Origin of the sequence: Arcticibacter sp. (genome assembly GCF_045629565.1) — a bacterium.
GTDB lineage: Bacteria > Bacteroidota > Bacteroidia > Sphingobacteriales > Sphingobacteriaceae > Arcticibacter.
Map to the genome: position 1 here is coordinate 115,344 of NZ_JAZQRL010000028.1, position 82,884 is coordinate 198,227.

Below are 82,884 nucleotides of genomic sequence, written 5' to 3' on the forward strand. Positions count from 1 at the left end.
GGTACTTCGGTTTGGGAAAAATCAACAAAGACCAGGTTGAAGACTATGCGGGGCGCAGGAACGAACCGGTTGAGCTGGTGGAGAAATGGCTGGGTCCTAACCTCGCCTACTAAGGACTGCTTATATTTAGTTATTAAAGTTACAGCAGCGCAAGACATTACCATGTCTTGCGCCAGCTCCATTATAAAGAGACCATTCCGATGAAAATCACCGAACATATTGAAAAAGCCGCAGGGAAAACGCTGTTTTCTTTTGAACTCATACCTCCCATAAAAGGAAATGGAATCCAACAGATCTATGATGCCATTGATCCGCTTATGGAATTTAACCCTCCCTTCATTGATGTAACCTACCATCGGGAAGATTATATTTATAAACAACATCCCACCGGTTTGCTGGAGCAGGTTGCCTATCGGAAGCGTCCGGGAACCGTCGCTATTTGCGCTTCGATCATGAACCGCTACAAGGTAGATGCTGTGCCGCATTTAATCTGCGGAGGCTTTACCAAGGAGGAGACAGAGAACGCGCTTATCGATCTCCAGTTTCTGGGAATCGATAATGTTCTGGTCTTGCGTGGCGATGCCCGTAAAGCGGATGCATCTTTCATCCCAACACCAGGGGGGCACACTTATGCAACAGACTTATTAGAGCAGGTCTCGAACTTCAACCGGGGCAAATATCTGCACGATAATTACGATACCAACAGAACTGATTTTTGCATTGGAGTAGCGGGTTATCCGGAAAAGCATTTTGAAGCACCCAACCTGAAGACAGACTTCAACTACTTGAAGAAAAAAGTGGACATGGGTGCAAATTTCATTGTTACTCAGATGTTCTTCGATAATCAAAAGTATTTTGACTTTGTCAGAACCTGTCGGGAAAACGATATTACGGTACCGATCATTCCCGGCCTGAAACCGATCACTTCGGCAAAGCAGCTGATTAATCTGCCTAAGATATTTCATATTGACATTCCCGAGGACTTAAGCGATGCCGTTCTGGCATGCTCTGACGACAAGGCTGTGAAGGAAGCAGGAATAGAGTGGATGATTCAGCAATCCAGGGAACTCATGAAGTTTGGTGCGCCCGTATTGCATTATTACACCATGAGCAATGCGGAACCCACGCGACGTATTGCGGAGGCTATATTTTAGGTTGTGCTATTGCTGCGCGGCTGGCAACGTTATACAGAAAAGGGAAGCTCATTGCATGGTGAGCTTCCCTTTCTCAATATCTGGTGGAGCGAATTAACTGTTGAGCAGGTAATTCTTGAATGATTCATAATCTGCGCCCATTTCAACAGACTGCTTAGGCTTGCCGAGAAGGTCCGCAACCTGATCCGGGATGGTGATACTGTCCTTAATCTTGCCTTCGTATACATCAGGAAACTTGCAGGGGTGAGCTGTTGACAGAAAGACCGCTGTACTCGTATTGTCTCTGGAATCGTAACGATACTGACCGATTGCCATCCAGGCAATCGCTGTATGCGGACAAACTACATATTGGTAATCTTCAAATACTACATTGACCGCATCTGCCGTTTGACCATCATCATAACTGTAACCCGTTACCACTTCTTTCAGGGCCTCTGCATCATCATGAAAAAGGTTCATAATCCTGACCCAGTTACTTGGATTCCCGACGTCCATTGCGTTTGATAACGTTGCAACAGATGGCTTAGGCGTATAAACACCGGTTTGCAGAAACTGAGGGACGGTGTCATTAATATTAGTTGCCGCAATGAAATGCTTTACGGGAAGCCCCAGCTTCCAGGCCAGCAGACCGGCACCTATGTTGCCGAAATTTCCGCTTGGGACGGAGAATATGATATCGGTTTTACCTTGCCGCTTCAATTGCGCATAAGCATTGAAATAATAGAAAGTCTGCGGGATGAGCCTGGCGATATTGATAGAATTCGCCGAGGTGAGACGAAACTTTTCGTTCAGATCCTTGTCGGTAAAGGCTTGTTTAACCAGCGCCTGGCAATCATCAAATGTGCCGTCGATTTCCACAGCGCGGATATTCTGACCGTTCGTGGTAAGCTGCAGCTCTTGTATCAGGCTTACTTTGCCTCTGGGGTACAAGATGGTGACCTGCGTGTTCTCCACACCCAGGAAGCCTAAGGCGACAGCTCCGCCGGTATCACCGGAAGTCGCTACCAATACGTTGAGCGTCTTTTCTCCGTCTTCCATAAAATACCCCATCACACGGCTCATGAAGCGTGCTCCGAAGTCTTTAAACGCAAGTGACGGACCATGGAATAGTTCCAGAACATAGGTATCCTCATCGAGCTTTACTACCGGAGCCGGGAAATTTATCGCATCTGCTACGATAGATTTCAGGTCATCTTCAGGAATGGCACCATCAAGAATATGGTTAGCCACTTTGAACGCAATCTGCTCCAGCGAGCACATCTCGATGTTGTCCAGAAACTCTGCGTCTAAGGGCGTGATCGTGTCCGGCATATAAAGTCCCTTGTCCTGCGGCATGCTGTTGAACACGGCCTCCTTGAAATCAACGGTGAGGCCAGGGTTGTTTGTGCTGTATAATTTCATCTCTCTTAATCTAAAATACGTGGTCCTTCACCATTTATGGGAGACACGTATGTTTGACATCCTATTTGTAATGCGTTTAAGTGCTTCTTTATTTCTGACGTGATCTTGTCAGCGGTTTCCTTATCCCTGGCAAAGGAGAATACGGAAGGACCCGATCCGGAGATACCAAAACTAACGGCACCAAGGTTCATGGCTATTTCACGCAGTTTATAAAAGTCGGGTATCAATATGGAGCGAACGGGTTCCACCAGCACATCTATCATGCTCCGGCCGATGAGGTCGATGTCTTTGGTATATAAGCCAGAGACCAGACCAGCAACATTTCCCCATTGTATTACAGCGTCCTTAAGGAAGACCTTATCACGGATCATACGCCTCGCGTCGCGGGTAGGGACGTCAACATCAGGGAAGACGATGGCGCAATACAATGACTCGGGGTAAGGCAGCTTAATCAGGTCAAGCGGCTCGTAGCTGCGGATCAGGATAAAGCCTCCCAATAATGCCGGGGCAACGTTGTCGGCATGTCCTGAGCCACATGCCAGCTCCTCCCCTTTCATAGCGAAGGGCACGAGATCCATGCGGCTTAATGGTTCATCCAGCAACGTGTTGATTGCATATAAGCCGGCAACTGTACTTGCGGAACTGGATCCAAGTCCGCTACCGATCGGCATTTTCTTATGGAGTTCTATTTCCACCCCTATATCTGGCCGGCCGATATGCGCAAGATAATCCTGTACACTGGCACTAACCGTATTTTTTGAAGCATCCATAGGCAGCCTTCCGTCGTCGCCTGTTATTTTAGTAATGATGACACCAGGCTCGGCTTTCCGGCGCATGATGACCTCATCACCCGGAGCATCTACTGCAAAGCCGAGCACATCAAAACCGCATACTACATTCGCTACTGTAGCAGGGGCAAAAACTTTAATAGACTCTTTCATTATGCTCCTACATTAACGATGTCAGAAAATACACCGGCAGCGGTAACTTCAGCTCCTGCACCCGGACCTTTTACAACAAGCGGACGGTCTTTATATCTGTCTGTGGTAAATGATATAATATTGTCACTGCCCGACAGCATATAGAAGGCGTGGGAGTCATCTACCATTTGCAAGGTGATAGCAACCTTTCCATCTTCCAGTTTACCGATATACCTGAGCACCTTTCCAGTCGCTTCAGCTTCCTTTTTTATCTGCTCGAAATAGTCGTTATTGGCGAGTAGCTCCGCATAGAATTCGTCAACTGACTGGGCATCCAGACATGATTGCGGAAGAATGTTCTGTATGCGGATATCACTCTGCTCGAGCTCATGACCTGCGTCACGGGCGAGGATTAGCATTTTTCTCATGAAGTCCATACCACTAAGGTCATCACGTGGATCGGGCTCCGTAAAGCCTTTCTCCTGGGCGAGTTTCACGACATCGTGGAAGCTGGCATCACCTTTGAAATTGTTAAATATAAATGAGATGGTACCCGAAAGGATTGCCTCTATGCGAATCACCCTATCTCCGCTCATCATCAGATCTTTCAAAGTCCGGATGATCGGCAGGCCGGCACCTACATTGGTTTCATAGTAAAAGTCAACGCCATGCTTATGAGCCAGGTCACGGAAATGACGATACTGGGCATAGTCGGACGAGTTTCCTATTTTGTTACAAGTCACGACGGAGATATTGGAGCTGAATACTTCGGCGTAGCGGCTGATTGGAAGAGCGCTTGCTGTATTGTCTACAAAAACGGCGTTGGGGAGGTTCATTTCCTTCATCCGGGAAATGAACAAGTCAAGATCGGCATCTTCACCGGATTCAAACAGCACCTCCTGCAGGTTCTCCAGGTTCAGACCTTCCTGATTAAACGCCATCTTCCGGCTGTTGCTGATACCGATCACATTGATCAGTATGCCGTTCTGTTTCTGCAGAAAGTCCCTGTGTTCTCCTATCTGGCGGAACAACGTTTTACCGATATTACCGGTTCCAAGACAGAATACGTTAAGGGTCTTCTTCAGATCCGTATAGAAAGCGTCATGGACAGCGTTTAAAGCCTTCGCCAGGTCATGACGTGATATAATCACCGATATATTGTACTCGGACGAACCCTGGGCAATAGCTCTTACATTGACACCATTCCTGCCAAGCGCCTGGAAGAGGGTTCCGGAGATACCGGGAGTTTCTTTCATGTTCTCACCGACGATCGCCAGGATAGAGAGAGATTCTTCGATGACGGGAAGGTCTATCTTTTTGGCTTCCAGTTCGAGTTCAAACTCACGCTCTATAAGTCTTCTGGCGTTCAACGCGTCTGCCGGCTTGACAGCAAATGTAATACTGTGTTCAGATGACGACTGGGTAATGAGGATCACGTTAATCTGCTCTCGCGCGAGCAATGAGAATAACCTTCCGCTAAATCCTGCCTTACCCACCATTCCGCTGCCCTGCAAGTTCAGGAGGCTGATCTCGTTGATGGATGATATTCCTTTGATATTATGCTTTGCATCCCGGCAATCATGACGGATAACTGTTCCGGGAAACTCCGGCTCAAACGTATTGCGAATAACAATAGGGATCTTTTTAAGAAAGGCCGGGATCATGGTTGGAGGATAAATAACTTTCGCCCCGAAATAGGAAAGCTCCATTGCCTCAGTATACGATAACTCTTCCAGAGGAAAGGCCTTTTTTACCATACGAGGGTCTGCGGTCATCATTCCATTCACATCTGTCCAGATCTCGATAGCTTCACAGTGAAGTGCAGAACCGATCAGCGCAGCAGTATAGTCACTTCCTCCGCGTCCAAGAGTCGTTATCCTGCCTTCTTCGTTGCTTGCGATAAAGCCGGTAACAAAAATAAGCTTTGCTGCATGCTGTTGGTAAAAATCACGAATAAGCATTTCAGAAAGAGGCGTATTCACATGTGCCTGTCCGAAGTTGCTGTCTGTTCTGACGAGCTCGGTAGCATCAGCAAATACTGCTTCTCCAAAATGCTGCTCTGCGATCTTACTTACCAGTAAGGTGGAGCAGCGCTCACCATAGCTCAAAACAAGGTCATTAATCCTTGGGGTTAGTTCGCGCAGACTCGAAATACCTTGCAGGATATCTTCCAGCTCGTTAAAATACAATTTCAGCCTGGTGAACACCGGGTTTTGGCGAGGGACATCAAGCAGTGCTTTGATGACATCAAAATGTCTGTTTTGAAGCTCTGCCAGGTATTCTGTGAAGCTTTCACCTGACGCGGCTTTACTGGCCATCGTAGAAAGAAGGTTGGTTACTCCTCCCATAGCGGAGAGTACAACTATAGGAGACCCGTTATCTGCTGTTTCCCGTTTAAGAATTTCGATTATGGCGCTTATACTTTTTTCTGAGCCTACGGAAGTACCGCCAAATTTAAGAACCTTCATTTATTCGTTATTTTATAAAAAAAGCGCCTTCCCCTTATCGGAGGAAGGCGCTTGTAATGGTTTCTTTTTTTATGTTAAAGTTACACCATAACCGATCTTCCTCCAGGCCATATCAGCGTGATGGTAGTAGTCGTAATAAAAATGGTATAGATAAGTATATTCATTTTGTGTGCCTAAAATACGCAGTTAATATCAATAAAACCAAGTGGCTGACACTTTTTTTGACTAAAAAAGCTTTTGGGGACATAATTATGTTATAAGAAGCATCCGGTTTATCCGCAATTCTTAAATTTACAGCTTTATGCAAGGATTAGTTATTAAGTCTACGGGGAGTTGGTATCAGGTTGCGACCGACACAGGGAATATTGTGGACTGCCGTATAAAGGGAAAGTTCAGAACGAAGGATATACAGACAACCAATCCGATAGCCGTTGGGGACCGGGTGGATATTGAAATGGAGCCAGAGCAAAGAACCGGCATCATTACCCATCTCGTTCCGAGAAAAAACTATATTATACGTAAGTCGGTCAACCTGTCTAAACAGGCTCAGATTATTGCGGCAAACCTGGATCAGGCATTTTTGGTCGTTACACTTGCCTCCCCAAGGACATCGCTTGGCTTCATTGACCGATTTCTGGTGACAGCTGAGGCCTATGATATCCCTGCCAAGCTAATCTTTAATAAGCTCGACCTTTTCAGCGAGGAAGGCATGGAGATACTTGCCGAATACAAACATATATATACCAGCATCGGGTATCCATGCTATGAAGTTTCTGCGCTTGAAGGTACTAATCTCGACATCATCGAAGGACTGCTTAAAGATAAGGTCAGCCTTTTCTCCGGTCATTCGGGTGTGGGTAAGTCTACGCTCATCAACACGCTGATCCCGGGCATGAGTCTGAAGACCGGGGAGATATCCGACTGGAGCGATCAAGGGAAGCATACAACCACCTTTGCTGAGATGCACCCCCTTCCGGGTGGTGGTTACCTTATTGATTCGCCGGGAATACGAGAGCTGGGGGTAATTGACATTGACAAGGGTGAACTGGGGCATTTCTTTCCGGAGATGCGAAAGCGCATGAATGAGTGCAGATTCAATAATTGCCGCCACATCAATGAACCGGGATGTTCTGTACTTGAGGCGGTTAAAAATAATGACATAGAGCTTTCCCGCTATGAAAGTTACCTGAGCATTTTTCACAATCACGACACCAGAAGCTAATGAGAGCAGTTATTCAACGTGTAACAGAAGCTTCGTGTATAGTGGATGGAGAAGTAACAGGATCTATCCGGCAAGGCTTGCTGGTGTTGCTTGGCGTTGAGGAAACTGACACGGATACAGACATTATCTGGCTCGCCCAGAAGATTGTCCATATGCGAATCTTTGGTGACGACGAGGGGAAGATGAACCGCTCACTGGTTGACATCCATGGCTCTATTTTACTCGTTTCACAATTTACGCTGTTCGCCTCAACCAAAAAGGGGAACCGGCCGGGATTCACCCGTGCTGCAAAGCCCGGCACCGCTATACCTGTGTATGAACAGATGAAGGCGGAGCTTTCCAGACTTACCGGCATGACGATAGCAACAGGCATCTTTGGTGCCGATATGAAAATCAATCTGGTCAATGACGGTCCGGTCACGATCGTGATGGACACACAGGACAAAGACAATCACTAAGGATATGAAAATCGAAGAAGCACAGGCACTGGTTGACAGTTGGATAAAGACGACCGGGATCCGCTATTTTAATGAACTTACCAATACGGCTATCCTTATGGAAGAGGTGGGCGAAGTAGCAAGAATCATGTCCCGACGCTATGGTGAGCAGTCTTTTAAAGAATCAGACAAAGCCGTTGACCTGGGAGATGAAATGGCTGACGTCCTTTTTGTGTTGATATGTCTTGCCAACCAAACAGGCATTAACCTGACAGAAGCACTGGAGAAAAACTTGCAAAAAAAAACGATCCGGGATGCGGATCGTCATCAAAACAATTTGAAGCTTAAGTAAGACCTGGCGCTACTTAAGCTTTACAAGCTTATCTCCTTCAAGTACCGGAATAGCAGTAGTAATATCTATGTTTAAACAAAAGGATATGTCGGCTTCGATTCCAAGTTTCATTAAGCGCTCACTGTGAGAAGTCTTTTTCAGATAACCACGCAGATCATCTTTTGCCAAAAGATAGAGGTCTTCGGCGGCGATAGAGGAGTCGTCGGGCGTATAGGCTGCAGGCTTAAGTTTGTTAACCATTGCACCCGCAAAGATGGTATCTTCGAGATTGAACTTGTTCTTCCAGCCTGCGCAAACCAGGAGAACGTTTTGCTTCGTGCTGATCAGATAATCGGCAAGGGCAGTGAGATTGAAGAATGAGCCTATAAGTATCTGTTTGGCGCTTCGTGACAGCTGTATGGCATGCGTACCATTGGTGGTGGTTAGCACAATCGTTTTTCCCTCCACTTTTTCAGCAACATAAGAGAAGGGGGAGTTGCCGAAGTCAAAGCCTTCGACTACCCTGCCATCGCGCTCAGCAGCGAGCAGGCATCCGCTACCATGATAAGCAGAACATTCTTCCACATGAGAAACGGGTATAATTGCGCTTGCACCGTTCTCTATACCATAACAAATGGATGAGGTTGCCCGGAAAATGTCTATTACAACGACGATACTGTTTTCAATATCATATAAGGGGAGCAAGGCGGGAGTAAGGCAAACTTCCACATTTAAGCTGCCTTGATTGTCGGATTTTTGAGTTTTCAACTTATCTATACAAAAGGAAATTTAACAACACGAGCCCGGACACCGGCATTTCGGATGGCGATAAAAATTTCCGTTCCGGGTTCTGCAAAGGCGATATCTACATAACCCATACCTATAGCCTTTTGAAGTGTAGGAGACTGTGTCCCTGAGGTTACGTGGCCTATAACATCTCCAGATTCATTGGTAATGGGGTAATTATGGCGTGGAATACCTCGCTCAATCATCTCAAAACCTATAAGTTTATTTTTAAGGCCCGCCTTCTTCTGCGCTTCAAGTGCTTTGGAATTGGTAAAATTGGTGGCGAATTTTGTGATCCAGCCAAGTCCCGCTTCCAAAGGAGAAGTGGTATCATCAATATCGTTTCCGTAAAGACAGAAGCCTTTCTCCAGACGCAACGTATCGCGTGCGCCAAGGCCGATAGGCTTGATATCACTATCTTTTCCAGCTTCAAAAATAGCGTCCCAGATTTGTACGGCATGCTCATTGTCAAAATACAGTTCGAAACCGCCCGCACCGGTGTAACCTGTTGCCGAAATTAATACGTTTTCCACACCTGCGAAAGTCCCCTTCTTAAAGGAATAATACTCCATGGAAGATAGGTCGATCTCCGTCAACCGTTGCAGGACGGCAGTTGCTTTAGGGCCTTGCACCGCCAGCAAGGATGTGCGGTCTGAAATATCCTTGATTTCCACGTCAAAGTCATTATACTTCTGGATCCATTGAAGGTCTTTTTCAATATTGGACGCGTTCACCACGAGCAGGTATGTACTCTCGTCGATACGATACACCAGGAGGTCATCAACGATTCCTCCATCCTCATTTGGAAGATAGCTATATTGCACTTTCCCGTCAACCAGTTTAGACGCATCATTGGATGTAACACGCTGAATAAGATCAAGAGCACCTTTTCCTTTAAGAATAAATTCGCCCATGTGACTTACATCGAACACACCAACACCATTTCTTACGGCAGCATGTTCTGCATTGATCCCTTCATACTGAACGGGCATATTGAATCCGGCAAACGGCACTATTTTGGCTCCGAGAGCAATATGTTTTTCCAATAAAGCAATGTCTTTCATAAAATTCTATTTATATGAGGAGTTATCGAACGCTTAGGGACTCAGAATAAAGTCGCAGCGCGACAAAAATATAAATATGCGGGTAACATTCAAGCAGATTCAACCAATAAAGGGCTAAACAAGCTCAATATCTGCATCAGACGAATGAAAAAGATCCATTTGAGGATCTGTTACCCGAAAAGTTTTCCGGTGATAAGGAGAAAATCCATGCTTCAGCACAGCATTCCTGTGTTTTATTGTGGGGTAACCTTTGTTAGAATGCCATTCGTACTCGGGATGGAGACACGCGATCTTTTGCATGAATTCATCACGATAGGTTTTTGCAAGAATAGAGGCGGCAGCAATAGAGAAATACTTTCCATCACCTTTTACGACGCAGGTATGAGCGAGTTCGCCGTATTTTTTAAACCGGTTACCGTCAACAAGTACATGTTCAGGACGCATGCTCAACATATCCAGGGCCCTATGCATAGCAAGGAAAGAAGCGTTCAGGATATTGATCCTATCGATCTCTTCATGATCTACGTCCGCCACGGCCCAGGCAAGGGCATTTTTTTCAATGAAGGTTCTTAGTCCGGCTCTTTCTTCCGCCTTTAATTGCTTGGAATCAGTGAGGATATCGTGAGCAAAGTCCCGGGGTAAAATAACCGCCGCAGCAAATACCGGTCCGGCCAGGCAACCCCGTCCTGCCTCATCACATCCCGCTTCAACAAATACATCCTGATAATAAGGCAACAACATTTCTAATGAATTTTTAACGTAAGCAAAGTTATATCATCTGAATTCATTTTCGCCATTTTAGACAATTGAATATCGATTAATACACCGCGGTTTATAATTTCAGGTCTTTCCTGACTGTTTCTCAGCAAAATATCGGCTAGTTCCTCTTCGCTAATGAAGATATCCTCTTCAAAGCTTTCGATCAGCCCATCGGTATAATTGAATATTAAAGTATTCGGGGAGATTTCCTGCTTTCCGACGTTGACGAATGGCAGAACATCAAAGACCCCCAATAAAGTGGTGCCCAATTTCAGGGATGAGACCTTGCCATCGACAACAAGCAAGGGGGCGTTATGCCCGGCGTTCACATACTCCATATTCCTTGTCCGTATATTATACCGGCCAAGGAAGAGGGTAATAAATCTCTCTCCATTGGTATTTTTAGTAACCACTTCGTTCAGTTTACGGATAACGGTTGCGAGATCCCGTTCTACTGAAGTCCAGGCCCGGAGGCTGGCCTGTAAATTAGCCATAAGTAATGCCGCAGAGATACCCTTTCCGGAGACGTCGGCTATACACCAAATGAATTCGTCATCATCTAACCGGATGAAATCAAAATAGTCACCACCGATACTCTGATGTGGCAAATATGTAGCGGATATCTCATAAAACTCGCTTTCGGGAAGAGCTAAGGGGACGAGCATATTTTGCACCTCACCCGCCAGCTCGACATCTCTCTGGAGCCTTTCCCGGTGAACACGCTCCTGAAAGAGCTTTTTATTCTCAAGTCCTACAACTATTATATTAATAAGCGTTTGAATAAAGTTGAGCTCATGACTGAGCAGTTCCGGAACCGCATTAAAGTCGCCGATCAATACAAAGGCAAGTGTGTTGTTTTTATGTCTGACCGGCACAAAATAGTTAAAGCGTTTAAGAGCAGGATCGTTAAAGTCGTTTAACGACGAAATTGTCTTCAGGGGAGCAAGGGTGTTGCACATCTTCTGCGTTTCGGTGAGACTTTCGGCCGGAACCCCGAAACGGGAAACACATACGAACCGTTTATCCTGCTTGACCATCATCATCATACAACCTACGTTGAGATTAGAGCGCAGGACTACCTCCAACATCTCGTACAAGATTGAGGCATCACTATTTTTATTAATGGCCAGGGTAATCTCGAGCAAAGAATTAAGCTCAGCTTGCCGTTTCAGCAGCATCTGCACCAGGTCTATGTCCGGCTGATGCTCAATATGCCTCTCTTCTTTCAATGTTTATTCTATAGATAATGATGTACTATCGTTAACGCACTAATCGGCCTTTCCATATATACTTACCGGAATTTCCTGCAATCCCGATATAAATAATATAAACGATATGGATGACCGTAAGTAAGGGCAAATATTTCATAAGCCCGGATCTGTTTGCAAAAGCCGTGACCGGATTTAAGAAGAACATTTCCGAAATATACTTCATCGATATCGCGGCGAGAGCTACCATCCAAAGGTCCGCAAGGTACAACCCAAGCACCACATTTGCAAAGATCATGAGGTTAAAGAGCCATATGGCAACACCCAGGGCAACAATTTTTTTATCCTTGTATCGGGTACTCTTGGATGCCCATCTTTTTCGCTGACTGATAAACTCAGGCAGATTTTCCTTGGCGTCGGTATAAACGATAGCGTCAGTTGATTTACAGAAGCCAATCCCATCAGGATACCTGGAAGCAACTTTATGGAGGAAAAGCTCATCGTCTCCCGATGCCAGTTCATCTATGCCCTTAAATCCACCCAACTCCAAAAACACATCCTTACGATAGGCCAGGTTCGCTCCGTTACAGGTAGACGGCATCTTATTTCCTATAGAGGCGGCCCCTAAGCCGATGAGATAGAGAAATTCAAGCGTTTGAAGTCTTTCGAAGAAACTCTTTTCCTGATGGTATACGACAGGTGACGAGATCAGCTTACTACCGGTTTGCAGATAGAAACTTACCACTGTTCTTATCCAACCGGCCTTCATCCTGCAATCTGCGTCTGTTGTAATAATAAGTTCTCCGGATGCGAGCTTGATAGCCTCGCTGATAGCCTTCTTTTTATAAGAGTTTAACTTCTCTTTTTCATTAAGACGGATCAAGCGGACACCCTTATCCTGGTAAGAAAGAACGATATCAGAGGTACGGTCTGTAGAGTGATCATCTACGACGATCAATTCGATAAGTTCTGCGGGATAGGATTGTGCAAGTATGTCTTCGATGGTCAGTGCAATTTTGGTTTCCTCATTTCTGGCGGCAATCAGAATGCTGACCTTGGTTTGGAAAACGCTGTCAACCGGCTGGAAGACCGGAATGGAAGACCATCCTTTCCGAAGAAAAAATATCACTGATACATATAAGCATGTCAGCGCCAGAGTTAGGGTACTAATTACGAGGAGTGCCAAAGAAGTTAAGCTTAAATACGAAGACGGATCCAAGGATAGCCGGGATGATTAGATTAACCAACCAGATACAGGCGGTTGAGGCCATAATGGCGACTTCGTGATGGGTGATAAAACTAAAGAAATACGTTGCAGTCATTGCCCTGACTCCAACGTCCAGCAGATCGAGAGAGGGTAACGCTGACTGAATAAAAAACAAGATCAGAATCATCATGACCATGCTAAAAAATGGAATTTCAGGAATCAGCAATTGTATAACGACGCAGTACTGAGTGGTAAATACCACAAATCTAGCCAGAGAATAATTAAAGACAACAATAAGATCTCTTTTATTATAACGAGCCAGTACTCTGATAAACTTTTTGAACCGCTTGAGAAAGGAAATGCCGGATAATAAGCCGATCAACAGCCTTATATTAAAATAGAACAATAAAAAAAACAAAGAAAATATTGTAGTCAGAAAGAAGAGCGCAAACAATACCCAGGTGCTGGCGTCGGTAAAACGCCAGATAAACCAAAGAATAGCAAAGGAGCCCAGGACATTGGTTATCACCATTTGCCCTATCGCACCAACGCCCATAGCGATGGCACCAAAGACACGCTTACGGGGCGACAGGAAGAATATTCTTCCTCCGTACTCACCAATCCGGTTAGGCGTAAAAATAGCCCATGTCAAACCGCAGAACACTGATTCTATGGATTTCCACAAACTTATCCTTTCAATGCTATTCACCAGATACTTCCATTTAAGTGATTCAAGGAACCAGTTCAACAGCATGAGAATGAAGAGAACCGTCATAGCTGAATAGACATGCCAACTCTGCAGTTTCGCCGTAAGCATCTGGAAATCGCGCAGGTTGCTGTTATCGTTCAGCTTGTGGATGATGAATACCGCCGCAAGGATCAGCACAGAAAACTTTAGGATGATGCTTATTGCTTTTTTGCTAGTTTGATTCAAAGCGATTCAATGTATGGTGCAATGTTACGGAAAAGTTGATAACCATACCCCAATTTGATCACTTGTGTCTAATAATTCCTTCATGTCGGACGTCGTTTCCGGATAGCGCCATAAAAGTCGTAATATTGCTTTGTGATAGTAAAGAACAAGGCTAAGGAGCGTCTGATCCTGGGGATTGACCCGGGAACGGCCATTATGGGGTATGGCCTGGTGCAGGAAATAAAGGGAAACGTAGGGCTCGTTAGCCTGGGTGTTGTAAAAATGGATCATCTGGATGATCATCCATTAAAGCTTAAGCGGATTTTTGAGAAGACTGTTTCTTTAATAGATCAGTATAAGCCAGATTGCCTGGCTATTGAAGCGCCATTCTACGGCAAAAACGTTCAGGTATTACTTAAGCTCGGAAGAGCGCAGGGGGTTGCGATTGCTGCCGCTTTATCAAGGGATGTTCCGATCTTTGAGTATTCGCCACGTAAAATAAAGCAGTCTATAACGGGCAATGGAAATGCGGGCAAGGAACAGGTTGCTTCGATGCTTCAGCGCCTTTTGAAATTTACAGAGACTCCGCAATATCTGGATGCAACGGATGGACTTGCAGTAGCTGTATGTCATTCGTTTCAGCGCAATACCAGCGAGCCGGGGAAAAAATCTTATTCAGGGTGGGAGGCATTCGTCAAAGATAATCCGGCGAGAAAAACATAACCCGCCGGAATAGGTCAGCTGTTTTGGAGTAGCCGCGTGCTATCCTGCGAACTGTGCGGCGATAGCCTGAGCGGTATCTTCCATTTCCTCTTTTGAGAAGTTAAGTTTGGCGGAAGCAAAGTTCATATCGCCGATTGAGTTCATCGGTACGAGATGAACATGTGCATGAGGTACCTCCAGCCCCATGACGGTCATTCCGATGCGCTCGCATGGGACGACTTTCCGGATACTCAGCGCAACTTTCTTTGCAAACAGCATAAGTCCTGCATAAGCATGATCATCCATATCAAATATATAATCAACCTCTTGCTTGGGGATAACCAATACATGTCCTTTAGCCAGCGGGTTAATATCAAGAAAAGCGAGATATTCAGCATCTTCGGCCACCTTATAAGCGGGGATGTCGCCTGAAACAATCTTGGAGAATATAGATGCCATTTTTGTTTATCTGGATATTTCGAGAACTTCAAATTCAATTTTCCCTGCCGGCACAGCAATCTCAACGGTGTCACCTACAGACTTCCCTAAAAGTCCTTTGGCGATAGGAGATTTCACGGATATTTTTCCTGCTTTCAGGTCGGCTTCGGTTTCAGACACCAACTGATATTGCATAGTGGCGCCATTTTTTACGTTCTTGATCTTCACGATGGAAAGTGCAAGTACTTTAGAAGTATCCAGCTTAGATTCGTCGATCAGACGGGCACTTGCAAGAGCTTCCTGCAGCTTGGATATTTTTGCTTCGTGATGACCCTGAGCTTCTTTAGCAGCATCATATTCCGCGTTTTCAGATAGATCACCCTTATCCCGTGCCTCTGCAATTGCTTTCGCAATTTGATTGCGTCCTTCAGTTTTCAAAAAGTGTAATTCTTCTTTCAACTTTTCTAATCCTTCTTTGGAATAATAAATTACCTCTGACATTATTAATTTTTGTTTAAAGACCTATAAAAAAGGACAAGACTACACCTGCATACGCTGATATAGTCTTGTCCGTGAATAGATACGAATATAATATTTACATTATTATAAATGCAAATTTAGGCTTAAATGTTTATTAACCTCTATGGAAAATTTACAAATCAGCTTGCTATGCTTCCGGCGATCATCTTGACAGATAGCTTTTTAACCTCCGCGACAACGGATGCTGCGTCATAGCCACATTCAGCCCAGAGTTCGCTTTGGTCACCATGTTCGACGAAGCGATCAGGAATACCCAGGCGCACAACGGTAGCTGAATACCGATTATCAGCCATAAACTCTAACACAGCAGTTCCCATACCCCCCTGGACGCATCCGTCTTCCACGGTAATCACTTTCCTGAACTTAGAAAACACCTCGTGCAGCATGTCCTCGTCTATCGGCTTCAGGAATCTCATGTCATAGTGAGCAGGATTAATACCTTCTGCTGACAGGAGGTGAAGTGCCTTGGATACTTCATTACCAATATGTCCAATAGTAAGGATGGCAACATCCAAACCATCGGTAATTTTCCTTCCTTTTCCGATTTTCAGGGCTTTCATCGGGAGCTTCCAGTTTGGCATAACACCATTTCCCCTGGGATAGCGTATGGAGAATGGCCCCATATTATCCTGTTGAGCGGTATACATCAGATTTCTGAGTTCTTCTTCGTCCATAGGAGCAGTAACGATCATGTTGGGAATACATCTCATATATGCCAGATCATAGGCTCCATGATGAGTAGCACCATCGGCGCCGGCAAGGCCCGCCCTATCGAGGCAAAACACTACATTGAGCTTTTGTATGGCAACGTCATGAATCACCTGATCATAGGCTCTTTGCATGAAACTCGAATAAATATTGCAAAAGGGAACCATTCCCTGCGAAGCAAGTCCGGCTGAGAAGGTCACAGCATGCTGTTCGGCAATGCCCACGTCAAAAGCCCGGGCAGGCATGGCTTTCATCATGATATTCATGGAGCTGCCGCTTGGCATGGCAGGTGTCACTCCCATAATCTTCGGATTAACTTCGGCAAGCTCAACAATGGTATGTCCGAAGACGTCCTGATACTTAGGAGCCTGCGGTTTATCACTGATCGATTTCTTAATTTCTCCGGTTATCTTATCAAACAAACCCGGCGCATGCCATTTGGTCTGATCTTTCTCCGCGAGAGCATATCCTTTCCCTTTAACCGTCACGCAATGTAGCAGTTTAGGGCCGGGGATGTTTTTAAGATCTTTTATTACTTTCACGAGTTGTTTGACATCGTGACCATCTATCGGACCAAAATACCGGAAGTTAAGGGCTTCAAAAAAGTTGCTTTCTTTCAGGAGGGTTCCTTTTATGCTCTTTTCAATTTTTTTAATGGCCTGATGAGCATTGGGGCCCAGTTCTGAAATCTTGCCCAGAACATGGGATATATCGTCTCTGAATCGGTTATATGGCCTGGACGTAGTTATTGTGGTGAGATATTCCTTCAGTGCACCCACATTGGGGTCAATGGACATGCAGTTGTCATTGAGGATGACCAGTAAGTTACTGTTCTCGATACCGCCATGATTTAGCGCTTCGAAAGCAAGTCCCGCAGTCATTGCTCCGTCGCCTATCACGGCTACATGCTGACGATCTGTTTCGCCTTTTGCACGTGATGCAACTGCCATGCCCAGTGCAGCTGATATAGAAGTAGATGAATGACCTACACCAAAGGTATCATATTCACTTTCGGTTCTTTTGGGAAATCCACTGATCCCATTATATAAGCGGTTGGTATGAAATCTCGACCTTCGTCCGGTTAATATCTTATGACCGTATGCCTGGTGGCCCACGTCCCAAACTAGCTGATCGTACGGCGTATTAAGAGCATAATGAAGGGCAACTGTTAATTCAACGACGCCTAAGCTAGCTGCAAAATGACCCCCGTGAACAGAAACGACGTCAATGATATACTGACGCAATTCATGCGATAACTGCTCTAACTCAACCTCACTAAGTAACTTTAAATCAGATGGATAATTTATTTTATCTAATAATTTCCCAGCCTTTACTTCCATACAGTAGTAGCGTAAAAAAAAGTTTAAACGACAAAGTAACTCAATATTATTTATAAAATAATAGATGGAACAGTTTTATTTATGATTTACAGACCGAATTAAATCTTTATTTTTGAACCAGTTGTGATACATCAGGATACTTATGACATCAGGTTACCGCAATTTGAGGGACCATTTGACCTCTTATTGTTTTTTATCGAGCGCGATGAGCTGGATATACATGAGATTGCTATAGCAAGTATTACTGACGACTTCCTGGCTTACATCCAGGCAATGACGGCACTGAATATAGAACTTGCCAGCGAGTTTATATTTATAGCGGCTACACTAATGAGACTTAAGGCAAAAATGCTTTTGCCGAGACCCGAGCAGGACGACGAGGGAAGGGAGATGGACAACCGGGAAGATCTGATTAAGAAGCTGATTGAATACAAGAAGATAAAGATGGCCTCGGAAGAAATGCGTGTGCTTGAAGATAAACGCATGAAGCTACAGCGGCGGGGTAATATAGGAGATGATCTTTCAAAGATTGCGGGCGAAGCGGAACATGGCGAGGAGCTTTCTACGTTTAGCCTTTACAGGCTTCTTCTGATGTATGAGAAAGTAATAGCGAGAGGCCATCAAAACGTTCAGGTAACGCACACCGTTGTTCAATATCCATATACTATTGAACAGCAGAAAAAGGCTATCGCTGAACTGCTTCAATTAAATGCCCGCATGGATTTTTCAGACATGAAGAAACATTCTGAAAACAGGGTACATTTTATTTTTAACTTCCTGGCGGTGTTGGAGATGCTGCAGCAGCAGCTCATTTCGATCCAGACAGGCATTGGGTTTAACAATTTCAGGCTGGAATCCAACAACCATCCTGCACAGTAAAATATACAAATCATCAAGTAAAATAATGAACAGAGACAACGTAGTTTTTAAACTCATTGAAGAAGAGCAAGAACGCCAGGAGAGTGGCATCGAACTTATTGCATCCGAGAACTTTGTCAGTAAACAGGTTATGGAAGCGGCTGGTTCAGTACTTACAAACAAATATGCCGAAGGTTTGCCCGGAAAACGCTACTATGGCGGCTGTGAGATAGTAGATGAGATTGAGACTATTGCAATTGAGCGCGCTAAAAAGCTATTTAATGCAGAGTGGGCGAACGTACAGCCTCATTCAGGTGCTCAGGCAAATTCAGCTGTTTTCCTAGCGGTGTTAAAGCCGGGAGATAAGATATTAGGGTTCGATCTTTCACACGGAGGACACCTGACCCATGGATCACCAGTGAACTCGTCAGGCAAACTGTATACCCCATTCTTTTATGGTGTAGATAAGGAAACAGGATTAATTGACTATAAAAAACTTGAAGAGGTGGCTTTGGCGGAGAAGCCCAAGTTAATCATCTGCGGCGCTTCAGCGTATTCGAGAGAATGGGATTATAAGTTCATACGTGAGGTTGCTGATAAAATAGGAGCATTAGTGCTGGCTGATATCTCCCATCCTGCTGGACTGATTGCGAAAGGTCTCCTTGAAAATCCACTTCCACATTGCCATATTGTTACCACTACTACGCATAAGACTCTGAGAGGACCACGGGGAGGTTTGATTTTACTTGGAAAAGATTTTGACAATCCTTTCGGCTTAAAGACTCCCAAAGGTGAAATCAGAAAAATGTCTTCATTATTGGATATGGCAGTCTTCCCAGGCACCCAGGGGGGGCCGCTGGAACATGTTATCGCAGCTAAAGCGATTGCTTTTGGAGAAGCCCTTAGCGATGAGTACCTGGAGTACATTAAACAGGTGAAGAAAAACGCAGAGGCAATGGCGAAGGCCCTCGTGGCTCGCGATTATCAGATCATTTCCGGTGGTACTGATAACCACCTTATGCTGATTGACCTGAGAAATAAGAACATTACCGGAAAAGTTGCAGAGGCAGCCCTGCAGAAAGCCCATATCACCGTAAACAAAAATATGGTCCCTTTTGACGACAAGTCGCCGTTTGTTACATCGGGAATACGTGTAGGTACAGCAGCTATCACGAGCCGCGGTGTTAAAGAGGAACAAATGGAAGCAATCGTTGAATTGATCGATGCCGTACTGGCCGATCCTGAGAACGAGGAGCATCTAGAGTCTATTAAAACGAAAGTAAAGCGTATGATGGCCGATTTTCCATTATACAAATAATGATCAGGGAAGGAGGAGTCATTATCCCTCCTTCCCTTCTACCTATAAACCTTTATCATGCTCTCAACCAAAAAAGAAAAAGACCCTTCAGAAGGACTTATCCTTGTCGTTGACGATAACGAGATAAACAGATACGTAGCCAATAAATTATTAACGCAATGTGGATTTGAGGTAGAACTGGCCGAAGACGGACAAGTTGCCGTCAACAAGGTTGCGGTCAGACAATACGATATCATCTTGATGGATATCCATATGCCGGTTCTGGATGGCTTCAAAGCCACAGAAATAATCCGGTCTTATAACGAAGGAGAATTCAACGACCTTCCGATCGTGGCGCTCACCTGTTCCGTTTCGGAAAGGGCCCTGGAGGAAATTGGCAGATCAGGAATGACGGGTTACATACCCAAACCTTTTGTACCTGAAGAATTAAAACGCAAAGTTAAAGACATTCTTGGATTGCCTTATGTAAGCCCGGAACCTTAGCAAACGTTCAGCAGAAAAAAGAAAAAGCCGGAAACTATGGAAGTGTCCGACTCTCTCATCTAAATTAACGCTCTCGTGTATTGTTACGAAAACGAGTTTAAAAGGTTACAATCAATTTCAATTATTTTTTTATTCGGCGTAAGCGATTGCCAGAATGCTGACTTGCATGCCAGGCACCTGTAGGAGCGAAAGGGCACAGGCTTCCAGAGTTGCTCCTGTAGTGATTACATCATCCACTAACAAGACATGTTTACCTGCCAGATCACTTGCATTTTCGAGACTGAATACTTCTATCATGTTTTCAAATCGCTCAAACCTTCCTTTATGAGTTTGTGTACTGGTAGGTTTAGACCGATGTAAATACTGATCGCCCAAAGGAATTTGTAAAGCAGATGCCAACCCTTCAGCTATACAATGGCTTTGATTATAGCCGCGGGATTTGAGCCTTGAAGGATGGAGAGGCACGGGAACGATAAGATCTATTGCAGAAGCATAATCCACTGTTTTAAGATCTCTGGCGCACATTTCGCCAAGCAGATTGCCTAGCAGAGGTCTATTCTTATACTTAAGATGATGAATTATGTTTTGAACCTTGCCCTGCTTATGAAAATAGAGGTAGGCAAATGCGCTCTGAACGGGGATTCGCCCCCAAAAATGTCGCGCAACGGGATTGTCGGCTTGCCGGTAGAAGTTGGTATAAGGCAGGTCATAAAGACAATTCGTACAGAGCTGATACTCATGGGAAACGAGGTGATCACCACAAGCGCAGCACAGATCGGGAAAGAACAACGATAAAAAATCTTCAGCGTACTTCTTAACCGTGCTTACCATAACACTTAACGCATTTACTTCTCTTTTATGGCGAGCTGACCGCAAGCGGCATCTATATCCTTTCCGCGGCTCCTACGTATGTTGGTAATGACACCTTGCTTTCTGAGGTAATTGGCAAAAGCTTCCGTCTTGTCTTCCTCTGCATTCTGAAAAGAAGCAAACGAAATGGGGTTGTACTCAATGATATTTACTTTACAAGGCAGGTGTTTACAGAACTTAGCCAATTCGGCAGCATCTTCTAGGCCATCGTTAAAGTTGTCGAATAGAATATATTCGTAGGTAACCGGATTTTTTGTCTTTATGAAATAGTATTTGAGTGCCTCTGCAAGCGCTTTGAGGGTATTCTGCTCATTAATGGGCATAATCTCGTTCCGCTTCGTATCATTCGCAGCGTGAAGGGACAACGCGAGGTTAAACTTGACCTGATCATCGCCAAGCTTTTTGATCATCTTTGCGATACCAGCAGTTGAAACGGTAATTCTCTTTGGCGACATATTCAAACCGTCGGGAGAAGTTAACCTGTCAATGGACCGCAACACATTGGCGTAGTTCAGCAGTGGCTCTCCCATGCCCATGTATACGATGTTGGAAAGGGGAATTCCGTAGTTCAGTTTAGCTTGCTGATCAATCAGGACGACCTGATCATAGATTTCACCTGCATCAAGATTCCTCTTCCGTTCCATATAACCGGTTGCGCAGAATTTGCAGGTAAGACTGCAGCCAACCTGAGAACTCACGCAGGCTGTCATACGCTCAGGAGTCGGGATAAGGACACCTTCAATAATATTATTGTCTGCTAACCGGAACGTGTTTTTGATTGTTTTGTCGGAACTATGCTGGGACTGGTGAATATTAACCACATTGAGGTTAAACATATCATTCAACTTTTCCCTCAAAGCTTTCGGAAGATTGGTCATTTCTTCAAAGCTCCGTGCTGACTTCATCCATAGCCATTCAGAAATCTGCTTTGCGCGAAATGCCGGCTCGCCTTCTGCTATAAGCACCTTCTTAAGATCTTCGACCGAAAGATTCCTTATTTCTTTTTTTTCAATAATCGCGTTCACTTCACAAAGTTACTTAATAATCTGAGGACCACTGTAATAATATGGTAATGATTGCACAGTTTTGTAATGAAATTTTCTTAAAACGAGAACGTCCACGATAAAATGCGTATAATTGTTTTCCAATATGCGATAGCTATGCCATTGATCAGCACGAAATTATACGTTTACACTGAAATATGAATACCTATTACTCCGCAGACTACATTCTCCCGGCATCTTCTCCTCCTATCAAAAATGGCTATGTTGCAGTCAATGAAGCTCAGATAATTCAAGGACTTTATACTGAATATGAGGCCGAAGTCAGGGGCTTTCCAAAAGGAAAACGCCTGAAAGGAGTTATAGTACCGGGCTTTGTTAATACACACTGTCATCTGGAACTATCCTGGTTAAAAGGTAAGATTGAACGTAATAAAGGTTTGGTACCGTTTATTAAAGACGTGATCAGGCTCGGGCGATCAAAGCATGGAGATACTGTGGAAAGTATGTATCATGCCGATCGCACCATGTTTGAGAAAGGAATCGTTGCAGTAGGTGATATATCCAATCTTATCGACTCAAAGCCGGTAAAGCTTGAAAGTGCAATTAAGTATCACACCTTCGTTGAAACTTTGGGATTTGACCCAAGTCAGGCAAAAGATATTTTCGATTCGGCCTGTAAATTGAAAGAGGAGTTTGCACCTCTTAAGGCTTCAATTGCCCCCCACGCGCCGTATTCTACATCGAAAGAATTGTTAAGGTATATCAGTCGCGAGTGCGGTAATTCAGAAAGCCTCATGTCGATTCATAACCAGGAGAGTGAAGAAGAAAACACCCTTTTCAGGTATAAGACAGGGCTTTTCCTTGATTTTTATAAAGGGATGAATATTGATACTGAATTTTTTAAAGCGCAGGCCAGAAGCTCGGTTCAGTCTATTTTCTCTCATCTGGGAAAAAAGCAAAAAATTCTGCTGGTACACAACACGTATACCAGTCTGAAAGATATCTACTTCACGAAACGATCCGGCAGGGATATCTTTTGGTGCTTTTGTCCGAATGCCAACCTCTATATCGAGAACAGGCTTCCGAAGATCGAACTGTTCCGCCAAAATGACCTGACAATTACGCTCGGCACCGATAGCCTTGCCTCTAATGACGAGCTCTGTATCTTATCTGAGTTAAAAACGCTCCACAAACATTTTCCTTCGCTTCGCCTCGATGAAACGGTTAAATGGGCGACGCTGAACGGTGCGAAATTTCTGGATATAGACGAAGATTTTGGAAGTATTGAAGTTGGAAAAAAGCCGGGCTTAAATCTGATCAGTCATGTAGAAGGCCTGATGCTCACACCCGAGTCGACCGTAGAAAAACTCGTTTAGATTATTAACATTTGAGTTTATAAATCTTCCTTCATTTGGCTAAGTTTGCAAATGAAACATTTTACAATCACCGTGTACGGCAAGGTTCAGGGTGTATCTTTTAGGGCAGCAACGAAGGCAATTGCTGACCAGCTATCCATTAAAGGAATTATCAAAAACCAAACGGACGGATCAGTTTACATAGAAGCAGAAGGCGACTTGTTCTCTTTGAATTACCTCCTGGACTGGTGTAAAGAGGGTCCCGATAATGCAGTTGTGGATAAAGTGGATGTCTCTGAAGGAGAAATGAAGAACTATCTTAACTTTGAGATAGTGAAAAAACATCGGATCTAAACAACAGGCGAGCTTGTCAAACATTAAGAAATTTGCAGGGCAGACTGCTATCTATGGATTGAGTACCGTCATATCACGAGTACTTGGGTTCCTCTTAACTCCCTTATATGTAAAACTCTATCCAGCTAAGTTATATGGTGTTTTCACTGTAATGTATAGTTGGGCCTCCATTTTGAACGCCATGCTGGCCTTTGGCATGGAGACTACTTTCTTCCGGTATTTAAACAAATCAGGAAGCGACAAAGAGAAGGTTTACAACAATACCTTTATAGTCATCTTATTTCTCGCATCCATCTTCGTGGGAATGGCGTTCCTGTTTTCAGGAAGCATCGCTCAGTGGATGGTAACTGACCATACCACAAGCCTTACGGATTATGCCCAATATATCAGGCTCTTTATTCTCATTCTCGCCGTTGATGCGCTAGCCGTCATTCCATTTGCAAAATTGCGCGCTGAAGGGAGGCCTTTAAAGTTTGGCATAATTAAGATAGCGAATATTCTGAGTTTCGTAGGACTTAATCTGTTCCTTCTTTTAGCAGTACCTGCAATCATTAAGAACGACCTGATGTTCGCAGGCTTTTTCCGGGAGTGGTACAGACCTGGCTGGCTCGGCTATGTGTTTGTTTCCAATCTCGTTGCCAGTGCTGTGACCCTGGTGCTCTTACTGCCCCAGTTAATGGAGTTGAGATTAAAAGTTGACCGCCCTTTAATTTTGGATATGCTGAATTATAGCTTCCCGGTTCTGGTTGCAAATCTCTCGTTCATCATAAATGAGAACTCCGATAAGATATTTTTAAAAGAACTGCTTCCAGAAAGCATAGCCGAGCAGGAAGCGGGTATTTATGGTGCCTGCGCGAAGCTGGCGATTTTCCTCAGCATATTTGTTCAGGCTTTCAGGTTGGGGGCTGAACCGTTCTTTTTTAGTCATGCCAAGAATAAGAACTCAGGAGATACCTATGCCACTATAATGAATTACTTCATTATGGCCATTTCCCTTATTTTTGTAGGTATAGTGGCCAATATCGAAATTCTGAAGCATTTTATCAGCGCAAAAGACCCTGTTCAGCGTGAGCTATACTGGTCGGGGCTGAAGATTATCCCCGTCTTGTTACTGGGTTATGTTAGCCTGGGCATATATATGAACCTATCCATCTGGTATAAGCTATCGGATCAGACACGGTACGGGCTGTATATATCGGGCATAGGGGCGTTGATGACCATCGTTTTAAACATTATCTTCATTCCGAAGTACAGTTATGTGGCTTCGGCATGGATTTCGTTTGCGGCATATTCGACCATGATGGTTTTATCCTATTTGCTTGGACAGAAGCACTATCCCATTCCTTATAATGTTAAGAAAGCATTTGGTTACCTTTTGTCGTCGGTTATATTGGTAATTATATCATACCACCTTTTTGACAGAAACCTCATTGCGGGTAATATCTTATTCGCTTTATTTGCGCTTTCAATATTATACATCGAAAAGAAGAGCATCCGGAAGATATTATCCGGAAATATTTAACTTATACTACACCATGGACATGAACGTTAAAGTAATAAATAAATCAAATAATTTACTTCCTGCATATGAAACGGCCCTTTCAGCAGGGATGGATATCAGGGCATTCGTTACAGAAGATATTATCCTGAAGCCTTTCCAGCGATCGCTTATTCCGAGCGGGCTGTTCATTGAGCTTCCTCAGGGATTCGAAGCGCAGATTCGTCCGAGAAGCGGGCTTGCGCTGAAGCATGGGATTACCGTGCTGAACTCTCCGGGGACCATTGATGCTGATTATCGCGGAGAGATCAAGATTTTACTGATCAATTTGTCTGATACTGATTTCCGCATTCAAAGCGGAGACCGCATCGCACAGATGATTATTGCTAAACATGAACAGATATCATGGGAAGCTGCCGATAGTTTAAACGAAACAAGCCGTGGCGCGGGAGGTTACGGCCATACAGGGGTATAATTGCATGTTAAAAAGACTATTTCTTATTTCTGTCACGTTTTGTTGCCTTTCCGGCTCTGTATTTTCTCAGAAAAAGAATATAAAAGAGCCTGGCTTAAGCGGCGCTGACAGCATTGGCGTAAGAAACAGCTTCTTTTCAGGTCTTAGAGAAAAGACATCAGGCAGAATCGATGAGGCGGAGCGCTCATTTAAACGAACGGTGGAGCTGGATTCTGCAAACGGAGCTGCTCTCTATGAACTAAGTAATATCTATAGAATTAAACAGCAAATCGGGCTGGCCGAACAATATGCCGTTAAGGCTGTTGCCGCAAACCCGGACAATAAGTGGTTCCTTCTATCGCTGGCTGATATATACAAGCAGTCGCAAAATCTGGACAAGCTTCCTGCAGTGTACGACCGCCTCACTAAGCTGGAGCCTGATGTTGATGAATATCTCCTTGATAAGGCTAACGCATTGATACTGCTGGGACGGACGCAGGAAGCAGAAAAGATATACACTGAAATTGAGTCTGGGTTTGGGTCGTCGCCTGAACTCGAAACGCTCAAGCAGCGTCTTTTGATAAACGACCCTGATCCGGACAAATCGATCTCTGTTCTAGAGGAACTGATCAGCAAGAATCCGGCTGATATAAGAAATTATCTTGCACTGACGGAGCTGTACCTTAAAACAGGTTTAAAGGAAAAGGCACTGATCAGGCTTAAGCAAGCCAATAAAGTGGAGCCGAAAAACCCTTATGTGATTCTTTTGATGGCCGATGTATATCGCTCAGAGGGCAAAGACACGGAAGCCTTCAGAGAACTCAAGAAGGTAATAGCCGATGACGTATTAAATTTCGAAGTCAAAGCTCAGATCATTTTTTCCTACTTTCCTAAGTTGAAGAATGCCGCCTCATTATCTGAAGCTACTGAACTTGCACTCTTAGCTACGCGAAGACATCCAAAAGAACCGCAGGCATTTGCTATCTACGGAGATCTGCTGGCCCAATCAAAAGACCTTAAGGGAGCACAGGAAGCATACCGGCATGCATTGTCGATTAATGACAAAGAAGTCCGAATCTGGGAACAGTTACTCGAAATTGAGACGTCTTTGGGCGAGTTCGAGAAGGTTCTGGAAGACGGTGAAAAGGCTTTGACGCTATTCAGGGACCGTTCTTCACTTTATTTCTTTACTGGTATCGCTTATGCGCAGGTTGAGAACCATGAAAAAGCTATAGAACACTTGTCGCAGGCAGTTAATCTGGACACAGAGAACGCCGTGTACCAATCACAGGTTCAGGCCAGCCTTGCCAGTTCGCTAAATTCACTAAACAGATTTAAAGACGCTGATGCTGCTTTTGACAAATCTTTGGCGCTTGATCCTGTAAATGCTTACGCATTGAACAATTATGCCTACTATTTATCGTTAAGAAAAGAAAACCTGGAGAAAGCTGCGAAAATGTCTTTGCAGGCTAATGAGTTAGACCCTGAAAATCCATCTTTTCAAGACACCTATGCCTGGGTCTTATTTCAGCAAAAAAAATATGAGGATGCCCGGATATGGATTGAAAAAGCTATCAAAAACAACGCGAGCAGCGGAATTCAATTTGAGCATTTCGGAGATATTTTGTTTCATCTGAAGGAGCCTGACAAGGCACTCGAAAGCTGGATGAAAGCAAGGACATTGGGTGTTAAGTCAGAAACACTAGATAAAAAAATAAATGAAAAAAAATATTTCGAGTAGGCTTATACTTTTATGTTTAGTAGTACTGTGTTTCGCTTGCAAAGCAAAAAAGGAAGCGGCACCGGTTCTAACTACAGTGCCGCCAGAGGCAAGCAACAAAACCGAATCTATAAAAGCAATCAGCGAGAACGCATTTGGTTTCAGGACGTTATCAGCGAAGGCGAAAATTGATTTTAAGTTAAATAACACGTCTAACGGCGCGAATCTAAACTTGAGGATACGAAACGATGAAGTAATATGGATGTCAATTACTGCTATCGCAGGAATAGAAGTTGCCAGAGTGATGGTTACTCCTGACAGCATCAAAGTCTATAATCGGCTTCAAGGTGAATATTTGGCCAAGCCGTTTAGCTTCATCTCTCGATATTCGGGTCGAAATGTTGACTTCAATACACTGCAAAGCCTGCTCCTTGGAAACACGATAAAAGGCTCGGTCTCCCAGGCTTCTGAGATAAATTGGAGCGGCAACCAGACAGTTGTCAAGTCATCTGCAAAAGACCTTATCTATGAACTAATTTTTAACGAGCATTATAAGCTGATCGAAAATCGTCTGCGCGACTCGAAAGGTCAGCAGCTCAATGGGAAGTATAGCGAGTTTCAGGCAATTAACGGCCAAAACCTTCCATATTCAATAAGTCTGCTATCTAACGCAGGCAATAAAAACGTCCGGATCGACATTAAATACTCCAGTGTTTCTGTAAATGAACCAGTTGATTTTCCATTCAGTGTACCTAAAAGGTTTACAGTAAAGGATTAATTAAATAGATTTGTGCCCATGAGTCTTACCAGGATTTTTTTAGTCTTTGCTTTCCTTTTCCTTACCGGTTCTGCGTTTGCGCAAAGCAGTGCTGAGCTGAAGCGCCGTAAAGAAGCACTTACCCGGGAAATTGAGATGCTAAGACGGTCTCAGAATAAGGTGGTGAATAACAAGCGCCTGTCGCTTAAGCAAATTAACGCACTGAATGCCCAAATAAGACTAAGGGAGGCAAAGATAAGTACCATAAATTCCGAAGTAAGGTTGCTTGACAACCAAATCTCAGAGAATACGAATAACGTACGTTCCCTGCAAAGTCAGTTGGTCAAGCTTAAAAAGGAGTATGCGGCAATGATCCTGTTTGCTTTCAGAAATCAGAGTTCCTATAGCAAGCTGATGTTTATTTTTGCGTCAAGTGATTTTAATCAGGCTTACAAGAGGCTCAAATACCTTCAACAGTTTGGGGATTACCGGCGTAAACAAGCAAGGTACATACAGGAGACGCAGAGGGAACTGGGGCATAAAATCCAGCAACTCGACCATAACAAAAAGGAAAAAAGTTCATTGCTGGAAGATCAGGAGAAAGAAAAAGTTACCCTGGGGAAAGAAAAGAGCAATCAATCTGTACAGCTAAATAAGCTAAGCAAGCAGGAGAAGCAGCTACGCCAGGAACTCACTCAGAAGCAAAGGGAATCAGCGAAATTGAACCGGGCAATACAAAATGCGATCAGCAGGGAAATCGAGGCTGAACGTAAAAGAGCAGCGGCAGCGGCGGCGGCGGCGGCGAAAGCAGCGGCAGCGAAAGGAGATGATACAGAGGCAAAACCAGTGGCAAAGGGCACGAAAGTCTTGTCGGCTACTCCTGAATCCGCTAAGATGACGTCTGACTTCACAGGAAACCGCGGGAGTTTGCCATGGCCGGTGGCGAACGGAACGATAGTGGAGCGATTTGGCAGGCATTCAATTGGTAACGTATCAACAGAAAATAACGGTGTAAATATTCAAACGAACGAAGGTGCAACTGTGCGTGCAATTTTTGGAGGCACAGTAAGCAGTGTCATGAATATGGGCGCATCTACTGCAATCATCATTCGCCATGGCGAGTATTTCACCGTATACACCAATTTACGTTCGGTAAGTGTATCGAAGGGACAAAAGGTAACTGTTAAGCAGTCTATCGGATCTGTAGCCACAGATCCAACAGATGGTAGCACCGAAGTGCATCTTGAGATTTGGAAAGGAACCACGCCAATGAATCCGGAAGCGTGGTTGGCTAACTAGCTCACAATAAATTATAAACAAATGGCGTTTATTTTTATTCTATATTTGTATAATTAATCAGGGGAAGATGTTAAATTCTATATTGTTATTCCTTAACATGGGTACGCCGGAGCTAATGCTGATTCTGTTTGCAGTTCTCTTGTTATTTGGAGGTAAGAAATTACCTGAATTAGCGAGAGGCCTGGGAAAAGGCATGAGAGAGTTCAAGGATGCTTCTGATGGTGTAAAGCGAGAAATACACCGGAATATTAATGCTGTCAATGACGACTTGAGCGTTGATCTGGATACGAAGAAAGCAGCTGAAACAGAACAGCAAACAGAAAAACCACATATAAATTCATAATATGTTTAGTACATTTTTATTAATCGGATTAGGTGCGCCAGAAATTATTTTAATTGTGGTTGCTATTCTGCTTCTTTTTGGCGGTAAAAAAATTCCTGAGTTGATGCGCGGATTAGGAAAAGGCGTTAAGGAGTTTAAAGACGCTAAAGACGGTGACGGAGATTCAGTCAAACAAAACGACACAAAGACTTACTAAGTCTGATTGTAAGATAACCTTTTTATTACTTAGCCCCATATTCGGCATTATTTGCTCAATATGGGGTTTTTCGATTTAGGAGAATTATGTACCTTCACGGAATGGAACCGTATATTTCCTTGAATATCTTGCATGAAAAGATCAAAGAGGGCAAATTCACTTTAACGACAATAGTAGAACATTATCTGCAACGGATTGAGGCAGAATCTCACTTAAATGCATTCATCGAGGTATACAAAGACGAGGTACGAAAACTTGCTCCTATCATTAATGAAAAGATTCTAAATGGTACCGGCGGCAAACTAGCCGGAATGGTTATCGGTATCAAAGACCTTATCTGCTATAAAGATCATGGTGTATCGGCAGGATCCAGGATGCTTGAGAACTACGTTTCTATTTTTTCAGCCACGGTGGTGGAGCGCCTTTTAGCAGAAGATGCCATTATAATCGGTCGGCTGAATTGTGACGAGTTCGCTATGGGTGGTTCTAATGAAAACTCATATTTTGGCCACGTAAAAAATTATGCGGATAATACAAAGGTTTCAGGAGGGTCATCCGGGGGATCTGCGGTAGCTGTTCAGGCAGGATTGTGTATGGCTGCCTTAGGCACTGACACCGGAGGTTCTGTGAGACAGCCCGCTTCATTCTGTGGCATAATTGGGCTAAAACCCACATATGGGAGAGTGTCCAGACACGGTATTGTGGCTTACGCCTCGTCATTCGACCAGGTGGGGCCTCTGACTAAATCGGTCGAAGACGCAGCATTGATCATGGAGATCATTGCCGGTCATGATGATTTCGACAGCACATCTTCCACTCTTCCTGTTCCTAAATATAGCCAGGAGCTGTCATTTGAAGGAAAGAAGAGAATTGCTTATCTTCCTGAAACCTTACATTCTGAAGGGTTGGACCCCGAGGTTAAGTCATTAACTGAGGCGATGATCGCAAAACTTCAGGAAGAAGGCCACTCAGTTGAACCTATCTCTTTCCCTTATCTGGACTATGTGGTGCCGACTTACTACATATTGACTACTGCAGAGTCGTCTTCCAACCTTGCCCGTTATGACGGTGTTCATTATGGATTTAGAAGCCCAAATGCGGTAGATCTTGAGTCGACTTATAAAAAGTCTCGTTCTGAGGGCTTTGGAGCCGAAGTTAAACGCAGGATTATGCTCGGCACCTTTGTTTTGAGTGCAGGACATTATGCTTCTTTTTATGGCAAGGCGCAAAAAGTAAGACGCTTGATCAGGGAAAAGACTGAAGAGATTCTGAGAGATCATGACTTTATCCTTTTACCAACATCCCCCGGACCTGCGTTCGGCCTCGGCGAGAAGACAGACGACCCTGTAGTGATGTACTTAGCTGATATTTTCACCGTACAAGCCTCCCTTGCAGGAATTCCTGCAATCTCGTTACCGATCAGGGATAACTCCGACGGACTTCCTTTGGGTTTGCAGCTGATTGGTAAGCGTTTTGGGGAGCCTCAGCTTCTTGCTTTCTCCAAATACATGATGAATATGAATATGAATATGGCGGATCAGAAATAGCCGCTGGGCTATAACGCCTCTAACAAAAGAAGTGATGAAGAGAAGAAAAGTGTTGACCGCATTGTTATGGCTTTTAGGCACCTCCACTGTATTCGGAAAACAAACTACAACTTCATTTTCCGATACTTATCATGTGACTGTAGGTGCTGATTCAATGATGTATAAGCGCTCGCTTGAATCTATTCAAGACAGGGTTCCGCTTACTTACAATACTGAAGTACAGAAGTTTATAGATATATTTATCAACAGGCAAAAGGGCCGTATATCACAGATGCTCGGCTTATCGCAGTATTATTTCCCTATATATAAAAAGGTATTCGAAAACAGAAACGTTCCCGAGGAACTAAAATACATATCTGTAATCGAGTCATCACTTAACCCTCAAGCTGTATCACATATGGGCGCTGCCGGCCCATGGCAGTTTCTTTATGAAGTAGGCAAACTCTACGGTCTGGAGATTTCAGACCGGGTGGATGAGCGCAAGGATCCGTTCCTTGCTGCGAATGCCGCAGCCTCTCACCTCCTGGAGTCCTACTATATTTACGATGACTGGCTCCTGGCGATTGCTTCCTACAATTGCGGAAGGAATAATATCAAATGGGCTATGGAGAAAGCGGGAGGAAAAAGTGATTATTGGTCAATCAGACAATACCTTCCGACCGAAACCCAAAATTACGTACCGGCTTATATCGCGACGGTTTACATCATGAACCACTATTGGAAGCACAATATTGAACCAGGAGGGACTGACTTGCCTCTGGAAACAGAGAGCATTCCGGTGAGTTCCACCGTCACATTCCGTTCTATTGCTTCGGCAAGTAACTTAACGACGGAGGAAATCGCACGATTAAATCCGGCACACTTACAAGGGGCAATTTATGGAAGTGCGGAGCGCCCACAACTACTGGTTTTGCCGGGCAGTCGTAAGCCGTATCTGGAGCTCGTGAAAGATGTTTTGCATGGAAGACCGGTATCAGATGCAAGACTGCAGGCTGCTAATAATATTTTTTATAAAAGTAGAGGGGCTGCAGTAAAATCCACCGGTCATACACAAAGTGGAGATCAGGTTATAACGTACCGCGTTCAGCCTGGGGATACGCTTTCTTCGATTGCCGACCAGTTTAAAGGAGCTACAGAAGAAGAGATTAAAGTAATTAATAAACTCAAAGACTCTTCTTCTGTAAAGACCGGTATGATTCTTAAAATAATCGGAGGCTGATATCAGGATTATTTCCCCTGAGAAATCGTGATCTCAACACGTCTATTTTTAGCTCGCCCTTCGGGAGTACTGTTCACTGCAACAGGTTTGGTATCACCTAACCCAGTGGTAGAAATGGATGCGTCAGATAATCCCATGCTGACAGCAAATGCTTTAACCGAAGCTGCCCTTTTTTCAGAAAGCCATTTATTGTATTCTGCTGTCCCCGTTTTATCCGTGTGGCCTTCTATAAGCAGTTTCGCGGGGCCTTTTTCCTTTATAACCTCTACTAACTTCTTCAGCTTCTCCTTCGCCGGCTCAGTCAGATAAGATGAGTTTGTTGGAAAAAGGATTTCTGAGGCAAAGGTTACTTTAACCCCGCTTTGTACTCTGTCAACCTGTGTACCGGGTAACTTGTTCCGATAGGCGTCATATTCAGCGTCATCTGCTACCTGTGCTTGGCTACTTGCAGGTGTCGACACAATAGCCTTTTTACTTTTACAAGAACCTAAGGCTCCTACAGCAGCCAGCGCCGCTATTACTAGAGTCTTTCTAACCATGTTTATATATTATTTGTTTAAGAAGCTAAAACTATAAGACGAAAACCACCTGTCGAAATCAGCCGACTTTTCCGCTGGTAAAATGTTGACCGCTTTGATGAGCCATTCCCCCGCACGGTTAAGCTTTACATAAGCCTTCCCTTCATCGTCTGTTACTTGAGATGATGCAAATAGACTGCCGTTAAGCGTTTTCGTAGTAACCGCAACATAGGCCTTCTTCACCGGCTCGCCCTTGGATAGTACCTGAACGGTAATATCTTCACCATACTTCATTTTATAGGGATTCTGCGATAACACAATTTCAAAGTCGCCGTCTGTTTTGACCTCATACGCGCTTCCTGAAGCCTTATCGGAAATGACAAGCGTCTTAAGCGAATAGTGGTTATTCACGGAGAATAACTGCTTCATACCGGCCTTGTCTGCCACGTCAGCAAATCCTTCCTCCGCAAACTGGTTGTTAAGTGAAGTTCTGGATTTTTGTTCGACACTATTGAAAAGCTCCGCAGCTACGAGATGTAAACCTGAGCTTTTGTATGGCACCATGAGGGATGACTTAACTGCTCCCGCGCTGTCGATCAGATTTTCAGGTTTGGCACCCCGGTAGATTTTGGCACTCTTTAGTCTGGAATTTTCAACCTTACGATCTTCGCCGATATCAAACTTGCTACCTCTGTAAAGCTCAACATTGAGATCCTCCTTTTCTTTTAAAGCAAATGTATGCGGTCGAAGATAGTACTCCTGAGCCAGGACAGTTCCTGAGATAAGGGTAGCTAGGAACATAATATATAGTTGCTTCATTCTAGTATTGTTTAGACATTCAAACTTACAAGTTTTTGAGGTGGTGTGAAACTTTCAAACAATCAAATGTACGCTAACAGCACAAATAGATTGGTTGAAGATGTTTTACCAGATAATTTTAAACGCTTTCCAGATATCTTTGTTAGAGAACTATATGTATAAGTCTCCCTATATTAAGGTCAGATATTTAACCTTCCTCACTTCCATTGCCGCAATGTGCGTCGCTATTTCCTGCAATAACGGGGGAGTGAAAGAAAAACATCCACAGGCAAAAATGGGCGCAGCCAAGTCTGTATTTCGGGATGAAAATAGTATTAATAGTTATGCAGATTCAATTAATCTTAATATTTCGCAGTTCGAAAAAAGAGAAAGCCTGGTCTTTAACGATGCGGAATATTCCTTTTATGTGACCAGATATTCAAGTAATGGTAACCCGGTTCTTTATATTGAGCACGGAGATGGAGAAATGGGATCGGTTGAAAAGTACTACTATATAGATCATCATCAGTTGCTTCTGATTATAGAAAACGTTTTCAATTCGTACGAGAGTCCACGATACCAATCTCGTAGAGAATATTACAGAAATGATGTCTTATTTTACGCGAACTCAAAGTCTGCTGATGATGAAGTGTCATTCAAAGCAGCCAAGCATCAAAAAGCGGAGAGCAAAAAGCGAAACGTCGGCGAGATTCTCGGGAATCTGGAAAGCGCAATAGAAAACAAGGGTGAATTTGATCTTACATTTGAAGGAATTACAGAGTATCCAAAAGCGCGATACATTGTACTTAGCAAGAGGGAGCTTAAGTCCTATCGTGCAGTGATTAGAGTTGAAGATGAAGATGAATTGATAAGGGAACTCGTGACAAATGCTGAAAAGTATAAAGGTTCTTCCCTAAGTTTCAATTGGAAGATCAAAGATGGTGAGGCAATTTATGAAGGGGTCAAGTCAAGGTAATCAACCTGCTTCGAATATCTGAGCCATTGGATGAAACAGATAAAGGCGCCCGGTAGCCAGCTCAATGCATTTATAACGCTTACGCATTTTTTCAAGCTTTTTGAACCTTCTTCCGTTCTGGATGGTAAACGTTGTATTACATGGGATATTTTCGATCAACAGTACATTAGCGTCCTTGGAGTCGGGAGAGTTATACAACTGTATTGCTCTAAATAAGCTAACATCGGTACAGCTAGAAGCAGAAGGATTGGTAAGATAGCTGTTAATCTCCTTTCGGAGATCATCAGGAAAGATGTCCATTGCCAAAAATGGTTCCATCATCTTTTTGAAGTTGATCTTCCATTCTTGTCCATGCGGTTTCACGCTACCTTTGTGATCATTCCAGGTTTGCAAGTGTGCAAATTCATGAACCGTAGTTATCAGAAACGCATATGGGTTCAAATTATGGTTCACTGAAATACGGTGGTTAAGTCCTTTGTGACGCGGTCTGTAATCACCTAACTTGGAACTGCGCTTGCCTGCGATCTTAAAATCGCACTTGTAGTCATCTATCCATTTTAAAATGATATGGACGGCTCCCTGAGGGAGATACTCAAACAATTTTTGCGCATTGTCCATCGCTCCCCCTGTTATTTTAAGAGGTTAAAAACCACCCAACTGGAAACATAAGCCAGTACAGTCATATATGTGAACTGTATTAACGGCCATTTCCATGATTTTGTCTCCCGGTAAACAATAGCAATTGTACTTATACATTGCATAGCAAACGCATAAAAAATCATCAATGAAAAGGATGACGCGAGGGTAAACACTGGCAATCCAGTAGTAGCATTTTTTGCGTTTCGCATTTTATCTGTGACTGAAGATATATGTGCTTCGTCGTCACTAACACTGTAAATAGTAGCCATTGTGCCGACAAAGACCTCCCTTGCTGCGAATGAAGTAATTAGGGCTATACCAATTTTCCAGTCATAACCCAAAGGTATTATGGCTGGCTCAATGAATTTCCCTACCACCCCTGCATAAGACGATTCCAATAACTCGGAAGATTTATGCAGCTCCAAATCCTCGGGTGAATATTGGTTTATTACCTGAGGTGATTGATATTTCCTTTCCACCTCTGCTCGTTTTCCCGGCGGGCCATAATTAGACAAAGCCCACAGAACAATGGATATGGCGATAATGACTTTACCGGCTTCGAAAACAAATGTCTTTACTTTTTCAAACATAGTCAGCAGTACGTTGTCCCAACGAGGCATTCTATATACCGGCAATTCCATTATAAAATAACCTCTTTCTTTCGCCTTCAAGATGTATTTGAAAGCCAGAGCAGCGAGAATGGCGGCGAGAACGCTTATTAAGTACATCCCCATTAGCACGATACCTTGCATATTCAAAAAGCCCCCTATCATCTTATCCGGAACAACCAAGGATATTAAAACTGTATAGACAGGAAGCCTTGCTGAACAGCTTATGAGAGGAACGACCATAATCGTGATCATCCTATCTTTCCAACTTTCAATATTTCTGGCACTCATAATGGACGGAACAGCACATGCAAGACTACCTATCATGGGTACAACCGACTTCCCATTCAATCCTACCTTACGCATTACCTTATCCATCATAAAGGTTACCCTTGCCATATATCCGGTATCTTCAAGCACGGAGATAAAAGCAAATAAAATAGCTATCTGAGGAATAAATACAAGAACACCACTTAGCCCGGCTATGATGCCGTCGCTGAGCAAATCTGTGAGAACACCTGCCGGCAGATTTTCATGGACAATAGTAGTCAACCATACGAAAGCGCCTTCAATGAGCGACATTGGAACTTCAGACCATGCAAATATTGCTTGAAATATTACGAAAAGAAGTAAAAAGAAAATTAAGAAGCCCCATATCTTGTGAGTTAAGATCTGATCTATTTTGTTCGTAACTGACTTCTTGGTCTGCTTAGGACCTGCAATAACAGTCTCCGCTAAAACTTCATTAATGAAATTGTAACGAGCAATAGTCTCTGTAGCCTTGGACGTATCAGAATGAAATGAAAACTCCTTCTCCAGCTCTTCTATTCGTTCACTCTTGTCAGCTGGCAAGAAACGAAGATTCTCATGCTGATGAGCCATTTGAAGTGCTGCATATGGAGAGTCAACAAGCAATTCATCCTTGATTTTGCTTATCAAACCCGGCGCCAGATCAGATACATTTATAGTATCTTTCTGTAGTGGCTGTTTTGAGGTAAAAGCGATTGCTTGCTTTAGTTTATCTAAATTAGAACCCTGACGCGCGCTGATTGGGATAATCTGGACACCAAGCTTTTCTGAAAGAGCATCTACATTGATAACGATACCGGACTTCGACGCCAGGTCCATCATATTAAGCGCAATAACAACCGGAATTTTAAGATCGGCAACTTGTGTATACAGCAACAAATTACGTTTCAAATTGGTTGCATCAACTACAACCACGACGACATCAGGGAAAGAACTGCTTCCGCGATCAGCTAGGACCTCAAATACGATTGTTTCGTCTTTACTTTTAGGATAAAGGCTATAAGTTCCGGGCAAATCGATAATCTGTGCAACTCTTTTATCTGGAAGCTTACATACACCGGTCTTCTTATCTACAGTCACACCCGGAAAATTACCGACCTTTTGGTTCAGACCCGTCAGAACATTAAATAGTGTAGATTTACCTGTGTTTGGATTACCAACTAGAGCTACCTTCAATTCGCTTTTCACTTATATCTGATCCAATATTATTGTCGAAGCCTCTTGCATACGCAAGCTTAGCTGGTAGCCGGAAACAGTAATCGCCATCGGATCTCCGAGAGGAGCAAAGCGATCTACAAAAATCAATTCTCCGGGCAAACACCCCATTTCCATCAATTTCACGGACATTTCAAGGTCTGTGAACTCCTTAACTACACCTGATTGACCGGGTAATAACTGCGATAGCTTCATATCTGTTTAAAAGATGACCAAAAGTAGGGCTTATTTGAAATAAATCCAAATAACGCTTGTCACAGGTGTCACCTTTTATTGTAAAAAAACTATTTCGATTTGCTGAAAGTTGGGCAATTACAGCTTTTGGGAAAGACTCCGCAGGAGCTCAATAGTATAAATGACAGAACAATTATCAAAAGCAGATTAAAATGCCTTACCATATTTATCCCATCTTAGGCAGAAGTAACTAAATACTGCCATAGCTACCCCTAAGGCATCACAAAACAAGTCCCACCAATCACCTGACCGATAGGTGAAGACTTTCCATTGCAACAGTTCTATAAAAGCACCAAAGAACACCGAAAATAGAACGATTTTCAGCACAGTTATAAAACGTAGCGTATGCTCGGCGCGCTGTTTTAACTTTCCCCTGAGGATCAATGAAGTCAAAACAAAGAAAAGACCTGTATGGACCAGCTTATCAAAACCTTCAAAGAAAGCATTTTGATTGTCTGTAACGCTGTCCATGTGCATATTGCATAGGATCAATACCAGTACCAGCCACATAAAAGACAGATACTGATACTTAAGATTGTTAATCATTATAGACCAATCTGATCTTTGTATTCGTCAGCAGAAAGAAGACTCTCTATTTCAATAGTTGATTTAATCTCTATCTTAACCATCCAGCCATCGCCATAGGGGTCCTGATTCACAAGCTCCGGTGATGAATCAAGCTTTTCGTTAAGCTCCAATACGGTACCTGTTAAAGGCATAAACAGATCAGAGACCGTCTTAACGGCTTCAACAGTTCCAAATACTTCGTCTTTTGCGACTTCAGCACCAATAGTATTGATATCGATGTAAACAATATCACCTAATTCGCGCTGGGCAAATTCTGTGATGCCGACTACTGCCTCGTTACCGTCTACCCTGATCCACTCGTGATCCTTAGTGTACTTTAATTCTGAAGGGAAATTCATGTTGTTTTTTTTCCAAAAATAGTGAATGAAATTGCATTTCGATAATTACTGGACGGTAAACCTCATATTTATTCCGAAGTTGCTAAACGATGTATTAAAAGCTTGTGAGGTATAAGGTTTGGAAAGGCTTCCGTCATAAAATAGACGGATATTCAGTCTCTGATTTAAAAGGTAATCTATCGAAGGTCTTAAGGCAACGTTTTTGGCACCTGAATACACCTCTGCTCCTTCGATATCCGCCCTATAAATCACCGTTTTCCTGTCATTTACAGCAAAGTCCAGTTTGAAATTGACATCATTTTTAGTCTTTCTACTGCTCAGAAGCCCGAACGGAAATCGAAAATCGGCCGATCTGTAACCAAAGCCAAATATGATTCCATCATCCTGCTGTTGCGCCAGTTGGCTATTTACCAGGCTCAAACTTAGTCCCCTTGTCTTACGATACTCAAAGTTAGCCGACACATTATTCTTTAACCGGAAGTCCACACCGATAAGGGGTACAAACTGCTCAAACAGCATAACCTGCGAAAACTGGTAAATAGGTAAGTAGTTGCCTTGCCCATCTTTAACGCTAACGGATCCATTCTGTTCCTGATAACGAACAAGGGATGAAAATCCGTTGACATTATAGGTGGAACGATAGCTGTGATTTAAGTTAAACGATGCAAAACTGTTAAACAAGGCATATTTGGTTAAACCGTTATAGGAGACACGCCAGTTGGGTACAGGGATTTTTGGAAAGGTTCGTAAGCTTACGGATTCGGGCGATTTGCCGGTGTATGCAGCAAGGAAGGAGGCAACCACTACATCCTGTGAGTTCTTACCGTAACCCTCACTATAACCCTCTATGACCCCCTGTGAATTTGGATTTGCGGTTCCGAGCCTCTCCGACACTATGGACCGATTTCTTTCAAACTCACGGAATAGACCGGTATCTTCAATGGATGAAAATGCGGTTCGTATTGAAGCAAAAGAGATACTAAAATCTCCTGATGTAATTGGACTTTGACTCTCAAAATCACCAATTGCTGAGTTGAACCGGAAATTTGTCGAATAATTGAAGTTAGAGCTTTTCGTTGCAGTGAGTTCAATCCTTAAATCCTTTAGAGGTTCGATGGTCGCTCTTATACTTATGTCTTCCTTCTTACTTTTTACATACAACTGATTAAGCAGTGTATCTCTGGTGATCCAACCGCTAACAACCGCTTTTGACCGGATATCTTGTTGACTTCCCAACAAAAACCCCCAACCAGGAGCATTCTCATCGAGATCATATCCAAGAACATTCGTTCCTGGTGTATAGCCCGGTAGAAATGTCCCCTGGCTCAGCGTGTAAGCCCCTGTCATACTTTTGACGCCGGTAAGCAAGTCCTTTAGAAATGTCGAGAAAGATGCTCCGTGTTTGGCGGACCTTCTGAACGCGCTAAATTTATTATAAAACCTTGAAAAGTTCAAGCTAGGGTTTAGCTGAATAGTTCGCGAATTTTGAATACTGTTACCAAGGGAAATTTCAGGATCACGTAGCGTATTAGTGGATTCTGTAGTCCAATTGAAACTCGTGCCGTAGCGCAGTACTGCAGTAGTCCAATTCAGCGCGGGGATCTTATTTATGGGAAGATTGTACGTAAAATTCAGGTTATGGTCATAGTCTGTAGTCCGCCCAAGCCGTTTTAAATTTTCCCAGATGGTATCGCGGGCGATGCCGTTTATGCGACCCTGAGGTTCATCAATAATCGAGTAATTCGTGGCGTTAAAGTCCATCTGTAGGGATCTCGTTAGACTCCAGCTGATGCCGTATAGTCTGCTCATCCGAAAATTCTTATTAAACGTAGTAAGAGGAATAACGTTTGCGGGATCATTATTCCTTAAGCTGTTTTCAGAATACAGCCTGTCTACATCAATTCTGAAATTAAGAAGAGAGGGCAAAAGATTAAAGTTAATATCTCTTAATAAGGATAATTGATTCGACTTGATAATCTTCGCCAATGGCATCATTGACTGAGGTTTATTGGTATAATTGTAGGCTAAACTAGCACGATAGGTCTTCTGTATTGATTTCTCATTAATAAAGTCGCGATGATCGTATTCATTGTAAGCATACGATGCACTCCAGTTCTCAATATCCCACAATTTCAGTTTATCCGCCGGGTTCGTTTTGATCTTCCTTACGTTGTTAAAATTAATGCTACGGCGCCGGGTATAGTCATCAACAATACGATGTACGGAATCCCTTTGAACCTTTGAAAGCCCACTTAACGCTGTATTCAATTCAATGTCCTGAGAGCTTGGATCATACTGAGGTACGCTCACTTGAGACGACCAGTTCAGGAACACAGGTATTTGCATCCCAGCACGCCGGGGAAAAAACCTCCCCAGTTCCAGTGTCGATGCGAGATCAAAAAACCTATCGTCTGATCTGTTTCGTTCACTGGTACGTCTATCGATAGAACCGAAACCAACCGTGCTTTTGCTTCCTGAAACGGATACTTCAGCAAAATCGGCTAGTCTGGCATTCAACCGGGCCGTTGCTGCCCATCCACCCCTCTCATCGAATTCGGATAACCGGAGTTCATTAAACCAGACCTGGGCTGATTTATCTAATCCATCATCCTGCATGCTATTCCCTGAGCGTCTCAAGGGATTTTTCACGCCAAGCATGTATATCCTGACCTTACTAAGATCCGGTTGCCCTACAACTCTTATAGTTCGCAGCCCATCCGCATATTCGAACGGGACATTGGCCGGCCATGGAAGATCACCAAGCTTCGCTCTGTTGCGGGCAACTTTAGCGGCCTGCAATTTTTTAAATTCAAGATCGAGCTTATTACTTTCGGGCCAGATTGCGTAGGCATCATTCGTTCCAGGTGAGCTTATATCCAGGGGAATCTCATATTCATAATAATTATCTTGATTATCTGTTCCTATTCTGATAATGGCAGACAACTCCTTATCGCGAAGCTGCTCGCCCTCTGCATGAATGAACATCTCAAGCTTCCCATAAGACCTGAAGTCGGAATGTGCTGTTTTGAATGCCGCCCTTGCATAACCATCTCTGAGATCACTTACTTGAATAGATAGCGACTGTTCGTTTTGTTCGGCATCACCCCGGTAGCTACTCAAATCCCTTTCCCGTATTATACCAGGTGGCACAACGTAAGGAATGGGCGTGCGCTTCCCATTCTCTTCAATATTGATAGTACTAACCTCGATACTGGAATTGTCCATTCCTGGACTTGTGCCCAATGCAGGATCAGCCAACACCTTCACCGGATTGTTTTCCGAATTATACTTTCGCCATTCTCCTCTAACCAACTGTAATTTGGCTAATCTGATAACGGCCGAATCCTGGAAATCAGTTAGGAACACCCGCATAAACCGAATTGACTTAAAGTCCTCAATGCCACCAACCCGCTGCTGATACTGACTTATAGGAATTCTGAACTGATACCATGACACTTGTTGCGTACTTCCATTAGCGAGTTTAACAGTAGATGTCACCTTATCTGAAATAAAATTCTGTCCTACTATCATGTCTTCAGGCCTTATTGAAACTTTATACTGGTAGTATTCATCTGTCAGGGACATATTATTATCACGATTTATATCTTCACCATCCGGCAAAGAAGTGGAGGCCGCGTTACTTAAGCCGGTCTCAGCCAAGGATTGATCTGCCGTCCTTGAATTTCCTTCAGTATTATTATAACGCTCATAACGTCGCAGAATTCCTGCGTTGGCATTGTCAAAAGCTGCGTCTCTATAATACTGAAAGTTATCTGATGATGGATCCTGTGCAAGAGATCTAGCGACATCGGCCCCTAATCGCGGGATAATCTGATTAACAAAATCCGAAAAGTGACGACTCTCTGCATCATCCGCCAAACCATCCAAACCGACATCCTGTATCCTTCTCGCTTCCGAGCTATTTTCAAATGCCTGGTTTACTGGCTGACGTTTCGGAACCCTTCCCCATTTTGTCAGTTCCGTTTGATCTTCCGAACCACTTACCGGCAAACCATTCTCTAATGACTTTCTTCCGTCTTTAAGTATATCCTCCGAAATATTTCCAAGATTGACATACAGGTCTCCACCCTTCGAGTCTGGTTTGTAGATGAAAGGATCGAGCATCCACAACTCTACATATTCCACGTTTTGAGCCTCGAAGTCTGTAGACTCTAATTTCCTGAACAAGCCACCCCATCTGCTTCTTGGGCTTGTAAGTGCCCCGTCTGCATTTACATCCGTTGAATAGTTATAAGGGCCACGTATCATTGGGTAGAATGCAAGGTCGAGCGTTGGAAGCGCTAACGGAATACCCGTTACAGACTGCTTCAATGGAAAAACCTCTTGTTCAAATATCTGACGCACATAGTGATTGGATAATTCATCTGCACTATTAGGAAGCCCCGCCGATGCTAACGAACTACCTCTTCTATAAAACACCGGATCGATGTTATAAAATGCCAGTCGGGCTCTATTAAATCCGTATGACAGGTCGTTACTTAGTTCTGCTTCGGGAAATAACTTCGGAGTTCCGGATATCTGCCAACCAATTGCACTTTTAAGATCGATGACAGATCGTGTTCCTTCGAAATCATCCAAATAACTAACGCCTCTGCTACCGGCAAAATCCAGTGCTTTAGAATGCCCTGGAATAAGTTTCGCATACTCGCCTGAAACGGTTATAGTTGAAATCTCCCTGGTGTTAATAAACGGAAGCTTGTTAACCAAATGGGTGAGCCAACGCGACTCTGAAGAGTAAGTTGCATCGACTCCCCACATCCTGTTGGAGATAGGCTCCTCTCCAACATTAACCTTTGCTGACAAAGGTTTTTCTGACAAACTCATAAAGGTCCCACCAACCTGTAGCCTATCGCTTACGGTATAGTCTAATCTGGATCCAAATAGCGATCGCTGCTGAAATCCGAACAGTTCGTTGCTTTCAACTTTTATGCGAATAGGCTGGCCTGAATTTAGCATTGCTTCATTAAGAATCCGGACACGACCTACTGTATAATCAACCGTAAAATCAGTCCCCTCTACAAGAGGCAAGGTACCTGCGACTACCTGAACTGCGCCTTCCGGCACATTGGTTGCGTTTAACTGGAATTCGGAACTAACTTCGGACTGGTAAGTCCCCCTGATTATATACCGGTTGTATTTCTGGAAGAGTTGTTGAGCATTGGTTCGGGTTGAATCATAAAGAGCTTTAAACACATACTTATCTATCAAATTTTGCTCTGCAGGTAAGAACTTCGTCGCCAGGTCAGAACCAAAAGGCTCAAGCAATGGGAATGTTATTCGTCCGTACTGTGGATCAACGGTTATCCCTTCTATAAAATCGAATATCCCATCAGACCCGGTGTCGTTCGCTTGATTCAGTTGATCAACATGGGTAAGTTGGAGCCAAAGCTTTCCATTATTTTGTCCCTCCGCAATCTGAGGCCTTTCAACACCAGTATTCTCATCAAGACGGTAGATATTCAATTTAAAGTTTTCTTTACTAATCTGGTAGGCACCAAGTGAATAAATGTTTTTCATCATGAGGTCCCACGTTGGGAGGCTCGTTTTTAAGTTCTCATTCTTTAGCAACTTGGCCAATAAGGATCTCGGCTCATTAGGGTTTACAGGAACGTCTGATGCGAATTGACCAACTTGATACTCTACACCGTTCACCGTATATCGATAAGCTACTGCTAGCACCTCATCGCCATTGAGGGCAAAGTTCAGCGAAATATAGCCCAGGCGGGGATGTAACACATATTCTTGATCCGTTAGCTTACGCGCATAAGATAGCCTGGAGTAATTATCCGTTCCGCCACTACCTTGAAAAAATGCGTAAGCAGCGTTTGAATTACTGAGCACAGCATCTTGAGGTAATTTTTCTAATAAATTGTTGGATTGTTGGGGGAAACCAGCATCGCTTGTCCCTGCGGGATACCTTGAATAACCCTGGCCACCTTGAAAGAGCTCCGAGCGATACGGCATATTCTCCCCAAGATCCATCAGTGCCAGAACATCCCGTGAATCCGCAGAGCTATTTGTCCGGTTTGTTATCCACACCTCGACCTTCGTTACGTTGATGTTACTTCGGATGAGTGGTATCCGATCAAGTGCAGCGTTATATTCATTTCGAAAGAAGTGAGCCAAAAAATAGTGTCTGTTCGCTTCATAGTTGTCAGCGCTTAAGCGAAATTCGTTCTGCTGAGATCCGTTTGCGACAGTAATTTCTCGATGCTGAGATTTTTGCTGAGAAAAAACACTTGTTACGTTTAGCCGGCCGAACTGCATTTGCGTCTTTACTCCAAACAATGCCTGACTCCCCGTAATTAAGGTGGAGTTAAGCGGCAAACTCACATTACCTATTTCTATTCGCTGTAAGATATCATCGGGATTGCCTACCTTATCAATTTTGATCTGGTTCTCAAAATCGAATTGTGCCTCTGAGTTATAATTTGTTGCAATGCGCAGCCTGCTCCCGACCTGCCCAACAACATTCATTTGAATACGCTGATCGAGGTCAACACTAAACTGCTTCCTCTGACGCTCCGTCAAAAGTGGATTGCCATTTTTATTCACATTCCCGGCAATAGTCACATCTGCTGTACCCTGAGGCCTGATAGTGATCACCGAGCCACCAAAGATTCGTTCGAAAGCCCGGTTCTCGACAGTTAGTGCAGGAATCAATCGACTTGAAGTTCCCAGACTATCACCGGAAGACAAAGCAGCACGCCTTATATCTTTCGCGATCTCCTGATTTATATACCTCTGATACTCGTCGATCGTCAGGTAGCGAGGCGCCTTATACAATTGCTCGCCTATCTTTTCCTGAAGAATGTATCGACGTGTGAGGGGATCGAACTCTACGGTCTTTTTGACATTACCGGGATTAGGTAAAAAGATCTGCGGCGGCCTTTTAAAATCGGAAAATCGAGAGTCCGGGAAGCGGTAAGGTAACCGAATACTGTCTGAAGTCTGGCCGTTTGTGAGATAGGGAAAAGCAAATAACAGCAGAAATAGGCCACGCAGCATAATTAAAACAAAGGCCGGTTTCACACCATTAGTATTACTTTATTGTTACAAGCTTTTGAGCGAGAGCTTGATCAGCTGTTCAACTGAGAGACTATTGGTTTCCCGCTTCAGAACATTATCAACAGCCTTCTCCGCGACATTTTTCACGAATCCGAGCATAATCAATGCAGATATTGCCTCCTCTTTAACCGTGTTATATTTAGGCATCGAAGTGAGCGTATCGACTCCCTCCTTTTTAAGCTTATCTTGCAATTCCAGAATCATTCTCTGTGCGGACTTCGGCCCTATACCCTTAATCCTCTGAATCAAGGGCACATCCCCCTTCACAATCGCCTGCTGAATCTCATCTGGCGTTATAGATGATAGTATCATCCTGCCTGTGCCGGGGCCAATTCCGGATACGGATATCAGATGCAGAAACAATCGCTTTTCGCTTTCATCTATAAACCCGTATAGCGTATGAGCATCTTCTTTTATATGCTGCCAGACAAAAAGCTTACAATGCTCTCCAACTGGCAACTTAGAATATGTATTGATTGATATATTGATATGAAAACCAACGCCGCCAGCCTCAATAATTACATAGGTGGCGCATTTGAATACAAGTTTACCGTCAATATATGCGTACATGGTTACGAATTAATTAATTTGAAGCCTCTTCTTGCTTTTCCTGAACATCCACAACTGCAATGGTCACCATATTCACAATTTCCCTGACAGAACTGCCCATTTGCAATACGTGAACCGGCTTATTCAGACCTAGCAAGATAGGACCAACCGCCTCGGCCTCTCCCAGCTCCTGCAATAATTTATATGCAATATTGCCAGACTCAAGATTTGGAAAGACCAATGTATTAGCAGGAGAATCCACCAGCTTACTGAAAGGAAAATTCTCTCTTAACATGGCGTTATTCACCGCAAAATTACCTTGCATCTCCCCATCTACCGTTACTTCCGGATGATTTTCATGTAGAATACGAACAGCTTCTCGTGTCTTGCCAGGAATCTCTCCTTCATTCGATCCGAAGTTTGAATACGATAGTACAGCCAATCGGGGATTTACATTAAACTTGCGAACCGACTTATCAAGAAGAAGTGAAATGCTGACCAGCTCTTCAGCAGTAGGATCCTTATTTACCGTTGTGTCTCCGAAAAAGATGGGCCCCTTTTTAGTCAGCATCATATACATACCAGCTACCCTGTTTATCTTAGGGTCAGCACCGATGACCTGCAAAGCTGGTTTCAGCGTCGAACCGTAATCCTTCGTCAATCCAGAGATCAGGGCATCAGCCTCACCAAACTCAACCATGCATGCTCCGAAATAGTTACGGTCGCGCATAAGCTTCCGTGCCTGGAACAGGCTAACTCCCCTTCGCTGCCTCTTTGAATAAAGGTATTTAGCATATTCGTCGATACGCGTATCATCTTCGAGCGGATCGATAATCGACACGCCATTCAGATCCAGGTCATGTTCCTTAATGGTCTTGAGAATAGCGTCGCGGTTACCTAATAATATTGGTGTCGCAATACCTTCTTCCTTTACTATCTGGGCAGCCTTCAAGATCCTGTAATGATCTGCTTCAGCGAAAACTACGCGCTTTGGATCAGACTTGGCTCTGCTGCTAAGCGCTCTTAATATGGCATCTTCACCGCCCAGCCTTCTGCTTAACTCCTCTTTGTAAGCATCCCAGTCTGTGATAACAGCTCGTGCAACCCCCGATTCAATGGCTGCCTGAGCAACCGCAGATGATACCGCTGTTATCAGGCGAGGGTCGGTTGGCTTAGGGATGATATAATCTTTCCCAAACCGAATATTATGAAGGTTATAAGCAAGCATGACAGCCTCAGGAACTTGCTTTTTTGCCATATCTGCGATTGCTTTCACGGCAGCGATCTTCATCTCCTCGTTGATCGTGGTCGCTCTCACATCCATAGCCCCTCTGAAAATATAAGGAAACCCAAGAACATTATTGACTTGATTAGGATAGTCAGACCTTCCTGTCGCCATAATAATATCCTTTCTCGTTTCAGTAGCCAGTTCATAGGATATTTCTGGATTAGGATTTGCCATTGCAAATACAATCGGCTTATCAGCCATCGTAAGTAGTGCCTCAGCAGACAAGGAATCTGCGGCAGACAGACCGATGAACACATCTGAGTCCACCATCGCCTCTTCAAGCGTTCGGATATCCCTATCTGTAGCGAACTCGGCCTTTAAAGGATCCAGCTTTTCGCGGTCGGAACGAATAACGCCCGAGCGATCTACCATCACAATATTTTCCTTTTTGGCGCCCAGGCTGACATAAAGTCGCGAACAAGATATTGCCGCTGCGCCGGCACCGTTTACTACAATCCGGATTGTTTCCAGATTCTTATTTTGTAACTCACAGGCGTTTAACAATGCCGCCGCCGAGATGATCGCCGTTCCATGCTGATCATCATGCATTACAGGAATGTTCATCTCCTCCTTAAGCCTGCGCTCAATTTCGAAGCATTCCGGAGCCTTAATATCTTCGAGATTTATCCCGCCGAACGTAGGTTCCAAAGCCTTAACAATATTGACAAACTGGTCAATATCCGTAGTGTTTAACTCAAGATCAAATACATCTATATCGGCAAAGATTTTAAAAAGTAGCCCTTTACCTTCCATAACAGGCTTTCCGGCTTCGGGGCCTATATTACCAAGGCCTAATACCGCAGTTCCGTTGCTTATCACAGCAACCAGGTTACCCTTAGCTGTATACTTATAAACATCCTCGGTATTTTCCGCGATTTTCAAACATGGTTCGGCAACACCTGGAGAGTATGCTAATGTTAAATCACGTTGGGAATTTGTTGGTTTCGTTGGTACAACCTGGATCTTACCGGGTCTGCCTTGCGAATGATAATCTAATGCGTCCTTCTGTTTATTTAATTTATCCATTTGGCCCCTTTATGCGGCAAAACTACAACTCTTACAGATAAGATTGTGAAAATCTGTTAATTTATGTTAATCCAAATTCCGCTTTCCTTGTTTCCACTGCTTACTGAAAGATTTTGGCGCTACATCCGGAAGCTCCCGATGCTTTCCCCAAGTCTTTTTAAAGAACGTTTTGAGCATCAGATTCTTAATTTTCCCACCCACTGCATCCACCCAGCTTCTCTTAAGCATCGCTTTCTGCCAACCTTTCCAACCAATCTCTTCTACCTTCGGGGCCATGCCCTGGGCAACAGAATCTCTCCTGTTAAGAAGCAGCATCTTGTGAATATCAATCTTAACCGGACACACCTCCGTACACTTCCCGCATAAACTGGACGCGTAGCTTAAATGTTTAAAATCCTCCATGCCATCCAGGTGTGGCGTAATCACGGACCCTATCGGGCCGCTATAAGTTGTTTCATAGGCATGGCCCCCTACGTTTTTGTAGATGGGACAGGCATTCAGACAAGCACCGCAACGAATGCAGTACAAACCCTGCCGCTGTTCCTTCTGAGCCAGAAGATTAGTTCGCCCGTTGTCCAGTAATACAACATACATTTCTTCCGGCCCGTCTGTTTCGCCTTCCTGGCGTGGCCCGCTGAAAATGCTATTATAAACAGTAAGATTTTGACCTGTTCCATGCGTCGAAAGCAGGGGCCAGTATAGATCCAGGTCACTTAAAGAAGGGATCAGCTTTTCAATACCAACAATGGCAATATGAATCTTTGGGAAAGTTGTGGTTAGTCGTGCGTTACCCTCGTTCTCCGTCAGTGCAATACTCCCTGTGTCGGCAATCAGGAAATTAGCTCCCGTTATTCCTACATCTGCCGTAGTATACTTTTCTCTCAAAAGCTCCCTGGCCTTTGCTGTCAACTGCTCCGGAGTGGCATCTGCAGGAGTACCAAACCGCTCATGAAAAAGCTTCGCGATATCCTCCTTGCTCAAATGCATAGCAGGAGTTACTATATGATAGGGCTTCTGTCCAAGCAGCTGTACTATATATTCACCAAGATCACTTTCAAGCGACTCGATATTATTTTTTTCAAGAAAGTCATTGAGATGGATTTCCTCAGTCGTCATCGACTTCGACTTAATCACCGAGCGGGCATTCGCTCGTCTAATGATCTGGAGTATTTCCGACTGAGCTTCGTCCACATCGTTTGCCCATATCACCTTACCGCCCCTCTTGAGAAAATTGGCCTCAAATTCAGGAAGAAGTTTATCCAGGTTCTCCATTACCTTCCACTTGATGACATGAGCCTTCTTCTTAGACTGCTCTAAATTTGCCAGCCTTGACAGACCTCTGTTAACAGCTGTGTTATATCTGCCGATATTAAAATTAATAACCCGTCGATGGTCCAGGTCGAATGCCTTTTCCCCCGAGGTCTCTTGAAACTGCTCAGCAAATTTTGTCATAAGTGATATTTGTGTTACAAATTAAGCCATTTTTTTCTTACCGCGAATTGTTGGGTAGACGCATCTTTAGCTGCCTCAATACGGAACTTACCTTTATTTTCCTTTTTTAGTGTCACAGACAAGATCCTCACCAAACCATCTCTCGATAACAAGACATCAACCTTATCGCCCACCCTCTTGTTTGCAATTAGTCGTTCAATTCCTGTCTGATCGCTTATACGATTACCATTAATCGCAATAATCTCATCGTTTACACTAATACCATCCGTCCAGGCAGTACCGGCACGAGTCACACTAAGCACAGAAAGCTTACCATCTTTGCTCGACGCAGTAAGTCCCAGCGAAGGCGTATTCAATCCCGCATACTCATCAACAAGTACCAAACCTGCATGATCTAAATGTACCTGAAACTTAATTGGAGCAGCCTTATACACGTATTCATTATAGAAATTATCCAAAGAGATACCTCCCACCTTCTCAGCCATTGTTTTGAACTCGCCACTGGTAAAGCCGCGATTTTGCTTCAGAAAATATTCATCGTACATCGCTTTCAATACATCATCCAACCCTTTTGTGCCCTTGGTTGCATTAATTATCTCCAGATCCAGAATCATACCCAAGACTGCACCCTTGTTATAATAAGATATACCGGTATTCTTGGAATTCTCATTCGGGCGATAATACTTAATCCACGCGTCAAAGCTAGATTCGGCTACAGGTTGTATTCCCGCGCCGGGTTGATTAGACACCGTTTCGATATCGCTGGACAGGACATTAAGATAAGCTTCCGGACTATAAATCCCGGTTCTGCGCAAAATCAGATTATCGTAATAAGCAGTAAATCCTTCCGAAATCCACAGATCCGTAGTATAATTTTCTTTGCTATAATCAAATGGGCCCAGCGCTGCAGGACGTAAACGCTTGACGTTCCACAAATGGAAGTATTCATGCGCAACCAGGCTCAGGAAACCCTTATATCCCTTTTCCGTGTTATAGGCATCGCGTGATGCACCCAATACCGTAGAGTTCAGATGCTCCAGGCCCCCACCGCCTGATTGGAAATTATGAACTATAAATACATAACGCTTGTTCGGCATGTCCCGAAATATAGACATCTGCGACTCAACAATTTTGGCCATATCCACAGACAACTTAGCTTTGTCATAGTTGCCGCCGCCATACATCGCAACCTCATGTTTGATTCCAGCAGCTGTAAATTCAAAAATATCCTGGTTGCCTACTTCAATCGGAGAATCAAATAAAACATCGAAGTCAGACGCGTAGTACGTAAATGGCTTGCCTTTAACCGGCTCCAATCCCGTTGACACTTTCGTCCATCCCTGATGAGGACGAACTGTTACTATCGACGGGAGCTGCAACATGCCATCCACATACATAAAAACTCCGGTGGGTGATAAAAAGGCATGAGAAGCATCAACGAAGCTCGTCCTGACGGATACCTCGAAGGCATATACTTTATAAGTTACTTCAATCCTCTGGTTTCCTGCCGTTGCGATTCTCCATGTATTCTTGTCTATCTTTTTATAGGAAGCTGTGTTCTGCCCAATACCCTTAACATCAAACTGCTCGATATTTTTTGAAAACTCCCGTATTAGATAAGATCCCGGAGCCCAAACAGGCATCTTCACATCGATAGAATCCGAAGCGACTCCGGATATGTTCATTTTAACATCAACATAATGAGCGTTAGGTTCAGAAAATGACACTTCAAAGGAGATTTCCGTCTTCGCTTCAGCATTGTTTACAGAAAGCAGCATACAAAAAAGTAGAATTGTGGAGGAAAAAATTAGCTTATTCATATTCGAATACAAAAGTAGTCATTTACATCATACACTTAACGGTCGATAAATTAGTAAAATCCTTGATACACCTCAATAATTAAACCTTTTTCACATCAAATTTCTGTAATTTGTGTTAAAAACAAAGATTACTTTCGCTCTTCTCGCCCCTACTGCTTAATAAAAATATGAAATTAAAATACCTGTTCTACGCACTACTAATCGGAGGGCTTGCTGCGCTCGTTATCTATCGAATTACTACCAATAAAGAAAGTCAAAATCAAGGTCCCGGAAAAGGAGGAGCTGTTTCTCAAAGACCAGCAACCGTGAACGGGATAGAAGTAAGGCCTTCTGAGTTTTCCAACTCTCTTTCTATAACCGGTTCAATCGATGCGAACGAGAAAGTAGACATTCGGAGCGAAGTTCCAGGAGTGGTGAGATCCATCTCCTTCAGGGAGGGCGCGAGAGTGCAGAAAGGCCAGATACTCCTCAAGATTGACGACTCAGAGCTCCGCGCCCAGTTATCCCAGGCCCTTACCAGAGAAAACCTCGCCGCGGGAACAGAAAACCGTGCCAGACAACTTCTGGAAAAAGAGGCAATCAGCCAGGAAGAATTTGACATAGCGCTTGCCGACCTCAGATCCTTAAAGGCTCAAACGCAGCTAATCAGAGCTCAACTGGGAAAAACCACTGTAAAAGCTCCCTTTGGCGGCACCATCGGATTAAGATCAATTTCTGAGGGTGAATATGTTACCCCCACCACGATCGTCGCTACCCTCGTGAATACTAATCCGGTGAAGATAACTTTCTCCGTTCCGGAGAAATATTCCAACCAGATAAAAAACAATTCAAAAATTGCTTTTACGCTCTCTGGAAGCAATAAAAAGTACGCTGCTACAGTTTATGCTATTGAACCCCAGGTAGAGGCTGCAACGCGCACCCTGCAGCTAAGAGCAAGGGCAGCAAACGATGACGGTCTGCTTATTCCGGGATCATTTGCAAACATTACACTGCCTCTGAATACGATAGATGACGCTTTACTTATACCGAGTGAAGCAATTATACCTATCCAGAATGGAAAGAAAGTATTCGTTTCTTCGAATGGGAAGGCAAAAGAAGTGATGGTGGAGACATCCTCCAGAACAGAAAAGGAGGTTCTTATAACCTCCGGACTAAAGGCCGGTGATACCGTTTTAACCACTGGCATCATGACATTGAAAGAAGGAAGTCCTGTAAAAGTGAGAACAGCAAAGAAGTAACAAAGGATAAGGATGAGTTTATCAACGACCAGTATTAAAAGACCAGTATTTACCATTGTAATCAATCTGGTATTGATCCTGTTCGGGATCATCGGATACACCTTTTTAGGAATCCGGGAGTTCCCGTCAATTGACCCCGCAATTATATCCGTAAGAACGAGCTATTCCGGTGCCAACCCCGATATTATAGAATCGCAAATTACCGAACCTATCGAAAAGGCAATCAACTCGATCGATGGTATCCGTACAATTACCTCTTCCAGTAATCAAGGGTCAAGTAACATATCAATCGAATTCAATCTTGATAAGAATCTTGAAGAAGCGGCTAACGACGTAAGAGATAAGGTATCCCAGGCATCCAGAAGCTTGCCTCAGGATATTGATGCCCCTCCTGTTGTATCGAAAGCAGATGCCGATTCTGAACCTATCATCACCATGACGGCGCAAAGCAGCAAGCGCGATCAGCTTGCGTTAAGTGACTATGCAGAAAATGTAATTTCTCAACGCATACAGACCATTCCTGGGGTAAGTAGTGTTCAGATCTGGGGACAAAAGCGCTATGCCATGCGACTGTGGATAGACCCCATGAAACTTGCTTCATTCGGACTTACCGTGGCTGACGTAAGAACCGCGTTAACCCGGGAAAACGTAGAACTGCCTTCAGGTAAGCTCACCGGAGATAATACCGAAATCGGTGTTAAAACCCTGGGAAACCTGTCCAATCCCGAGCAATTCAATAACCTGATCATAAAGACAAACGGCGATAAAATCATCCGCCTGAGCGATATTGGAAGTGCTGTTCTGGGCCCTGAAAATCCCGAAACGGAGATGACTCAATCCGGAGAACCCATGGTCGGCCTGGCAGTCATCCCTCAACCGGGAACCAACTATCTGGAAATTGCCAATGCTTTTTATGAAAGATTTGAACAGCTTAAAAATGAACTTCCTGAAGATATCAAGCTCGACATAGCCGTAGACAATACACTCTTTATTAAGAAATCAGTAATCGAGGTAGCCGAAACCATTCTCATCGCCCTGGTCTTGGTAATCCTGATCATCTATCTGTTCTTCAGAGACTGGAGCATTGCCATCCGGCCACTCATAGATATTCCCGTATCCCTTATCGCTACCTTCTTCATCATGTACCTGATGGGGTTCTCCGTTAACGTCCTTACTCTTTTAGCGATTGTTTTAGCCACAGGACTGGTAGTGGATGACGGGATTGTAGTAACAGAGAACATCTTTAAAAAGGTGGAAGAAGGGATGTCCCCTATAGAGGCGGCGATCAAGGGCTCTAACGAAATTTTCATGGCGGTGGTTTCCATCTCCATCACCCTGGCAGCAGTATTCCTACCCGTTATTTTCATGGAAGGTTTCGTCGGACGACTGTTTCGCGAGTTCGGTGTGGTCATCGGCGCAGCAGTACTGATATCGGCCTTTGTATCCCTTACGCTTACACCGATGCTAAATGCTTACCTCATGAAAGGAGGCAAGCAGAAAAAATCGCGGTTCTATAATCTGACTGAACCCTACTTTGTGAAGATGAACACCGGATACGCAAACGCCTTGTCTTCCTTCATGAAAAGGAAGTGGCTGAGCTTTCCCATACTTCTTGTGTGCGTAGGGCTGATTGCATTATTCTATGCCATCATTCAAAAAGAGACAGCACCCTATGACGATAGGAGCTATTTAAGAACCGTAGTAAGTGCTCCCGAGGGCGCGTCCTTTGATTATATGGACCGCTACATGAAAGAACTTACCCAGCTGGTCAATGATTCCATACCAGAGAAGAAAGTGAACCTGGTGATGACCTCTCCCGGCTTCGGTTCTTCATCAATCAATAGCGGAAGAATGATCATCAACCTGGTGCAGCCCGATGAAAGAGAGCGGAGCCAGCAAGAAATAGCGCAAAAGCTTACCCAACTTACGAAGAACTTCAGCGAAGGTAAGACCATGATTACCGAGCAGCCAACCATCTCCGTAAATAAACGAGGGGGGCTTCCCATTCAATATATCATCCAGGCCCCTAACTTTGCACAACTGGAAGAAAAAGTTCCGCAGTTTCTCGATATGGCATCCCAGGACCCTACATTTACCACAACAGACGTCAATCTCAAATTTAACAAGCCCGAAATCAGCATCACTATAGACAGGGAGAAAGCACAGAGCTTAGGTGTATCAGTCCTCGACGTTGCACAAACCTTGCAGTTATCCCTCAGCGGACAACGATTTGCATACTTCCTGATGAACGGCAGACAATATCAGGTCATCGGACAGTTCGAGAAAGCAGATCGTGAAGCACCGATAGATCTGACATCCATCTATGTAAAGAGCAATACCGGACAACTTATCCAGATGGATAACCTGGTAACGTTAAAAGAACTTAGCAGTCCCCCTCAGCTATATCACCATAACCGGTATTTATCTGCGACAATCTCGGCGGGCTTAGCTCCCGGGAAGAGCATTGGAGACGGGATTGAAGCCATGGACAGAATCAAGGAAAAAATCCTGGATGATAGCTTCTCTACAGACCTCGGAGGCGAATCACGCGACTTTGTAGAAAGCGGATCCAATACCGTATTTGCCTTCGGACTGGCACTGCTGCTGATCTATCTCATCCTCGCTGCGCAGTTCGAAAGCTTTGTTGACCCACTTATCATTATATTAACTGTTCCGATGGCTGTTGCCGGAGCCCTTCTCTCCCTATGGTTATGCGGGCAAACCTGGAATATCTTCAGTCAGATCGGCACCATCATGTTGATTGGGCTCGTCACCAAGAACGGAATCCTGATTGTCGAGTTCGCCAACCATCTCCGACAGGAGGGTAGGACGAAAATAGAAGCTATTCTGGAAGCATCAGAAGCAAGGCTCAGACCTATTCTGATGACGAGTCTCGCTATCGCACTTGGAGCTTTACCGATTGCTATGGCAATGGGTGCAGCGGCAAAGAGCCGTATGGGAATGGGAATAGTAATCGTCGGGGGTACCATATTTTCATTGGCCCTGACACTATTCGTCATTCCGGCAATCTACGCCATGTGGTCCCGAGACAGAAGATCCAATAAACAACTGGAAGAGATCGATGCACTGGAAAAGAAAGAAGCAGTCGAGCTTAATTACGAGCACTAATGAAATCTAAACTTATTTACATTCTTAGCCTGATCTTTAGTATCGGAAACATTCAGGCTCAGGAGGTTTTAACCCTCGAAAGCGCAATCCGAACCTCACTGGAAAATAATTACAATATCAGGATCACCAGAAACCAGTCAGAAATTGATCGCAACAACGTGAGCCTCGCTAACGCCGGGATACTACCGGTCGTTGGTGCAGATTTGGTCAATAACAGATCTATACAAGAAACCCGTCAAACACAGGCAGACGGTTCGGTACGAGAAGTAAAAGACGCCCGGAACTCCAACCTCAATTACGGTATAGGCCTGGACTGGACAATCTTCGACGGGTTTGCCATGTTTGCCAACTACGACAGGTTGAAAGAACTTCAAAAACTTGGAGAGACGAATATGAAGGCGACTATCCTGAACACCGTATCGGACGTGGTCAATAACTACTATTACCTTATCCGCCTTCAGAAAGAAACAGACGCGACGGATACGGCGGTAGCCATATCCAGGCTCCGCTTGAACACCGCTGAAAACCGATACAAGATTGGAAAAGCGGCTAAGCTTGAGGTACTTAATGCTACAGTAGACCTAAACACCGACACCACTAACCTTCTGAGACTAAGGGACATGGTAAGAGCACGCAAAATAATTCTGAATGAACTTCTTGCCCGAGATGTCAACACGGAGTTCGCTATTCGTGATTCAATCGTAACTGATCCATCGCTTAAGTTCGATCAGCTGCTCAACTTAAGCTCGCAACAGAATCCAGTCATTCAAACCGCTTTTATCAACGAAAGGATCGCCCGACTGAATCTCAAGCAGGTCAAAGCAACCCGCTACCCAACGTTAGGCGTAAACACAGGCTATAATTTCACACGATCACATTCAGAGCTCGGTTTTGCGCGCGACGCAAAGGGACAAGGCTTCACGTATGGACTAACTGCCTCTGTCAACATCTTCAACGGCTTTCTCCAGAAAAGAAACGAAAAAAACGCCCAGATAGAGATTGAAAACGCTCAGCTGGACTATGCCAGACTAAAGCAAAACATAACCGCGCAGCTATCCTCCGCATATCAAACCTACCTAACCAATTTACAGCTCGTCGACTTAGAAAAGAGCAATCAAAACGTGGCGAAGCAAAACATGGATATCACGCTGGCAAAGTTTCGCTTAGGAAGCGTTACCCCAGTGGAATTCAGAGAGGCCCAAAGAAACTACCTGGAAGCATCTGTGCGGTTCACAGACTCTGAGTATCAGGCTAAACAGGCCGAGATAGCACTAAAAGAGCTAGCCGGAAATTTAACATTTTAATAAAATAATTGAAACTTTTTCCTCCAAATTTCGTAAATCTCTCATATCTCTCACAGCAATACGGTTATGGACAACTTCAAGTATAAATCGGTATTATTAATCGATGACAGCTATGTCGACAATTTGATTAACTCGAAGATTATAGAAAGCCTCCACTTTGCTGATGAAGTTAAGATCATTAACAGTCCGTTCGAAGCAATAAACTATCTTAAAGACGCAGCCCAAACCGGCGAGCTCCCCGACATCATTTTCCTGGATATCCGCATGCCGGCCATGAATGGCTTTGAATTCATGAACAAGCTGGAGCCAATCAAGCACCTGCTGCCTTCCAACTTAAAGATATATATGTTATCTTCGTCTCTTGACCCAAGCGACCTAAGAAAAGTAAAAGAAAACAATCTTGTCACTAATTTCATAGGTAAACCACTTACAGCTCGGGCATTGGAAGAGATATAAGATATGATTTTAGTTGCTGATAGCGGATCTTCAAAAACAGATTGGATACTTTCAATGGATGCTCAAAACACCATTGAATTCAGTACAAAAGGCATAAACCCATACTTCAATAACGACAAAGAAATCAGCAGGCTCGTAGCCTATGAGCCTGAAGTGAAAAAGTATGCCGATCAAATTACAGAGGTGTACTTTTTCGGCGAAGGCTGCTCAAACCCGGACAAGCGTGAAATGGTATCTAATGGCCTTTCCAACGTATTTAAGAATGCTTTTATTAACGTAGAAAATGATGCGATCGGCTCTGCCTATGCAACTTGTGGCAGCACCAAAGGCTTTACTTGCGTCTTAGGTTCAGGTTCCAATATCGCTTTCTTTGATGGCGAACAGGTCCACTACGGTGTTCATAGTCTTGGCTTTGTTCTTGGAAATGAAGGTTCAGGAGCATATTTTGGCAAAGAGTTGATTACATCCTTTCTGTATGAAACAATGCCCAGAGGCCTGCGCAAAGCGTTCAAAGACGAGTTTAAGGTCGACAAAGAAGTCGTGATAAAGAACGTCTACCAGCGCCCCTTGCCAAACATCTATCTTTCTTCTTTTGTGCCTTTTATGGACAAGTACCGCTCAGACGAGTTCATAGAAGAGCTTCTTTTGAAGGGACTGGAGCAATTCGTTGTTACTCACATTGTTCCCTATCCTGATTACCGCAAATACCCCTGCCATTTTGTTGGCTCCGTAGCCTGGCATTTTCGGGACGTATTGCAGGTTGTTTGTGATAAGCACCACGTGAAAGTCGGTAAGATACTCCAGAGACCTATAGGTGAGCTTTTGAAATATATTCAACAAGAGGGAGTGAAAGCTTAAACTACGCCCGGCATTTTTAAAAATCCTGATATTTATTTCGGAAGGATGCCTTTAATCCAAACGTGACAAACTGCTGTTTATCATTAATCTGATCATTGCTTTCTTTTCTATAGGTATAACCTAGCTCTAATCTTAAGTTATTTTTAGGATTAAGTAAATACGCCAGATTCGTATTCGCATAGAACAACTTGGTCTTCAAGCCATGACCAATTTCTACACCGTAATCATCAATACGTGTTGTATAGTCCAGGTATATATTCTTACCGTAGTTCAAATCATTTATATCAAGGCCATAAGTAGATACATTGGTTTGTACCTTAGCTTGCCAGCGATTATATCTATAATTGAAAATAGCAAGATACTCCCTGAAATTTGCGCCAAAAGGATGCGCTAAAGGCTCATTGAAATGTCCATAGTTCTTTATACGCTGACTGGCAGAATAGGTATAAGGTCGAGCCGCATTATACTCAACAGTCGCATTCAAGTTTGAAACCTTAAACAGATCAAACGCCCGTAGCCCTATTTGCGCGCCATGCTTGTTTGCCCAGTAGCCGTCTCCAGCGAATACCTCTTTTAAGGTAAACTCGTTTATGGCAATCTGCCCGTAAGCAACGTAGTTCTTACTTAGCTTATAGCTACCATTTAGCCCAAGCAAAAGCTTGTCAGGAGAGCCATTATTATACTGAGTGGGCAACAGGAAAAGCAAAGGAACGGCGTAGCTTAGTTCAGCACCACGAGGTGCCCACATGACATTCTCGAACAGTCCCAAACTTAACTTATCATTCACATTCCAGTCTAAGTAGTGAAACACTCCGTACTTCCTGTCATAAGGAGTCTCATCATCGAAAGGGATATCATACATATCCTGGAACTGTGCCCACATAGCGGTGTATTGAACACGGCCGAGAGTACCTGTAACTTTAAGATACGGATAGTTAAAGGCATAATCAGATAGAAGCAAAGAACGGTAGCCATTACCTATAAAGTTCTTTCCGTAACCCAGTTGAACATTGATATATTTCGAAGGCGTGTAAGAAAGATTAGCAGTTGAATTCGAGTAATCAAACCCGTCATCCCCATATAGTTTCGCATGCCCTTGTCCAGGAACAACTTTGGTTCTTCTCACATACGCATCATAATACTGAGAATATACCCCCTGGTTTTCACTAACTGTCGCATTAAACGAAAACTTCGATCCCACACGACCGCTGACCCCAAGCTCACGAGTATTGTTCCAGATAGTGCATCCACCTTGCTTTCCAACCCACATATCCGGTAAGAAGTCAAAATTGACCTCAAACTCATCGGTTTTTACTTCAACAAGGTGTTCCGTGAAGATCTTTCGAAAGATCCAACTCTTACTATGCCAGGCACTAACTGGAAATTTCCTGATTGTAAGAGAATCCACCCGAGTGCCTCGCATGACGATCGGCTGCATTGCTGTATGGACGGACTTATCATTCAACCGGTAAAGACTGGTGTCAGGATTGGTGTTTGATAACGGAAGAAGTGTAGACTGTGCCAATCCGACCTTTACAGATAGACAAAGTACTAAAATGGAGATAAATCTGAACATCAATGTACGCTTAGTTTTTCGACACTTTTTCAAGTATCTTTTCAGCAAATGTCTTGCTGTCTTCAATATTAGCTATCAATGGCGATTGGATAGATTCATCAAACTGGGGAGACTCATCCAGAAGCTCCTCTTTCAAACCTATTTTTCTACTAAAAAGGTAAATTGAAAGTGCTGTATTAAGCAGGATAATCATGAATATCAAAATTCCTACCAATTGGTTACTCCCAACACTCTGAAAAACCAACGCTGTAGCAATGAATAGTACAGCCACCAGAGAAAGAACTGCCGTCGCTTGCATATGGGTTAGACCCAACGCCAACATTCTATGATGCAAATGATTTCTGTCGGCTTTGAAAGGGGATTGATTATTCACGATGCGGATAGCAAAAACTCTAAGCGTATCAAAGAGCGGCAAGATGACGATAGCCATAGCTAGGGCAGGTCCGGATGTTATTGACGTAAAACCAAGATTTATTATGCCGTCAGAAGACGTATTTATGAACTGGATACTCAAGACAGCACCTAAAAAACCTACCATAAGAGAGCCGCAATCACCCATAAAAATCCGCGCTGGGGAAATATTATGGATAAGAAATCCAGTTAACGATCCGGCCAATGCAAGACAGACGTATGTCCACCCAAGCTCTCCAGCTACATAAAAAAGATATGCGTAAACCAGTGAAAAAACCAGCCCTAACGTTCCAGATAAACCATCAATTCCATCTATTAAATTGTATGCGTTTACTACCCCAACGATGGTTAAAACACTTAGCGATATACTGAATGGATAACTTAATTCATAAACTCCCATGAAGCCACTTAAATCCATGATTCTGACATCAGCCATGATCGTAATTATGAAAGCTGCAGTGAATTGCGCAATAAATTTCTTCATCGGATCGACTCCTATGATATCATCTTTCAGACCTATCATAAAAATGACGATTCCTCCACTCAATAGATAATTTGCTACTTTGAGAGTTGATAGGTCGATGAAAATTGCCAGGGAAAAAAGGAAACCCGAAAATATGGCAAGTCCTCCAAGATTTGGAACTATTCTCTTATGAATTTTTCGGTCTTCGGATGGAGCATCAAATAAGCGTTTGCGAATGGCAATTGTTATTAAAGGTCCGATGGATAACACAACAGTTAAAAGGCTTGTGATATATATCAATAAATTTGTCTTCATATCAGCATAGATGTCTAGAGAGGAGTCTGCAATCAATATAGAGCTGTGCGTTTGTTTTTATTTATTGGAATACGCGACTTCATAAACAAATGATACATTTAGCTCCCGTAATTTGTTTTAAACTGAGCGTAAAACTCACTTCAAAATCGTTCATACATATTAAATTCGGATGACAAGGCAGACAAATGTACACATAATACTTCGCTTTATCTTACGCTTGAATAACCTTCGCTTCTGAGGTTTTATGAAGGTCTCCCAAGTTAAATAAGCTAAATATCCATCCTTTGATGCTATACTTAAATAAAATATCCGAAGAGTAAGGTAAAAATGGTTTGTCAAAAAATGCTTCGTCAATCACAGGATTTTCACGGTCTAAGATCAGAACATTATTTTCATTGTAAAAATCATAATTTCTAATATCAGCATTTGTTGTGACCAATTTCCTCTGAGAACCAATAGTCTCGAAAGTTCTCATAGTAAGGCCTAATTGCTGAGGATGGTTAATGTCTAAGATAACTTTTGATTGATGCATTAAATTCGCATTTTCTGAATGGCTTAATGCACGATATGAGATATCACTATACCTCACTTTCCAAAAGCTAATATCACGCAGCTTCTTCACAAGAAAAAGAATCCTACTACTCAAATAAAAATAAGATTTTATAACCAACTGTTTCTTTGTTCTTGCGACAAGTTTTTTAACGAATTCGTACCTGTCACTGTGTGCCGTGCCGATGAATAACAGGTCGTAATTTTGGACGCTACGGGCAAAAGAGTATGGCTTAATAAAGAACAGAGGGCGAAGCTGTAGGCCATACATCCTTGCATCTTCAGGATCAAAAGTATATTTAAGATCAAAAAAAGGTAGCAACTCTTTAGTTTTCTTTTTGTTTCTAAATGAGTCCCACATATATAAAATGTACAGGGCGTCTTTGTAAATGGTTTTTATCTCATTTAAAATAGAGGCGTCCACAGCCTCTGGATTTACAAAAAGAACATAATCAATATGTACGCCCAAATGACGCATTTCCATCAGCACTTCGCTATAGTACCGTACAACCTTCCTAGAGATGACTCTCTTGTCGACCCTAATTAGAGCTTTCGTAAAAAAATCATTAGCCGGTCTTTCGTCGAACCTGAAGACCCTTGCACCCAAATCCTCTAACTCTGTTGTAATATACTTTTCATATTCAAAGAACGAGGGACAGAACAAAAGTATGTTTTTTTCAAAAAGTTCGTTCATACTCATTTGTATAATCCCCGACTTTTCATCTCCTCGATAGAGGTGAAATAATTATCTTCTTCGATTGCTTGCTGGTTTACCCAATCACAAAACTGTCTTATCCCGTCTTCAAATGAGAATGCAGGTTCAAAACCTAAAAGAGACTTTATTTTAGAAATATCCGCATAATTATGTCTTATATCTCCCAACCGATAATTGCCGCTGATATTTATTGGAACATGAATATTATAATTTTCAATAAGTGATTTCGCGACAGTAATAACGTCAGTTGCGACACCTCGCCCAACATTGAAAACTTCACCGTTTGCTGCTTCTTGTTCAATCCCCAGGATTGTGGCGTCAACAACATCATCTATAAAAACAAAGTCCCTACTTTCCTTTCCATCCTCGAAAATATTAATTTGATTCCCATTCTTTATCTGAGTTGAAAATATAGAAAGAATACCAGTATAGGGATTCTTCAATGACTGGCCTGGCCCATAAACATTCTGGTACCGAAAAGCTACTGCGGCTATATCTAAGGTCGGGCATACCGTCATAATCATTTGTTCCTGATTTTGCTTAGTGATTCCATATACCGATGAAGGATGAATTTTCGAATCCTCATCCGTCGCTAGCAATTCTAATACTTCATCGCATCCAGGATACTTCACGTCAAAGTCGCCCAACTTCATGTCATCAGCTTTTCGGTGATTAGGATACACAACGCCAAGCTTTTCACTCCTATACTTGCCTTCTCCATATATAGATCTAGATGATGCTACAACCAGCTTTTTTACCTGATGCCGCTGATTAGCTAAAATATCCAGTAAAATTGCAGTACCATTAACGTTTACGTTTACATACTTTTCTATCTCATACATTGATTGACCTGTACCTGTCTCCGCTGCTAGATGCACAATTATATCTTGCCCTTCAATTGCCCGCTGCCAATCTGCTCGGTTAGTTACTGATCCATGTATAAAACTCACAGAATCAATTATACTTCTAAAAAGCACGGATGTCGACTTTGGATCGTCCCCATGTATTTGCGGCGACAGGCTGTCCAAGACAGTCACGTTATATCCCTTTGCTAACAATTTAAATGATAGTTTGCTTCCAATAAATCCCGCACCTCCTGTAACTAATATATTATGTTTCATTTTTAATAATCTCCCATCTATTTTCTCTAAAATTAAATCTTTTTATTGGCACTGCCGGCGCCCCCACGGCAATCACGTAAGAAGGTAAGTCTTTGGTGACGACTGAATTTGCCCCGACAATTGTTCCTCTTCCAATTGTAACACCTGGGAGCACAGTAACAAATTCGCCTAGCCATACGTTTTCATGTATTACTACCTTTTTAGCAACTAAGTTCCTCTTAACTGGAGGAGTATCTGGATGACTATCGTCGTCTCTTCCAGCATAACTCCCATGAGAACAATCTGAAATATAGATTTTGCTGGCTAAGAGTACATTGTTTCCGATATGGACGTGATGCATTGCAGTTATGTGCACATAATCGTTAATCTGAACGTCACTCCCTATGAACAAACATTTTCTATTCTTAATAGGATACGCTTCAATTCTACACCCTATCCCCGTAGTAAGTCTAGTCCCAAAATCTATACTGCCGCGGTTTCTAATGTCTATAGGAAGCCTAAGTATCCTTGCACTAGGATAAAACAATTTTGTATATACTATAGAAATAAACATTCTAATAGTTCCTATAACTCCGTACCTATGTATCACACTCTTCTGACTTTTACGATAATGACCCGTCTCACAAATTTCGCAAGAGAAAAAAGCCCTGCAATAGAATATTTTGCGAAACTTATATAACTATTTGTATAAGCAAATTTCAAGTTAAGAAGTTCTCCTTTCTCCATTTCACATAAATTCGCGCTTAGTCCACTACTCCCAAAACCCTCTTTCCCATTCCCGTAAATAATGAGTTTTTCATATAGCAGAGCACATTTAAATTTATGGGCTACACGCATAAAATAATTGCCTTCTTCAGCAAATCGTTGTGATTCATTAAAGCTCCCAACCTCCTCGTACACTTTTCTTCTCATAATGACAGTAGAAGGTTGAAAGTAGTTTTTAAAAATAAGATCATTCAATGTGACTACTCTCAAACGCCCTCTCATGCTCTCAATGGGATAAAATGTTGTACCAGCAATGAAGGCAAGAGATGCGTCCTTCTTTAAAATATCAATTTGAACTTGTGTTTTATGCGGTAGCCATTCGTCATCAGAATCCAAAAAAGCAATGAAATTTCCCTGACTCTCCATCATTCCAATATTTCTAGCGCTAGAGACTCCCCCATTTAGTTTTTTTAACAATTTAATTCTAAACTCGGGATGACTTTGCGAAAACTTCTCAACAAGGTAACTGGAGCGATCGGTGCTACCGTCATCTACTACAATTATCTCGAAAACCTTACACGTCTGGTTGGTGATAGAAGCTAATGCTTTTTCTATCGAACATTCCGAGTTATACATAGGGATTACCACCGAAACTAAATAACCATTACTAGACATAAGATATTTTCCCAATTTTTATAGCCTATCAACCGAATCACCTATTTTTAGTGATTTAAACAACTCAACTGATCGCTGAAATGAGTACTTAGACATATATATTTCCCTGGATCTATAATTTACCTTGCTGGCACTAAAGTCGTAATTATTAATAAAGCTAACAAATCCGTCAACTGTATCTGTCATAACTCCCCATCCAGAGCCGTCTAACTCATACCCCTCAAAGGCAACCGAAGTGCCTATGATTGTCTTGCCGAACATTAGCGCCTCTGCAACTTTAGTTTTCATACCTCCACCAACGAATATCGGAGAAATGACTAAGTCTGCTTCATAATAATGATCTTCCAAGGATGGACAATATCCTTCAACTTCTACAGTGTTATGTTGTGTTGTGATAGACATTGCTTCAAATCCCTTTCCTACAATCTTTAAAACAACATTGTTGAGCTTTGGCATAACCTCTTCAACAAACCAGAGGATGCCTTGGACATTGGCGAAAAAATAAGACCCAACAAAAAGCAACTTGCAAACTTTATTGGTTCCAACATTCAGAGCTTTCTCCTCACGAAACTGATCCTTAAATGATGTGGGTAGTTGAAGGTCAGCTAGGCGATTATAAAGTGCATTTAGCTCATTAGAATCTTTAGAGTTCAGAGTAATAATGGCATCTGAATATCTGACTGCATTCTTTTCATTATGCGCGCTCGCGTGCTCACTCAATAAGTGCCAAATTTTATTTGTGGTCTTTCTTAACGATAAAAAATAGAGTGATTCAACATTATGAAAAAAGACCACCACCTTAACCTCGGGCCGGCGTTTCTTGATTACTTCAGCAAGGCGCCCCATCAACGAAGTGTCTATAAAAACATGTGTTATAAGCATGTCATTACGACTAAGTAGCTTGACTATTTCGGCAATATGTTGAGGTGATAACCCCCCTATAAAGCCAAACATATTTTGTATTAAAATACTATACCTCGAATCTGCCTTGGATATTGAGTAAACGGTTACATTGCCACTGCCAAAAATCTCCCTGCACATACTTAAATTTCTCTTAGTAACCGCTGAGCCCCCGCTGGCTTCATCAAAATCTCTGGAAACGAATAAGAGCTTCTCAATCATCTTAAATTTCGGTTTATGGGACTGTCAAATATCGTATTGAAGGGAGTATATAGATCCCAAAAATGCAACAATACGGATGTTAACTTTGAAAGCGAATAAATTGTGATAACTAACCAAATTAAATATTGCATCCACCTACTTTTAGGAAGTAGCACAAGGCTGGGCAATAGGATCAATTCATAAGCATCGTAGTAGGCCGTTGCCCTCTTCATCACGGGAAGGATTGGCGTCAAGATGAGATAAAGCATATTCCCAAAAACAACGATATTAACTAATACATTTGAGTGTGGAAACCTTGCACGTAATTGATTAAGCACCACTACAATTGGCAAAATAATAACTACTCGTCGAGATAAAGCCAAAATATATGATACTTTTGGATCTATTGAACTCCCAGTTGGGTCATCACCCTGGTCGGATAAAACACTGTATATATCAAGTCGCTCTCCAAGCCTCCCCTGAAGTGCAAGAGCTTGTGAAATCATACTTGCTATTGGTAATGACGACAATACGAAGCCCAAAAGAGCTGACGAGGCCAAACCAAAAAGTAAAGTCTTCCGTGAAAATGTAAAGCTATATAAAAAATATGCGGGAAGGAAAATTAGCGCTGTAACGTGAAACAAGCAAGCAATATATACAGTCAAGACAAAAAGCGGTAATTGTCTACTTAATATATACTTAGTACTATATAAAGTAATTGAAATTGCCAATGCTTGTCTGGTAGCAAATACATCCCCAATAAAGAAGCTATAATATAGTAAAAGCGTGATCAGCAAATGAGGCAAAAACCGTGTACTGCAGAAAAACAGAAACTTAAAAATTAGAACTAAAAAGATAAATACGGAGAGAAACAATGTGTAACTTCCAGAAATACCTCTAATGATGTAACTTAGAGCAGTGTAACCTAATTCAAAGTCGCCATTATTAAATTCGTCCCATGTCGCTTTATCGGTGAAAAAATCATGATAGTTTAGCCAATCTGTGCCCGTTTCCCATTTGATGGTACCAAGAATCATGAATAGCAACATAACTAACCCTCCTAAGAGCATTCGTACTCGTTTCTCCAACCTCAATAGATCTAGTAGGCTTAGAAGTGCTAATCCAAAAAATAGTATGAAGTAGAGCATCTTTAGACTACCTTATTAAAAGGGACTTGATTCGCTTAAGTATCCTAAAGTATAGAGGATTGAAGCAATAGAATATTGTTCTTAACGATTCATCGTCGTAGGCTGCTAAGCCTGGTTTATCCAGATATGACAACAGCTTTGATGAAACGGCTTGCATTGTGTGATGCGCACTAAAATATTCATAGCAGAGATTGCTTTCACGACCGTAGCTCAATTTACTAGATAACTCATTCAGAATATATTCTAATGAATGCCTTCTCTCTGTGGCTTCATCGTAATAACTACCAAGTGAATATTCCTGCGTCTCATATAGCCAATTGAATTTGTTATCGGTAACTGGATTACCTATAATCATATCCGCTAAAATGACGGGAATTTTCAGCTTTGCAAATTCCAATGATGATGTACCCATAGCATAACCAACATCTATGTTTTCAATCAGATATTTATTCAGTTCCTCGCCAACTAGCTTATTCAAACGATGAATCTTTACATTCGTTCTAGTCAATCTATTCGCTAAAGCAGTTTCAGCTTCTCCACTTCCAATAATATGAAATACAATGTTATTTCGTCTACCTTCGGGAAGTTGCTCCATATGGGTTATTAAGTTTATAATAGCTCCCACCTTGTCATTAGCGATTCGGCCTAACCAGCAAAAGTTAATAATATGATTCTGCTTTTCAAAACGTTCCGTCGGCTCCGAAATGTCTCCATAGGATGGGCAACATATTGGTAAGTAGGGCATAGGATCCAGACGTCCAATTCCTAAAAAATCTGAGTTTTCCTTGAAATTTGGATAATCCATAAACACTAACGATCCTCTCTCAATTAAGGCTTTAAAACCAGCCGAGGTTTTTTGCATCTTCTTTTCCCCAATTCCAATACGCCTTAGAGTTGAATAGAAATTCGTAAAATGCTTCGGATGAATCGACCAGAAAAGCACTCGCACAGAATAAGAGGACTTGACTTGGAAATTATATACATCAAATATATGGTTCAAAGGTGTTATAATAAAGGTATCATAGTCTATTATAACATTTCTATTGAGATTATATTCAATAAAGCTAATTTTTGCTAACGATGCCCTTTTTCTTAGGAAGCCGTCCTTGAAATCTATAATATATATAGATAGATTTGTATTATGAACTAAATATTCCGCTATTCTTAGGAATAGAAATTCCGCCCCCCCGATAACTTTGCTTGGATAGAAAAATGTTATTGATTTTATGTTATTTCTAGTTTTCATATCCTTTTTTCCAAATCCCCCTAAAAAACACCATCATCATCAAAAAATAGACAAAATAGTTTAAAGCAAATGCCATAGTAAGTCCCTTAAGGCCGAAAAATGCAGATAAAAATACGCTTAGAAGCACGTAAATTATGCTAAATATTATTTCCGTTATGATATATACTTTAGTCATAGCTTTAGCAAGCATTAAATATGCCAATATCCATGCCGCAACTTTAAAAAAGTCACCTAAGAGTTGATAAGAAAACAATTCTCGAACCGGGAGAAAATCTTCTGTAAATAACAGTCGTACTATGAAAGTGCGCATCAAATACACAGACACACAACCTATAGCCACAATCGGCAAAATCCACTTATAACCTAAAAGTATCTCTTTTCCAATATCTGAATCCTGCTTTAATGAGGCTAGTTTAGGCAGATAGTAGGTGTTTAGTGATGTAGTGATTATCAACAAATAACTATCAGAAATTCTCATCATACCTTGCCAGTAGCCAGCCTCGGAAATACCCATTGTATCGATCACATAATTGCGTAAAAACATTTGTGACACTGGGACAGTTACTACAGACACTAGCGCCATCAAACTATATCTGAATAAGGCTTTCGCAACTTCTGTGTCGAACCTCAATTTGAAAATTTCCCAACTAAACCAATTACACTTTGTGACCAGGTACAAAGAAAAAAAAACTATTAGTGTTTGTGAAAGAACCATGGCGTACAATGCCCCTGATAGCTTGTATTCGATGACAAGATACAAGGTAAGTACCAGACCTATCATTGTGCCAACCGTATTAACAATTGTATACTTCGATATTTCCTTTTTTCCATTAAGAACAGAAAGAATGAAGGAGTTTATACTGAACAGAGAAATGGTTAAGCCAAGGACTCTAATACAATCGACAAACTCGTCCATCAATAAGTGATGCGCAATTATCGGAGCACACAACCACAGAAGCGCCCCTAATGATATAGAGCATACGACACTTATTCTCAATGCGGTACTTAATAATAACGCGCTCTCCCTTCTATCCTCATCATACTCCGCAACATATTTAACTATTCCTGCATTTATTGCACCGTTCGAAAAGGTAAACATCACAGATATGAAATTGGCAAACTGGCCGATGACAGCGACCCCACCTGGACCTAGCGTCATAGCAACAACCTTGTTGGAAATAAATCCGGCGCTCAACTTTATAAAAGTAATTATGGCTGAAAAGAAGGTTGTCTGTAAAAGTTTCAACTTTATAACATAGAAAATATTAATACTACCCCTTAAACAAATTAAGGGCCTCAATTACGTTGTTCACCTCATCGTCGGAGATAACTGGGCTGATGGGTAGACTTAAGACCTCGCGATGTATTTGCTCAGTGATAGGCAGATCTTTTTTGCTCCAATTTTTATATGCCTGCTGTAAATGCGGAGGGATAGGATAGTGTATCAACGTTTGTATGTCCCTATTCGCCAAGTAGTTTTGTAAATCTGCTCTCCTACTAGTCCGAACTGGAAAAATATGAAATACATTTGAGTCGAAACTCTCCACTTTTGGCAGTACTATATCTTCGTTCTTTATTTTCTCAAGGTAGCTTTTTGCAACCTGCTTTCTTCTTATAGTGTCTCTATCTAGATATTTCAGCTTCACGTTCAAAACAGCAGCTTGAATTTCGTCTAACCTGCTATTTAATCCTTGAAATTCGAATACATATTTCTGGCTTGACCCATAATTAGCGAGAGTTCTAACAGTTTGAGCAAGTTCTTCGTTGTCTGTTGTTACAGCGCCTGCATCTCCTAAAGCTCCCAAATTCTTCCCGGGGTAAAAGCTATGTCCAGAAGCATCTCCTAAAGAGCCCGTCTTCTTTCCATTGAACAGACAGCCATGGGCTTGCGCATTATCTTCTATGAGTTTCAATCCGAAATGTTCAGAAATCTCTTTGATCTTCTCAGAATACGCACATTGACCGTACAAGTGAACGATGATTATCCCTTTTGTTTTAGGTGTAATTACCTCCTCTATCCTATTTTCATCCATTTGATACGACTCAATCGATGGTTCCACCAACACTGGCACCAAATCATTGTCTGTGATCGCTAGTATTGTTGCAATATAGGTGTTGGCGGGTACAATAATTTCATCTCCTTCATGCATCACCCCCATTTCGATGTAGGCTTTCAATATTAACCGCAAAGCATCTAATCCATTTGCCACTCCAATGCAGTAATTTGTACCGATATACTTAGAGTAGTTTTTTTCAAATGATTGATTTTCCATTCCTTGCAAATACCAACCAGAGTCAACAACCCGACCTATTGCAGTCTTAATTTCTTCATCATGTTGTTGAGTGATCTTTTTGAGATCAAGAAACTTTATCATACTCGTTAAAATTTTTCTATTTTACCTTCCAAATTAATTCTGCCAACTTGACGAGCAGGATTACCATACCATACAGTAAAGGGAGGGACATCTTTAGTAACAACACTCCCGATACCAATTAATGAATTCTCACCTATTGTTATCCCACAAATAATTGACGAGTTGGCTCCTATAGAAGCACCTTTTTTAATAGTTGTCTTCATGAACCTAAGTGGGTATACTTTAGACCTAGGAATCAGATCGTTTGTAAAAGTCACGTTCGGCCCAACAAAAACATTATCCTCAATTGTTATACCATCCCATATCTGAACACCAGATTTGATCGTTACGTTATTTCCGATTTTAACATCATTCTCCACGAAACAATTACAATTGATATTGCAATTATCGCCTATAATCGCTCCTTTAAGTACAACAGAAAACTGCCAAATCTGCGTATTGTTACCGATGTTTTCACTATGGACATCTGACAATGGATGTATTTGTTTAGGCATTTACAAATTTTAGATAGACGTTATAATCCCTTATATAATCGCTTTCATCATACTTATGAGAAGCCAACACTAAGCAAATCGAACCAGAGGAAAAGTTGATTTCCGAAGCCCAAATCCCGGGAGGAATATGCAACCCTATATCAGGTCGATTCAATTGTACTTGCTTTCTTGTACTTCCATCGTCTAAAATAACTTCGAAGCTTCCACTTACAGCTATTAAAAACTGATGACACTCTCGATGAGCATGCGCACCTCTAGATTCTCCTCCCGGGATATCATAGAGGTAAAATATCCGCTGTATAGAAAAGGGTATCTCTATATTGTTTTGAACGGGGGTTATATTCCCTGCCCGGTTCTTAACCTTCGGTAAATGGAAAAGAGACGACTGATATACTGACTTATTCATTTCAAACTTTTAATGTCTCACCCTTATATTCCTCAAACTCTCTGATGTAGTCATTGGCGTCAAAATAAGTTGACGATATAATCATCGCCAACGCATTAGTCGAAAAGTTTTCCATGTGTCGCCAAATTCCCGAGGGAACATATATGCCGTAGTATGACCTATTAAGCGAAACAACTTTTGAATCGAAACCATCATTTAATACGACATCAAAGCTACCTGATAAGGCTATGATAATCTCTTGGTTTTCCTTATAACTATGTCCTCCCCGAGTTTCTCCTCCAGGAACGTCATATATCCAATAAGTTCTCTTGATCTCAAAAGGAATTTGTTTGCCCTCTTCGAGAAATGACAAGTTACCTCGCTCGTCAAGAATTTTGGGCAGCTCTAAAATTTTTACTTTACTTAACGACATCCCTGCTTATATATATATCTGAGAAAATTTTCTTCATTAATAAAACTATCATAGTCAAAAACATAAATAACATCCCGACTATCAATACACTCTTCAAGTAACTCGGATGCTCACTATCTAATGGGAAGACTGGATAATCAATTATTTGCACCAAAGGGGTCTCTTTACGAAGCCCTATCTTAGACATTTCCAAGTTCTTCACTAATTCAGCTAATATTGCTTTGTTGGTTTCTGCCGAAAACTGTGACCGCTGAACCGGAGCTAATCTTTGCGTTTGACGTGTCGGGTTTAAGTTTGGAGTAGCATCCGCAATTTCTACCGCTCGGTAAATATCACTATTCATTAGTGCACGTATGGAGTCGGCCTTTTGTTGTAAAATTGAAACATTATGCGACGATTTCTGGATTCTGGTTTGAACGTAAAAATCATTTACATTCTTTACAATTTGTTCATTAAATGTCTTCGAGAAAAACTCGTCCGGGGAGACTACATCAGCCTTTATTATGCTTAGTTTCTTATCAGGCTTCACAACCTTGAGATAGTTATTTCTGATATCCTTCACTATTACGCTTAATACGCTGTCCCGCAAACGGATAGAACTCTGGCTATCATATTGGTCATCATCGCTTGAAAATTGAACTCGCTTAAGTTCAGGCGGGTTATTCCAACGCTCTCTTAATCGATTGAAATCAATATACCTTTCTACTAGTCGCTGTCTCTTTCCACCATACTCAACTGTTGTCAATAATGCTTTTTCGATCATCGTTCGCGACTTATATAGCTCTAGGATATTATCGCCCTTAAAAACTCCCCCTCCACCTGTACCTAGATCAATTCCTGCCATAGAGGCTAAACCGGCATATTGACTCAATCCTCCGCTACTTTCACTATCTTCTAGAACAAATGTTGTAGTTGCTGTATATACTGTTTTTTTTGTGTAAGCATACATCATACCAATAAGTCCTCCTAAAAGTCCTATCGCGAATATAACTATCCACTGAGATAGCAAATATTTATACCAAACGCCGATTTTGAAGAGCAGATCCTTTAGAGACATTTCTTCGGAGGATGTTCGCTTATTTGATTCGTTCGAATTAACCATGAAATCAGTCAGCACCTATTTAGTGAATAAACTTACAATTATCGCTGCCAAAGAGGCCGCAGCTGTCCCTATTCCTATCCAGCCCTGCACATTCATCTTCTCCCTAGGCGCCCTTTTTGGAACAAATACCTCGGCGCCCGGCTTAACAGGGGGATAATTGGAAAAGAACAAAACCTTACTTACAGCATCAACAGATCCGTTCGCATATTGAATATAAGCACCCCGCTTATTGGCATTATACGTATATCCACCTGCTCCATTAATATACTGTTTCATACTTCTACCAGGACGGTAAACAATATTTATCGGCCTAAGTACCTCTCCTGTAACTTTGACTGTTTGAAGCTGCTTAGGTACACGTATGATGTCACCATCCTCTAATATAAGGTCAAACTTAGACGCCGGCTTCTTTAATATTCTCTTAAGATCAATACCGACGAGGTCGCTACCCACAGCCTTCACGTCTTGTACCACTTGCGCCGTATCCTGAACACCCTGACCTTGCAGTCGTTTCAAATTCGCTAACTTCTGCATTTCCTCCTCTTTGCTTTCGGAAGCATCTTTCGACCCCGACTTTGTGTCGTCCTCAACACCCGGTCTCTTCAAAGACGCCCCTTCCACAAAGGACAATGCGGTTAATCCTCCAGCTCTCTTTATAATATCAGAAATTCGCTCATCCTTTCTGGTTATCGTATAAATACCCGGATAAAGCACTTCCCCCTCTACGCGCACCTGTTGCTGAATTTGATATCCTTGTGAGTTCCTTATTGAGACAATATCAAAGGGCTGAAGCAAAATTGGTGTACTCTGCAGTTTCAAGTCGCTTGGAATACTAACAGTAATAACTTCGGAAGTCTTCGCCGATGCCGATAGGGCATCGCTATTGCGTATCCTACGGGCAATCTCAATCCGGTTTGGTGTCGCTCCCTCTTTAAAACCTCCAGCCATTTGAATCAACGCTTCAACGGTCATCCCTTCTGCGTACTCAAATGTCCCCGGCTCTCTTACCTCTCCTTTAATGTCAACCTTATATTCTTCCCTCAAATCAAAAATGGATGAGATCGTAACTTTATCCTCTCGTCTCAATGCAACATCAGCCTCAGTACCGGCAAGAACCTTACTAACATCAAAAGAAAGCAATGCAAGTGTATTATCGGTGTTCAATCTTGATATGTAGCCACGATTCATGAAGGCATCTTCAGTTAAACCATCTGCTTTCTGTATCAACTGTTTCAACGTAAGGCCATCCTCTAAAGCATACTGCCCCGGACGGAACACTGCCCCTTCTATTTCTACTCTGTTCGCGAACCTTTCTAAGATAGTTTCCACTACAAATTTGTCTCCATTAAGAGGCTTGTAGGAACTAAAAGATTCCGAACTGACGTCAGAAATGCGTCGCTCCCTATTTGTATTTTGTAAAACTTTAATATTCGCTGTATAGGCCTTATTGGTAAAACCACCCGCAAAATTAATCACATCCTGCAATGATTCACTTTCCAGAACTTCGAACAAAGCGGGACGCTTCACTTCTCCCGACATCTCTACACGAGATTTGTAAACAGGAATATTTATCACATCCTGGTCCTGGAGTCTAACATTACCTGCCTGGATTCCCTTTAACAGAAAGTTATAAACGTCAATGGTTGCGATTACCCTATTGTTTCTTATTACTTGGATATCTCTGAACGATCCATTCTGATTAGGTCCTCCTGAAGCACTCAAGGCATTAAATACTGTTGACAAAGAAGATAAGGTATAAGAACCCGGTCTCACTACTTCACCAAGCAATGTGATTTTAATACTTCTTATATTACCCAGATTAATAGCAACGTTCGTACGCCCGTTTCTTAAGCCCGGGTAGGTTCCTGACATCGCTGACCGAATTTTGGAGGTAGCCTGTTCAATCGACAAGCCTCCGACCGATACAAGTCCCACATACTGAAGACGGATCGTTCCATCTGGACTTACAGGTAATTTATAACTAGCTTCATTGTCGCCCGTTAAGTCGATCAATAGCTGATCATCAGGTCCGATAATATAGCTCTTAGGTGTCGCAATTCGAAGGTTCGGTTCGAACCTGATATCACCATTATTAAACAAGTCAGACCCGAATACTTTTGGTATGAGGTTTCCATACGCATCTCTGGCCATCTTCTCCTTGTTCTTTTGAAATGCCACTCTGCTGGTGTCCAGGTCACTCGAAGAGTAGGTACGACCAGAAAAGCCGTCTTCTTGCTCTTGGTTTTGATTCCCCTTCTTGGGTTCAGAATTGCCAGTATTTTTAACTTTCAACTTATCAACTCGCTGCCTCAACTTCTGAACCTCCGTAGCACTCATTCCCCTCGCCTGAGCAACCTGCTCCAATTGAGCTTCCGAGAGCCCACTGGACTCGACTTGGTTTATAAACTGTTGAATCTGAGCATCACTCAATTCATCAACCCGGATATCACTAAAATTTTGGCTATTTTGAGCCATGGCCGGAGCGGCAAAGCTCATGATAAAGACAAGGATAAATAGGTAAATAGGTTTCACGTTCAACACTGTTTCTTTTATAGATAGTCCTACAATAACTTTGTTGGAAAATTCCGTAAAGGTAACATTTCCTTATCAATGTGAACTAAAAAAATATTTTGCACCCAGGTGAATTACCGACTTCGAGGAGCAATTTCCACAATTCCCTCGTAAATGCTTTTAAATGCAGCTTCTTTTTTACAAAGCAAGACCTTTGCCAGCTCTGATGCCAAACCCTTTTTCTCGACAATATCCTGTTTCGAGATTCTGGTAAGCACCTCCTGAGCTGATCTTTTCACATCATCCATCACCGGTATTAGCCAGCCGGCACCCTTGAGCAATTCCCAGTTATCTGACTCCGCCGACCCGCAATAAATAAACGTCGCATGGGAGCAAACCGAGCTTACCGTCTTTGAAGGAACACATACATTCACCCACTCATTTTTAAGCGACGCAAGATGTATATCAATATACTTCAATTCCCCCCTTTTAACTGAGCTAACCATTTCAACGCCCTGCTTCCCTTCTGCGTAGGCAGCCAGCTTAGCTCCCCCAGCCCCATAAAGTGCAAGAATCAACCTAAACCTCGTTGGGTCCAGACAGTCAATAACCGACATCAGGAACTCCAATGAATGTGCTTCGCCCAGATTACCGCAGTAACCCAGATATATTTTGTCTCTGTCCTTTGCCCAGGACGGAAAATCTACATGATTTTGATCGGCGGCGTTATATACACCGCAAGGTAGGATGGTTGAAGCAATGTCCCTCCCATACTTCTGATGCAAATAGTCATTTTGATAAGGCCCTAGTGAGATGATATGGGAAGGCTTATTAGACAAGACTATTTTATCAATCAGCTTATAAAACACATTTCCTTTACTGACAAGTCCCGCTGCAGCAAACGCTTCCGGGTAAAGGTCCATCGCCCATAAGATCCATTTCCTCTTTCTGAGAAGTATTGCTGCCCACATATTAAGCAGGGGTGGATCAGTCATACAAATGGTTACATCCGGAGAAAAGCTGCGCGATTTCCATACCATACTAAACCCTTCATACAGATTTGACAAGAGCCGCATCGCTTTACTCTTTCCATTATAGAAGGTCTTTATCCGGTATACATTTCCTGAGGACTTAACTTCACCTCCACCACCCTGGTACTCTCCATCGACAGTGATAATGTTAACAAGCAATCCACGACCAACCAGATAGGCAGCAAGCTCAGCAGCCGACTCACCCGTTATACCGGGGCATGGAGGGTAGTTCCTGTTTAATATGTTGACAATTATACCTCTATCCTGCTTCATATATAAACATCAAAACCTTAAGCGGCTCTTTTTTTTCTCCGGATCCATGCATCATATATTTCCTGAAACACCATTGGCAATGACTTCGTCACCTCCCAATCCGGATAATGGCTTTTCATCTTTCTCAGGTCACTGTAATAGCAAATATGATCCCCCACCCGGCATTCCTCTCTATATTTATAGTTCATCGGCTTACCACTAATAGCAGAGATCATATCAAATGCCTCAAGAACAGAACAGGTATTATTTTTTCCCCCTCCAAGGTTATATACTTCAGCTACCCTGGGCGCTCTAATAAACTCCTCAATGAAACACGCTACATCAAACGAATGAATATTATCTCTTACCTGCTTTCCCTTATAACCAAATACCGTGTATTCTTTGTCTTCCAGGTTACACTTGATCAAGTAACTCAGGAATCCGTGCAGTTCTACTCCCGAGTGGTTTGGTCCTGTCAGGCATCCCCCTCGTAAACAAACTGTAGGCATGTTGAAATACCGGCCATATTCCTGTACGGATATATCGCCCGAAACCTTCGACGCCCCAAAGAGCGAATGCTTGGTTTGGTCAATACGGAAAGTCTCAGGTATACCGTTTGAATAAGTGCTGTCGGCATACTCAAAACGACGGTCCAACTCAACCATCGCAATCTCATTTGGCGCATCTCCATAGACCTTATTGGTAGACATATGAACAAAAGGGGTCTCAAGGCTATATCTTCTTGTGGCTTCAAGCAAGTTAAATGTGCCCATAGCGTTGGTGTCAAAATCTTCAAAGGGAATTTCGGCGGCACGGTCATGACTAGGTTGCGCAGCGGTATGTACAATAGCATTAGGCTTTACTTGTGGAATCAGCCTGATGATCCCCTCCCGGTCACGAATGTCTATCTCATGATGAGTGAATGCTTTCAGGCTATTGCTTAAGCGCCTTTGGTTCCAGCGGGTATTACCCTGCGGACCAAAGAAAACCTCCCGCTGATTATTGTCAACACCATGAACAGCCCAGCCTAAAGCATCAAAATGCCGGCATACTTCAGAACCAATGAGCCCTGACGAGCCTGTAACCAAAATTCGTTTCTTTCTGTTCATTTCAATTGTGTTAATTCCTGATATAGTTTTGTTAACTCAGTTGCCGTCGTATTCCACGAAAATTTCCTCGCCTGTTCTTTTCCTTTCGCTACAAGATCTGCTCTCACTTCATTATTCTGCAGTGTACAGATAGCCTGACATATAGCTACGGGTGTGGGCTCATCCATCAGCAATGCCGCCCCTCCCGCGATTTCCGGCAAGGAGGAGTTGTTGCAGGCGATTACCGGACATCCGGCAGCCATGGCTTCAATTACAGGCAGGCCGAATCCTTCATATGATGACGGATAAACCAGACAAAAAGCCTGTTGGTAGACTTTCAGTAATTCTCTTGTTTCTAAGCCTGGGCGGACTGTAAATCGCCCCGGTAGACATCGTTCCAGATGCTCTTGCTCGGTTCCTGATAAAGCTTTTCCTCCTGCAATAACCAAACGAAAATCATCAAGCCTGGCTACAGCATCTACTATCATCTCAAAGTTTTTGTACGGGTGTCTTGCCCCCACATAAAGGACATAAGGATGGGCGCTCCCGGCAACCTCCGCTGTAGTCAGAAACTCATCGGAAAGACCGTTATAGATCACTCTTATAAGTTTGTTTTTTACTTCCTTGGAATAGAAATACTCCAGGTCTTTTCTTGTATTTTCCGATACACATACAATGGCATCTGCTTTTCTTATCGCAATTTTCTTAAAGTGAAGATGCACCATGCGGGCAACCCCATGACGCATTATACCGTGCTCATAACCCAAATCATGAACCGTAAGAACCTTGGCAACTCCTTTTTGATAGAGATATCTGTGATAGGTGGAATGGTAAATAGAACCAGCTGGTAACTTCGCCAACAAAGGCATAAAGGGCAACACAGATCTGGGAAACTTAAACGGTTCAGCATGCTTGTCAAGCTCGCCTGCAATATTCTTGAAGAGCAAGTTTGACGACGAGTCTCCCGTTATGACCATATGCACTCCCAGTTCAGCCTTCGCTTTTAACCGCTGGATCAGTTCTGCAAATACAATGCTAATACCGCCTATTTTTTGCAGCACAAAAATGGTGTCGTCAAAATACACTTCAACCCGATTGCTCTTCACGCTAATTACAGTAAATCTTAAATGAACTTCAGCTCTTTGCTTCGAACATGCTGGCTCTCGCTTTCCTGGTAGATAAGTTGAGATAAGGCATCGGCAGAGGTAGACTGCCGTATATAAAGCACGGTTTACTATGCTTTTGTTTCGACCATTTTTGCTATTTTTATTTCACAATTATCTACAAAACAAATACTTAAAAATGAAAAACACAGCACAACTGGGAATTTTCCACCCTTACAGCATCGATGGTCTTATAAGGCTGGGCAACAAGTTCGACGGAGGTTACATCGTTCACGGGCCGTCTTTGAAAGACATAGATATGCTCGTAACCTACGGAGTGGGTTATAATGTCGAATTTGAAAAAGACTTTAATATTAAAACCAAGGCTCCTGTACTCGCCTTTGATCCTACTATGAAAGATCCGCGCGTTTTTAGGGACAAGATCAGGCAAGGGTCTTACCTTAGCACTGTCAAACAGCTGCGCTGGCTGCTGAAGTGGATGAAAGAAGAAAAACGACTACCCGATCATCGCATAAAATTCGTTGAGGAGGGCATCTCTGAGACAGACAACGCGAGTTACAAGACGTTTTCCACTCACATAGACGAATATCAACTTTCCGACAAGAAACTCATGCTCAAAATAGACGTCGATGGAGCTGAGTATCCGGTGTTCAAAGATGCAGATATTTACAAACGACTTGATAATGTCGTGCAGCTTATCATCGAGTTCCATGACCTCGACAAATACATCCATCAGGTCATCGAAACGATAGAGAACCTGGCCACCTCACATACGCTCATTCATATACACGGAAATAATTACGGTGAACCTTTTTCCTATGAAGGCAAGAGCATTCCCAACGTGCTAGAGGCAACTCTCATTCATAATTCCTATTTACCGGAAAAAAACTTATCAACCGCTGAATACCCAATCCATGAGCTTGACAGCCCCTGTGATAAACGTAAAGCTGATTTACCGTTGGCTTTCTTCAGATAAGGGCCTACTCCACAATTCAGTCTCCCTTTTATCTTTAAGATATTTGATCGCGGAAAATAAAAGTGGATATAGCAATTGCAAGCTTATGACAGAATAGGACACAGTATTATGAAAGTTCGCGAATATAATAACGTTGCAGAGAATCGCCAGCCCCGTCACGCTCCAGGTATCTGACTTGATAAGCATATAATAGTAAAAATTTATGAGCGCCAGGAAATAAAAGAACATGAAGAAAATGCCATACCATCTTAAATAGGAAAAGCTGAACACATATATAGTGCCTACGTTCAGAAACGGGTTAATCTGATAGAATTCCCTCTCCTCTTGCGGAACAATGAATTTGGTTAGAAAGCTTGGCAGGCATTCATTCAGTACAAGGTCTTTGAGTCCACCTTCCGGAACTTGGGTATAATTGATATTATTCTGCAGGTTCGCTACGGGCGATGCTATATATAAGTACGACCAGTAGAACTGTGTGGGCACTTTGCTTTCGAGAAATTCGTCTGTCGCACCTGATGATCTCGGGATATAAGTGGGGTCATTCATTCCGGTCCGTATATCTCCCAACACGCCAAACAGATAAAGCACTAAAAGAACTGAACCTATGCTTTTGGCTACGAGTCCCGCCGATATGGACTTTCTGCTGAACAGGAAAACGAAAAATATACCCAGAAGGATGTGAAGGATGCTCGACCTTGACATAAGAATAAGAAAAGGACTTGCCGACAACAAAAACAATCCTAAAAGCCTGCGCTCGCGGTTTGATATATACTGATGGAAGATATAGATGCAGTAAAATGTATTGAAGGAAATCAGGAAGGTGTGGACGACAGGGATGCCAAACGAGTAGGTTTCGTAATCAAACGTACCCGTTAACACCGCAACCAGCGGGATGGAACGTGAATAAATGATCTCGACCAGATAAAGGCAAAATATAAATCCGATGATCCAGAGATTTGATGAAGCCTCTGGCACTCTTTTATAATGAAAAGGCCGCACCCGATGCATCAGTATGCCCAACATCAGGCACACGGAGAAAGTGAATAGATAGAAGAGAAAGAGCTTACCTGTGAGCTCCGGATATAGCGTTGACCATCCTAAGGAATACACCACAAAAGGGATGATAAAAGCGATAATATATACAAAGTTTGGATTAACTAATATCCTTTTCATTTACGATCACTTTGGCTTGCACTACTTTATTGGGCATATTCTCCCCCCGTATATACTCCTCCGCAGCAGTCAGTGCACGACTAAAATAGAATCCTTGTTTCAATTTGCTGCTCATTGCTGAAGCATTAAGGATCATTCTATTGTACTGTTCCGGACTCACCTCTGCAAGCTTCCCTTCCAGTTCATAAAGGCTTTCAATAGCGATCCCGAGGCCCTGCCGGATAATCCAGTCTGCGAGGGCTGCTTTCGCCGGCACAATGACAGGAAGGCAAGCTGCTAAATAAAGTGAAAGCTTATGAGGATTATTATAAGCAATGTAGTCGCCCATTGCCCCTTCACAAGACTGCAGGCTGTCGCCATCCCAAATCAACCCGAAATTCCCTTTCAGTTTGCAGACAAGGTCTTCTGCGGAAAACGAGCCCTCCCAAAATAATCGGCTGCTATTTTCAATCGGCTGAGTCGCCAGGTACGGCCCGTATAAACGGAAAGTGAGATTCTGTGTCATACCCTTCAGTCCAAAAATGAATTTCCCTCTTCCAAGGCTTCCCGCAAAGGCCACCTCCCGGCTGCCGGCAGCAAATAGATCAGACCTCTTTTCTGTGCTGCCTTC

Annotated in this window: 73 protein-coding genes and 1 pseudogene (1 of these 74 cut by a window edge); 27 read left to right on the plus strand and 47 right to left on the minus strand. The window is 42.8% G+C overall.

The annotated features are described in order from the left end of the window. Positions 1-113, plus strand: the end of a protein-coding gene (gene metH / locus ACKI5J_RS03495; protein ID WP_407426691.1) for a methionine synthase. Its footprint begins 3,571 nt before the window's first position; only the last 113 of its 3,684 coding nucleotides appear in the window; its start codon lies off the left edge, out of view; the stop codon is at positions 111-113. Between the two features lie 87 nt (positions 114-200). Then, on the plus strand, positions 201-1,154 hold the full coding sequence (gene metF / locus ACKI5J_RS03500) for a methylenetetrahydrofolate reductase [NAD(P)H] (protein ID WP_407426547.1): 954 nt from the start codon (positions 201-203) through the stop codon (positions 1,152-1,154). Positions 1,155-1,247: 93 nt separating this feature from the next. On the opposite strand, the gene thrC is transcribed toward metF, so the two are convergent. Genes thrC through thrA form a run of 3 tightly spaced genes read right to left on the minus strand, consistent with a single transcriptional unit; the run spans position 1,248 to position 5,943 of the window. Further along, a complete protein-coding gene (thrC, locus tag ACKI5J_RS03505) occupies positions 1,248-2,555 on the minus strand; it encodes a threonine synthase (protein ID WP_407426549.1) in 1,308 nt (435 codons plus the stop codon). 5 nt (positions 2,556-2,560) lie between these two features. Beyond that, positions 2,561-3,496, minus strand: a complete 936-nt coding sequence (locus tag ACKI5J_RS03510) for a homoserine kinase (RefSeq protein WP_407426551.1) — start codon at positions 3,494-3,496, stop codon at positions 2,561-2,563. Further along, positions 3,496-5,943: a bifunctional aspartate kinase/homoserine dehydrogenase I gene (gene thrA / locus ACKI5J_RS03515; protein ID WP_407426553.1), complete on the minus strand. Its 2,448-nt coding sequence runs from the start codon at positions 5,941-5,943 to the stop codon at positions 3,496-3,498. The genes ACKI5J_RS03510 and thrA overlap by 1 nt, the downstream gene beginning before the upstream one ends. A 301-nt stretch (positions 5,944-6,244) precedes the next feature. On the opposite strand from thrA, the gene rsgA reads away from it, so the two are divergent. From rsgA to ACKI5J_RS03530, 3 genes are read left to right on the plus strand one after another with little or no spacing between them, the layout of a single operon-like run. Then, positions 6,245-7,165 (plus strand): ribosome small subunit-dependent GTPase A, encoded by a 921-nt coding sequence (gene rsgA / locus ACKI5J_RS03520; protein ID WP_407426555.1) that lies wholly within the window; start codon positions 6,245-6,247, stop codon positions 7,163-7,165. After that, positions 7,165-7,623: a D-aminoacyl-tRNA deacylase gene (gene dtd / locus ACKI5J_RS03525; RefSeq protein WP_407426557.1), complete on the plus strand. Its 459-nt coding sequence runs from the start codon at positions 7,165-7,167 to the stop codon at positions 7,621-7,623. Before rsgA ends, dtd begins: the two co-directional genes overlap by 1 nt. A gap of 4 nt (positions 7,624-7,627) precedes the next feature. Continuing rightward, a complete protein-coding gene (locus ACKI5J_RS03530; protein WP_407426559.1) occupies positions 7,628-7,954 on the plus strand; it encodes a nucleotide pyrophosphohydrolase in 327 nt (108 codons plus the stop codon). 9 nt (positions 7,955-7,963) lie between these two features. Here the strand turns inward: ACKI5J_RS03530 and ACKI5J_RS03535 are convergent, their stop codons facing one another. The 6 genes from ACKI5J_RS03535 to ACKI5J_RS03560 form a co-directional block, all read right to left on the minus strand. Then, entirely contained in the window at positions 7,964-8,701 is a 738-nt protein-coding gene (locus ACKI5J_RS03535; protein ID WP_407426561.1) for a 2-phosphosulfolactate phosphatase, read from the minus strand. A 5-nt stretch (positions 8,702-8,706) separates the two neighbouring features. Further along, the gene (gcvT, locus tag ACKI5J_RS03540; RefSeq protein WP_407426563.1) at positions 8,707-9,783 is read right to left on the minus strand and encodes a glycine cleavage system aminomethyltransferase GcvT; all 1,077 of its coding nucleotides are present in this window, start codon (positions 9,781-9,783) and stop codon (positions 8,707-8,709) included. A gap of 114 nt (positions 9,784-9,897) precedes the next feature. Beyond that, positions 9,898-10,524: a ribonuclease HII gene (locus ACKI5J_RS03545; RefSeq protein WP_407426565.1), complete on the minus strand. Its 627-nt coding sequence runs from the start codon at positions 10,522-10,524 to the stop codon at positions 9,898-9,900. Between the two features lie 2 nt (positions 10,525-10,526). After that, positions 10,527-11,771, minus strand: a complete 1,245-nt coding sequence (locus tag ACKI5J_RS03550) for a PP2C family protein-serine/threonine phosphatase (protein WP_407426567.1) — start codon at positions 11,769-11,771, stop codon at positions 10,527-10,529. Positions 11,772-11,802: 31 nt separating this feature from the next. Beyond that, a complete protein-coding gene (locus ACKI5J_RS03555) occupies positions 11,803-12,879 on the minus strand; it encodes a glycosyltransferase (protein ID WP_407426569.1) in 1,077 nt (358 codons plus the stop codon). A gap of 37 nt (positions 12,880-12,916) precedes the next feature. After that, the gene (locus ACKI5J_RS03560; protein WP_407426571.1) at positions 12,917-13,891 is read right to left on the minus strand and encodes a lysylphosphatidylglycerol synthase domain-containing protein; all 975 of its coding nucleotides are present in this window, start codon (positions 13,889-13,891) and stop codon (positions 12,917-12,919) included. A gap of 132 nt (positions 13,892-14,023) precedes the next feature. Between ACKI5J_RS03560 and ruvC the strand changes: the two genes are divergently transcribed. After that, positions 14,024-14,593 (plus strand): crossover junction endodeoxyribonuclease RuvC, encoded by a 570-nt coding sequence (gene ruvC / locus ACKI5J_RS03565; protein WP_407426573.1) that lies wholly within the window; start codon positions 14,024-14,026, stop codon positions 14,591-14,593. 39 nt (positions 14,594-14,632) lie between these two features. On the opposite strand, the gene ACKI5J_RS03570 is transcribed toward ruvC, so the two are convergent. The 3 genes from ACKI5J_RS03570 to dxs form a co-directional block, all read right to left on the minus strand. Beyond that, on the minus strand, positions 14,633-15,031 hold the full coding sequence (locus tag ACKI5J_RS03570; protein ID WP_407426575.1) for an HIT family protein: 399 nt from the start codon (positions 15,029-15,031) through the stop codon (positions 14,633-14,635). 6 nt (positions 15,032-15,037) lie between these two features. Then, the gene (greA, locus tag ACKI5J_RS03575; RefSeq protein WP_407426577.1) at positions 15,038-15,511 is read right to left on the minus strand and encodes a transcription elongation factor GreA; all 474 of its coding nucleotides are present in this window, start codon (positions 15,509-15,511) and stop codon (positions 15,038-15,040) included. 158 nt (positions 15,512-15,669) lie between these two features. Continuing rightward, positions 15,670-17,598, minus strand: coding sequence for a 1-deoxy-D-xylulose-5-phosphate synthase (gene dxs, locus ACKI5J_RS03580; RefSeq protein WP_407426579.1), 1,929 nt, complete (start codon positions 17,596-17,598; stop codon positions 15,670-15,672). A gap of 123 nt (positions 17,599-17,721) precedes the next feature. Here dxs and ACKI5J_RS03585 point away from each other — a divergent pair, with 123 nt between their 5' ends. The 3 genes from ACKI5J_RS03585 to ACKI5J_RS03595 are packed head-to-tail and all read left to right on the plus strand — an operon-like array spanning position 17,722 to position 20,257. Further along, a complete protein-coding gene (locus ACKI5J_RS03585) occupies positions 17,722-18,477 on the plus strand; it encodes a segregation and condensation protein A (RefSeq protein WP_407426581.1) in 756 nt (251 codons plus the stop codon). 25 nt (positions 18,478-18,502) lie between these two features. Further along, positions 18,503-19,774: a serine hydroxymethyltransferase gene (glyA, locus tag ACKI5J_RS03590; RefSeq protein WP_407426583.1), complete on the plus strand. Its 1,272-nt coding sequence runs from the start codon at positions 18,503-18,505 to the stop codon at positions 19,772-19,774. Between the two features lie 57 nt (positions 19,775-19,831). Then, on the plus strand, positions 19,832-20,257 hold the full coding sequence (locus ACKI5J_RS03595) for a response regulator (protein ID WP_407426585.1): 426 nt from the start codon (positions 19,832-19,834) through the stop codon (positions 20,255-20,257). A 129-nt stretch (positions 20,258-20,386) separates the two neighbouring features. On the opposite strand, the gene ACKI5J_RS03600 is transcribed toward ACKI5J_RS03595, so the two are convergent. Together ACKI5J_RS03600 and rlmN are read right to left on the minus strand one after the other, a co-directional pair. Further along, the gene (locus ACKI5J_RS03600) at positions 20,387-21,088 is read right to left on the minus strand and encodes a ComF family protein (RefSeq protein ID WP_407426587.1); all 702 of its coding nucleotides are present in this window, start codon (positions 21,086-21,088) and stop codon (positions 20,387-20,389) included. Between the two features lie 14 nt (positions 21,089-21,102). Continuing rightward, complete coding sequence (rlmN, locus tag ACKI5J_RS03605; RefSeq protein ID WP_407426589.1) at positions 21,103-22,152, minus strand: 23S rRNA (adenine(2503)-C(2))-methyltransferase RlmN; 1,050 nt, start codon at positions 22,150-22,152, stop codon at positions 21,103-21,105. A 176-nt stretch (positions 22,153-22,328) separates the two neighbouring features. On the opposite strand from rlmN, the gene ACKI5J_RS03610 reads away from it, so the two are divergent. The 11 genes from ACKI5J_RS03610 to ACKI5J_RS03660 all read left to right on the plus strand — a co-directional run bounded on the left by ACKI5J_RS03610 (position 22,329) and on the right by ACKI5J_RS03660 (position 32,873). Further along, positions 22,329-23,507, plus strand: coding sequence for an amidohydrolase family protein (locus tag ACKI5J_RS03610; protein ID WP_407426591.1), 1,179 nt, complete (start codon positions 22,329-22,331; stop codon positions 23,505-23,507). Positions 23,508-23,558: 51 nt separating this feature from the next. Then, positions 23,559-23,840 (plus strand): acylphosphatase, encoded by a 282-nt coding sequence (locus tag ACKI5J_RS03615; protein ID WP_407426593.1) that lies wholly within the window; start codon positions 23,559-23,561, stop codon positions 23,838-23,840. 13 nt (positions 23,841-23,853) lie between these two features. Continuing rightward, a complete protein-coding gene (locus ACKI5J_RS03620; protein WP_407426595.1) occupies positions 23,854-25,362 on the plus strand; it encodes a polysaccharide biosynthesis C-terminal domain-containing protein in 1,509 nt (502 codons plus the stop codon). Between the two features lie 19 nt (positions 25,363-25,381). Then, the gene (gene dut, locus ACKI5J_RS03625) at positions 25,382-25,813 is read left to right on the plus strand and encodes a dUTP diphosphatase (protein WP_407426597.1); all 432 of its coding nucleotides are present in this window, start codon (positions 25,382-25,384) and stop codon (positions 25,811-25,813) included. A 4-nt stretch (positions 25,814-25,817) separates the two neighbouring features. Then, positions 25,818-27,533, plus strand: a complete 1,716-nt coding sequence (locus tag ACKI5J_RS03630; protein ID WP_407426599.1) for a tetratricopeptide repeat protein — start codon at positions 25,818-25,820, stop codon at positions 27,531-27,533. Then, positions 27,511-28,290 carry a DUF4292 domain-containing protein gene (locus ACKI5J_RS03635; RefSeq protein ID WP_407426601.1) on the plus strand — a complete coding sequence of 260 codons (780 nt, stop codon included), beginning with the start codon at positions 27,511-27,513 and terminating at the stop codon, positions 28,288-28,290. Before ACKI5J_RS03630 ends, ACKI5J_RS03635 begins: the two co-directional genes overlap by 23 nt. Before the next feature lie 18 nt (positions 28,291-28,308). Continuing rightward, positions 28,309-29,568 carry a murein hydrolase activator EnvC family protein gene (locus tag ACKI5J_RS03640; RefSeq protein ID WP_407426603.1) on the plus strand — a complete coding sequence of 420 codons (1,260 nt, stop codon included), beginning with the start codon at positions 28,309-28,311 and terminating at the stop codon, positions 29,566-29,568. A 67-nt stretch (positions 29,569-29,635) separates the two neighbouring features. Then, positions 29,636-29,911 carry a twin-arginine translocase TatA/TatE family subunit gene (locus ACKI5J_RS03645; RefSeq protein ID WP_407426605.1) on the plus strand — a complete coding sequence of 92 codons (276 nt, stop codon included), beginning with the start codon at positions 29,636-29,638 and terminating at the stop codon, positions 29,909-29,911. 1 nt (position 29,912) lies between these two features. Further along, entirely contained in the window at positions 29,913-30,107 is a 195-nt protein-coding gene (locus ACKI5J_RS03650) for a twin-arginine translocase TatA/TatE family subunit (RefSeq protein WP_407426607.1), read from the plus strand. 101 nt (positions 30,108-30,208) lie between these two features. Then, positions 30,209-31,654: an Asp-tRNA(Asn)/Glu-tRNA(Gln) amidotransferase subunit GatA gene (gatA, locus tag ACKI5J_RS03655; protein ID WP_407426609.1), complete on the plus strand. Its 1,446-nt coding sequence runs from the start codon at positions 30,209-30,211 to the stop codon at positions 31,652-31,654. Between the two features lie 34 nt (positions 31,655-31,688). Then, a complete protein-coding gene (locus tag ACKI5J_RS03660; protein WP_407426611.1) occupies positions 31,689-32,873 on the plus strand; it encodes a transglycosylase SLT domain-containing protein in 1,185 nt (394 codons plus the stop codon). A gap of 8 nt (positions 32,874-32,881) precedes the next feature. Here the strand turns inward: ACKI5J_RS03660 and ACKI5J_RS03665 are convergent, their stop codons facing one another. Then, on the minus strand, positions 32,882-33,412 hold the full coding sequence (locus ACKI5J_RS03665; RefSeq protein ID WP_407426613.1) for an OmpA family protein: 531 nt from the start codon (positions 33,410-33,412) through the stop codon (positions 32,882-32,884). 9 nt (positions 33,413-33,421) lie between these two features. Beyond that, on the minus strand, positions 33,422-34,210 hold the full coding sequence (locus ACKI5J_RS03670; protein ID WP_407426615.1) for a DUF4198 domain-containing protein: 789 nt from the start codon (positions 34,208-34,210) through the stop codon (positions 33,422-33,424). Between the two features lie 100 nt (positions 34,211-34,310). On the opposite strand from ACKI5J_RS03670, the gene ACKI5J_RS03675 reads away from it, so the two are divergent. After that, the gene (locus tag ACKI5J_RS03675) at positions 34,311-35,165 is read left to right on the plus strand and encodes a hypothetical protein (RefSeq protein ID WP_407426617.1); all 855 of its coding nucleotides are present in this window, start codon (positions 34,311-34,313) and stop codon (positions 35,163-35,165) included. Here the strand turns inward: ACKI5J_RS03675 and ACKI5J_RS03680 are convergent, their stop codons facing one another. The 10 genes from ACKI5J_RS03680 to ACKI5J_RS03725 all read right to left on the minus strand — a co-directional run bounded on the left by ACKI5J_RS03680 (position 35,166) and on the right by ACKI5J_RS03725 (position 52,278). Then, a complete protein-coding gene (locus ACKI5J_RS03680) occupies positions 35,166-35,783 on the minus strand; it encodes a sprT domain-containing protein (RefSeq protein WP_407426619.1) in 618 nt (205 codons plus the stop codon). 11 nt (positions 35,784-35,794) lie between these two features. Next, complete coding sequence (gene feoB, locus ACKI5J_RS03685) at positions 35,795-37,897, minus strand: ferrous iron transport protein B (RefSeq protein WP_407426621.1); 2,103 nt, start codon at positions 37,895-37,897, stop codon at positions 35,795-35,797. A gap of 12 nt (positions 37,898-37,909) precedes the next feature. Next, positions 37,910-38,131: a ferrous iron transport protein A gene (locus ACKI5J_RS03690; protein ID WP_407426623.1), complete on the minus strand. Its 222-nt coding sequence runs from the start codon at positions 38,129-38,131 to the stop codon at positions 37,910-37,912. A gap of 186 nt (positions 38,132-38,317) precedes the next feature. Continuing rightward, complete coding sequence (locus ACKI5J_RS03695) at positions 38,318-38,716, minus strand: VanZ family protein (RefSeq protein ID WP_407426625.1); 399 nt, start codon at positions 38,714-38,716, stop codon at positions 38,318-38,320. Beyond that, positions 38,716-39,096 (minus strand): glycine cleavage system protein GcvH, encoded by a 381-nt coding sequence (gene gcvH, locus ACKI5J_RS03700; RefSeq protein ID WP_407426627.1) that lies wholly within the window; start codon positions 39,094-39,096, stop codon positions 38,716-38,718. Before gcvH ends, ACKI5J_RS03695 begins: the two co-directional genes overlap by 1 nt. A 45-nt stretch (positions 39,097-39,141) precedes the next feature. Beyond that, positions 39,142-46,125 (minus strand): cell surface protein SprA, encoded by a 6,984-nt coding sequence (gene sprA / locus ACKI5J_RS03705; protein ID WP_407426629.1) that lies wholly within the window; start codon positions 46,123-46,125, stop codon positions 39,142-39,144. Between the two features lie 45 nt (positions 46,126-46,170). Beyond that, positions 46,171-46,755, minus strand: coding sequence for a Holliday junction branch migration protein RuvA (ruvA, locus tag ACKI5J_RS03710; RefSeq protein ID WP_407426631.1), 585 nt, complete (start codon positions 46,753-46,755; stop codon positions 46,171-46,173). Positions 46,756-46,768: 13 nt separating this feature from the next. Then, the gene (locus ACKI5J_RS03715; protein ID WP_407426633.1) at positions 46,769-49,048 is read right to left on the minus strand and encodes an NADP-dependent malic enzyme; all 2,280 of its coding nucleotides are present in this window, start codon (positions 49,046-49,048) and stop codon (positions 46,769-46,771) included. Between the two features lie 66 nt (positions 49,049-49,114). Further along, entirely contained in the window at positions 49,115-50,500 is a 1,386-nt protein-coding gene (locus ACKI5J_RS03720; RefSeq protein WP_407426635.1) for a LutB/LldF family L-lactate oxidation iron-sulfur protein, read from the minus strand. A 14-nt stretch (positions 50,501-50,514) separates the two neighbouring features. After that, positions 50,515-52,278, minus strand: coding sequence for a M61 family metallopeptidase (locus ACKI5J_RS03725; protein WP_407426637.1), 1,764 nt, complete (start codon positions 52,276-52,278; stop codon positions 50,515-50,517). 209 nt (positions 52,279-52,487) lie between these two features. Between ACKI5J_RS03725 and ACKI5J_RS03730 the strand changes: the two genes are divergently transcribed. The 5 genes from ACKI5J_RS03730 (at position 52,488) to ACKI5J_RS03750 (ending at position 59,305) form a co-directional block, all read left to right on the plus strand. After that, entirely contained in the window at positions 52,488-53,558 is a 1,071-nt protein-coding gene (locus ACKI5J_RS03730; RefSeq protein ID WP_407426639.1) for an efflux RND transporter periplasmic adaptor subunit, read from the plus strand. Positions 53,559-53,570: 12 nt separating this feature from the next. Beyond that, positions 53,571-56,687 (plus strand): efflux RND transporter permease subunit, encoded by a 3,117-nt coding sequence (locus ACKI5J_RS03735; protein ID WP_407426641.1) that lies wholly within the window; start codon positions 53,571-53,573, stop codon positions 56,685-56,687. Beyond that, entirely contained in the window at positions 56,687-57,991 is a 1,305-nt protein-coding gene (locus ACKI5J_RS03740) for a TolC family protein (protein WP_407426643.1), read from the plus strand. Before ACKI5J_RS03735 ends, ACKI5J_RS03740 begins: the two co-directional genes overlap by 1 nt. A gap of 66 nt (positions 57,992-58,057) precedes the next feature. Further along, positions 58,058-58,447 carry a response regulator gene (locus ACKI5J_RS03745; protein ID WP_407426645.1) on the plus strand — a complete coding sequence of 130 codons (390 nt, stop codon included), beginning with the start codon at positions 58,058-58,060 and terminating at the stop codon, positions 58,445-58,447. 3 nt (positions 58,448-58,450) lie between these two features. After that, positions 58,451-59,305 carry an N-acetylglucosamine kinase gene (locus tag ACKI5J_RS03750; RefSeq protein ID WP_407426647.1) on the plus strand — a complete coding sequence of 285 codons (855 nt, stop codon included), beginning with the start codon at positions 58,451-58,453 and terminating at the stop codon, positions 59,303-59,305. A gap of 16 nt (positions 59,306-59,321) precedes the next feature. Here the strand turns inward: ACKI5J_RS03750 and ACKI5J_RS03755 are convergent, their stop codons facing one another. The 19 genes from ACKI5J_RS03755 to ACKI5J_RS03845 form a co-directional block, all read right to left on the minus strand. Then, positions 59,322-60,881, minus strand: coding sequence for a hypothetical protein (locus ACKI5J_RS03755; RefSeq protein WP_407426649.1), 1,560 nt, complete (start codon positions 60,879-60,881; stop codon positions 59,322-59,324). Positions 60,882-60,891: 10 nt separating this feature from the next. Continuing rightward, positions 60,892-62,070 (minus strand): MraY family glycosyltransferase, encoded by a 1,179-nt coding sequence (locus ACKI5J_RS03760; RefSeq protein WP_407426651.1) that lies wholly within the window; start codon positions 62,068-62,070, stop codon positions 60,892-60,894. Between the two features lie 211 nt (positions 62,071-62,281). Next, on the minus strand, positions 62,282-63,313 hold the full coding sequence (locus tag ACKI5J_RS03765) for a hypothetical protein (protein WP_407426653.1): 1,032 nt from the start codon (positions 63,311-63,313) through the stop codon (positions 62,282-62,284). A 2-nt stretch (positions 63,314-63,315) separates the two neighbouring features. Continuing rightward, entirely contained in the window at positions 63,316-64,455 is a 1,140-nt protein-coding gene (locus ACKI5J_RS03770) for an NAD-dependent epimerase/dehydratase family protein (protein ID WP_407426655.1), read from the minus strand. Continuing rightward, positions 64,445-65,044: an acetyltransferase gene (locus ACKI5J_RS03775; RefSeq protein WP_407426657.1), complete on the minus strand. Its 600-nt coding sequence runs from the start codon at positions 65,042-65,044 to the stop codon at positions 64,445-64,447. Before ACKI5J_RS03775 ends, ACKI5J_RS03770 begins: the two co-directional genes overlap by 11 nt. Continuing rightward, entirely contained in the window at positions 65,041-65,850 is an 810-nt protein-coding gene (locus tag ACKI5J_RS03780) for a glycosyltransferase family 2 protein (protein WP_407426659.1), read from the minus strand. Before ACKI5J_RS03780 ends, ACKI5J_RS03775 begins: the two co-directional genes overlap by 4 nt. Before the next feature lie 3 nt (positions 65,851-65,853). Further along, complete coding sequence (locus ACKI5J_RS03785; protein ID WP_407426661.1) at positions 65,854-66,957, minus strand: glycosyltransferase; 1,104 nt, start codon at positions 66,955-66,957, stop codon at positions 65,854-65,856. After that, positions 66,954-68,006 carry an EpsG family protein gene (locus ACKI5J_RS03790; protein WP_407426663.1) on the minus strand — a complete coding sequence of 351 codons (1,053 nt, stop codon included), beginning with the start codon at positions 68,004-68,006 and terminating at the stop codon, positions 66,954-66,956. Before ACKI5J_RS03790 ends, ACKI5J_RS03785 begins: the two co-directional genes overlap by 4 nt. Positions 68,007-68,091: 85 nt before the next feature. Continuing rightward, the gene (locus ACKI5J_RS03795) at positions 68,092-69,330 is read right to left on the minus strand and encodes a hypothetical protein (protein ID WP_407426665.1); all 1,239 of its coding nucleotides are present in this window, start codon (positions 69,328-69,330) and stop codon (positions 68,092-68,094) included. Continuing rightward, the gene (locus ACKI5J_RS03800; protein WP_407426667.1) at positions 69,320-70,576 is read right to left on the minus strand and encodes an O-antigen translocase; all 1,257 of its coding nucleotides are present in this window, start codon (positions 70,574-70,576) and stop codon (positions 69,320-69,322) included. The genes ACKI5J_RS03795 and ACKI5J_RS03800 overlap by 11 nt, the downstream gene beginning before the upstream one ends. Before the next feature lie 25 nt (positions 70,577-70,601). Further along, positions 70,602-71,705 (minus strand): DegT/DnrJ/EryC1/StrS family aminotransferase, encoded by a 1,104-nt coding sequence (locus ACKI5J_RS03805; RefSeq protein ID WP_407426669.1) that lies wholly within the window; start codon positions 71,703-71,705, stop codon positions 70,602-70,604. A gap of 5 nt (positions 71,706-71,710) precedes the next feature. After that, complete coding sequence (locus ACKI5J_RS03810; protein ID WP_407426671.1) at positions 71,711-72,199, minus strand: acyltransferase; 489 nt, start codon at positions 72,197-72,199, stop codon at positions 71,711-71,713. Continuing rightward, positions 72,192-72,605, minus strand: a complete 414-nt coding sequence (locus tag ACKI5J_RS03815) for a sugar 3,4-ketoisomerase (RefSeq protein WP_407426673.1) — start codon at positions 72,603-72,605, stop codon at positions 72,192-72,194. The genes ACKI5J_RS03810 and ACKI5J_RS03815 overlap by 8 nt, the downstream gene beginning before the upstream one ends. A gap of 1 nt (position 72,606) precedes the next feature. Next, positions 72,607-73,017, minus strand: a complete 411-nt coding sequence (locus tag ACKI5J_RS03820) for a sugar 3,4-ketoisomerase (protein WP_407426675.1) — start codon at positions 73,015-73,017, stop codon at positions 72,607-72,609. Beyond that, positions 73,004-74,074 carry a lipopolysaccharide biosynthesis protein gene (locus ACKI5J_RS03825; protein WP_407426677.1) on the minus strand — a complete coding sequence of 357 codons (1,071 nt, stop codon included), beginning with the start codon at positions 74,072-74,074 and terminating at the stop codon, positions 73,004-73,006. Before ACKI5J_RS03825 ends, ACKI5J_RS03820 begins: the two co-directional genes overlap by 14 nt. 60 nt (positions 74,075-74,134) lie before the next feature. Continuing rightward, a complete protein-coding gene (locus tag ACKI5J_RS03830; RefSeq protein ID WP_407426693.1) occupies positions 74,135-76,615 on the minus strand; it encodes an SLBB domain-containing protein in 2,481 nt (826 codons plus the stop codon). A gap of 149 nt (positions 76,616-76,764) precedes the next feature. Then, entirely contained in the window at positions 76,765-77,934 is a 1,170-nt protein-coding gene (locus tag ACKI5J_RS03835) for a hypothetical protein (RefSeq protein ID WP_407426679.1), read from the minus strand. Between the two features lie 17 nt (positions 77,935-77,951). Further along, positions 77,952-79,022: an NAD-dependent epimerase/dehydratase family protein gene (locus ACKI5J_RS03840; protein WP_407426681.1), complete on the minus strand. Its 1,071-nt coding sequence runs from the start codon at positions 79,020-79,022 to the stop codon at positions 77,952-77,954. Next, the gene (locus ACKI5J_RS03845; RefSeq protein ID WP_407426683.1) at positions 79,019-80,107 is read right to left on the minus strand and encodes a glycosyltransferase family 4 protein; all 1,089 of its coding nucleotides are present in this window, start codon (positions 80,105-80,107) and stop codon (positions 79,019-79,021) included. Before ACKI5J_RS03845 ends, ACKI5J_RS03840 begins: the two co-directional genes overlap by 4 nt. Positions 80,108-80,303: 196 nt before the next feature. On the opposite strand from ACKI5J_RS03845, the gene ACKI5J_RS03850 reads away from it, so the two are divergent. Continuing rightward, positions 80,304-81,101, plus strand: a complete 798-nt coding sequence (locus ACKI5J_RS03850; protein ID WP_407426685.1) for an FkbM family methyltransferase — start codon at positions 80,304-80,306, stop codon at positions 81,099-81,101. Here ACKI5J_RS03850 and ACKI5J_RS03855 read toward each other — a convergent pair. Beyond that, on the minus strand, positions 81,078-82,274 hold the full coding sequence (locus ACKI5J_RS03855) for an O-antigen polymerase (protein WP_407426687.1): 1,197 nt from the start codon (positions 82,272-82,274) through the stop codon (positions 81,078-81,080). The two genes, ACKI5J_RS03850 and ACKI5J_RS03855, sit on opposite strands and share 24 nt — an antisense overlap. Further along, positions 82,255-82,884: pseudogene (locus ACKI5J_RS03860) on the minus strand (hypothetical protein); the annotation flags it as partial. The pseudogene ACKI5J_RS03860 and the gene ACKI5J_RS03855, both read right to left, overlap by 20 nt.

Bases quoted from the DNA above. Each gene is read 5' to 3' on its own strand.
- metF (WP_407426547.1), top strand. From the start codon at position 201: ATGAAAATCACCGAACATATTGAAAAAGCCGCAGGGAAAACGCTGTTT.
- thrC (WP_407426549.1), bottom strand. From the start codon at position 2,555: ATGAAATTATACAGCACAAACAACCCTGGCCTCACCGTTGATTTCAAG.
- ACKI5J_RS03510 (WP_407426551.1), bottom strand. From the start codon at position 3,496: ATGAAAGAGTCTATTAAAGTTTTTGCCCCTGCTACAGTAGCGAATGTA.
- thrA (WP_407426553.1), bottom strand. From the start codon at position 5,943: ATGAAGGTTCTTAAATTTGGCGGTACTTCCGTAGGCTCAGAAAAAAGT.
- rsgA (WP_407426555.1), top strand. From the start codon at position 6,245: ATGCAAGGATTAGTTATTAAGTCTACGGGGAGTTGGTATCAGGTTGCG.
- dtd (WP_407426557.1), top strand. From the start codon at position 7,165: ATGAGAGCAGTTATTCAACGTGTAACAGAAGCTTCGTGTATAGTGGAT.
- ACKI5J_RS03530 (WP_407426559.1), top strand. From the start codon at position 7,628: ATGAAAATCGAAGAAGCACAGGCACTGGTTGACAGTTGGATAAAGACG.
- gcvT (WP_407426563.1), bottom strand. From the start codon at position 9,783: ATGAAAGACATTGCTTTATTGGAAAAACATATTGCTCTCGGAGCCAAA.
- ACKI5J_RS03545 (WP_407426565.1), bottom strand. From the start codon at position 10,524: ATGTTGTTGCCTTATTATCAGGATGTATTTGTTGAAGCGGGATGTGAT.
- ACKI5J_RS03570 (WP_407426575.1), bottom strand. From the start codon at position 15,031: ATGGCATCTATATTCTCCAAGATTGTTTCAGGCGACATCCCCGCTTAT.
- greA (WP_407426577.1), bottom strand. From the start codon at position 15,511: ATGTCAGAGGTAATTTATTATTCCAAAGAAGGATTAGAAAAGTTGAAA.
- dxs (WP_407426579.1), bottom strand. From the start codon at position 17,598: ATGGAAGTAAAGGCTGGGAAATTATTAGATAAAATAAATTATCCATCT.
- glyA (WP_407426583.1), top strand. From the start codon at position 18,503: ATGAACAGAGACAACGTAGTTTTTAAACTCATTGAAGAAGAGCAAGAA.
- ACKI5J_RS03595 (WP_407426585.1), top strand. From the start codon at position 19,832: ATGCTCTCAACCAAAAAAGAAAAAGACCCTTCAGAAGGACTTATCCTT.
- ACKI5J_RS03600 (WP_407426587.1), bottom strand. From the start codon at position 21,088: ATGGTAAGCACGGTTAAGAAGTACGCTGAAGATTTTTTATCGTTGTTC.
- ACKI5J_RS03610 (WP_407426591.1), top strand. From the start codon at position 22,329: ATGAATACCTATTACTCCGCAGACTACATTCTCCCGGCATCTTCTCCT.
- ACKI5J_RS03615 (WP_407426593.1), top strand. From the start codon at position 23,559: ATGAAACATTTTACAATCACCGTGTACGGCAAGGTTCAGGGTGTATCT.
- dut (WP_407426597.1), top strand. From the start codon at position 25,382: ATGAACGTTAAAGTAATAAATAAATCAAATAATTTACTTCCTGCATAT.
- ACKI5J_RS03630 (WP_407426599.1), top strand. From the start codon at position 25,818: ATGTTAAAAAGACTATTTCTTATTTCTGTCACGTTTTGTTGCCTTTCC.
- ACKI5J_RS03635 (WP_407426601.1), top strand. From the start codon at position 27,511: ATGAAAAAAAATATTTCGAGTAGGCTTATACTTTTATGTTTAGTAGTA.
- ACKI5J_RS03640 (WP_407426603.1), top strand. From the start codon at position 28,309: ATGAGTCTTACCAGGATTTTTTTAGTCTTTGCTTTCCTTTTCCTTACC.
- ACKI5J_RS03645 (WP_407426605.1), top strand. From the start codon at position 29,636: ATGTTAAATTCTATATTGTTATTCCTTAACATGGGTACGCCGGAGCTA.
- ACKI5J_RS03650 (WP_407426607.1), top strand. From the start codon at position 29,913: ATGTTTAGTACATTTTTATTAATCGGATTAGGTGCGCCAGAAATTATT.
- gatA (WP_407426609.1), top strand. From the start codon at position 30,209: ATGGAACCGTATATTTCCTTGAATATCTTGCATGAAAAGATCAAAGAG.
- ACKI5J_RS03660 (WP_407426611.1), top strand. From the start codon at position 31,689: ATGAAGAGAAGAAAAGTGTTGACCGCATTGTTATGGCTTTTAGGCACC.
- ACKI5J_RS03665 (WP_407426613.1), bottom strand. From the start codon at position 33,412: ATGGTTAGAAAGACTCTAGTAATAGCGGCGCTGGCTGCTGTAGGAGCC.
- ACKI5J_RS03670 (WP_407426615.1), bottom strand. From the start codon at position 34,210: ATGAAGCAACTATATATTATGTTCCTAGCTACCCTTATCTCAGGAACT.
- ACKI5J_RS03675 (WP_407426617.1), top strand. From the start codon at position 34,311: ATGTTTTACCAGATAATTTTAAACGCTTTCCAGATATCTTTGTTAGAG.
- ACKI5J_RS03680 (WP_407426619.1), bottom strand. From the start codon at position 35,783: ATGGACAATGCGCAAAAATTGTTTGAGTATCTCCCTCAGGGAGCCGTC.
- ACKI5J_RS03690 (WP_407426623.1), bottom strand. From the start codon at position 38,131: ATGAAGCTATCGCAGTTATTACCCGGTCAATCAGGTGTAGTTAAGGAG.
- ACKI5J_RS03695 (WP_407426625.1), bottom strand. From the start codon at position 38,716: ATGATTAACAATCTTAAGTATCAGTATCTGTCTTTTATGTGGCTGGTA.
- gcvH (WP_407426627.1), bottom strand. From the start codon at position 39,096: ATGAATTTCCCTTCAGAATTAAAGTACACTAAGGATCACGAGTGGATC.
- sprA (WP_407426629.1), bottom strand. From the start codon at position 46,125: ATGCTGCGTGGCCTATTTCTGCTGTTATTTGCTTTTCCCTATCTCACA.
- ruvA (WP_407426631.1), bottom strand. From the start codon at position 46,755: ATGTACGCATATATTGACGGTAAACTTGTATTCAAATGCGCCACCTAT.
- ACKI5J_RS03715 (WP_407426633.1), bottom strand. From the start codon at position 49,048: ATGGATAAATTAAATAAACAGAAGGACGCATTAGATTATCATTCGCAA.
- ACKI5J_RS03720 (WP_407426635.1), bottom strand. From the start codon at position 50,500: ATGACAAAATTTGCTGAGCAGTTTCAAGAGACCTCGGGGGAAAAGGCA.
- ACKI5J_RS03725 (WP_407426637.1), bottom strand. From the start codon at position 52,278: ATGCTGCTTTCTGTAAACAATGCTGAAGCGAAGACGGAAATCTCCTTT.
- ACKI5J_RS03730 (WP_407426639.1), top strand. From the start codon at position 52,488: ATGAAATTAAAATACCTGTTCTACGCACTACTAATCGGAGGGCTTGCT.
- ACKI5J_RS03735 (WP_407426641.1), top strand. From the start codon at position 53,571: ATGAGTTTATCAACGACCAGTATTAAAAGACCAGTATTTACCATTGTA.
- ACKI5J_RS03740 (WP_407426643.1), top strand. From the start codon at position 56,687: ATGAAATCTAAACTTATTTACATTCTTAGCCTGATCTTTAGTATCGGA.
- ACKI5J_RS03745 (WP_407426645.1), top strand. From the start codon at position 58,058: ATGGACAACTTCAAGTATAAATCGGTATTATTAATCGATGACAGCTAT.
- ACKI5J_RS03750 (WP_407426647.1), top strand. From the start codon at position 58,451: ATGATTTTAGTTGCTGATAGCGGATCTTCAAAAACAGATTGGATACTT.
- ACKI5J_RS03755 (WP_407426649.1), bottom strand. From the start codon at position 60,881: ATGTTCAGATTTATCTCCATTTTAGTACTTTGTCTATCTGTAAAGGTC.
- ACKI5J_RS03760 (WP_407426651.1), bottom strand. From the start codon at position 62,070: ATGAAGACAAATTTATTGATATATATCACAAGCCTTTTAACTGTTGTG.
- ACKI5J_RS03765 (WP_407426653.1), bottom strand. From the start codon at position 63,313: ATGAACGAACTTTTTGAAAAAAACATACTTTTGTTCTGTCCCTCGTTC.
- ACKI5J_RS03770 (WP_407426655.1), bottom strand. From the start codon at position 64,455: ATGAAACATAATATATTAGTTACAGGAGGTGCGGGATTTATTGGAAGC.
- ACKI5J_RS03785 (WP_407426661.1), bottom strand. From the start codon at position 66,957: ATGATTGAGAAGCTCTTATTCGTTTCCAGAGATTTTGATGAAGCCAGC.
- ACKI5J_RS03790 (WP_407426663.1), bottom strand. From the start codon at position 68,006: ATGCTCTTAGGAGGGTTAGTTATGTTGCTATTCATGATTCTTGGTACC.
- ACKI5J_RS03795 (WP_407426665.1), bottom strand. From the start codon at position 69,330: ATGAAAACTAGAAATAACATAAAATCAATAACATTTTTCTATCCAAGC.
- ACKI5J_RS03805 (WP_407426669.1), bottom strand. From the start codon at position 71,705: ATGATAAAGTTTCTTGATCTCAAAAAGATCACTCAACAACATGATGAA.
- ACKI5J_RS03810 (WP_407426671.1), bottom strand. From the start codon at position 72,199: ATGCCTAAACAAATACATCCATTGTCAGATGTCCATAGTGAAAACATC.
- ACKI5J_RS03815 (WP_407426673.1), bottom strand. From the start codon at position 72,605: ATGAATAAGTCAGTATATCAGTCGTCTCTTTTCCATTTACCGAAGGTT.
- ACKI5J_RS03820 (WP_407426675.1), bottom strand. From the start codon at position 73,017: ATGTCGTTAAGTAAAGTAAAAATTTTAGAGCTGCCCAAAATTCTTGAC.
- ACKI5J_RS03825 (WP_407426677.1), bottom strand. From the start codon at position 74,074: ATGTCTCTAAAGGATCTGCTCTTCAAAATCGGCGTTTGGTATAAATAT.
- ACKI5J_RS03830 (WP_407426693.1), bottom strand. From the start codon at position 76,615: ATGAGCTTTGCCGCTCCGGCCATGGCTCAAAATAGCCAAAATTTTAGT.
- ACKI5J_RS03835 (WP_407426679.1), bottom strand. From the start codon at position 77,934: ATGAAGCAGGATAGAGGTATAATTGTCAACATATTAAACAGGAACTAC.
- ACKI5J_RS03840 (WP_407426681.1), bottom strand. From the start codon at position 79,022: ATGAACAGAAAGAAACGAATTTTGGTTACAGGCTCGTCAGGGCTCATT.
- ACKI5J_RS03850 (WP_407426685.1), top strand. From the start codon at position 80,304: ATGAAAAACACAGCACAACTGGGAATTTTCCACCCTTACAGCATCGAT.
- ACKI5J_RS03855 (WP_407426687.1), bottom strand. From the start codon at position 82,274: ATGAAAAGGATATTAGTTAATCCAAACTTTGTATATATTATCGCTTTT.